This is a genomic window from Pseudomonas migulae, assembly GCF_024169315.1.
GTDB classification, from domain to species: domain Bacteria; phylum Pseudomonadota; class Gammaproteobacteria; order Pseudomonadales; family Pseudomonadaceae; genus Aquipseudomonas; species Aquipseudomonas migulae_B.
The window spans coordinates 3,133,187-3,245,553 of record NZ_JALJWR010000001.1 but is presented as its reverse complement, the minus strand read 5'-3'; the positions used below and the strand labels follow the sequence as shown (position 1 = coordinate 3,245,553).

General features: G+C 59.9%; 112 protein-coding genes (2 of these 112 running past the window's edge). 77 read left to right on the top strand and 35 right to left on the bottom strand.

Translation table 11 applies throughout. The annotated features are described in order from the left end of the window. From rpoC to bfr, 35 genes are all read left to right on the top strand, one after another. Nucleotides 1-2,741 carry the 3' portion of a DNA-directed RNA polymerase subunit beta' gene (rpoC, locus tag J2Y86_RS14895; RefSeq protein ID WP_017341073.1) on the top strand. It extends 1,459 nt beyond the left edge of the window, so 2,741 of the gene's 4,200 nt are visible here — the last part of the coding sequence; its start codon lies beyond the left edge, outside the window; it ends in the stop codon at nt 2,739-2,741. A 216-nt stretch (nt 2,742-2,957) separates the two neighbouring features. After that, nucleotides 2,958-3,329 (top strand): 30S ribosomal protein S12, encoded by a 372-nt coding sequence (gene rpsL, locus J2Y86_RS14890; protein WP_002555494.1) that lies wholly within the window; start codon nt 2,958-2,960, stop codon nt 3,327-3,329. A 119-nt stretch (nt 3,330-3,448) separates the two neighbouring features. Further along, on the top strand, nt 3,449-3,919 hold the full coding sequence (rpsG, locus tag J2Y86_RS14885; protein WP_002555493.1) for a 30S ribosomal protein S7: 471 nt from the start codon (nt 3,449-3,451) through the stop codon (nt 3,917-3,919). A gap of 30 nt (nt 3,920-3,949) precedes the next feature. Continuing rightward, nucleotides 3,950-6,055: an elongation factor G gene (gene fusA / locus J2Y86_RS14880; RefSeq protein WP_253432682.1), complete on the top strand. Its 2,106-nt coding sequence runs from the start codon at nt 3,950-3,952 to the stop codon at nt 6,053-6,055. Nucleotides 6,056-6,086: 31 nt separating this feature from the next. Beyond that, nucleotides 6,087-7,280 carry an elongation factor Tu gene (gene tuf, locus J2Y86_RS14875; protein ID WP_150582439.1) on the top strand — a complete coding sequence of 398 codons (1,194 nt, stop codon included), beginning with the start codon at nt 6,087-6,089 and terminating at the stop codon, nt 7,278-7,280. A gap of 141 nt (nt 7,281-7,421) precedes the next feature. Continuing rightward, complete coding sequence (gene rpsJ / locus J2Y86_RS14870; protein WP_003186070.1) at nt 7,422-7,733, top strand: 30S ribosomal protein S10; 312 nt, start codon at nt 7,422-7,424, stop codon at nt 7,731-7,733. Between the two features lie 80 nt (nt 7,734-7,813). Beyond that, nucleotides 7,814-8,449: a 50S ribosomal protein L3 gene (rplC, locus tag J2Y86_RS14865; RefSeq protein WP_003186059.1), complete on the top strand. Its 636-nt coding sequence runs from the start codon at nt 7,814-7,816 to the stop codon at nt 8,447-8,449. A 12-nt stretch (nt 8,450-8,461) separates the two neighbouring features. Continuing rightward, nucleotides 8,462-9,064 (top strand): 50S ribosomal protein L4, encoded by a 603-nt coding sequence (rplD, locus tag J2Y86_RS14860; protein ID WP_095630591.1) that lies wholly within the window; start codon nt 8,462-8,464, stop codon nt 9,062-9,064. Next, nucleotides 9,061-9,360, top strand: coding sequence for a 50S ribosomal protein L23 (rplW, locus tag J2Y86_RS14855; protein ID WP_002555488.1), 300 nt, complete (start codon nt 9,061-9,063; stop codon nt 9,358-9,360). Before rplD ends, rplW begins: the two co-directional genes overlap by 4 nt. 14 nt (nt 9,361-9,374) lie before the next feature. Beyond that, entirely contained in the window at nt 9,375-10,199 is an 825-nt protein-coding gene (gene rplB / locus J2Y86_RS14850) for a 50S ribosomal protein L2 (protein WP_003210080.1), read from the top strand. Nucleotides 10,200-10,215: 16 nt separating this feature from the next. Continuing rightward, complete coding sequence (gene rpsS / locus J2Y86_RS14845) at nt 10,216-10,491, top strand: 30S ribosomal protein S19 (protein WP_002555486.1); 276 nt, start codon at nt 10,216-10,218, stop codon at nt 10,489-10,491. A gap of 13 nt (nt 10,492-10,504) precedes the next feature. After that, nucleotides 10,505-10,837, top strand: coding sequence for a 50S ribosomal protein L22 (gene rplV, locus J2Y86_RS14840; protein WP_003103908.1), 333 nt, complete (start codon nt 10,505-10,507; stop codon nt 10,835-10,837). 13 nt (nt 10,838-10,850) lie between these two features. After that, complete coding sequence (gene rpsC, locus J2Y86_RS14835; RefSeq protein ID WP_003176422.1) at nt 10,851-11,537, top strand: 30S ribosomal protein S3; 687 nt, start codon at nt 10,851-10,853, stop codon at nt 11,535-11,537. Between the two features lie 12 nt (nt 11,538-11,549). Continuing rightward, complete coding sequence (rplP, locus tag J2Y86_RS14830) at nt 11,550-11,963, top strand: 50S ribosomal protein L16 (protein WP_007896757.1); 414 nt, start codon at nt 11,550-11,552, stop codon at nt 11,961-11,963. Next, nucleotides 11,963-12,154, top strand: coding sequence for a 50S ribosomal protein L29 (rpmC, locus tag J2Y86_RS14825; protein WP_008030901.1), 192 nt, complete (start codon nt 11,963-11,965; stop codon nt 12,152-12,154). Before rplP ends, rpmC begins: the two co-directional genes overlap by 1 nt. A 2-nt stretch (nt 12,155-12,156) precedes the next feature. Then, a complete protein-coding gene (gene rpsQ / locus J2Y86_RS14820; RefSeq protein WP_003176419.1) occupies nt 12,157-12,423 on the top strand; it encodes a 30S ribosomal protein S17 in 267 nt (88 codons plus the stop codon). Between the two features lie 23 nt (nt 12,424-12,446). Then, nucleotides 12,447-12,815: a 50S ribosomal protein L14 gene (gene rplN, locus J2Y86_RS14815; protein ID WP_002555479.1), complete on the top strand. Its 369-nt coding sequence runs from the start codon at nt 12,447-12,449 to the stop codon at nt 12,813-12,815. A gap of 11 nt (nt 12,816-12,826) precedes the next feature. After that, nucleotides 12,827-13,141: a 50S ribosomal protein L24 gene (gene rplX / locus J2Y86_RS14810; protein ID WP_003176416.1), complete on the top strand. Its 315-nt coding sequence runs from the start codon at nt 12,827-12,829 to the stop codon at nt 13,139-13,141. 20 nt (nt 13,142-13,161) lie between these two features. Continuing rightward, complete coding sequence (gene rplE / locus J2Y86_RS14805) at nt 13,162-13,701, top strand: 50S ribosomal protein L5 (protein WP_003176415.1); 540 nt, start codon at nt 13,162-13,164, stop codon at nt 13,699-13,701. Between the two features lie 13 nt (nt 13,702-13,714). Continuing rightward, complete coding sequence (gene rpsN, locus J2Y86_RS14800) at nt 13,715-14,020, top strand: 30S ribosomal protein S14 (protein ID WP_003176414.1); 306 nt, start codon at nt 13,715-13,717, stop codon at nt 14,018-14,020. A 210-nt stretch (nt 14,021-14,230) separates the two neighbouring features. Continuing rightward, nucleotides 14,231-14,623, top strand: coding sequence for a 30S ribosomal protein S8 (rpsH, locus tag J2Y86_RS14795; protein ID WP_003186040.1), 393 nt, complete (start codon nt 14,231-14,233; stop codon nt 14,621-14,623). 12 nt (nt 14,624-14,635) lie between these two features. Beyond that, nucleotides 14,636-15,169, top strand: a complete 534-nt coding sequence (rplF, locus tag J2Y86_RS14790; RefSeq protein WP_007896774.1) for a 50S ribosomal protein L6 — start codon at nt 14,636-14,638, stop codon at nt 15,167-15,169. A 10-nt stretch (nt 15,170-15,179) separates the two neighbouring features. Further along, complete coding sequence (rplR, locus tag J2Y86_RS14785) at nt 15,180-15,530, top strand: 50S ribosomal protein L18 (protein WP_003186037.1); 351 nt, start codon at nt 15,180-15,182, stop codon at nt 15,528-15,530. Nucleotides 15,531-15,533: 3 nt separating this feature from the next. Continuing rightward, on the top strand, nt 15,534-16,034 hold the full coding sequence (gene rpsE / locus J2Y86_RS14780; protein ID WP_007943782.1) for a 30S ribosomal protein S5: 501 nt from the start codon (nt 15,534-15,536) through the stop codon (nt 16,032-16,034). Between the two features lie 2 nt (nt 16,035-16,036). Beyond that, nucleotides 16,037-16,213 carry a 50S ribosomal protein L30 gene (rpmD, locus tag J2Y86_RS14775; protein WP_003186033.1) on the top strand — a complete coding sequence of 59 codons (177 nt, stop codon included), beginning with the start codon at nt 16,037-16,039 and terminating at the stop codon, nt 16,211-16,213. 3 nt (nt 16,214-16,216) lie between these two features. Continuing rightward, nucleotides 16,217-16,654, top strand: a complete 438-nt coding sequence (rplO, locus tag J2Y86_RS14770) for a 50S ribosomal protein L15 (protein WP_007896782.1) — start codon at nt 16,217-16,219, stop codon at nt 16,652-16,654. Then, complete coding sequence (gene secY / locus J2Y86_RS14765) at nt 16,655-17,983, top strand: preprotein translocase subunit SecY (protein WP_003228718.1); 1,329 nt, start codon at nt 16,655-16,657, stop codon at nt 17,981-17,983. A gap of 27 nt (nt 17,984-18,010) precedes the next feature. Beyond that, nucleotides 18,011-18,127: a 50S ribosomal protein L36 gene (rpmJ, locus tag J2Y86_RS14760; protein WP_002555468.1), complete on the top strand. Its 117-nt coding sequence runs from the start codon at nt 18,011-18,013 to the stop codon at nt 18,125-18,127. 130 nt (nt 18,128-18,257) lie between these two features. Then, entirely contained in the window at nt 18,258-18,614 is a 357-nt protein-coding gene (rpsM, locus tag J2Y86_RS14755) for a 30S ribosomal protein S13 (RefSeq protein WP_003186020.1), read from the top strand. 30 nt (nt 18,615-18,644) lie between these two features. Then, nucleotides 18,645-19,034 carry a 30S ribosomal protein S11 gene (gene rpsK / locus J2Y86_RS14750; protein WP_002555466.1) on the top strand — a complete coding sequence of 130 codons (390 nt, stop codon included), beginning with the start codon at nt 18,645-18,647 and terminating at the stop codon, nt 19,032-19,034. Between the two features lie 18 nt (nt 19,035-19,052). Next, complete coding sequence (gene rpsD / locus J2Y86_RS14745) at nt 19,053-19,673, top strand: 30S ribosomal protein S4 (RefSeq protein ID WP_003210056.1); 621 nt, start codon at nt 19,053-19,055, stop codon at nt 19,671-19,673. A 22-nt stretch (nt 19,674-19,695) separates the two neighbouring features. Then, on the top strand, nt 19,696-20,697 hold the full coding sequence (locus tag J2Y86_RS14740; RefSeq protein ID WP_003186012.1) for a DNA-directed RNA polymerase subunit alpha: 1,002 nt from the start codon (nt 19,696-19,698) through the stop codon (nt 20,695-20,697). A gap of 42 nt (nt 20,698-20,739) precedes the next feature. After that, nucleotides 20,740-21,126 carry a 50S ribosomal protein L17 gene (gene rplQ / locus J2Y86_RS14735; protein ID WP_007943777.1) on the top strand — a complete coding sequence of 129 codons (387 nt, stop codon included), beginning with the start codon at nt 20,740-20,742 and terminating at the stop codon, nt 21,124-21,126. Between the two features lie 201 nt (nt 21,127-21,327). After that, on the top strand, nt 21,328-22,782 hold the full coding sequence (locus tag J2Y86_RS14730) for a catalase (protein WP_253432678.1): 1,455 nt from the start codon (nt 21,328-21,330) through the stop codon (nt 22,780-22,782). A 149-nt stretch (nt 22,783-22,931) separates the two neighbouring features. Beyond that, nucleotides 22,932-23,396, top strand: coding sequence for a bacterioferritin (bfr, locus tag J2Y86_RS14725; RefSeq protein WP_007943775.1), 465 nt, complete (start codon nt 22,932-22,934; stop codon nt 23,394-23,396). Between the two features lie 65 nt (nt 23,397-23,461). Here bfr and uvrA read toward each other — a convergent pair whose 3' ends face one another. Further along, nucleotides 23,462-26,296, bottom strand: coding sequence for an excinuclease ABC subunit UvrA (uvrA, locus tag J2Y86_RS14720; protein WP_253432675.1), 2,835 nt, complete (start codon nt 26,294-26,296; stop codon nt 23,462-23,464). A gap of 191 nt (nt 26,297-26,487) precedes the next feature. Between uvrA and J2Y86_RS14715 the strand changes: the two genes are divergently transcribed. Next, a complete protein-coding gene (locus tag J2Y86_RS14715) occupies nt 26,488-27,885 on the top strand; it encodes an MFS transporter (protein ID WP_253432671.1) in 1,398 nt (465 codons plus the stop codon). A 9-nt stretch (nt 27,886-27,894) separates the two neighbouring features. Continuing rightward, nucleotides 27,895-28,422 carry a single-stranded DNA-binding protein gene (locus tag J2Y86_RS14710; protein WP_017341065.1) on the top strand — a complete coding sequence of 176 codons (528 nt, stop codon included), beginning with the start codon at nt 27,895-27,897 and terminating at the stop codon, nt 28,420-28,422. Between the two features lie 190 nt (nt 28,423-28,612). Here J2Y86_RS14710 and J2Y86_RS14705 read toward each other — a convergent pair whose 3' ends face one another. After that, nucleotides 28,613-30,817 carry an OsmC domain/YcaO domain-containing protein gene (locus J2Y86_RS14705; RefSeq protein WP_253432668.1) on the bottom strand — a complete coding sequence of 735 codons (2,205 nt, stop codon included), beginning with the start codon at nt 30,815-30,817 and terminating at the stop codon, nt 28,613-28,615. A 155-nt stretch (nt 30,818-30,972) separates the two neighbouring features. Further along, nucleotides 30,973-31,527: a cysteine hydrolase family protein gene (locus J2Y86_RS14700; protein WP_253432665.1), complete on the bottom strand. Its 555-nt coding sequence runs from the start codon at nt 31,525-31,527 to the stop codon at nt 30,973-30,975. 102 nt (nt 31,528-31,629) lie between these two features. Here J2Y86_RS14700 and J2Y86_RS14695 point away from each other — a divergent pair, with 102 nt between their 5' ends. The 3 genes from J2Y86_RS14695 (at nt 31,630) to J2Y86_RS14685 (ending at nt 34,786) form a co-directional block, all read left to right on the top strand. Continuing rightward, entirely contained in the window at nt 31,630-32,625 is a 996-nt protein-coding gene (locus tag J2Y86_RS14695; protein ID WP_253432661.1) for a GlxA family transcriptional regulator, read from the top strand. 303 nt (nt 32,626-32,928) lie between these two features. Beyond that, nucleotides 32,929-34,038, top strand: a complete 1,110-nt coding sequence (locus J2Y86_RS14690; protein ID WP_253432658.1) for a DUF3182 family protein — start codon at nt 32,929-32,931, stop codon at nt 34,036-34,038. After that, nucleotides 34,028-34,786: an alpha/beta hydrolase family protein gene (locus J2Y86_RS14685; protein WP_253432653.1), complete on the top strand. Its 759-nt coding sequence runs from the start codon at nt 34,028-34,030 to the stop codon at nt 34,784-34,786. The genes J2Y86_RS14690 and J2Y86_RS14685 overlap by 11 nt, the downstream gene beginning before the upstream one ends. A 134-nt stretch (nt 34,787-34,920) precedes the next feature. Here the strand turns inward: J2Y86_RS14685 and J2Y86_RS14680 are convergent, their stop codons facing one another. From J2Y86_RS14680 to J2Y86_RS14660, 5 genes are all read right to left on the bottom strand, one after another. Next, a complete protein-coding gene (locus tag J2Y86_RS14680) occupies nt 34,921-35,922 on the bottom strand; it encodes a lysylphosphatidylglycerol synthase domain-containing protein (protein WP_253432650.1) in 1,002 nt (333 codons plus the stop codon). After that, the gene (gene clsB, locus J2Y86_RS14675; protein WP_253432647.1) at nt 35,909-37,204 is read right to left on the bottom strand and encodes a cardiolipin synthase ClsB; all 1,296 of its coding nucleotides are present in this window, start codon (nt 37,202-37,204) and stop codon (nt 35,909-35,911) included. The genes J2Y86_RS14680 and clsB overlap by 14 nt, the downstream gene beginning before the upstream one ends. After that, the gene (locus J2Y86_RS14670) at nt 37,201-37,998 is read right to left on the bottom strand and encodes an endonuclease/exonuclease/phosphatase family protein (RefSeq protein WP_253432644.1); all 798 of its coding nucleotides are present in this window, start codon (nt 37,996-37,998) and stop codon (nt 37,201-37,203) included. Before J2Y86_RS14670 ends, clsB begins: the two co-directional genes overlap by 4 nt. Then, nucleotides 37,995-38,921, bottom strand: coding sequence for a DUF72 domain-containing protein (locus tag J2Y86_RS14665; RefSeq protein WP_253432641.1), 927 nt, complete (start codon nt 38,919-38,921; stop codon nt 37,995-37,997). The genes J2Y86_RS14670 and J2Y86_RS14665 overlap by 4 nt, the downstream gene beginning before the upstream one ends. Nucleotides 38,922-39,117: 196 nt before the next feature. Then, nucleotides 39,118-40,329, bottom strand: coding sequence for an MFS transporter (locus J2Y86_RS14660; RefSeq protein ID WP_253432638.1), 1,212 nt, complete (start codon nt 40,327-40,329; stop codon nt 39,118-39,120). 375 nt (nt 40,330-40,704) lie between these two features. On the opposite strand from J2Y86_RS14660, the gene J2Y86_RS14655 reads away from it, so the two are divergent. Continuing rightward, on the top strand, nt 40,705-42,819 hold the full coding sequence (locus tag J2Y86_RS14655) for a mechanosensitive ion channel family protein (protein ID WP_253432634.1): 2,115 nt from the start codon (nt 40,705-40,707) through the stop codon (nt 42,817-42,819). Nucleotides 42,820-42,913: 94 nt separating this feature from the next. Here J2Y86_RS14655 and J2Y86_RS14650 read toward each other — a convergent pair whose 3' ends face one another. Further along, a complete protein-coding gene (locus J2Y86_RS14650; RefSeq protein WP_253432631.1) occupies nt 42,914-47,233 on the bottom strand; it encodes a DEAD/DEAH box helicase in 4,320 nt (1,439 codons plus the stop codon). Between the two features lie 324 nt (nt 47,234-47,557). Between J2Y86_RS14650 and J2Y86_RS14645 the strand changes: the two genes are divergently transcribed. Beyond that, nucleotides 47,558-48,442 (top strand): sugar nucleotide-binding protein, encoded by an 885-nt coding sequence (locus tag J2Y86_RS14645; RefSeq protein ID WP_253432628.1) that lies wholly within the window; start codon nt 47,558-47,560, stop codon nt 48,440-48,442. After that, nucleotides 48,435-49,364, top strand: a complete 930-nt coding sequence (locus J2Y86_RS14640) for an NAD-dependent epimerase/dehydratase family protein (RefSeq protein WP_253432623.1) — start codon at nt 48,435-48,437, stop codon at nt 49,362-49,364. The genes J2Y86_RS14645 and J2Y86_RS14640 overlap by 8 nt, the downstream gene beginning before the upstream one ends. Nucleotides 49,365-49,438: 74 nt before the next feature. On the opposite strand, the gene J2Y86_RS14635 is transcribed toward J2Y86_RS14640, so the two are convergent. The 5 genes from J2Y86_RS14635 to J2Y86_RS14615 form a co-directional block, all read right to left on the bottom strand. Beyond that, a complete protein-coding gene (locus J2Y86_RS14635) occupies nt 49,439-50,137 on the bottom strand; it encodes an OmpW/AlkL family protein (protein ID WP_253432620.1) in 699 nt (232 codons plus the stop codon). 248 nt (nt 50,138-50,385) lie between these two features. Beyond that, complete coding sequence (locus J2Y86_RS14630) at nt 50,386-50,904, bottom strand: DUF3299 domain-containing protein (RefSeq protein WP_253432616.1); 519 nt, start codon at nt 50,902-50,904, stop codon at nt 50,386-50,388. 11 nt (nt 50,905-50,915) lie between these two features. Continuing rightward, nucleotides 50,916-52,181, bottom strand: coding sequence for an ABC transporter permease (locus tag J2Y86_RS14625; RefSeq protein WP_253432613.1), 1,266 nt, complete (start codon nt 52,179-52,181; stop codon nt 50,916-50,918). A gap of 1 nt (nt 52,182) precedes the next feature. Then, entirely contained in the window at nt 52,183-52,893 is a 711-nt protein-coding gene (locus J2Y86_RS14620; RefSeq protein WP_253432610.1) for an ABC transporter ATP-binding protein, read from the bottom strand. A 136-nt stretch (nt 52,894-53,029) separates the two neighbouring features. Next, nucleotides 53,030-53,611 (bottom strand): DUF2796 domain-containing protein, encoded by a 582-nt coding sequence (locus J2Y86_RS14615; protein WP_253432607.1) that lies wholly within the window; start codon nt 53,609-53,611, stop codon nt 53,030-53,032. A gap of 134 nt (nt 53,612-53,745) precedes the next feature. Between J2Y86_RS14615 and J2Y86_RS14610 the strand changes: the two genes are divergently transcribed. Next, entirely contained in the window at nt 53,746-54,096 is a 351-nt protein-coding gene (locus J2Y86_RS14610) for a hypothetical protein (RefSeq protein WP_253432604.1), read from the top strand. 72 nt (nt 54,097-54,168) lie between these two features. Here J2Y86_RS14610 and trxA read toward each other — a convergent pair whose 3' ends face one another. The 3 genes from trxA to J2Y86_RS14595 form a co-directional block, all read right to left on the bottom strand. Beyond that, nucleotides 54,169-55,041, bottom strand: a complete 873-nt coding sequence (gene trxA / locus J2Y86_RS14605) for a thioredoxin (RefSeq protein ID WP_253432600.1) — start codon at nt 55,039-55,041, stop codon at nt 54,169-54,171. A 187-nt stretch (nt 55,042-55,228) separates the two neighbouring features. Then, nucleotides 55,229-55,885, bottom strand: a complete 657-nt coding sequence (locus J2Y86_RS14600; protein ID WP_253432597.1) for a class I SAM-dependent methyltransferase — start codon at nt 55,883-55,885, stop codon at nt 55,229-55,231. After that, complete coding sequence (locus J2Y86_RS14595; RefSeq protein ID WP_253432595.1) at nt 55,882-56,346, bottom strand: YbaY family lipoprotein; 465 nt, start codon at nt 56,344-56,346, stop codon at nt 55,882-55,884. Before J2Y86_RS14595 ends, J2Y86_RS14600 begins: the two co-directional genes overlap by 4 nt. Before the next feature lie 128 nt (nt 56,347-56,474). Between J2Y86_RS14595 and nrdR the strand changes: the two genes are divergently transcribed. From nrdR to J2Y86_RS14535, 12 genes are all read left to right on the top strand, one after another. Beyond that, nucleotides 56,475-56,939, top strand: a complete 465-nt coding sequence (gene nrdR, locus J2Y86_RS14590) for a transcriptional regulator NrdR (protein ID WP_003228656.1) — start codon at nt 56,475-56,477, stop codon at nt 56,937-56,939. After that, nucleotides 56,936-58,069 (top strand): bifunctional diaminohydroxyphosphoribosylaminopyrimidine deaminase/5-amino-6-(5-phosphoribosylamino)uracil reductase RibD, encoded by a 1,134-nt coding sequence (gene ribD, locus J2Y86_RS14585; protein ID WP_253432592.1) that lies wholly within the window; start codon nt 56,936-56,938, stop codon nt 58,067-58,069. Before nrdR ends, ribD begins: the two co-directional genes overlap by 4 nt. A gap of 46 nt (nt 58,070-58,115) precedes the next feature. After that, nucleotides 58,116-58,781: a riboflavin synthase gene (locus J2Y86_RS14580; RefSeq protein WP_008000433.1), complete on the top strand. Its 666-nt coding sequence runs from the start codon at nt 58,116-58,118 to the stop codon at nt 58,779-58,781. A gap of 16 nt (nt 58,782-58,797) precedes the next feature. Further along, the gene (gene ribBA / locus J2Y86_RS14575; RefSeq protein WP_150638467.1) at nt 58,798-59,889 is read left to right on the top strand and encodes a bifunctional 3,4-dihydroxy-2-butanone-4-phosphate synthase/GTP cyclohydrolase II; all 1,092 of its coding nucleotides are present in this window, start codon (nt 58,798-58,800) and stop codon (nt 59,887-59,889) included. A gap of 234 nt (nt 59,890-60,123) precedes the next feature. Beyond that, the gene (ribH, locus tag J2Y86_RS14570; RefSeq protein WP_003228649.1) at nt 60,124-60,600 is read left to right on the top strand and encodes a 6,7-dimethyl-8-ribityllumazine synthase; all 477 of its coding nucleotides are present in this window, start codon (nt 60,124-60,126) and stop codon (nt 60,598-60,600) included. Further along, nucleotides 60,597-61,097, top strand: a complete 501-nt coding sequence (gene nusB / locus J2Y86_RS14565) for a transcription antitermination factor NusB (RefSeq protein WP_214379096.1) — start codon at nt 60,597-60,599, stop codon at nt 61,095-61,097. The genes ribH and nusB overlap by 4 nt, the downstream gene beginning before the upstream one ends. A 27-nt stretch (nt 61,098-61,124) precedes the next feature. Next, entirely contained in the window at nt 61,125-62,090 is a 966-nt protein-coding gene (gene thiL / locus J2Y86_RS14560; protein ID WP_253432589.1) for a thiamine-phosphate kinase, read from the top strand. Beyond that, the gene (locus J2Y86_RS14555; RefSeq protein WP_131062001.1) at nt 62,087-62,590 is read left to right on the top strand and encodes a phosphatidylglycerophosphatase A family protein; all 504 of its coding nucleotides are present in this window, start codon (nt 62,087-62,089) and stop codon (nt 62,588-62,590) included. The genes thiL and J2Y86_RS14555 overlap by 4 nt, the downstream gene beginning before the upstream one ends. Nucleotides 62,591-62,614: 24 nt before the next feature. Beyond that, entirely contained in the window at nt 62,615-63,352 is a 738-nt protein-coding gene (locus J2Y86_RS14550; RefSeq protein WP_253432586.1) for a substrate-binding periplasmic protein, read from the top strand. Nucleotides 63,353-63,584: 232 nt separating this feature from the next. Continuing rightward, nucleotides 63,585-64,202, top strand: a complete 618-nt coding sequence (ribA, locus tag J2Y86_RS14545) for a GTP cyclohydrolase II (RefSeq protein WP_253432583.1) — start codon at nt 63,585-63,587, stop codon at nt 64,200-64,202. Further along, a complete protein-coding gene (locus J2Y86_RS14540; RefSeq protein WP_253432580.1) occupies nt 64,199-64,618 on the top strand; it encodes an MFS transporter in 420 nt (139 codons plus the stop codon). Before ribA ends, J2Y86_RS14540 begins: the two co-directional genes overlap by 4 nt. Next, complete coding sequence (locus J2Y86_RS14535; protein ID WP_253432577.1) at nt 64,618-65,418, top strand: cobalamin-binding protein; 801 nt, start codon at nt 64,618-64,620, stop codon at nt 65,416-65,418. Before J2Y86_RS14540 ends, J2Y86_RS14535 begins: the two co-directional genes overlap by 1 nt. A 138-nt stretch (nt 65,419-65,556) precedes the next feature. On the opposite strand, the gene J2Y86_RS14530 is transcribed toward J2Y86_RS14535, so the two are convergent. The 4 genes from J2Y86_RS14530 to J2Y86_RS14515 all read right to left on the bottom strand — a co-directional run bounded on the left by J2Y86_RS14530 (nt 65,557) and on the right by J2Y86_RS14515 (nt 70,726). Continuing rightward, entirely contained in the window at nt 65,557-67,440 is a 1,884-nt protein-coding gene (locus tag J2Y86_RS14530) for a TonB-dependent receptor domain-containing protein (RefSeq protein ID WP_253432574.1), read from the bottom strand. A gap of 169 nt (nt 67,441-67,609) precedes the next feature. Further along, entirely contained in the window at nt 67,610-69,508 is a 1,899-nt protein-coding gene (dxs, locus tag J2Y86_RS14525) for a 1-deoxy-D-xylulose-5-phosphate synthase (protein ID WP_253432571.1), read from the bottom strand. 91 nt (nt 69,509-69,599) lie between these two features. Continuing rightward, nucleotides 69,600-70,487 carry a (2E,6E)-farnesyl diphosphate synthase gene (gene ispA / locus J2Y86_RS14520; protein WP_253432568.1) on the bottom strand — a complete coding sequence of 296 codons (888 nt, stop codon included), beginning with the start codon at nt 70,485-70,487 and terminating at the stop codon, nt 69,600-69,602. Further along, nucleotides 70,484-70,726 carry an exodeoxyribonuclease VII small subunit gene (locus tag J2Y86_RS14515; RefSeq protein WP_007894317.1) on the bottom strand — a complete coding sequence of 81 codons (243 nt, stop codon included), beginning with the start codon at nt 70,724-70,726 and terminating at the stop codon, nt 70,484-70,486. Before J2Y86_RS14515 ends, ispA begins: the two co-directional genes overlap by 4 nt. A 1,180-nt stretch (nt 70,727-71,906) precedes the next feature. On the opposite strand from J2Y86_RS14515, the gene J2Y86_RS14510 reads away from it, so the two are divergent. From J2Y86_RS14510 to J2Y86_RS14485, 6 genes are read left to right on the top strand one after another with little or no spacing between them, the layout of a single operon-like run. Then, the gene (locus J2Y86_RS14510) at nt 71,907-72,698 is read left to right on the top strand and encodes a YfaP family protein (RefSeq protein ID WP_253432565.1); all 792 of its coding nucleotides are present in this window, start codon (nt 71,907-71,909) and stop codon (nt 72,696-72,698) included. A 36-nt stretch (nt 72,699-72,734) separates the two neighbouring features. Beyond that, the gene (locus tag J2Y86_RS14505) at nt 72,735-74,447 is read left to right on the top strand and encodes a DUF2138 domain-containing protein (protein ID WP_253432561.1); all 1,713 of its coding nucleotides are present in this window, start codon (nt 72,735-72,737) and stop codon (nt 74,445-74,447) included. Next, the gene (locus tag J2Y86_RS14500; RefSeq protein WP_437180663.1) at nt 74,432-75,082 is read left to right on the top strand and encodes a DUF1175 domain-containing protein; all 651 of its coding nucleotides are present in this window, start codon (nt 74,432-74,434) and stop codon (nt 75,080-75,082) included. The genes J2Y86_RS14505 and J2Y86_RS14500 overlap by 16 nt, the downstream gene beginning before the upstream one ends. Further along, entirely contained in the window at nt 75,079-79,644 is a 4,566-nt protein-coding gene (locus J2Y86_RS14495) for an alpha-2-macroglobulin family protein (protein WP_253432558.1), read from the top strand. Before J2Y86_RS14500 ends, J2Y86_RS14495 begins: the two co-directional genes overlap by 4 nt. 1 nt (nt 79,645) lies before the next feature. Continuing rightward, nucleotides 79,646-81,265, top strand: coding sequence for a DUF2300 domain-containing protein (locus tag J2Y86_RS14490; RefSeq protein WP_253432555.1), 1,620 nt, complete (start codon nt 79,646-79,648; stop codon nt 81,263-81,265). 3 nt (nt 81,266-81,268) lie between these two features. Then, nucleotides 81,269-82,084 carry a YfaP family protein gene (locus J2Y86_RS14485; protein WP_253432552.1) on the top strand — a complete coding sequence of 272 codons (816 nt, stop codon included), beginning with the start codon at nt 81,269-81,271 and terminating at the stop codon, nt 82,082-82,084. 434 nt (nt 82,085-82,518) lie between these two features. Here the strand turns inward: J2Y86_RS14485 and J2Y86_RS14480 are convergent, their stop codons facing one another. From J2Y86_RS14480 to exaC, 9 genes are all read right to left on the bottom strand, one after another. Further along, nucleotides 82,519-83,271 carry a S24 family peptidase gene (locus J2Y86_RS14480; protein ID WP_253432549.1) on the bottom strand — a complete coding sequence of 251 codons (753 nt, stop codon included), beginning with the start codon at nt 83,269-83,271 and terminating at the stop codon, nt 82,519-82,521. 225 nt (nt 83,272-83,496) lie between these two features. Next, nucleotides 83,497-84,024 carry an inorganic diphosphatase gene (ppa, locus tag J2Y86_RS14475; RefSeq protein ID WP_003205933.1) on the bottom strand — a complete coding sequence of 176 codons (528 nt, stop codon included), beginning with the start codon at nt 84,022-84,024 and terminating at the stop codon, nt 83,497-83,499. Between the two features lie 272 nt (nt 84,025-84,296). After that, complete coding sequence (locus tag J2Y86_RS14470; protein WP_253432546.1) at nt 84,297-85,109, bottom strand: zinc-dependent peptidase; 813 nt, start codon at nt 85,107-85,109, stop codon at nt 84,297-84,299. 3 nt (nt 85,110-85,112) lie between these two features. Beyond that, nucleotides 85,113-85,769, bottom strand: a complete 657-nt coding sequence (locus J2Y86_RS14465) for a DedA family protein (protein ID WP_253432543.1) — start codon at nt 85,767-85,769, stop codon at nt 85,113-85,115. A 293-nt stretch (nt 85,770-86,062) separates the two neighbouring features. Further along, nucleotides 86,063-86,524 carry a GNAT family N-acetyltransferase gene (locus J2Y86_RS14460; protein ID WP_008035780.1) on the bottom strand — a complete coding sequence of 154 codons (462 nt, stop codon included), beginning with the start codon at nt 86,522-86,524 and terminating at the stop codon, nt 86,063-86,065. 120 nt (nt 86,525-86,644) lie between these two features. Then, nucleotides 86,645-87,469 carry an ethanolamine ammonia-lyase subunit EutC gene (gene eutC, locus J2Y86_RS14455; protein ID WP_253432540.1) on the bottom strand — a complete coding sequence of 275 codons (825 nt, stop codon included), beginning with the start codon at nt 87,467-87,469 and terminating at the stop codon, nt 86,645-86,647. An 8-nt stretch (nt 87,470-87,477) separates the two neighbouring features. Then, nucleotides 87,478-88,872 (bottom strand): ethanolamine ammonia-lyase subunit EutB, encoded by a 1,395-nt coding sequence (locus J2Y86_RS14450; RefSeq protein WP_253432537.1) that lies wholly within the window; start codon nt 88,870-88,872, stop codon nt 87,478-87,480. A 198-nt stretch (nt 88,873-89,070) separates the two neighbouring features. Then, on the bottom strand, nt 89,071-90,441 hold the full coding sequence (gene eat / locus J2Y86_RS14445) for an ethanolamine permease (RefSeq protein ID WP_253432533.1): 1,371 nt from the start codon (nt 90,439-90,441) through the stop codon (nt 89,071-89,073). 219 nt (nt 90,442-90,660) lie between these two features. Further along, complete coding sequence (gene exaC, locus J2Y86_RS14440; protein WP_017341015.1) at nt 90,661-92,181, bottom strand: acetaldehyde dehydrogenase ExaC; 1,521 nt, start codon at nt 92,179-92,181, stop codon at nt 90,661-90,663. A 450-nt stretch (nt 92,182-92,631) separates the two neighbouring features. Here exaC and J2Y86_RS14435 point away from each other — a divergent pair, with 450 nt between their 5' ends. From J2Y86_RS14435 to J2Y86_RS14420, 4 genes are all read left to right on the top strand, one after another. Continuing rightward, nucleotides 92,632-94,545, top strand: a complete 1,914-nt coding sequence (locus tag J2Y86_RS14435) for a sigma-54-dependent Fis family transcriptional regulator (RefSeq protein WP_253432530.1) — start codon at nt 92,632-92,634, stop codon at nt 94,543-94,545. Between the two features lie 185 nt (nt 94,546-94,730). Further along, nucleotides 94,731-96,080 carry a UDP-N-acetylmuramate:L-alanyl-gamma-D-glutamyl-meso-diaminopimelate ligase gene (mpl, locus tag J2Y86_RS14430; protein WP_253432527.1) on the top strand — a complete coding sequence of 450 codons (1,350 nt, stop codon included), beginning with the start codon at nt 94,731-94,733 and terminating at the stop codon, nt 96,078-96,080. Beyond that, on the top strand, nt 96,077-96,709 hold the full coding sequence (ubiX, locus tag J2Y86_RS14425) for a flavin prenyltransferase UbiX (RefSeq protein WP_253432522.1): 633 nt from the start codon (nt 96,077-96,079) through the stop codon (nt 96,707-96,709). Before mpl ends, ubiX begins: the two co-directional genes overlap by 4 nt. Next, nucleotides 96,702-96,986 carry a YceK/YidQ family lipoprotein gene (locus J2Y86_RS14420; protein ID WP_253432518.1) on the top strand — a complete coding sequence of 95 codons (285 nt, stop codon included), beginning with the start codon at nt 96,702-96,704 and terminating at the stop codon, nt 96,984-96,986. The genes ubiX and J2Y86_RS14420 overlap by 8 nt, the downstream gene beginning before the upstream one ends. 142 nt (nt 96,987-97,128) lie before the next feature. On the opposite strand, the gene J2Y86_RS14415 is transcribed toward J2Y86_RS14420, so the two are convergent. From J2Y86_RS14415 to J2Y86_RS14405, 3 genes are all read right to left on the bottom strand, one after another. After that, nucleotides 97,129-97,770, bottom strand: coding sequence for an oxidoreductase (locus tag J2Y86_RS14415; protein WP_253432514.1), 642 nt, complete (start codon nt 97,768-97,770; stop codon nt 97,129-97,131). Between the two features lie 27 nt (nt 97,771-97,797). Beyond that, nucleotides 97,798-99,516, bottom strand: a complete 1,719-nt coding sequence (locus J2Y86_RS14410) for a C13 family peptidase (RefSeq protein WP_253432511.1) — start codon at nt 99,514-99,516, stop codon at nt 97,798-97,800. Between the two features lie 102 nt (nt 99,517-99,618). Beyond that, a complete protein-coding gene (locus tag J2Y86_RS14405) occupies nt 99,619-100,074 on the bottom strand; it encodes a MaoC family dehydratase (protein WP_084319697.1) in 456 nt (151 codons plus the stop codon). Between the two features lie 183 nt (nt 100,075-100,257). On the opposite strand from J2Y86_RS14405, the gene J2Y86_RS14400 reads away from it, so the two are divergent. From J2Y86_RS14400 to J2Y86_RS14390, 3 genes are read left to right on the top strand one after another with little or no spacing between them, the layout of a single operon-like run. Continuing rightward, nucleotides 100,258-100,620 carry a CidA/LrgA family protein gene (locus J2Y86_RS14400; RefSeq protein WP_253432509.1) on the top strand — a complete coding sequence of 121 codons (363 nt, stop codon included), beginning with the start codon at nt 100,258-100,260 and terminating at the stop codon, nt 100,618-100,620. Next, on the top strand, nt 100,617-101,333 hold the full coding sequence (locus J2Y86_RS14395) for an LrgB family protein (protein ID WP_253432506.1): 717 nt from the start codon (nt 100,617-100,619) through the stop codon (nt 101,331-101,333). Before J2Y86_RS14400 ends, J2Y86_RS14395 begins: the two co-directional genes overlap by 4 nt. 10 nt (nt 101,334-101,343) lie before the next feature. Then, nucleotides 101,344-101,934, top strand: coding sequence for an LON peptidase substrate-binding domain-containing protein (locus J2Y86_RS14390; RefSeq protein ID WP_253432503.1), 591 nt, complete (start codon nt 101,344-101,346; stop codon nt 101,932-101,934). Here the strand turns inward: J2Y86_RS14390 and J2Y86_RS14385 are convergent, their stop codons facing one another. Both J2Y86_RS14385 and J2Y86_RS14380 read right to left on the bottom strand, forming a co-directional pair. After that, nucleotides 101,935-103,251 (bottom strand): bifunctional DedA family/phosphatase PAP2 family protein, encoded by a 1,317-nt coding sequence (locus J2Y86_RS14385; RefSeq protein WP_253432500.1) that lies wholly within the window; start codon nt 103,249-103,251, stop codon nt 101,935-101,937. It abuts the gene before it with no gap. Nucleotides 103,252-103,518: 267 nt separating this feature from the next. Beyond that, the gene (locus J2Y86_RS14380; RefSeq protein WP_253432497.1) at nt 103,519-104,217 is read right to left on the bottom strand and encodes a DNA-3-methyladenine glycosylase; all 699 of its coding nucleotides are present in this window, start codon (nt 104,215-104,217) and stop codon (nt 103,519-103,521) included. A 189-nt stretch (nt 104,218-104,406) separates the two neighbouring features. Between J2Y86_RS14380 and J2Y86_RS14375 the strand changes: the two genes are divergently transcribed. The 8 genes from J2Y86_RS14375 to J2Y86_RS14340 all read left to right on the top strand — a co-directional run. Then, nucleotides 104,407-105,678, top strand: a complete 1,272-nt coding sequence (locus J2Y86_RS14375; protein ID WP_253432494.1) for a glutamate-5-semialdehyde dehydrogenase — start codon at nt 104,407-104,409, stop codon at nt 105,676-105,678. Further along, nucleotides 105,647-106,369 (top strand): nicotinate-nucleotide adenylyltransferase, encoded by a 723-nt coding sequence (gene nadD / locus J2Y86_RS14370; protein WP_301308743.1) that lies wholly within the window; start codon nt 105,647-105,649, stop codon nt 106,367-106,369. Before J2Y86_RS14375 ends, nadD begins: the two co-directional genes overlap by 32 nt. A gap of 73 nt (nt 106,370-106,442) precedes the next feature. Next, nucleotides 106,443-106,937 (top strand): ribosome silencing factor, encoded by a 495-nt coding sequence (rsfS, locus tag J2Y86_RS14365; RefSeq protein ID WP_253432490.1) that lies wholly within the window; start codon nt 106,443-106,445, stop codon nt 106,935-106,937. Between the two features lie 9 nt (nt 106,938-106,946). Next, nucleotides 106,947-107,414 (top strand): 23S rRNA (pseudouridine(1915)-N(3))-methyltransferase RlmH, encoded by a 468-nt coding sequence (gene rlmH, locus J2Y86_RS14360; protein ID WP_007937439.1) that lies wholly within the window; start codon nt 106,947-106,949, stop codon nt 107,412-107,414. Between the two features lie 9 nt (nt 107,415-107,423). Beyond that, the gene (gene mrdA, locus J2Y86_RS14355; RefSeq protein ID WP_253432487.1) at nt 107,424-109,319 is read left to right on the top strand and encodes a penicillin-binding protein 2; all 1,896 of its coding nucleotides are present in this window, start codon (nt 107,424-107,426) and stop codon (nt 109,317-109,319) included. A gap of 31 nt (nt 109,320-109,350) precedes the next feature. Next, nucleotides 109,351-110,454, top strand: coding sequence for a rod shape-determining protein RodA (gene rodA / locus J2Y86_RS14350; protein WP_253440304.1), 1,104 nt, complete (start codon nt 109,351-109,353; stop codon nt 110,452-110,454). Between the two features lie 17 nt (nt 110,455-110,471). Next, nucleotides 110,472-111,482, top strand: coding sequence for a lytic murein transglycosylase B (gene mltB / locus J2Y86_RS14345; RefSeq protein WP_253432483.1), 1,011 nt, complete (start codon nt 110,472-110,474; stop codon nt 111,480-111,482). Beyond that, nucleotides 111,482-112,367 carry the 5' portion of a septal ring lytic transglycosylase RlpA family protein gene (locus J2Y86_RS14340; RefSeq protein WP_253432480.1) on the top strand. Its footprint extends 128 nt past the window's final position, so 886 of the gene's 1,014 nt are visible here — the first part of the coding sequence; it begins with the start codon at nt 111,482-111,484; the stop codon falls past the right edge of the window. Before mltB ends, J2Y86_RS14340 begins: the two co-directional genes overlap by 1 nt.

Sequence of the window (112,367 nt, the reverse complement as noted above, 5' to 3'; positions counted from 1 at the left end):
CCAACAACATTCTGTCGCCAGCCAACGGTGAGCCAATCATCGTTCCGTCGCAGGACGTTGTATTGGGTCTGTACTACATGACTCGTGAAGCGATCAACGCCAAGGGCGAAGGTCGTGTGTTCGCGGATCTGCAGGAAGTTGACCGTGTGTTCCGTGCTGGCGAAGCCGCACTGCACGCCAAGGTCAAAGTGCGGATCAACGAAACCGTCAACGATCGTGATGGTGGCAGCGTCAAGAACACCCGTATCGTCGACACCACTGTCGGCCGTGCGCTGTTGTTCCAGGTTGTTCCACCTGGCCTGTCGTACGATGTCGTCAACCAGCCGATGAAGAAAAAAGCGATCTCCAAGCTGATCAACCAGTGCTACCGCGTGGTTGGTTTGAAAGAGACCGTGATCTTCGCTGACCAGTTGATGTACACCGGTTTTGCCTATTCGACCATTTCCGGCGTTTCCATCGGTGTTAACGACTTCGTTATCCCGGATGAAAAAGCCCGCATCATCGGTGCTGCTACCGACGAAGTGAAAGAGATCGAAAGTCAGTACGCCTCCGGCCTGGTAACCCAGGGCGAGAAGTACAACAAAGTGATCGACCTTTGGTCCAAGGCGAACGACGAAGTTTCCAAAGCGATGATGGCCAACCTCTCGAAAGAGAAAGTCATCGACCGTCATGGCGTCGAAGTCGACCAGGAATCCTTCAACTCGATGTACATGATGGCCGACTCGGGCGCACGGGGTTCTGCTGCGCAGATCCGTCAGCTCGCCGGTATGCGTGGCCTGATGGCCAAGCCGGACGGCTCCATCATCGAAACGCCGATTACTGCGAACTTCCGTGAAGGTTTGAGCGTACTTCAGTACTTCATCTCCACTCACGGTGCTCGTAAAGGTTTGGCGGATACCGCGTTGAAAACTGCGAACTCCGGTTACCTGACTCGTCGTCTGGTAGACGTAGCGCAGGATCTGGTTGTGACCGAGATCGATTGCGGCACCGAACATGGCCTGGTAATGACTCCGCACATTGAAGGCGGTGACGTTGTTGAGCCATTGGGTGAACGCGTATTGGGTCGTGTCATTGCCCGTGACGTATTCAAGCCAGGTACCGAGGAAGTTATCGTTCCTGCCGGCACGCTGGTAGATGAGAAGTGGGTCGAGTTCATCGAGCTGAACAGCATCGACGAAGTGATCGTGCGTTCGCCGATCAGCTGCGAAACCCGCTACGGCATTTGCGCCAAGTGCTACGGCCGTGACCTGGCTCGTGGTCACCAGGTGAACATCGGTGAAGCGGTCGGCGTTATCGCTGCCCAGTCCATCGGTGAGCCGGGTACCCAGCTGACCATGCGTACGTTCCACATCGGTGGTGCGGCAAGCCGGACCTCCGCAGCCGACAGCGTTCAGGTGAAGAATGGCGGTACCGTCCGTCTGCACAACCTGAAGCACGTTGAGCGAGTGGATGGTTGCCTGGTTGCTGTGTCCCGTTCCGGTGAGCTGGCCATCGCTGATGACTTCGGTCGTGAGCGTGAGCGTTACAAGCTGCCGTACGGTGCTGTGATTTCGGTTAAAGAGGGTGACAAGGTCGACGCTGGCGCAATCGTGGCCAAGTGGGATCCGCACACTCACCCGATCGTTACCGAAATGAAAGGTACCGTGACCTACGTGGGCATGGAAGAAGGCATCACGATCAAGCGTCAGACTGACGAATTGACCGGTATGACCAACATTGAAGTACTCGACGCCAAAGACCGTCCAGCTGCCGGTAAAGATATCCGTCCTGCTGTGAAGATGGTTGATGACAACGGCAAGGATCTGTTGCTGCCAGGCACTGACGTTATCGCTCAGTACTTCCTGCCAGCCAACGCCCTGGTCGGTGTTGCGGATGGTGCGAAAATCGCGATCGGTGATGTTATCGCTCGTATTCCGCAAGAGACTTCGAAGACCCGTGACATCACCGGTGGTCTGCCGCGTGTTGCCGACTTGTTCGAAGCCCGTCGTCCGAAAGAAGCCTCGATTCTGGCTGAAGTCAGCGGCACCATCGCGTTCGGTAAAGAGACCAAAGGCAAGCGCCGTCTGGTTATCACCCCGAACGACGGTAGCGATCCGTACGAAGAGCTGATTCCGAAGTGGCGCCACCTGAACGTCTTCGAAGGCGAACAGGTAAACCGCGGCGAAGTTATCTCCGACGGCCCTAGCGATCCACACGACATCCTGCGTCTGCTGGGTGTGAGTGCGCTGGCCAAGTACATCGTGAACGAGATCCAGGACGTTTACCGTCTGCAAGGCGTGAAGATCAACGACAAGCACATCGAGACCATCCTGCGTCAGATGCTGCGTAAAGTTGAAATCGCTGAATCCGGCGATTCCAGTTTCATCAAGGGCGACCAGATGGAATTGACTCACGTTCTGGTAGAGAACGAGCGTCTGGCAGGCGACGAGAAATTCGTTTCCAAGTTCACTCGCGTGTTGCTGGGTATCACCAAGGCGTCGTTGTCCACCGAATCGTTCATCTCGGCGGCTTCCTTCCAGGAAACCACTCGAGTACTGACCGAAGCGGCGGTAACCGGCAAGCGCGATTACCTGCGCGGCCTGAAAGAGAACGTAGTCGTGGGTCGTCTGATCCCGGCGGGTACCGGTTTGGCATATCACAGCGAGCGCAAGCGTCGCCGTGATGCTGACAAGCCGTTGCGCGTAAGCGCCAGTGAAGTGGAAGCTGCACTGACCGAAGCGCTGAACTCGAGCGGTAACTGAGTTCTGCGATAAATGAGCGTAAGGCCCCGATCGTCCCGTTCATCGAATCAAGACATTTTGTCGAGGTTGGATGAGCGGGAAGGTCGGGGCCTTGCCTTGACTGGGGACAAGATCCTCTTTAGACTCTTGTACCCCTAAATTTGGCGGGAATTCGTTCCTGCCATTTTGCTTTTCTTGCAAGACAATAGCGTCGCAAGACAACAGTGGAGCTAGTAGATGGCAACTATCAACCAGCTGGTACGTCAGCCGCGTAAGCGTATCGTCGAGAAATCCGACGTGCCCGCGCTGCAGAACTGCCCGCAACGTCGTGGCGTATGCACCCGTGTGTATACCACCACGCCGAAAAAACCTAACTCGGCACTGCGTAAAGTATGCCGTGTGCGTCTGACCAACGGTTTCGAGGTTTCCTCGTACATCGGCGGTGAAGGCCACAACCTGCAAGAGCACAGCGTCGTCCTGATTCGTGGCGGCCGTGTAAAAGACTTGCCAGGTGTTCGTTACCACACCGTTCGCGGTTCTTTGGATACTTCCGGCGTTAAAGGTCGTAACCAGGGTCGTTCGAAGTACGGTACCAAGAAGCCTAAGTAGTAGCGGCTTTTTGTAAAAACTGAATCATCTATTTTTCTGAGTCGATAAGAGTAAGGTCGGAGGCGTCCCGAAAGGGCACCGATTCCGAGCGAACCTGAAGACCGTTTGAGGGCTTATCCATGCCAAGAAGACGCGTAGCAGCCAAGCGCGAAGTGCTTGACGATCCAAAATACGGCAGCCAGATCCTGGCCAAGTTCATGAACCACGTGATGGAAAGCGGCAAGAAAGCCGTTGCCGAGCGTATCGTTTATGGCGCGCTGGAAAAGGTTAAAGAACGCAAGAACAGCGACCCCCTGGAAATCTTCGAGAAAGCTCTCGACGCCATCGCTCCGCTGGTCGAAGTAAAGTCGCGCCGTGTAGGCGGTGCTACTTACCAGGTTCCGGTCGAAGTTCGTCCGTCCCGTCGTAACGCTCTGGCAATGCGCTGGTTGGTAGACTTCGCCCGTAAGCGCGGCGAGAAGTCTATGGCTCTGCGTTTGGCTGGCGAACTGTTGGACGCTGCTGAAGGTAAAGGTGCTGCAGTTAAGAAGCGTGAAGACGTGCACCGTATGGCTGAAGCCAACAAGGCTTTCTCGCACTACCGCTTCTAATTTTAGCGTCACTAATTTTGCGAGGGCTTTATGGCTCGTACAACACCGATTAATCGCTACCGTAACATTGGTATCGTAGCTCACGTGGATGCTGGTAAAACCACCACCACCGAGCGCGTCCTTTTTTACACTGGCAAAAGTCACAAAATGGGCGAGGTGCATGACGGCGCCGCGACCACCGACTGGATGGTGCAGGAGCAGGAGCGTGGTATTACCATTACTTCTGCTGCCATTACCGCCTTCTGGCAGGGTTCCGAGAAGCAGCACAAAGACCAATACCGCTTCAACGTCATCGACACCCCGGGCCACGTTGACTTCACTATTGAAGTTGAACGTTCCCTGCGTGTTCTCGACGGCGCGGTCGTTGTGTTCTGCGGTACCTCGGGTGTTGAGCCTCAGTCGGAAACCGTATGGCGTCAGGCCAACAAATACGGCGTTCCACGTCTTGTTTACGTAAACAAGATGGACCGTGCTGGTGCGAACTTCCTGCGCGTGATCGGTCAGATCAAGCAGCGTCTGGGTCACACCCCGGTGCCAATCCAGTTGGCTATCGGTTCCGAAGACAATTTCCAGGGTCAGATCGATCTGATGGCCATGGAAGCTGTTTACTGGAATGACTCCGACAAAGGCATGGTTCCTGTTCGCAAGCCTATCCCTGCTGAATTGCAGGAACTGGCTGACGAATGGCGCGGCAACATGATTGAAGCTGCAGCCGAAGCCAGCGAAGAGCTGATGAACAAGTACCTCGAAGGTGAAGAACTCACCAACGCGGAAATCAAGGCCGCTCTGCGTCAGCGTACTATCGCTGGCGAGATCGTTCTGGCTGTTTGCGGTTCTTCCTTCAAGAACAAGGGTGTTCCCCTGGTTCTCGACGCCGTTATCGACTACCTGCCTGCTCCTACCGACATTCCTGCCATCAAGGGTACTGACCCGGATGACGAGACCAAGGAAATGGAGCGTCACGCAGACGACAGCGAGCCGTTCTCGGCTCTGGCGTTCAAGATCGCTACCGACCCATTCGTGGGTACCTTGACCTTCGTTCGAGTTTACTCGGGCGTGTTGGCCTCCGGCGACGGCGTGATCAACTCGGTTAAAGGCAAGAAAGAGCGTGTGGGTCGTATGGTGCAAATGCACGCAAACGCCCGTGAAGAAATCAAGGAAGTACGCGCTGGTGACATCGCGGCCTTGATCGGCATGAAGGACGTCACCACTGGTGAAACTTTGTGCAACGCTGACAAGCCAATCATCCTGGTTCGCATGGACTTCCCGGAGCCGGTTATTTCGGTTGCCGTAGAGCCTAAGACCAAGGACGACCAGGAAAAAATGGGTATCGCTCTGGGCAAACTTGCTCAGGAAGATCCATCTTTCCGCGTCAAAACTGATGAAGAGACTGGTCAAACGATCATCTCCGGCATGGGCGAGTTGCACCTGGACATCCTGGTTGACCGGATGCGCCGTGAGTTCAACGTCGAAGCCAACATCGGTAAGCCTCAGGTTTCCTATCGTGAGCGCATCACGAAGAATTGCGAAATCGAAGGCAAGTTCGTTCGTCAGTCCGGCGGTCGTGGTCAGTTCGGCCACTGCTGGATCCGTTTTGCTCCTGCTGACGAAGGTCAGGAAGGTCTGCAATTCGTGAACGAAGTAGTGGGTGGTGTGGTTCCTAAGGAATACATCCCGGCTATCCAGAAGGGTATCGAAGAGCAGATGAAGAACGGCGTTGTTGCCGGCTATCCGCTGATCGGCCTGAAGGCTACTGTGTTTGATGGTTCCTACCACGACGTCGACTCCAACGAGATGGCGTTTAAGGTGGCTGCTTCCATGGCTACCAAGCAACTGGCCCAGAAGGGCGGTGGTGAGTTGCTTGAGCCGATCATGGCGGTAGAGGTTGTTACACCTGAAGACTATATGGGTGACGTGATGGGCGACCTTAACCGTCGTCGCGGCATGATCCTGGGTATGGAAGACACGGTCTCCGGCAAAGTAATTCGTGCTGAAGTTCCGCTGGGTGAGATGTTCGGTTATGCGACCGACGTCCGTTCCATGTCCCAAGGTCGCGCAAGCTACTCTATGGAATTCAAAAAATACAATACGGCTCCGTCGCACATCGTCGAAACCGTTACCAAAAAACAAGGCTGATTCAGCCCCTTTAGGCTAGGAGTTAATTGTCGTGGCTAAAGAAAAATTTGATCGTTCCCTACCGCACGTCAACGTTGGCACCATCGGTCACGTTGACCATGGTAAAACCACTCTGACTGCTGCTCTGACTCGCGTCTGCTCCGAAGTTTTCGGTTCGGCTGTTGTTGCTTTCGACAAAATCGATAGCGCTCCAGAAGAAAAGGCTCGTGGTATCACCATCAACACCGCGCACGTTGAATACAACTCGCTGATTCGTCACTACGCTCACGTTGACTGCCCAGGTCACGCTGACTATGTGAAGAACATGATCACCGGTGCTGCTCAGATGGACGGCGCTATCCTGGTTTGCTCGGCCGCTGATGGTCCGATGCCACAAACCCGTGAGCACATCCTGCTGTCCCGTCAGGTTGGCGTTCCGTACATCGTTGTCTTCCTGAACAAGGCTGACATGGTTGACGACGCTGAGCTGCTGGAACTGGTTGAGATGGAAGTGCGCGATCTGCTGAGCACTTACGACTTCCCAGGTGACGACACTCCGATCATCATCGGTTCGGCTCTGATGGCTCTGAACGGCCAAGACGACAACGAAATGGGCACCACTGCCGTTCGTAAACTGGTTGAGACTCTGGACAGCTACATCCCAGATCCAGTCCGTGTTATCGACAAGCCGTTCCTGATGCCAATCGAAGACGTATTCTCGATCTCCGGTCGCGGTACTGTTGTAACTGGTCGTATCGAGCGCGGTATCGTCAAGGTTCAGGATCCACTGGAAATCGTTGGTCTGCGTGACACTACCGTCACCACCTGCACCGGTGTTGAAATGTTCCGCAAACTGCTCGACGAAGGTCGTGCTGGCGAGAACTGCGGCGTGCTGCTGCGTGGCACCAAGCGTGACGACGTTGAGCGTGGCCAGGTTCTGGTCAAGCCAGGTTCGGTTAAGCCGCACACTACCTTCGAAGCTGAAGTGTACGTGTTGAGCAAAGAAGAAGGCGGTCGTCACACTCCGTTCTTCAAAGGCTACCGTCCACAGTTCTACTTCCGGACCACTGACGTGACCGGTAACTGCGAACTGCCGGAAGGCGTTGAAATGGTAATGCCAGGCGACAACATCAAAATGGTTGTCACCCTGATCAAAACCATCGCAATGGAAGATGGTCTGCGTTTCGCTATCCGTGAAGGCGGTCGTACCGTCGGCGCTGGCGTCGTAGCCAAAATCATCGCTTAATAAGTGATGACTTGAAAAAGCCCCCGCTTAGCGGGGGCTTTTTTATTGGGTTGACACCTATCTGGGGCGTCTATAGAATTGCGCCTCCTTTTAACGGGCGTATTGCGCTCGGTGGGAATAGCAGCCGGAGTCTGAAATCCAATGCAAAATCAGCAAATCCGTATCAGGTTGAAGGCTTTTGACCATCGCCTGATCGACCAATCCACCCAGGAAATCGTGGAAACCGCGAAACGTACTGGTGCTCAAGTGCGTGGTCCAATTCCACTGCCTACCCGTAAAGAGCGGTTCACCGTTCTGGTCTCCCCGCACGTCAACAAAGATGCGCGTGACCAGTACGAGATCCGTACTCATAAGCGCGTTCTGGACATCGTCCAGCCAACGGATAAAACCGTTGATGCTCTTATGAAGCTTGATCTTGCGGCCGGTGTGGAAGTGCAGATCAGCCTCGGCTAAGACTCGGTCTTAGTCGTGTAACGCTCTGAAATGGGCGGCCATAGCGGGTGAAAGCCCCGTACACTCATGAGGTTTACAACATGACTATTGGTGTAGTCGGTCGTAAATGCGGTATGACCCGTATTTTCACCGAAGAAGGTGTCTCCATTCCGGTCACGGTCATTGAGATCGAGCCGAATCGCGTCACCCAGTTCAAAACTGAAGAGACCGATGGCTATCGTGCAGTGCAAGTCACTGTAGGCGAGCGTCGTGCTTCGCGTGTTACAGCTGCTCAGGCTGGCCACTTCGCTAAAGCGAACGTTGCCGCTGGTCGTACCGTAATGGAATTCCGCCTTGAAGAAGGCGAGTACCAGGCCGGCGATCTGATCAACGCTGAAATCTTCGCCGCTGGTCAACTGGTTGATGTAACCGGTCAGTCCAAGGGTAAAGGCTTCCAGGGTACGATCAAGCGTTGGAACTTCCGCGGGCAAGATAATACCCACGGTAACTCCGTGTCCCACCGCGTTCCAGGCTCTATCGGCCAGTGCCAGACTCCTGGTCGTGTATTCAAGGGCAAAAAAATGTCCGGTCATATGGGCGCTGAGCGCGTGACCGTGCAGTCCCTCGAAGTAGTGCGCGTGGACGCTGAACGCAATCTGTTGTTGGTCAAGGGCGCTGTTCCTGGCGCTACTGGCGGCAACTTGGTTGTACGTCCAGCAGCCAAGGCTCGCGGTTAAGGGGAAGCTGACATGCAATTAAATGTAAATGACGCTCAAGCGATCGAAGTTTCCGAACTGACATTTGGCGGCGAATTCAACGAGACGCTGGTTCACCAAGCAGTCGTGGCCTACATGGCCGGCGGCCGTCAAGGTAGCAAGCAGCAAAAGACCCGTTCCGACGTTCGTGGTGGCGGTAAGCGCCCATGGCGTCAGAAAGGTACTGGCCGTGCTCGTGCCGGTACTATCCGTAGCCCAATCTGGCGTGGCGGCGGTACCACTTTCGCAGCTCGTCCTCAGGATCACACCCAGAAGCTGAACAAGAAGATGTATCGCGCAGCAATGCGTTCCATCCTTGCTGAGCTGGTGCGTACTGATCGTCTGGTTGTGGTTCAGGACTTCGCTGTTGATGCACCGAAGACCAAAGATCTGCTGAGCAAACTGACCGGCATGGGCCTGACTGACGTCTTGATCGTGTCTGAAGTGGTTGATCAGAACCTGTACCTGGCTGCTCGTAACCTGCCACACGTTGATGTACGTGACGTGCAAGGTTCCGATCCAGTTAGTCTGATCGCATACGACAAGGTGTTGATCACCGTGTCGGCCGTGAAGAAATTCGAGGAGCTGCTGGGATGAACCAGGAACGCGTATTTAAAGTTCTGCTTGGCCCGCACGTTTCCGAGAAGGCTACGGTTCTGGCTGACAAGAAAGGCCAGTTCGTTTTCAAGGTTGCAACTGACGCAACCAAGCTGGAAATCAAGAAGGCCGTCGAAAGCCTGTTCAGCGTGAAAGTAGAGCGTGTTACTACCCTGAATGTTCTGGGTAAGAGCAAGCGCACTGCTCGCGGTCTGGGCAAGCGTAATGACTGGAAGAAGGCAGTTATCTCCCTTCAGCCAGGCCAAGATCTCGATTTCAGCAGCAGTGCTGAGTAAGGAAGGGGTGCATCATGGCAATCGTTAAATGCAAACCGACTTCCCCTGGCCGCCGTTTTGTGGTCAAGGTGGTCAACCAGGAGCTGCATAAAGGCGCTCCTCACGCACCGCTGCTCGAGAAAAAATCGAAGACTGGTGGTCGTAACAACAATGGTCGTATTACCACTCGTCACATCGGTGGTGGCCATAAGCAGCATTATCGTCTGGTCGATTTCCGTCGCAATGACAAAGATGGCATCGCTGCCACTGTCGAGCGTATCGAATACGATCCAAACCGTACTGCTCACATCGCTCTGCTGCTGTACGCAGATGGCGAGCGTCGCTACATCATCGCGCCTAAAGGCGTGAGTGCTGGCGACCAGCTGATCGCAGGTGCTCTGGCACCGATCAAGCCGGGCAACGCTCTGCAACTGCGTAACATTCCAGTTGGTAGCACCGTACACGGCATCGAATTGAAGCCAGGTAAAGGCGCGCAAATCGCTCGTTCCGCTGGTGCTTCGGCTCAGCTGATCGCTCGTGAAGGTGTCTACGTGACCCTGCGTCTGCGTTCTGGTGAGATGCGTAAAGTGCTGGCTGAATGCCGCGCGACCCTGGGTGAAGTCTCGAACTCCGAGCACAGCCTGCGTTCGCTGGGTAAAGCTGGTGCCAAACGCTGGCGTGGCGTTCGCCCAACCGTTCGTGGTGTTGCCATGAACCCGGTTGACCACCCACATGGTGGTGGTGAAGGTCGTACCTCTGGTGGTCGTCATCCGGTATCGCCATGGGGCTTCCCGACTAAGGGCGCGAAGACTCGTGGTAATAAGCGTACCGACAAAATGATCGTCCGTCGTCGCAAGTAAATAGAGGGATACGACAGTGCCACGTTCTCTGAAAAAAGGTCCTTTTATTGATCTTCACCTACTGAAGAAGATCGAAGTGGCGGCGGAAAAGAACGATCGCAAACCAGTGAAAACCTGGTCGCGTCGTTCGATGATCCTGCCACAAATGGTCGGTCTGACCATTGCAGTGCATAACGGTCGTCAACATGTTCCAGTTCTCGTGAACGAAGACATGGTCGGCCACAAACTGGGCGAGTTTGCCGGTACCCGCACATATCGTGGGCACGTGGCAGACAAGAAAGCCAAGCGTTAAGGGGTAAGGAACGATGGAAGTAGCCGCTAAGTTGTCGGGCGCTCGAATCTCCGCCCAGAAAGCCCGCTTGGTCGCCGACCAGATCCGCGGGAAGAAGGTGGGCGAAGCGCTCAACCTGTTGGCTTTCAGCAGTAAGAAAGCCGCCGAGATCATGAAGAAAGTGCTGGAGTCGGCCGTAGCCAACGCCGAGCATAACGAAGGCGCAGACGTTGATGACCTTAAAGTCAGCACCGTTTTCGTCAACGAAGGGCGTTCGCTGAAGCGAATCATGCCACGTGCCAAAGGCCGTGCTGATCGCATCGTCAAGCGGTCTTGCCATATCACTGTCAAGGTTGCTGACAAGTAACGGAGTCGAAGAGATGGGTCAGAAAGTACATCCCATTGGCATTCGCCTGGGAATCGTCAAGGAGCACACCTCCGTCTGGTACGCAGACGGTCGGACTTATGCGGACTATTTGTTCGCTGATCTGAAGGTGCGTGAGTATCTCCAAGACAAACTAAAAAGCGCGTCCGTAAGCCGTATCGATATCCATCGTCCGGCTCAAACTGCACGTATCACCATCCACACCGCTCGTCCAGGTATCGTTATCGGGAAGAAAGGTGAAGATGTTGAGAAACTGCGTCAGGACCTGACCAAACAAATGGGTGTGCCTGTGCACATCAATATCGAAGAAATCCGCAAGCCGGAACTCGACGGTATGTTGGTTGCGCAGAGCGTAGCTCAGCAGCTGGAGCGTCGCGTAATGTTCCGTCGCGCTATGAAGCGCGCTGTACAGAACGCCATGCGCATTGGTGCCAAAGGCATCAAAATCCAAGTGAGCGGTCGTCTCGGCGGTGCTGAAATCGCACGTACTGAATGGTATCGCGAAGGTCGTGTGCCACTGCACACCCTGCGTGCCGACATCGACTATGCCAACTACGAAGCTCACACCACTTACGGTGTGATCGGTGTAAAGGTTTGGATCTTCAAAGGCGAAGTAATTGGTGGTCGCCAAGAAGAACTGAAACCACAAGCACCAGCGCCTCGTAAAAAAGCTGCTAAGTAAGGGGTACGCCAAATGTTGCAACCAAAGCGTACGAAGTTCCGCAAGCAGATGACAGGCCACAACCGTGGTCTGGCTCAGCGCGGTAGCAAAGTCAGCTTCGGCGAGTTCGCGCTGAAGTCTGTAGCTCGTGGTCGTCTCACCGCTCGTCAGATCGAGTCAGCGCGTCGTGCACTGACCCGTCACGTTAAACGTGGCGGCAAGATCTGGATCCGTGTATTCCCGGACAAGCCTATTTCCAAAAAGCCCCTCGAAGTTCGGATGGGTAAAGGTAAGGGTAGTGTGGAGTACTGGGTTGCCCAGATTCAGCCAGGCAAAGTCCTGTATGAAATCGAGGGCGTTTCTGAAGAGCTGGCGCGTGAGGCTTTTGCCCTGGCTGCTGCAAAGCTGCCGCTCGCCACCGCTTTTGTTAAACGGACGGTGATGTGATGAAAGCGAACGAACTTCGTGAAAAAGACGCGCCGCAGCTTAACGAGCAACTGCTCGGCCTGCTGCGCGACCAGTTCAATCTGCGCATGCAGAAAGCAACTGGCCAGTTGGGGCAGTCTCACCTGCTCCGGCAAGTTAAGCGTGACATCGCTCGCGTGAAGACTGTGCTCAAACAGCAGGCAGGTAAGTAATCATGGCTGAAGCCGAAAAAACCGTCCGTACGCTGACTGGCCGTGTTGTCAGCGACAAAATGGACAAGACCATCACCGTTCTGATCGAGCGTCGCGTAAAGCACCCGATCTACGGTAAATACGTTAAGCGTTCGACTAAGCTGCACGCGCACGACGAAACCAATCAGTGCCACATCGGCGACAAAGTCACTATTCGTGAAACTCGTCCGCTGGCCAAGACCAAGTCTTGGGCACTGGTTGATGTTCTCGAACGCGCTGTGGAAGTCTAAGGACTAGGGGTCGGAGAAATTATATGATTCAGACTCAATCCATGCTCGATGTGGCCGATAACAGCGGCGCTCGCCGCGTTATGTGCATCAAGGTGCTGGGTGGCTCCCATCGTCGTTACGCTGGTATCGGTGACATCATCAAAGTTACCGTGAAGGAAGCAATTCCTCGCGGTAAAGTGAAAAAAGGCCAAGTGATGACTGCTGTTGTAGTCCGCACTCGTCACGGCGTACGTCGTGCAGATGGCTCCATTATCCGCTTTGATGGCAACGCTGCTGTTCTTCTGAACAACAAGCAAGAGCCGATCGGCACCCGTATCTTTGGGCCAGTGACCCGTGAACTTCGTACTGAGAAGTTCATGAAAATCGTCTCGCTCGCCCCAGAAGTGCTGTAAGGAGATCCGACATGCAAAAGATTCGTCGTGACGACGAGATCATCGTGATCGCCGGCAAAGACAAAGGTAAGCGCGGTAAGGTGCTTAAGGTTCTCGCTAACAACCGTCTGGTTATTGGCGGTCTGAACCTGGTTAAGCGTCATACCAAGCCTAACCCGATGTCGGGCGTACAAGGCGGTATCGTCGAAAAAGAAGCTCCACTGGACGCTTCTAACGTCGCCATTTTCAACGGCGAAACCAACAAGGCTGACCGCGTTGGTTTCAAAGTAGAAGACGGCAAGAAAATTCGTGTCTTCAAGTCGACCCAAAAAGCGGTTGATGCTTGAACACTGCTAGGTAGAAGACCATGGCACGACTAAAAGAGATTTACTGGAAGGAAATCGCACCGAAGCTTAAGGAAGAACTTAAGCTTTCGAACGTGATGGAAGTTCCACGCGTTACCAAAATCACCCTGAACATGGGTCTGGGCGAAGCGGTCGGTGACAAAAAAGTCATCGAGCACGCTGTTGCTGACCTGGAAAAGATCACCGGCCAGAAAGTCGTTGTGACCTACGCTCGGAAATCCATCGCTGGCTTTAAAGTCCGTGAAGGTTGGCCGATCGGCGTCAAAGTGACCCTGCGCCGTGAGCGTATGTATGAATTCCTGGATCGTCTGCTGTCGATCTCCCTGCCTCGGGTTCGCGACTTCCGCGGCCTGAATGCCAAGTCCTTCGATGGTCGTGGTAACTACAGCATGGGCGTTAAAGAGCAGATCATCTTCCCGGAAATCGACTACGACAAGATCGATGCTCTCCGCGGTCTGGACATTACCCTGACCACCACTGCCAAGAACGATGATGAAGGTCGCGCCCTGTTGCGTGCTTTCAAATTCCCGTTCCGCAACTGATTGGAGTAGGAAAATGGCCAAGATGAGCATGAAAAACCGCGAGCTGAAGCGTCAGCTCACGGTTGCCAAGTACGCCAAAAAGCGTGCAGCACTGAAAGCTATCATCGTTGATCTGAACGCAAGTCCAGAAGCGCGTTGGGAAGCTACAGTAGCTCTGCAGAAGCAGCCACGTGACGCAAGCGCTTCGCGCATGCGTAACCGCTGCCGCCTGACCGGTCGTCCACACGGCGTTTACCGCAAGTTCGGCCTCGGCCGTAACAAACTGCGTGAAGCGGCAATGCGTGGTGACGTACCTGGTCTGGTTAAAGCCAGCTGGTAAGCACTATCAAAGTCTCGGTGTTCGGGATCGCAAGATCCTGACCGCCGGTGACCTTGAACTTGAATCAAGCCCCTTTTGGGGCTTGATTCATTTGTGGGGTGTGTCTAGAATACCCGGCTCGCCTGAGCCCGTGCTTTTTTCGCATGGATGTACTCGGCGACACGTAGTAGCCGCAAGGCTAATTTTTTGTGTATTAGGAGCGTCTAGCCCATGAGTATGCAGGACCCGTTAGCGGACATGCTAACTCGAATCCGTAATGCCCAGATGGCTGAAAAGTCCGTCGTAAGCATGCCATCTTCTACTTTGAAGGTAGCTGTTGCCAAAGTCCTGAAGGACGAAGGTTACATTGCGGGTTATCAGATCAGCAGCGAAATCAAGCCACTGCTGTCCATCGAGCTGAAGTACTTCGAAGGCCGTCCGGTCATCGAGGAAGTGAAGCGCGTTAGCCGTCCAGGCCTGCGTCAGTACAAGTCCGTCGATGATCTGCCAAAAGTTCGTGGCGGTCTCGGTGTGTCTATCGTCTCCACCAACAAAGGTGTGATGACGGATCGTGCTGCGCGCGCTGCCGGTGTCGGCGGCGAAGTTCTTTGCACTGTGTTCTAAGGGGGGATAAGCATGTCACGCGTCGCTAAGAACCCCGTTAAGCTGCCAGCCGGTGTCGAAGTAAAATTCGCAGGCCAACAGCTTTCGGTGAAGGGTGCCAAGGGCACTCTCGAACTGAACATCCATTCGTCCGTTGAGATCGTTGAAGAAGCTGGTGAGCTGCGTTTCGCTGCTCGCAATGGCGATCAACAAACTCGCGCAATGGCTGGTACCACTCGTGCGTTGGTAAACAACATGGTCCAAGGCGTAAGCCAAGGCTTCGAGCGTAAGCTCCAGCTGGTCGGTGTTGGTTACAAAGCGCAAGCAAAAGGCACAGTGCTGAACCTGGCTCTTGGCTTCTCGCACCCAGTGGATTATGAACTGCCGGAAGGCATCACCGCTGAGACTCCTAGCCAGACCGATATCCTGATCCGGGGTATCGATAAGCAGCTGGTAGGTCAAGTGGCCGCCGAGATCCGCGACTTCCGTCCACCAGAGCCGTACAAAGGCAAAGGTGTGCGCTACGCGGACGAAGTCGTCCGTCGTAAAGAAGCCAAGAAGAAGTAGGGCATAGCAAATGACCGACAAAAAAGTTACTCGACTGCGTCGCGCTCGCAAAGCACGCCTGAAAATGCACGAACTCGAAGTCGTGCGTCTCTGCGTGTTCCGCTCGTCGCAGCACATCTACGCCCAGGTCATTTCGGCCGACGGCAACAAAGTCCTGGCATCTGCCTCGACTTTGGATAAAGAACTGCGTGATGGCGCCACTGGCAACATCGACGCGGCCACTAAGGTTGGCCAGCTGGTCGCTACGCGTGCTAAAGCCGCTGGCGTCTCGCAGGTGGCTTTCGACCGCTCTGGCTTCAAGTACCACGGCCGCGTCAAGGCGCTGGCTGATGCTGCTCGTGAAGCTGGGCTGGAGTTCTAAGTTATGTCAAATAACGACCAAAAGCGCGACGAAGGCTACATTGAGAAGCTGGTTCAAGTTAACCGCGTAGCCAAAACCGTAAAAGGCGGCCGTATCTTCACTTTCACCGCGTTGACCGTGGTTGGTGATGGTAAAGGGCGTGTTGGCTTCGGCCGTGGCAAGTCACGTGAAGTGCCTGCTGCGATCCAGAAGGCAATGGAAGCTGCTCGTCGCAACATGATCCAAGTTGATCTGAACGGCACCACCCTGCAGTACGCAATGAAGTCCGGTCACGGCGCTTCGAAGGTGTACATGCAGCCTGCATCTGAAGGTACCGGTATCATCGCTGGCGGCGCTATGCGTGCTGTTCTCGAAGTTGCTGGCGTTCAGAACGTTCTGGCCAAGTGCTACGGCTCGACTAACCCGGTAAACGTGGTTCACGCCACTTTCAAAGGTTTGAAGGCTATGCAGTCTCCTGAATCCATTGCCGCCAAGCGTGGCAAAAGCGTCAAGGAGATCTTCTGATCATGGCTACCGTTAAAGTTACGCTGATCAAAAGCATGACCGGCCGCATCCCTAACCACAAACTGTGCGTTAAGGGTCTGGGTCTGCGTCGCATCGGTCACACTGTAGAAGTACTTGATACTCCCGAGAATCGCGGGATGATCAACAAGGCTTACTACATGCTGCGTGTCGAGGGTTAATCGATGAAACTCAATGATCTGAGTCCAGCGCCGGGTTCCCGTCGCGAAAAGCATCGTCCGGGCCGTGGTATCGGTAGTGGTTTGGGCAAGACCGGTGGCCGTGGCCACAAAGGTCAGTCCTCCCGCTCCGGTGGCACCATTGCTCCAGGCTTTGAAGGCGGTCAACAGCCGCTGCATCGTCGCCTGCCGAAGTTCGGTTTCGTTTCCCTGAAAGCCATGGATCGCGCAGAAGTGCGTTTGTCCGAGCTGGCTAAAGTGGAAGGCGACATCGTCACCGTGCAGTCCTTGAAAGATGCCAACGTGATCAACGTCAACGTACAGCGTGTGAAAATCATGCTGTCCGGCGAAGTGACTCGCGCTGTTACCATCGGAAAGGGAATCGGCGCCACCAAAGGTGCGCGTGCGGCTATCGAAGCAGCTGGCGGCAAGTTCGAGGAATAAATGGCTAAGCAAGGTGCTCTCTCTGCGCTCGGCAAAGGCGGTATGTCTGAACTCTGGGCTCGTCTGCGTTTTCTGTTCCTGGCGATTATCGTCTACCGAATAGGCGCACACATCCCGGTTCCAGGTATCAACCCGGACCGACTCGCGGACCTGTTTCGACAGAATGAGGGGACCATTCTTAGCTTGTTCAACATGTTTTCCGGCGGCGCGCTGGAGCGGATGAGCATCTTTGCACTGGGGATCATGCCGTACATTTCGGCATCGATCATCATGCAGCTGATGACCGCCGTCAGCCCGCAGCTGGAGCAGTTGAAGAAGGAAGGTGAAGCTGGCCGTCGCAAGATCAGCCAGTACACCCGCTACGGCACTGTCGTCCTCGCTCTTGTTCAGGCAATTGGCATGTCCATTGGTCTGGCGGGGCAGGGCGTTGCGTTCACTGGTGACTTTGGCTTCCATTTCGTCGCGGTATCCACTTTTGTGGCTGGTGCGATGTTCATGATGTGGCTGGGTGAGCAGATTACTGAGCGTGGTGTTGGCAACGGTATCTCGATGTTGATTTTTTCGGGTATCGTCGCCGGTCTTCCGAGAGCGATCGGGCAGTCTTTCGAGTCTGCACGTCAGGGTGATATCAACATCTTCGCCCTGGTTGCCATCGGTTTGCTGGCAGTAGCGATTATCGGTTTCGTGGTGTTCATTGAGCGTGGTCAGCGTCGTATTGCTGTTCACTACGCCAAGCGTCAGCAGGGCCGTAAGGTCTTCGCTGCGCAGACTAGCCACTTGCCGCTGAAGGTGAACATGGCCGGTGTTATTCCGGCCATTTTCGCGAGCAGCATTTTGCTGTTCCCGGCTTCGTTGGGTGCCTGGTTCGGCCAGTCTGAAGGTATGGGCTGGTTGCAGGACATCTCGCAGTCGATCGCTCCTGGTCAGCCGTTGAATATTCTGCTGTTTAGTGCAGGGATTATTTTCTTCTGCTTCTTCTATACGGCGTTGATGTTCAATCCGAAAGACGTAGCGGAAAACCTGAAGAAGTCCGGTGCCTTTATTCCGGGCATCCGTCCAGGTGAGCAGTCTGCGCGCTACATTGATGGCGTTCTGACTCGCTTGACCATGTTCGGTGCTCTTTACATGACGGCCGTGTGTCTGCTTCCCCAGTTCCTGGTGGTTGCGGCAAACGTACCGTTCTACCTTGGCGGGACCTCGTTGCTGATCGTCGTCGTGGTTGTGATGGACTTCATGTCCCAAGTACAATCGCACCTCGTTTCGCACCAGTACGAATCCCTGATGAAGAAAGCCAACCTGAAGGGTTACGGCAGCGGCATGTTGCGCTGAGTACCCATAAGGTTCGAGGAGTTGGTGATGAAAGTTCGTGCATCGGTGAAAAAGCTGTGCCGTAACTGCAAGATTATTCGCCGCGAAGGTGTTGTTCGAGTAATTTGCAGCGCGGAACCGCGTCACAAACAGCGCCAAGGCTGAGTGTGATTGTGCTTCAAGCCCGGTAGCTAGTGCGCTACCGGGTTGATTATTTGTTATTACAGCGATATTATCTCGCGCCCTATTTCTTGGCTTCCGGGGCGTAGGTAGCTGTCAATTGGAGTCCCACTGAATGGCCCGTATTGCAGGCGTTAACATTCCAGATAACAAGCATACTGTTATCTCGCTGACCTACATCTATGGTGTTGGTCGCACTACTGCGCAGAAGATCTGTGCAGTGACTGGGGTAAACCCAGCCGCAAAGATCAAGGATCTGAGCGACGAGCAGATTGAACAGCTGCGTGGCGAAGTGGCGAAGTTCACCACTGAAGGTGACCTGCGTCGCGAAATCAACATGAAAATCAAGCGTTTGATGGACCTCGGTTGCTATCGCGGTCTGCGTCATCGTCGTGGTCTTCCAGTGCGCGGTCAGCGTACCAAGACTAACGCGCGTACCCGTAAAGGTCCGCGTAAGCCGATCCGCAAGTAATCGCCCCAGCGAATCGACAGGAAATTAATCATGGCTAAACCTGCTGCTCGTCCTCGTAAAAAAGTTAAAAAGACAGTGGTTGATGGCATCGCCCACATCCATGCTTCTTTTAACAACACAATCGTGACCATCACCGACCGTCAAGGCAACGCTCTTTCCTGGGCTACCTCCGGTGGTTCGGGTTTCCGCGGTTCCCGCAAGTCCACCCCGTTTGCTGCTCAAGTAGCTGCTGAACGTGCTGGTCAAGCTGCGCTGGAATACGGTCTGAAAAACCTCGACGTTAACGTCAAAGGTCCAGGCCCAGGTCGTGAATCTGCAGTCCGCGCTTTGAACGGCTGTGGCTACAAGATCGCCAGCATCACCGACGTGACGCCAATCCCGCACAACGGGTGCCGTCCGCCGAAGAAGCGCCGCGTGTAATCCAGGAGATTGTAAAGAATGGCTCGTTACATTGGTCCAAAATGCAAACTCGCTCGTCGCGAAGGCACCGATCTCTTTCTGAAGAGCGGCGTGCGCGCGATCGAATCGAAGTGCAACATTGAAGCAGCACCTGGTATCCACGGCCAACGCCGCGGTCGCCAGTCCGATTACGGCACCCAACTGCGTGAAAAGCAGAAGGTCCGTCGTATCTACGGCGTTCTCGAGCGTCAATTCAGCGGCTACTACAAAGAAGCTGCTGGCAAGAAAGGTGCAACTGGTGAAAACCTGCTGCAACTGCTCGAATGCCGTCTGGACAACGTTGTATACCGTATGGGTTTTGGCTCTACTCGTGCCGAATCCCGTCAGCTGGTATCGCACAAATCCGTCAGCGTTAACGGTCAGACCGTAAACGTACCGTCTTACCAGGTTCGTGCTGGTGACGTGGTCGCGATTCGCGAGAAAGCAAAGAACCAACTTCGCATTGTCCAAGCTCTCGATCTGTGTGCCCAACGTGGCCGCGTAGAATGGGTAGAAGTAGACACTGAGAAGAAGTCGGGCGTTTTCAAGAACGTTCCAGCTCGCAGTGATCTGTCCGCCGACATCAACGAAAGCCTGATTGTCGAGCTCTACTCCAAGTAAGGGCTAGAAAATAGGTGCATCCATGCAGATTTCGGTAAATGAGTTCCTGACACCCCGCCATATTGATGTGCAGGTTGTCAGTCCAACCCGCGCCAAGATCACTCTCGAGCCTCTCGAGCGTGGTTTCGGCCACACCCTGGGCAACGCGCTGCGCCGCATCCTGTTGTCCTCAATGCCCGGCTGTGCAGTAGTCGAGGCCGAGATTGACGGTGTACTCCATGAGTACAGCGCCATCGAAGGCGTACAGGAAGACGTAATTGAAATCCTGTTGAACCTTAAAGGTCTGGCTATCAAGCTGCACGGTCGTGACGAAGTTACGCTGACCTTGTCGAAGAAGGGTTCGGGGGTGGTTACCGCTGCCGATATTCAGCTGGATCATGATGTCGAGATCGTTAACCCCGATCACGTAATCGCTAACCTGGCGTCTAACGGCGCCCTGAACATGAAGCTCACCGTAGCTCGTGGTCGTGGTTATGAACCGGCAGACTCGCGTCAGAGCGATGAAGACGAAAGCCGCAGCATCGGTCGCTTGCAGCTTGACTCTTCGTTCAGCCCGGTTCGCCGTATCGCATACGTGGTGGAAAACGCCCGTGTCGAGCAGCGTACTAACCTGGACAAGCTGGTTATTGATCTGGAAACCAACGGTACCCTGGATCCTGAAGAGGCTATCCGCCGCGCTGCAACCATTCTGCAACAGCAGTTGGCTGCGTTCGTCGACCTCAAAGGTGACAGTGAGCCAGTGGTTGTTGAGCAGGAAGACGAGATCGATCCGATCCTGCTTCGCCCGGTTGACGATCTGGAACTGACTGTACGTTCGGCTAACTGCCTTAAGGCGGAAAACATCTACTACATCGGTGACCTGATTCAGCGTACCGAAGTAGAGCTGTTGAAGACTCCGAACCTTGGCAAGAAATCCTTGACTGAAATCAAGGACGTTCTGGCCTCCCGCGGTCTGTCCCTCGGCATGCGCCTCGACAACTGGCCGCCTGCAAGTCTTAAGAAGGACGACAAGGCGACTGCCTGATCGTCGTAATCACCGAACGTCGTGTTTGGTAAGGAATGAACCATGCGTCATCGTAAAAGTGGTCGTCACCTGAGCCGCACTAGCTCGCACCGCAAGGCCATGTTTCAAAACATGGCAGTGTCGCTGTTCGAGCACGAGCTGATCAAAACTACACTGCCGAAAGCTAAAGAACTGCGTCGCGTTGCTGAGCCGCTGATCACTTTGGCCAAGACAGACAGCCTGGCTAACCGCCGTCTGGCTTTCGACCGTACTCGTTCGAAAGCTATCGTTGGTAAGCTCTTCAACGACCTGGGCAAGCGTTACGCTACCCGTGAGGGTGGCTACCTGCGCATCCTCAAGTGCGGCTTCCGCACTGGCGACAACGCGCCTATGGCGTACGTCGAGTTGGTTGATCGTGCTACCGGCGGTGAAGCTGTATCCGCTGAGTAAGACGTCAGTCTGAAACGAAAAACCGGGCCTTAGTGCCCGGTTTTTTGTGGGCGATTGAAAAGTTTTGCCCATGCGATCCATTTCATTAGTTATTTTCTATCGACGTCCACAGGTTAATGAATTAGTAGGTGTAACGTTCATGATCAATACTCCCTCTCAGCCGATTAGCCGGCAGTTAAAGAAGACAGAGGAAGAGATCGCATGAGCCAAAATAAAACACTTACAACCGCCAGTGGCGCTCCTGTCGCCGACAACCAGAATTCCCGCTCCGCCGGCCCTCGCGGCCCTTTGCTCCTCGACGACTTCCACCTGATCGAGAAGCTCGCCCACTTCAACCGTGAAAACATCCCGGAGCGCCGCGTACACGCCAAGGGTTCGGGTGCTTACGGAACGTTCACTGTCACGCGTGACATCACCGAGTACACCAGCGCCAAACTGTTTGAATCCGTCGGAAAGCAAACCCCAACCTTCCTGCGGTTTTCCACCGTAGGCGGTGAGCGCGGTTCGGCCGACACGGAACGCGATCCACGTGGCTTCGCCCTGAAGTTCTACACCGAGGAAGGCAACTGGGACATCGTAGGCAACAACACGCCGGTGTTCTTCATTCGTGATCCGCTCAAATTTCCGGACTTTATCCACACTCAAAAGCGCCTGCCGCAGAGCAATCTGAAAAGCGCGCAGATGATGTGGGACTTCTGGTCGCACTCGCCTGAGGCGCTGCACCAGGTCACTATCCTGTTTTCGGACCGTGGCATTCCTGACGGCTATCGTCACATGCACGGCTTCGGCAGCCATACCTACAGCCTGATCAACGCCAGCGGCGAGCGTCACTGGGTGAAGTGGCACTACAAGACCCAACAAGGGATCAAGAACCTGGCGCCGGCAGAAGCTGCACGCCTGGCGGGCACGGATCCGGATTACGCACAACGCGACCTGTTCGGTGCCATTGAGCGCGGTGATTTCCCGAAATGGCGCGTGTGCATTCAGATCATGACCGAGGCCCAGGCTGCGGCGCATTACGAGAACCCTTTCGACGTGACCAAGACCTGGTCGCAGAAAGAGTTTCCACTGATTGAAGTGGGCGCGCTGGAGCTCAACCGCAATCCGCTCAACTACTTCGCTGAAGTCGAGCAGGCGGCGTTCGGTCCGAGCAACATGGTGCCTGGTGTTGGTCTGTCGCCGGACCGCATGTTGCAAGGCCGCGTGTTCGCTTACGCAGATGCGCACCGCTACCGTATAGGTACCAACCACCAGCAGCTGCCGGTGAATGCACCTCGCAGTCCGGTCAACAGCTACCAGCGTGATGGTTCCATGGCGTTTGGCAGCAATGGCGGTGCTGCGCCGAATTACGAGCCGAACAGCTACGTTGAATCGCCGAAACAAGCACCTCGCTACGCTGAGCCTGCTCTTGCACTGAGTGGCGCAGCTGATCGTTACGATCATCGCGAAGACACCGACTACTACAGCCATGCCGGTGCGTTGTTCCGCCTCATGAGCGATGAGCAGAAAGCGCTGTTGGTCAACAACATTGCCGGGGCAATGGCTGGCGTCTCAAGCGATGTGGTTGATCGCCAATTGCAGCATTTCTTCAAGGCCGACCCGGCGTATGGAGAAGCAATCGCAAAGGCTCTCAACGTACAGATTAACGAAGTCTAAACGAGAAGCAGAACCGCCCTCATTTGGGCGGTTTTTGCGCTATTTAAACCACTTTTCTCAGAATATCTTCGCTTTTATCGCGCAAAGAAAGTGACCAAACAGTCTCCGTGGTTCAAACTACAGACTTTCAAGCAGGGAGATGTAGGGCGATGCAAGGCCACCCAGACGTAATCGATTACCTCAACACGTTGCTGACCGGCGAACTGGCGGCGCGTGATCAATATTTCGTCCATTCGCGGATGTATGAGGACTGGGGTTTCACCAAGCTCTACGAACGTATCAACCACGAAATGGAAGAGGAAGCCGGGCACGCTGATGCCCTGATGCGCCGTATCCTGATGCTCGAAGGTACGCCGCGTATGCGTCCGGACGACCTTGATGTTGGCACCACTGTGCCGGACATGCTCGCTGCTGACCTGCGCCTGGAATACAAAGTCCGCGCCGCACTCTGCAAGGGCATCAAGCTCTGCGAGCAGCATAAAGACTATGTCAGTCGCGAGATGCTGCGGGTTCAATTACATGACACCGAAGAAGACCACACCTACTGGCTTGAAAAGCAGATGGGTCTGATCAAGTTGATCGGTCTCGAGAACTACCTGCAATCCCACGCCTGATTGCACTGAAACAAAAAAAGCCCCTGTCACCGACAAAGTGACAGGGGCTTTTTCATGGGCCGGGTTCAGGCCTTGTCGCGAGCCAGCAGCGGCTTGAGGTAGAAACCGGTGTGGGACTGCTTCATCTCGGAGACTTCTTCAGGCGTACCGACCGCAATGATCTGTCCGCCTTTGGAGCCACCTTCGGGCCCAAGATCCACCAGCCAGTCAGCCGTCTTGATCACGTCAAGATTGTGCTCGATCACCACCACGGTGTTGCCGTGGTCGCGCAGGCGATGCAACACGTCGAGCAGTTGCTGGATATCCGCGAAGTGCAGACCGGTAGTCGGTTCATCGAGGATATACAGCGTCTTGCCGGTATCGCGTTTGGACAGTTCGCGGGACAGTTTCACCCGCTGCGCTTCACCACCGGACAGCGTGGTCGCGGATTGCCCCAGCTTGATGTACGACAGGCCGACATCCATCAGCGTCTGAAGCTTGCGTGCCAAGGCAGGCACCGCATCGAAGAACACCCGAGCTTCCTCGATGGTCATCTCAAGGGTTTCATGGATGCTCTTGCCCTTGTACTTGATCTCCAGCGTTTCGCGGTTGTAGCGCTTGCTCTTGCAGACATCGCACGGAACGTAGATGTCCGGCAGGAAGTGCATTTCAACCTTGATCAAGCCGTCGCCCTGGCAGGCCTCGCAGCGTCCACCCCTCACGTTGAACGAGAAGCGCCCCGGCCCGTAGCCGCGCGAGCGGGATTCCGGTACGCCAGCGAACAGTTCGCGAATCGGCGTGAACAACCCGGTGTAGGTCGCCGGGTTGGAGCGAGGCGTCCGGCCAATCGGGCTTTGGTCGATGTCGACGACCTTGTCCAGATGCTCCAGGCCCTTGATGCTGTCGTGAGCCGACGCTTCCAGCGTCGTTGCACCATTGAGTGCTGTAGCGCTCAGGGGAAACAACGTGTTGTTGATCAGTGTCGACTTGCCCGAACCCGACACGCCCGTCACGCACGTCAGCAGGCCGATCGGAATGTCCAGATCGACGTTGCGCAGGTTGTTGCCGCGAGCACCCTTGAGGGACAGCGACAACTTCTTGTTACGCGGTGTGCGTTTGGCCGGTACGGCGATCTTCACCCGGCCCGACAAGTACTTGCCGGTCAGCGAGTCAGGGTGAGCCATGACCTCGGCCGGTGTGCCTTCGGCGACGATATGGCCGCCATGCACGCCAGCACCCGGGCCGATATCCACTACATAGTCAGCCAGGCGAATCGCATCTTCATCGTGCTCGACCACGATCACCGTGTTGCCGATATCGCGCAGGTGCTTGAGCGTGCCCAGCAACCGATCGTTGTCGCGCTGATGCAGGCCAATCGACGGCTCATCGAGGATGTACAGAACGCCCACCAGGCCGGCACCGATCTGACTGGCCAGACGAATCCGCTGAGCTTCACCGCCAGACAACGTGTCGGCACTGCGATCCAGCGACAGATAGTCGAGGCCGACATTGACCAGGAACTGCAGACGCTCGCGGATTTCCTTGAGGATCTTGTCGGCAATTTCACCGCGACGCCCGGTCAACTTCAGCACACCGAAGTATTCGCACGCATCGCCAATCGGCAGATTGGTGACGGCCGGCAAAGTCTTCTCGCCCACCCAGACATGCCGCGCCTCGCGACGCAGGCGTGTGCCACGGCAATCCGGACACGGCTGGGTACTGAGAAACTTGGCCAGTTCTTCGCGCACGGAGGCCGATTCGGTTTCGCGGTAGCGACGCTCCAGGTTCGGTACGATGCCTTCGAACGGGTGCGAACGTTTCACGATGTCGCCGCGGTCGTTCAGGTACTTGAAGTCGACGTTCTGCGAGCCGCTGCCGTGCAGGATGAATTTCTGCTGATCGGCGGGCAGGTCGTTGAACGGTACTTCGAGGCTGAACTTGTAGTGCGACGCCAGCGACCCGAGCATCTGGAAGTAATAGACGTTGCGCCTGTCCCAACCGCGAATCGCGCCTTCGGCCAGGGTCAGTTCGCCATTGACCAGTCGCTTGATGTCGAAGAACTGCTTCACGCCCAGGCCGTCGCACGTCGGGCAGGCGCCGGCCGGGTTGTTGAAGGAGAACAGCTTGGGTTCCAGTTCGCTGATGGCGTGGCCGCAAATCGGGCAGGCGAAGCGAGCGGAGAAGATAATTTCTTCACCCTGCTCATCGTCCATCGGCGCGACCAGGGCAATGCCGTCGGCCAGCTTCAGCGCGGTCTCGAACGATTCGGCCAGGCGCTGTTGCAGGTCGGCGCGGACCTTGAAGCGGTCGACTATGACATCAATCGAATGCTTCTTTTGCTTGTCCAGCTTCGGCAGCTCATCCAGTTCGCAGATCCTGCCGTTGACCCGGGCCCGCACAAAGCCCTGGGCACGCAACTCTTCGAAGACCGAAAGGTGTTCGCCTTTGCGCTCGCGAATGACCGGTGCCAGCAACATCAGTTTGCTGCCTTCCGGTTGCGCGAGGACCAGGTCGACCATCTGGCTGACGGTCTGGGCTTCCAGCGGAATGTCGTGATCCGGGCAGCGCGGAATACCCACGCGAGCGTAAAGCAGGCGCAGGTAGTCGTAGATTTCGGTGATGGTGCCGACCGTCGAACGCGGGTTATGCGAGGTCGACTTCTGTTCGATGGAAATGGCTGGCGACAGGCCTTCAATGGTGTCGACGTCAGGTTTTTCCATCATCGACAAAAACTGCCGGGCATAGGCCGACAGCGATTCGACATAGCGGCGCTGGCCTTCGGCGTACAGCGTGTCAAACGCCAGGGACGATTTGCCGGATCCGGACAGGCCGGTGATGACGATCAGTTTGTCCCGTGGCAGGGTCAGGTCGATGTTCTTCAGGTTGTGGGTTCGGGCCCCACGAATCAGGATCTTGTCCAAAGTGGCCTCGCTCGGCGGGCGTCGAAAACGTAGGAGTATACGGCCAAATACTGGATGGATGCACACTATCAAACGAGTGGGTGACTGTCGTACATGAAGAGTCTGTCAGCGAAGCGCGTCAAAGCGTCGCGATATACCCTGTCAATCGATGGGACTGGTAGAATCGCCGCCGGTTCACATGAGGTTTTTCCATGCACGATCCCCACAGCGAACGCATGAGTGGCAGTGAGACCCGCGCAGCAAGCGGTCTGGCCCTTGTGTTCGCGTTCCGTATGCTTGGCATGTTCATGGTGTTGCCGGTTTTGGCGACCTATGGGATGGATCTGGCAGAAGCGACCCCGGCCCTCATCGGGCTGGCGATTGGCGCTTATGGCCTGACCCAGGCGATTTTCCAGATTCCTTTCGGTTTCATTTCCGACCGCATCGGGCGCCGCCCGGTGATTTACCTGGGGCTGATCGTCTTCGCCCTCGGCAGCGTGCTGGCGGCCAATGCCGATTCGATCTGGGGCGTTATCGCCGGACGAATCCTGCAAGGCGCCGGGGCCATTTCCGCGGCCGTGATGGCGTTGCTGTCAGACCTGACCCGCGAACAGCATCGGACGAAAGCCATGGCTATGATCGGCATGACGATCGGTCTGTCGTTCGCTGTCGCCATGGTGGTGGGACCGTTGCTGACCCGTGCTTTCGGCCTGTCCGGGCTGTTTCTCGCCACGGGTGGCATGGCGCTGCTTGGCATCGTGATTGTGATGTTCATGGTGCCGCGCTCCACCGGGCCGTTGCAGCATCGCGAGTCCGGTGTCGCGCGTCAGGCGCTGATGCCGACGCTCAAGCACCCGGACCTGCTGCGCCTGGACCTGGGCATTTTTGTGTTGCACGCGATGTTGATGTCGAGCTTCGTTGCTTTGCCGCTGGCCCTGGTCGAAAAAGCCGGGTTGCCCAAGGAGCAGCACTGGTGGGTCTATTTGACCGCGCTGCTGATTTCTTTCTTCGCCATGATCCCGTTCATTATCTACGGCGAGAAGAAACGCAAAATGAAACGAGTTTTATTGGGAGCGGTGCTGACGCTGATGCTCACTGAGCTATTCTTCTGGCAGTTCGGCGATAGCTTGCGGGCCCTGGTGATCGGGACGGTGGTGTTTTTCACCGCGTTCAATCTGCTGGAAGCTTCGTTGCCATCGCTGATCAGCAAGGTTTCACCGGCTGGCGGCAAGGGCACGGCGATGGGGGTTTATTCCACCAGCCAGTTCCTCGGTTCGGCGTTGGGCGGGATCCTCGGCGGCTGGATGTTCCAGCACGGCGGTTTGTCGGTTGTATTCCTCGGATGCGCCGGCCTGGCTGCCCTCTGGCTGGCCTTTGCTGTTACCATGCGCGAACCACCTTACGTGACGAGCCTGCGCTTGCCGTTGTCGCCCGAGGCGATCCGCGAAGCGGGTCTGGTCGAGCGCCTGAAGGCCGTCGTAGGGGTAACAGATGCAGTAATCGTCGAAGATGAAGCGGCGATTTACATAAAATTGGACACCGAACTATTGGATCGCACCACCCTCGAGCGCCTGGTGAACAACCCGCCCGAGGCAGCGTGCGTAGCCTAGGAGAACGTTATGGCCCGTGGGGTTAACAAAGTCATATTGGTCGGCACTTGCGGCCAGGATCCCGAAGTTCGCTACTTGCCTAACGGTAACGCCGTGACCAACCTGAGTCTGGCGACCAGCGAACAGTGGACCGACAAGCAAACCGGCCAGAAAGTCGAAAAGACTGAATGGCACCGTGTGTCGATGTTCGGCAAGGTAGCGGAAATCGCCGGCGAGTACCTGCGCAAAGGTTCGCAGGTCTACATCGAAGGCAAGCTGCAGACCCGCGAGTGGGAAAAAGACGGTATCAAGCGTTACACCACTGAAATCGTGGTCGACATGCAAGGCACCATGCAATTGCTGGGCGGCCGTCCACAGCAGGGCGACCAGCAAGGCGGGGGCAACAACTATCAGCAGTCCGCCCCGGCTCCACGCCAGCAGGCTCCGCGTCCGCAACAGTCGTCGGCACCACAACAGTCGCGCCCGGCTCCACAGCAGCAGGCCGCTCCTCAGCCGGCTCCGGATTTCGACAGCTTTGATGACGATATCCCGTTCTAAAAAACGAGCTCAGACTTTCTTGTAAGGTTTAGCCGCGAAACCCCCGATCAGTCTTTCGACTGGTCGGGGGTTTTCTTTTGCCCCTCATTTTGTAGGAGCCAAGCTTGCTGGCGAAGAACGATAACGCGGTGTTCCTGATTTACCGCGTCATCATTCTTCGCCAGCAAGCTTGGCTCCTACAGGATTGCGGTCAGCGGGATAAAGTCGTGACGTTGGCCCGTGCCGAGTGCAGCTTCTTGTAGCTGTCGATCAACCGCAGGTGCCGGTCGAGACCTTCGAGTTTCATGCTGGTCGGCGTCAAGCCATGGAAGCGCACGCTGCCGTTTACCGACCCGATCGCTGCATCCATGCGCTCGTTGCCAAACATCCGGCGGAAATTGGCCTCGTAGTCTTCCAGTTCCAGGTCTTCGTCCAGCTTCATCTCCAGCACAGCATTGACGGCTTGGTAGAACAAGCCGCGCTCAACCGTGTTGTCGTTGTACTGCAGGAACATTTCCACCGCCTCTTTCGCCTCTTCATATTGCTGCAAGGCGAGATAGATCAGCAGCTTCAGCTCCAGGATCGTCAGCTGACCCCAAGCGGTATTGTCGTCAAATTCGATGCCGATCAAGGAGGTGATGTCGGTGTAGTCGTCCAGCTCGCTTTCCACCAGGCGCTCCGCCAGCGCTTGCAGTTCGGCTTCGTCCAGGCGATGCAGGTTCAGGATGTCTTCGCGGAAGAACAACGCTTTGTTGGTGTTATCCCAGATCAGATCGTCTACCGGATAAATTTCCGAATAGTCCGGCACCAGAATGCGGCAGGCCGTCGCGCCGATATGCTCGTAGACCGCCATATAGACTTCCTTGCCCATGCCTTCGAGAATGCCGAACAGGGTCGCGGCTTCCTCGGCGTTCGAGTTTTCACCCTGGCCGGAGAAGTCCCACTCCACGAATTCGTAATCCGACTTCGAACTGAAGAAGCGCCACGACACCACGCCGCTGGAGTCGATAAAGTGCTCGACGAAGTTGTTCGGCTCGGTCACCGCATGGCCTTCAAACGTCGGCTGGGGCAAGTCGTTGAGGCCTTCGAAACTGCGGCCCTGGAGCAACTCGGTCAGGCTGCGCTCCAGCGCCACTTCCAGGCTCGGGTGCGCGCCGAACGAGGCGAACACACCGCCGGTACGCGGGTTCATCAACGTGACGCACATCACCGGGAATTCACCCCCCAGGGACGCATCCTTCACCAGCACCGGGAACCCCTGTTCTTCCAGCGCCTGAATACCGGCCAGTATCCCTGGGTACTTCGCCAGCACGTGGGCCGGCACATCCGGCAGTGCGAACTCACCTTCGATGATTTCGCGTTTGACCGCGCGCTCGAAGATCTCCGACAGGCACTGCACCTGGGCTTCGGCCAGCGTGTTACCGGCACTCATGCCGTTGCTCAGGTACAGGTTTTCAATCAGGTTGGACGGGAAATACACCACCTCGCCGTCCGACTGGCGCACGTAGGGCAGCGAACAGATGCCGCGCTCTTCATTGCCCGAGTTGGTATCGATCAGATGAGAACCGCGCAGCTCGCCGTCGCGGTTGTAAATCTTCAGGCAGTACTCGTCGAGAATTTCAGCCGGCAGTGCATCTTTACGGCCAGGCTGGAACCAGCGTTCATCCGGGTAGTGCACAAACGCGGCGTTGGCGATGTCTTCGCCCCAGAACTGGTCGTTGTAGAAGAAGTTGCAGTTGAGGCGCTCGATAAACTCGCCCAACGCCGACGCCAACGCGCTTTCTTTGGTTGCACCCTTGCCGTTGGTAAAGCACATCGGCGAGTGCGCATCGCGGATATGCAGCGACCACACGTTGGGCACGATATTGCGCCACGAGGCGATTTCGATCTTCATGCCCAGGTCCGCCAGAATGGCCGACATGTTGGCGATGGTTTGCTCCAGCGGAAGATCTTTGCCGGCAATGTAAGTGCTCGCCTCTGAACTGGAAGCAGGCATCAACAACGCCTGGGCGTCGGCGTCGAGGTTTTCCACCTCTTCGATCACAAACTCAGGCCCGGCTTGCACCACTTTTTTCACGGTGCAACGGTCGATGGAACGCAGGATGCCCTGGCGGTCCTTGTCGGAGATGTCCGCCGGCAATTCGACCTGAATCTTGAAAATCTGGTTGTAGCGGTTTTCCGGGTCAACAATGTTGTTCTGCGACAGGCGGATGTTATCCGTGGGGATATTGCGCGTGCTGCAGTACAACTTCACAAAGTACGCCGCGCACAACGCCGACGAAGCCAGGAAGTAGTCGAACGGACCCGGTGCCGAGCCATCGCCCTTGTAGCGGATAGGTTGATCGGCCACCACCGTGAAGTCATCGAACTTGGCTTCAAGTCGAAGGTTGTCGAGAAAGTTGACCTTGATTTCCATGGGGGATTACCAGAATAACGGCTAGACGATTTGGCCGCCATTATCCGGCTTTTCAGCGGTAAGTCTCAGAAAAAAGGCCAGTCACGTGTACGCGTGACTGGCCTTCCTTGTTTTCGGCGCGACGGGTGGCAGCACCCCCGACGCAAAAGCGTTGATTAATGATGCGCCGCCAGGAACTCGTCGGTGGAGACTACGCTGGCATAGGCAAAACCCAGGGCCGACATGAACGCGGCGTGAACGTGGGCGGCCGGAACGGTGAGGCCGTTGAACTCCAGGTCACGGGAGGCACAGGCGTCGTGGATCACGGTGACGCTGTAGCCAAAATCCGCGCCTGCACGGGTGATGCCATCGACGCACATGTGGCTCATGCTGCCGACCACCACCAGTTCCTTGATGCCTTGTTCGTCGAGGATCGACTTCAGTTCGGTTTCGCGGAACGAGTTGACGAAGTGCTTGAGCACCACCGGCTCGTCGGCGCGGTTGAGGACTTTGGGGTGCAGCTTCGCGCCTTCGGAGCCCGGGGTGAAAAATGGTGCTTCGTCGGAAGTGAATTCGTGGCGGATATGCACCACCGAATCACCGGCATCGCGGAAGGCCTTGAGCAGGCGTACGGCGTTGTCCGCAGCGGCATCCGCGCCGACCAGCGGCCACTTGCCTTGGGGGAAGTAGTCGTTTTGGATATCGACTACGATGAGTGCTTGCTTGGCCATGACTGTTTCCTCGAAGTGCGTGTTGGGTGTGGAATGAAGTATCGGGTCTGGCTGGCCGTCCGTGGATTGGCCGCACCGACAATAGAAGGGGGAAAACTGACAATGGACGCACAAAGGGCAATCGCCGAACTGGGCGTGCTGATTTATCCGGGCGCGCAGATGGCGGCGGTGCACGGGCTGACGGACTTGTTCGGCGTGGCGAACCGGATTGCCGCCGACTATCAGGCGGCGCAGTTGCCGCTGTTGCGGGTCAGCCATTGGCAGGCTGATGGAGATCTGCCGCCCCAGCGTGTCTACGACAGCCATCCCGCGCCGGACGGTGCATTGGTGGCGGTGTTGATCCCGCCGTCGATTGCCGGTTTTTCCGAAGGCCAGGCGCCGCAAGGCTTGCTGAGCTGGATTCGGCAGCAACATGCACAAGGTGCGACCCTTGGTGGCGTCTGCGTGGGCTCGATGCTATTGGCCGAAAGCGGTCTGCTCGACGGCCGCAGTGCCACCACCCACTGGACTTCGGCCAAGGCCTTTGCCGAGCGTTATCCGGCGATCAGACTCAAGGCCGACACACCGATCGTCGACGATGGCGACCTGATTACCACCGCCGGGTTGATGGCCTGGTCCGAGCTGGGTTTGCGTCTGGTCGACCGCCTGCTGGGACCGAGCATCGCCACCGGTACCGCGCGTTTTCTAGTGGTGGAGCACAGTGACAGCGCGAACGAATGCGGCAGTAATTTTTCACCGATTCTCAGCCATGGCGACGCCTCGATTCTCAAGGTTCAGCATTGGCTGCAAAGCACCGGGGCGACGGATGTGTCGCTGACGGCGATGGCCGAACGGGCAGGGCTGGAAGAGCGCACGTTCCTGCGCCGATTCCGCGCAGCGACCGGGTTGAAACCCACCGAGTACTGCCAGCACCTGCGGGTCGGCAAGGCCCGGGAAATGCTTGAGTTCACCAACGGCACCATCGATCACATTGCCTGGACCGTGGGCTATCAGGACCCGAGCGCCTTTCGCGCGACGTTCAAGAAGATAACCGGGCTGGCGCCGAGTGATTATCGGGCGCGGTTCGGCGTTTCGCCGACGGCAGCCGTGGCTCGTTAGCCCGAACGCCGCAGATCAAAATGTGGGAGCGGGCTTGCTCGCGAAGGCGGCATGTCAGTCGATATTGATGCTGACTGACACTCCGCATTCGCGAGCAAGCCCGCTCCCACATTAGAACTGCGCATGGCTTGGGTCGTGCAAAATGCCGGAACTGAAACAGGTGTCGTGCAGAATGAGACAGGCTCATTGCTATCACCGTTTTGGCAACTGATTGAATTGCAGAGCCTTTCACCTCAGCCCCGCTTGGCCTGATCTCTGCACCCCTACAACTACATTCATCGAGCGCCGATTGAAGGGGGACGCATGACCCCAACAAACCGCAAGAAACTGGTAGTCGCCCATTCGGTGCGCACCGACGCGCCACAACACGAAGTCGAAACCAATCGCGCGCTGGCCCGTTGGCTGGCGCAGATCCTCGGGCTCAAATTCGGTGGCAGTTACGACCGCGAACGGCACAACGGTCATGATCTTTATCTGTTGCCCACCCAAACCCTGGTCGGTGCCGCTGCCGCGCGGCAGTTGGGCGTCAGCGGACCGGAGGATTTGTGGGGTGGCTATGTCGAGCATGATTTCATCTGCACCAAAGCCATCAGCCACGGCCTGCGCAACAAGAACGCTCATGCTCCGCAAGGGTGGTCGCCGCTGTTTTCCGAGCGGGTGCGCAGCGTGGTGCTTGATGGCCTCAGCGTATTTTCCCTCGACGATGCACGCCCTGCGGCGGAACACCTGCTCTACAGCGGTCCCATTCGCTTGAAGCCGATTCATGCCTGCGCCGGGCGGGGTCAGGAAGTGATCAAAAGCCTTGATCAGTTCGATGAAGTCCTTGCCAGACCCGATGCCCAAGCGCTGTTCACCGAAGGCGTGGTGCTGGAGCAGGACCTGACCGACGTGGTGACCCACAGCGTCGGCCAAAGCTTCATCGGCGATAAAGTGCTGAGCTACTGTGGTGATCAGTACTTGACCAAAGACGCTCAGGGCGAGCAGGTTTATGGAGGGTCCAACCTGCTCGTGGTGCAGGGCGACTACGACGATCTGCTCGAGCTGGATCTGCCCGATGAGGTGCGATTGGCGATCCGCCAGGCGCAGGTGTTCGACAACGCCGCAGACGAGGCTTATCCCGGTTTCTACGCGTCGCGGCGCAACTACGACATCGCGCAAGGCCTGGACACTAACGGCCTGCAGCGCAGCGGCGTGCTCGAGCAGTCCTGGCGCATGGGCGGCGCCAGCAGCGCGGAAGTGGCGGCGTTGCAGAGTTTCGTCAACGATCCGGGCATGCGCGCCATCCGCGTGTCATCGGTGGAAACCTACATCGATCAGGCGCTGCCGGCGCACGCCATTGAGGTGTACCGCGGGCCGGCGCAAAACAGTGAATTTCTTCTCAAGTACGTAACGGTCCAATCCTATGACGGCTAGAAGCGAAACCATTCAGATCGACATCGACGATGAACAGATGAGCGGGACTTTCCTCAGCCCCAAATCGAAAGTCCCCGGCGTGCTCTTCGTGCACGGCTGGGGAGGCAGCCAGGAGCGCGACCTTGAGCGGGCCAAAGGCATCGCCGGTCTCGGCTGCGTATGCCTGACGTTCGACTTGCGCGGGCACACCGGCGGCACCGGCATTGCGCTGGCGCGGGTCACGCGGGAAGACAACCTGCGCGACCTGCTGGCGGCGTATGACCGATTGCTCGCGCACCCGGCACTCGATACCTCGGCGATTGCCGTGGTCGGCACAAGTTATGGCGGTTACCTGGCGTCGATCCTGACGTCATTGCGGCCGGTACGCTGGCTGGCGCTGCGGGTGCCGGCGCTGTATCGCGACGAGCAATGGCATACGCCCAAACGCGACCTGGACAAGATGGATTTGCGTGATTACCGCAGCACGCTGGTTCGCGCCGACAGCAATCGCGCGCTGCACGCCTGTTCGCAATTTACTGGGGATGTGTTGTTGGTTGAGTCTGAGACCGACGACTGGGTGCCACACGCGACGATCATGAGCTACCGCGCCGCGTGCCAGCAGACGCATTCGCTGACGCACCGGATTATCGATGGCGCCGATCACGCATTGAGCGAGCCGGTTTCACAGCAGGCGTACACCTCGATCCTGGTGGACTGGATTACCGAGATGGTGGTGGGTGAGCGGTTGAGTATTATTCAATCAAAGTAGGTGGGGATCTTACGGACGCCATCGCGGGCAAGCCCGCTCCCACAGGGTTCAGCGGTGTTACGCAAATAGCATGAACACCGCTACTCCCTGTAGGAGCGAGGCTTGCCCGCGAAGGCGTCCTCGCAAGCGACACATCACTTGGGCTTTTTCGCAATCCTCAGCGATTTAGCCTTGGTCTCGACGACCAGATACATCACCAGCGTAATCAGCAACGGCAAGATGAAATAGATCGCCCGATACGCCAGCAACCCCGCCACCAGGCTCCCCCGCGACACCTCATGTTGCAGCAGTGCCACAAACACCGCTTCCAGCACCCCGAGCCCGGCTGGAATGTGCGTGATGACCCCGGCGATGGCGCTGATCAGCAACACCCCGAGCACCAGCGGATAATCCAGTTTGCTTGGCAGCAAGGTGAAAATCACCGCCGCCATCAGCGACCAGTTCAGGGCGCCGAGGCACAGTTGCAGGATCGCCATGCGCAAGGACGGCAGGTTGATTTCCACGCCGCGAATGGCCCACTCGCGCCGCTTGGAAAACCGGCAGGCTGCCAGGTATCCGGCGCTCACCAGCAGCAACAGAATCCCCACCCCTTGCAACGCGCCAGTGCTGAGTTTCCAGCCGGGCGGCATGCGCACCAGTCCGCTGCTGAACACTGCGCCGGCAATCACCATGTAGCCGAACCAGTTCGTCGCCAGGCTCAGGCCGAGGATTTTCGCGATGTTGCTTTTACTCACGCCGAGCCGCGAATACAGGCGATAACGCATGGCGATGCCGCCGACCCAGGCACTGAGATTGAGGTTAAACGCGTAGCTGATGATGCCCACCGGCAGGATCTGCTTCCAGGTCAGGTCCTGACGGATGTAGGTGCGGCCGATCAGGTCGAAGCAGGCGTACACCAGAAAACTCACCAGGGTCAGCCCGGACGCGATGATCAGCGTGCGTACCTTGAAATCAGCGAGGTTGTCGAACACTTCGCTCCATTCGATGCGCTGGGCCAGCATTGTGAACAACACGATCAGCGCCAGGAAAAACAGCATCGTCAGCGGCTTTTTCCAGCGGCTCCAGCGTGTTGTTTTCGCCGGGGCGGGCGTCGGGCTGTCATCGTGAGGTGCCGAGTGCGTTTCAGCGCGATCCATGGTCATCACTCCCGGCAACGTGGGTGAAGGGTTTCAGGCGCGGCTTGTGTGCCGGCAGCCAGCCGGCCCACGCAGGGAAGTGCCGCAGGAAGTGAAACACCAGGAAACCGACGGTCATGTGCCAGACCCGTCCGCGCGGGGATTTGTCCGCCGACATGGCTTTGCAGTGGTGGTTGCTCAGCGTTTCGAGGCGTTCGAACAAATCGCGATTGAAGGCGCGATCGCGGATCAGCACGTTGGCTTCAAGGTTCATCGACAGGCTCAGCGGGTCGAGATTGCTCGAACCGACGGTGCTCCAGTCTTCGTCCACCAGCGCGACTTTGCCGTGCAGCGGGCGCTCGCAATATTCGTGAATCTGCACGCCGGCCTTGAGCAAGTAGTCATAGGTCATGCGCGCCGCCAGTTTGGCCACCAGCATGTCCGGCTGACCTTGCAGGATCAGCCGCACATCGACGCCACGGCGAGCGGCATTGCGTATCTCGCGCAGCAAGCGGTAGCCGGGAAAGAAGTAGGCATTGGCGATGACCACGCGACGTTGGGCACTGCGCAGGACTTGTCGATAAACCTCTTCGATATCGGTCTGGTGATCGCCATTGTCGCGGTACACCAGCCGGACCTGGCCATCGTGGTCGCTGAAGGCCAGTTCCGAACGTCGCTGCCGACGTCGCTGCCACCAGTATTTGGCTCGCGCCGGGCGGCCGCTTTGCAGCAGGGCGAAGTGATGAATGTCGGCCACTGCCGGTCCCTGCACTTCAACCGAGTAATCCTGCTTGGCCTCGGGGCCGAAGTCGGCCAGATGGTCGGCGGAAAAGTTGATCCCGCCGATGAACGCGATCGTGCCGTCGACCACCACGATCTTACGGTGCAGGCGCCGAAACCAGTTGGTGCGAAAGCCGAGACGTTTCGGCGCCGGGTCAAATATCTGAATGCGCACACCGGCCTCGCTCAATGCGGTGAGATAGCCGGTGGTCAGCTCGCCGCAGCCAAAACCGTCGAGGCTGGCGGTGACTCGCACACCGCGTTGTGCCGCCTCGATCAGCACCTGCTGCAACTCGTTGCCGACCTTGTCCTCGAACACGATGAAGGTTTCCAGGAGGATTTCGGTCTTGGCCTGGCGCATGGCCTCGAACACCCGCGGAAAATAGGCTTCGCCGTTTTCCAGCAGTTCCACCAGGTTGTTGCCCTGCCAGCCGTAATGGACGTCGACCACGCCGGGCTCATGGACCGGCGGGTCGGTGGGCAAGTGCTCCACGGTGGTTTTTTCCATCGGTGCGCTGCTCATAGCTCGATCTCCACCGATAGCGGTGCGTGGTCGGAAAGGTGTGACCAGGGCCGTGCCGCCAGGACTTGCGGACGGCTGGCCTTGAGGTTGCGCACGTAAATGCGGTCCAGGCGCAAGGCCGGCATTCGTGCCGGAAAACTGCGCGCGGGTTTGCCGTGGAGTTCGGCGAACACCTCGCGCAAACCACAGGGCTTGAGCAACGCATCGGCGCGCTGGCGCCAATCGTTGAAGTCGCCGGCGACAATCACCGGAGCATCGGTCGGCAGGTCTTCGAGGCGCTGGGTCAGCAGTTTCAGCTGTTCGTTGCGATGGGTTTCGCGCAGCCCCAGATGAACGCAGATGGCGTGCACTTCGGGGCCGTCGCCGGGCAGACGCAATACACAATGCAGAATGCCGCGGTTCTCGTGTCCGCTGATGGACACGTCGAGGTTGTCGTGGCGAATGATCTGGAATTTCGACAGCAGCGCATTGCCGTGGTCGCCCGCCGGGTACACCGCGTTGCGCCCGTAGGCGAATTGCGGCCACAGCGTATCGGCGAGAAATTCATACTGCGGCATCGTCGGCCAGTTGCTGTAGCGCCGGGGGTGATGCTCGTGGGTGCCGTGGACTTCCTGCAAAAACACCACGTCGGCGGACACGCTGCGCACCGCTTCACGCAGTTCCGGCAGGATGAAACGTCGGTTGAGCGCGGTAAAACCCTTGTGCGTGTTGACCGTCAGCACAGTGAAGCTGCGCACGGCGGCCATGGCTGGCAGCTGATCATCGGTGGTGCTGAACGGCTCGGGCCCATTCATGGCAGCACCCCTTCGGCAGCCGGCTCGCCGGGGGCAGTGGCGAGGCCCTTGTCGAGATGAAAATGTTCGAGCAAGCGGCGGGCATCGAAGGGCGCGCGGACTTTGATGTCATTGTCGAAATAGCAAAACACTTCGCGGGATTTGCGCGCCTTGGGTTTTTGCCGCGGTGCGATCAGCTGCGGGTCCGAGGGTTGTCGGCCGTGGTTCCAGGCATCGATCCGTTCGCCCCAGCGTTCCAGCGCTTGAGGGGTGTAACCGCTGGCATAGAGTTCTTCGGCGCCGTGCAGACGCAGGTAGACGAAGTCGCTCGTGATGTCTTCGCGATACGGCCATTTACCGGCGGTGTCAGCGATGACCAAGGCGACGTTGTGGCGTTTCAGGAGGCGGACAAACGCCGGGTCGACGAAGCTCTCGTGGCGGATTTCCACAGCATGGCGCAGCGGCTTTTTCTTGTGCGCCTTCATGCTGGCGTGACCGTTCACGTGCGAATCATGCTGGCGGGCGAGGGCGGCGGCTTGTTCGGTGTCGTGGGGTAATTGCTCGAAAAAGTGTTCGAACAGCTCGGCGTCGAATTTGAAACTGGGCGGGAATTGCCAGAGGACGGGACCGAGTTTTTCCTTGAGTTCCAGGACACCGGAGGCAAAGAAATTCGCCAGGGGTTTGTGGATATCCCGCAGGCGTTTGATGTGAGTGATGAAACGCGGGGCTTTGATGCTGAAGACGAAGTCCGCCGGGGTTTCGTTGTACCACTCGGCATAACGCTCAGGCCGTTGCAGGGCGTAAAACGATCCATTGATTTCGATGCTGTTGACCGCCCGCGAGGCGAATTGCAACTCGCGTTTCTGGGTCAGCCCCTTGGGGTAGAAATCGCCCCGCCAGGGAGTGTAGCGCCAGCCTGAAATACCAATGTGAATCCCCGCCATGTCGCCTCCCGTCTGATGGTCCCCGGTTGCCTCTGTCTTTTGATGACTGCGGGACAAGCGAGAAAGTTTCGACGGGACTACGGACGGTAAAAGCTCGAAAGAACTCCAGGGATCCTGTGGGAGCGGGCTTGCCCGCGATAGCGGACTATCTGTCGCACTGCCGCCATCGCGGGCAAGCCCGCTCCCACAGGTTTTATCAGTGGCCGGCGACGACGCGGGTCGAACCTTCAGCCGGTTCGGCATACACCGGGCCGAGACGATCGAGACGGCCGCTCCACGCGGTCAGCGCCAGCGCCACCAGCACCACCAGGCCGCCGATCCACGCGGTATGGATCAGACCCAGGTGCGCGACGATCAAACCACCGCCCCACGCACCACCGGCAATGCCGAGGTTGAACGCAGCGATGTTCAGCCCAGAGGCCACGTCCACCGCATGCGGCGTGTGATGTTCGGCCTGACGCACCACATACACCTGCAAACCCGGCACGTTGCCGAATGCGACCGCGCCCCAGACCAGTACGGTGGCCAGCGCCAACCACGGGTTGCCGGCGGTGAACGTCAGCACGAACAACACGGCGGCGAGCAGGGCGAAGATGATTTTCAGGGCGCTGATCGGGCCGCGTTTGTCGGCCAGTTTACCGCCCCAGATGTTGCCGACCGCCACCGAGATGCCGTAGACCAGCAGCACCAGGCTGACGGTGCTGGCGCTGAAGCCAGAGATGTCCTGGAGAATTGGCGCCAGGAACGTAAACGCGATGAACGAGCCGCCGTAACCGACCGCCGTCATGGCGTACACCAGCAACAGACGCGGTTGCTTGAGCACCTGCAATTGCTGCAACAGCGAAGCCGGTTTGCTGTGGGCAATGTTCTTCGGCACGTAGAGCAGGCTGCCGATGAAGGCGATCACACCCAGTGCAGAGACGGCGAGGAAGGTTTCACGCCAGCCGAAATGCTGACCGATGAACGTTCCCAGTGGCACGCCGGTGACCAGCGCCACGGTCAGGCCGGTGAACATGATCGCAATTGCACTGGCAGCTTTTTCCTTCGGCACCAGGCTGGTGGCGATGGTCGAACCGATCGAGAAAAACACCCCGTGGGCCAGGCCGGTGACGATTCGCGCAATGATCAGCGATTCGTAGCTCGGCGCTTTCCAGGCCAGCAGGTTGCCGAGGGTGAACAGCACCATCAGCGACAACAGCAGCAGTTTGCGCGGGACTTTGCCGGTGAGGGCGGTCAGCACCGGGGCGCCAATGGCAACACCCAATGCGTAGAGGCTGACCAACAGGCCGGCGGACGGCAGGCTGACGCCGAGGTCGGTGCCTATCGTGGGTAACAGGCCAACGATGACGAACTCGGTCGTCCCGATGGCGAAGGCGCTGAGGGTCAGCGCGAGCAAGGCAATGGGCATGGCTGCAACTCCGGTGGATTGATTGATGGAGCGCAGTGTCCGGGTTTGGGTTATGCGGAAAAATAGAGGGGTGGGCATTTGATATTTGAGCTGTGCGCAAAGATCGTCCTGCTGGTGATGAACCCTGTGGCGAGGGGCCTTGCCCCCGTTGGGCCGCGCAGCGTCCCCAAATCCTGACTCCCGGTTTCTACAGATGTACTGCGGTCACAGGTTTTGCGACCGCTTCGCAGTCGAACGGGGGCAAGCCCCCTCGCCACAGGGTTGGTGTTTTCCCTCACAGGGACCAGTGCGGGCTGTTATCTCACGGTGAAAACCGAACTTGCCGGGCATTTGCCAATCAGTTCCTTACAGACCCTTTTCAAGGAGCTCCCCGTTTTGCTCAAGTTCAAGACCGCGATGTTACTGGGGGCGTTGCTGTTTCTAGGCAGCAACGAACTGGAAGCCGCCACGCTGCCGGGGCTTCCCGCCGCCGAGGAGCCGGCGAAACCGGAACCGCTGGTCCAGGGCGGTTTGCTCGGGGCGATCAGTTCCAGCATCGACGACGTTCAGGACAAGCTCGACCTCAACGAAAACCTGGTCGACGCCTGGCGCCTGCGGGCGGATCGGGCGGCGGATGAAGTCGACAAACTGGTGAATCAGCCTTCCTCTCGATCACCGATGAGCGTGGTCGGCGATTTTCTGTTGTTGTCCGGCGTCTGGCTCGGTGTGTTCGCCTTGCTCACGGTGCTCGGCGCACTGCTGGACAAGCGCTTGAGTGACGGGCGATTTTTTCGAAAACGGCAACGCAGCCAGGACCTGCTCGGCTACCTGCTGCCGTATACGATTCCCGCGTTGATCTGCCTGCCGCTGACGTTATACGTCAGCCATTTTCTGCCGAACTCGGTGGGCCGGGCGCTGGCGCTGTGTTTTGCCTATGCCACCAGCAGCGGCATTTTCTCCACGTCGATGTTCTTGTGCGTGATCGTCATGTTCAACACCGGGCACAAGCGCCGGGCGGTGCAGATCATTCGTGATTACTGCCCCAAACCGCTGTTTCTGATCGGCTTCCTGGCGGCGCTCAGCGACGCCTTGACCAGCCCGCAGATCGCCCGGCAACTGGGCGGCAACATCACCAGCAGCATCGCCGTGTTTACCGGTCTGTTTGCTTCAATCATCTTTGGCTTGCTGGTAATCCGCCTGAGGCGTCCGGTGGCGCATTTGATTCGCAACCGGCCGCTGGCGCAGCGCTTGAAACAACCTTCGTTGCAGGAATCCCTGCGGATTTTTTCCGGGCTCTGGTACTGGCCGATTCTGCTGATGGTGATGGTCTCGGCGATCAACCTGATCGGCGTCGGCGAGGACAATCAGAAGGCCCTGCGCTGTGCGTTGTTCACCACCATTCTGCTGATCGCCACGGTGTTCCTCAGTACGATTTTCCAGCACCTGTTCAAATCCGGAAAAGCCCAGGCGATCCAGCGCAGCAGCGCCTACAAGGAACGTTTTCTCAGCTTGCTGCATGCGCTGCTGCGGATTGTCATGGCCGTGGCGTTCATCGAAATTCTCGGGCGGATCTGGGGCGTCTCGCTGTTCGAGTTCGCCGAGCGCAACTCGGTGGGCCGGGCGATCAGTGAGTCGCTGAGCAGCATGGGCCTGATCTTTCTGGTGACCTGGTTGCTGTGGGTGGTGCTCGATACAGCGATTCAGGAAGCGCTGAAACCGCCGATCAACAAACGCGCGACACAGCCCAGTACGCGGGTCAAAACCATCCTGCCGCTGCTGCGCAACGCGATCAAAATCATCCTCGTGGTGATCTGCGCAATCACCACCATGGCCAACCTCGGGATCAATGTCGCGCCGCTGTTGGCGGGTGCCGGGGTGGTTGGCCTGGCCATCGGTTTCGGCTCGCAGCAACTGGTGCAGGATGTGATCACCGGCCTGTTCATCATCATTGAAGACACGCTGTCGATCGGCGACTGGGTGGTGCTCGATTCCGGGCATGCCGGCACCGTCGAAGGCCTGACCATCCGCACCTTGCGCTTGCGCGATGGCAAAGGCTTTGTGCACTCGGTGCCGTTCGGGCAGATCAAGGCCGTGACAAACCAGTCGCGGCAATTCGCCTATGCGTTTTTCTCGGTGCAGTTCACCTACGACACCGATGTGGACAAGGCCATCGAGCTGATTCGTGAGGCGGGGGAGTCGATCCGCGAGGATGCGTTTCTCAAGTACAACCTGCAAGGGCCGCTGGACGTGTTCGGCGTCGACAAAATGGACCTCAACGGCGTGGTGCTGACGGCGCAGTTCCGCACGGTGTCGGGCGGGCAGTATGCGGTGAGCCGGGCGTTTAACCAGCGGTTGAAAAAGCTTGTGGATAACAGCCCGTGGGTGCATTTCGCGCAGACTTATCCACAGCAGGTTTTGCTGCCGAAGCGGGTGATGGGTGAGCCGGAGGATGATGGTGCGGCGCCGGAGAATTCGCCTGTGTTGCTGCCGGATCAGCCGCGTACTTTGTAATCATCATCCCGTAGGAGCGAGGCTTGCCCGCGAAGGACGCGCCGCGGTGTACCAAGATGACCGCATTATCGTTCTTCGCGGACAAGCCTCGCGCCTACAGGGGATTACGCTGGGTGAGCTTGATGCGTACATCACTCGTCGATTGCTGATCCAGCTCCAACCAGAAAACCTGCTTCCCGGCGATCTCCGCAGCCACCGGAAGACCATCGCGGTACACCAGCCGATTACTCGCCAGCGCCGGTACTTTCGCCCCGGGTAACAGCGTGCCCGCCAGGTTCAGCGGATCAACCCCGCACACCGCGATCAGACTCCCGTCATGCGCCCGCCGCCGCACTTCCCGCAGCAACGGAATCGCCTCGGGCAAGGCAAACTGCTCACCGGCCAGGCCACTGACGAACCGCCCACCGCGAATCTCGCCGCGAGCCTCCAGCCGATGGAAGGTGCGCAGCAATTCGCGCCAGCTCGGCAACCAGTCCGCTTCGCGTTCCAGCAGGCGCCAGAACACCACGCCGTAGCGGCGCAGCAAGGTCATTGCGATGTGTTCCAGCGTGTCGCTCGGCGTTGGATGTTTGTCGCCCACCGTCGGTGCTGGCGGCCCGCGTCGAAGCAAGGCCCAGCGGCCGGCATCGTCCATGCCGCCGATAAACGCCCCACGTCCGCGTCGGCTGCTGCGAGCCTGGCGTTTACTCGCCGGCGTAATCAGCGCCCGCAAGCCGGCAAAGCTGTCGGCGTTCACCAGTCCGGCACCGACCAGCTCCTGCAAGGCGATTTCCAGCTCCGAGCGCAGCAGATGAGCCTCGTGAATCAGCTCATCGAAAAACAACGCGCCGTGCTGACTGAGGGCTTGGTGAACCTTTTGCGTTTTCGGCGACAGTTCGCTGACCGGTGTCTGCTCGGTCAGGCTGCTCCACAACCCGACCTGACTGCGCGGCAGCAGGACAATGGGCGTGCTGCGCAACGCGGTGCCGGCGCTTTTGCTGCGCGCAGTCAGGCGCGTCCAGACCAGTTTGCCGCTGCGGCACAGGTCATCCAGCCAACCTGCCGAATACCCTTTGATCCGCGCCGGCAGAATGTCGCTGTCCCAGGCGGACGCGGCAGCGGGGTAGCCTTCGAATTGGCCGACGATCGCTGGCAACACGGCGCTGCCCTGGCCCTGGGTCGCCGCCGAAAGATGCTGCCAGTCGAACAAAAACCGCATGAAGTCCTGCAACGCCACGGGTTCGATTTCCCGCCGCAGGCGCTTGACCGTGTAGCGATGAATCCGCGCCAGCAGATGCCGTTCGCACCATTCCTGCTGATCGACGCCGGGGGTGAATTGCCCGCGCAGCACATACCCTTCGCGTTCCAGTTGTGCCAGCGTCTGGGTGACTTGCATCGGAGGCAATCCCAGCGGTTCGGCAATCGTGCTCAGCGGCAACGGACCAAAGGCGCTGAGCCGCGCGCGGATGACTTCCAGCACCGCCTCGTCCGGTTCCCAGAGCTCATCGAAACCGGGCAGCGCCTCCAGCGGCGGCAACAATTTTGCCTGTGGATAAATCGCCCGCAGGCACGTCAGTCGTTCGAGCGCCAGCCACAGTGATCGCTCGGTATCGATCTGCACACGACTGGCGCGACCGCCCTCGGCAAGTGCTTTCAGCCAATCGGGCCACTGCGGATTGGCCTGCGCCTCGGCATCGCTGATGCACGCCAGACTCATCAGCGCCTCATGCATTTCATCAACGCCGGTCGGCGTCGGCCAGGCCTCATCGCGTACCGCTTGAATCGCCTCCGCATCCAGCGCGCCGAGGTCGTCAGTGGACTGCGGATCGGTCCAGCGCCGGTTGAGCACGGCTTGGGTTCGGCGCTCTTCCAGCGGCGCGTCGTCAAGAAAGGTGTAAGGCCGGGCGCTGAGAATTTCTGCGGCCAGCGGCGAGGGCGCCGGCAGGTCGCGGCTGATCAGGCGAACGTCACCACTTTCCATGCGCCGCAACAAGGCCAGCCAGCCTTCGCAGTCCATGGCTTCGTGCAGGCAATCGTCGAGGGTCTGTTCCACCAGCGGATGGTCGGGAATCTCCCGCTCACCGGCGAGGTTTTCCACGCAAGCGATCTGGTCGGGGAACACGCTGGCGATCAGGTCTTCGCTTTTCAACCGCTGAATCTGCGGCGCGACTTTGCGCCCGCCGGTGTAACGCGGCAGCGCCAGCGCGACCCCGGCATTCCAGCGCCAGCGCACGCCGAATAGCGGCGCATCGAGTACCGCTTGAATCAGCAAGTGCTCGGCGCTGTTGCTGTGCAGGTAGCGCCAGACCTCATCGAGCTCAAAACTGTGGCTGGTGGACAGCGACAGGACGATCGCATCTTCGCTGGCAGCGGCCTGCAATTCGAAATTGAAGGTGCGGCAGAATCGCTTGCGCAGGGCCAGGCCCCAAGCGCGGTTGATACGGCTGCCGAACGGCGTGTGGATGATCAGTTGCGTGCCGCCGGTCTCGTCGAAAAAACGCTCCATCAGCAGCGTGTCCTGGGACGGCAGGGCGCCAAGTGTCAGGCGCGCGCGGGCCAGGTAATCCACCAGTTGTTCGGCGCTGGCGAGGTTCAGGCCAAGGGTGTCGGTCAGCCAGTCGAGGGCCGGTTGCAAGTTGCCGGGCGTAGCGCCGAGCAGCTCGTCGAGTTGCGCTTGCAGGCGTGCCACGGCGAAGGACAATTCAGCGCTGCGCCCCGGCGCTTCTCCGAGCCAGAACGGAATGGTCGGCGGCTGCCCGTGAGCATCCTCGACCCGGACTTTGCCGGTGTCGACCCGCAGGATCCGGTACGAGGTATTGCCCAACTGAAAGATGTCGCCGGCGATGCTTTCCACGGCGAAGTCTTCGTTGACGCTGCCGATGTTCAGCCCTTGGGGTTCCAGCAGCACGCTGTAGTCGGCGTTGTCCGGGATGGTGCCGCCGCTGGTCACGGCCGTCAGTTTGCTGCCCCGGCGACCTCGCAACGTGCGCGTCACGGCGTCGCGGTGCAGGAACGCGCTGCGGATGCCCTGGCGACCGTTGTAGCCTTCGGCGAGCATCTGCAGCAGCGCCTGATAATGTTTTTCGTCGAGTCCGGCGTAGGGCGAGGCGTTGCGGAACATCTCCAGCAACGCCTGCTCCTGCCATTCCTGGCAACTGACCTCGGCGATGATCTGCTGGGCGAGCACGTCCAGCGGTGCTTGAGGAATTTGCAGCGTGTCGAGTTCGCCCCGGCGCACGCAGTCGAGCAGGGCGGTGCATTCGATCAAATCATCGCGGGTGGTGGCGAACAACCGGCCCTTCGGTGTGCCACCGACCTGGTGACCGGAGCGGCCGACCCGTTGCAGAAACCCGGCAATCGAGCGCGGTGAAGAGATCTGGCAAACCAGGTCGACATCGCCGATGTCGATCCCCAATTCCAGCGACGCGGTGGCGATCAGTACTTGCAGCTCGCCGCGTTTGAGGCGTTGTTCGGCGTCGAGGCGGAATTCCTTGGCCAGGCTGCCGTGGTGGGCGGCAACCGCTTCCTTGCCGAGGCGCTCGCTCAAATGCCGGCTCAAACGTTCGGCCAGGCGTCGGGTGTTGACGAAAATCAGCGTGGTCCGGTGTTCGCGGGCGAGGACGGCGAGGCGGTCGTAGACCAATTCCCAGACATCATTGGCCATGACGGCGGACAACGGCACCGGCGGTACTTCGATGCCCAGATCACGCGGACGGGCGTGGCCGATGTCGATGATCTCGCATTCGCGATCACGGCCCACCAAAAAGCGTGAGACGGCTTCGATCGGTTTTTGCGTGGCGGACAGGCCGATGCGCATCAGCGGAGCCGCGCACAACGCCTGCAAACGCTCCAGGCTCAGGGCCAGATGACTGCCGCGCTTGCTGGCGGCGATGGCGTGGATTTCGTCGACGATGACCGTGCGTGTGGTGCCGAGCATTTTCCGGCCGGAATCGGAGCCGAGCAGCACGTAAAGGGATTCCGGGGTGGTGACCAGAATGTGCGGCGCGGTTTTGCGCATCGCCGAGCGGTCTTTTTGCGGTGTGTCGCCCGTGCGCACGGCGGTATTGATCTGCAACTCGGGCAAGCCCATCACGCGTAACTGTTCAGTGATGCCGGCCAGCGGGTTTTGCAGGTTGATCTGAATGTCGTTGGACAAGGCCTTGAGCGGCGAGACGTAGACCACCAGCGTTTCGTCAGGCAAACCGTCGGCGGTTTCCAGGCCACGGTGAACCAGATCGTCGATGACGGCGAGAAACGCGGTGAGGGTTTTGCCGGAGCCGGTGGGCGCGGCGATCAGGGTCGAACGGTGCTGGCGGATCAGCGGCCACGCCCGAGCCTGGGCGGCGGTGACCGTCGGGAAGGTGCTGCTGAACCAGGCGCTGACGGCGGGGTGGAAGCCTGCCAGTGCAGCGTCCGTGGGAATGGGCAGATTCATGGAACAATTTATGCGGGCGGGGATGGGAAGATGCAAGTACCGCTCAAGACCTTCGCGGGTCTTTAGGGCCTCTTCGCGGGCAAGCCTCGCTCCTACAGGTTTTATGCCGTGCGCGAAACTGAAGAACGACCCGGACCTGTAGGAGCGAGGCTTGCCCGCGAAGAGGCCGGCAGCATCACCACAAATCCCGGAGATCTACACTTTACGGATGACGGTTGCGCACTAAACCCGCAAAATGCAACGATTCCGACAACTATCGACGGCATCGCCCGCAAGCGGTGTCGATAAAGCCATTGTTCCAATCAGACTGGGCCTGCTGACTCTATGCGAATGCGCCTTATGTTACTGGGCGGCGGAAATGCCCTTGGGCAGGCGCTGATTCGCCTCGGTGCGGAGGAAGACATCGGTTTCCTCGCCCCCCGCCCACCGCAAGACGGCTGGGATGCCGCGAGCCTGACGCAACTGCTCGACGACACGCGCCCGGACGCGCTGATAAACCTTGCCTACTATTTCGACTGGTTTCAGGCGGAGACGGTCAGCGAGCCGCGTCTGGCCGGGCAGGAGCGTGCGGTCGAGCGTCTGGCCGAGCTGTGCCAGCATCACAACATCGTTCTGCTGCAACCCTCGAGTTATCGCGTGTTCGATGGCTCCCGGGCCACCGCCTACAGTGAAAAAGACGAGCCGGTGCCGCTGGGCCTGCGCGGTCAGGCCTTGTGGCGGATCGAGCAAAGCGTCCGCGCGACCTGCCCGCAGCACGTGCTGCTGCGGTTCGGCTGGCTGCTCGATGACAGCCCCGACGGCACCCTCGGGCGTTTCCTGTCCCGTGCCGAAAAACCTGACGAACTGCTGATGGCCGATGATCGCCGGGGCAATCCGACACCGGTGGACGACGCGGCCCGGGTGATCATTTCCGTACTCAAGCAACTCGATTGCGCGGCGCCGCTGTGGGGCACCTACCATTACGCCGGGCACGAGGCGACCACGCCGCTGGCGCTGGGGCAGGCCATTCTCACCGAAGCCCGCGCGTTGCATCCGCTGGCCATCGAAGCGCCGACTGCCCAGGCTCACGCCGCGCGCCCGGACGCTGCCGAAGAACCGCAACACGCGGTACTGGCCTGCAAGAAAATCCTCCACACCTTCGGGATCAAGCCCCGCGCCTGGCGTGCGGCACTCCCGGGCTTACTGGACAGGTTCTATCGCCATGGCTGACGGCCCCGTTTTAATCACCGGCGGCGCCGGTTTCATCGGCTCGCACCTGACCGACGCCTTGCTCGCCAAGGGCCACTCGGTACGAATTCTCGATGATCTGTCCACCGGTAAACGAAGCAACCTGCCGCTGGATAATCCTAAGGTTGAGCTGATTCTGGGCGACGTCGCCGATGCAGCTTTGGTGGCCCGTGCGATGGCCGGTTGCAGTGCGGTCGCGCATCTGGCGGCGGTGGCTTCGGTGCAGGCCTCGGTGGACGACCCGGTGAGGACGCACCGGAGCAATTTCATCGGCTCGCTGAATGTCTGCGAAGCCATGCGCCAGACCGGCGTCAAGCGAGTGCTGTTTGCCTCCAGCGCAGCGGTCTACGGCAACAATGGTGAAGGCGAGTCGATCAACGAAGACACGCCCAAGGCACCGTTGACCCCGTACGCGTCGGACAAGCTGGCCAGCGAACATTACTTCGAGTTCTACGGTCGCCAGCATGGGCTGGAGCCGGTGATTTTTCGCTTCTTCAACATCTTCGGTCCGCGCCAGGATCCGTCCTCGCCGTACTCCGGGGTGATCAGCATTTTCAGCGAGCGGGCGCAGAAGGGCCTGCCGATCACCGTGTTCGGCGACGGCGAGCAGACGCGGGATTTTGTGTACGTCGAGGACCTGGTCGAGGTGCTGGTGCAAGCCATCGAGAAACCGCAGGTTGATGTCGGCGCGGTCAATGTCGGCTGGAACCAGGCCACCACGCTCAAGCAAATGCTTGAAGCGCTGAAAGTGGTCGTCGGCGAGCTGCCGGCGGTGAACTACGGCCCGGCGCGTTCCGGTGATATCCGCCATTCGCGGGCGAACAACCAGCGGTTGCTGGAGCGATTTACTTGCCCGGAGCAGACACCGATGAGTGTTGGTCTGGCACGGTTGTTGGGGCGCTGAGTTTTTTGCAGCCATGAAAAAGGCGCCTGTGAAGGCGCCTTTTTTTTCCAGCTCGTTCCCACCACGTGAACGATTTAGAACTTGTAACCCAGACCCACCATGTAGATGAACGGATCAACATCCACATTGACCTTGGCCCGGGTGCCCGGTGCCACGGCGTTGTTTTCCACGGTCGCCTGGGTATCGATGTCGATGTAGCGCACCTGGGCGTTGAGCATGATGTTGTCGGTGATCATGTAATCAGCACCGACCTGAAACGCCATGCCCCAGGAGTTTTTTGCCTTGAAGTTGCTGAAGCCGTTGGCCTGGGCTTCGCTGCCGACGTGTTCGTCGTAGATCCAGGTGTAGTTGATACCGGCACCCACATACGGCTGGAACGCGGACTTCGCGTCCAGTGGGTAGTACACGACGCTCAGGGTCGGCGGCAGGTGTTTCAGGGTGCCGAGTTTGCCGTTGGCGGCGCCCAGGGCGGTGCCTTTGATCTTCACATCATGCTCGAACGGTGAGGCGGCGAGCAGCTCGATACCCCAGTGGCTGTCGAGCATGTACGCGAAGTTCAGACCCAGTTGCGTGTCGCTGCTCATGGTGGCCTTGCCACCCAGGTCGGCACCGGACAACGGGCCTTGATCGACCTTGACGCTGGAGCTGTCGGCTTTCGGGTTGACGGTGATTGCACCGGCACGAACGATGATGTCGCCAGCCTCGTGGGCGTAGGCGAGCGGGGCTGCGAGCGCGAGGGCAAACAGCGAAGCGCTGAGCAAGGACTTGTGCATGGGGGCTCCAAAGGACGTTAAAAATGTTCGATGTCCAATGGTACGGAGGCGTCTGGTACGGTCTTTTGATTCAGCTCAATGAAACAGTGATGACCCTGATTTTTGTGGAACCTTTGAGGGCCTCTTCGCGGGCAAGCCCGCTCCCACAGGGACCTTCTGTGAATACAATATTTGTGAAGAACAGAGAACACTGTGGGAGCGGGCTTGCCCGCGATGGCGATTGATCAGGCAACACAGAACTCCCGGATTCACTCCGGCAATTCATACGCATAAATCTTGTCCGCCTCCATCTGATACCCCGCATCCGCCAACTCGCTGGTCGACGCTTTAACCTGCAACGCCCCCTCGATCCAGTAAGGCTGATAAAGCTCATCGAGCTTCACGCCGACTTCGCTTTTCACATGCACGATCTGGTTCGACGGCGGTGGCGGCACGTGGATGCAGGCGCCGAAATATGGCACCAGCAGAAACTCCGTGGTACGGCCTTCTTCACTCACTTCCAGCGGCACGATGTAGCCCGGCAGGCGGATGTTTTGGCCGTCCAGACTTTGCACCACCGGCGCATTCGGCATGTCCTGTTTGGCGGCTGGCGCTGACTCGGCGGACAGCGCATTGCCCATCTGCGACAGGTCATGCAGGGGCGTCATGTTCGGCACTTCAGGCATGGCATCCGGCGGGATCATTTCCGACCAGGTCAGCTCTTTCGGCTCGGCCGCCCACAGCGGCAGGGCGACCAGCATCAACAGCGCAAGCACAGCGCGGGGCATCGTTAACGTCCTCATAGTCGGATCGACAGGCCATCGGCCAGGGATTGGCGATACGCGCGCCAGGCCGGCACGCTGCCCATCAGCAGCGCGGCGATCAGGATGCCACCGAGCAGCGTCCATTCATATTCGCTTGGCCACGCTAGCGGCAGATACAGGCCGTAATTGGCTTGCACGTAACCCTGAGCGGCGGCGATACCTGCATAAAGCAGAGCCACGCCGGCGATCACGCCCGACAGCGCCAGGGCGAACGCCTCCAGCACCAACAAGGTTGCGATATGCCACGGCCGAGCGCCCACCGAACGCAGGATCGCCATCTCGCGCCGACGTTCATTCAGGCTGGTGAGGATCGCCGTGAGCATGCCGATCAACCCGGTCAGCACCACGAACAGCGAGACCACAAACAGCGCTTTTTCCGCCGTACTCATCAAACTCCACAACTCTTGCAGCGCCACGCCCGGCAGGATCGCCAGCATTGGTTCGCCGCGAAACTCATTGATCTCGCGTTGCAGCGCAAAGGTCGAAATCTTGCTGTTGAGGCCGAGCATGAACGCGGTGATCGCTTGCGGCGTCAGGTCCATGTTGCGCGCCTGATCGGCACTGATCCGACCGTTGCCGCGCGCCGGCACACCGTTGTGCCAGTCGATGTGAATTGCTTCCATGCCGCCGAGGCTGATGTGCAGCGTGCGATCCACCGGGGTGCCGGTGCGTTTCAGAATGCCGACCACAGTGAACGGTTTGTCGTCGTGCTTGACCAGGCTGATCGCCGCAACGCCATGGGCCAGCACCAGTTTGTCGTCGAGTTTGTAGTGCAGCGCATCCGCTACTTCAGCACCGAGCACCACTTCGAACGGGTCGGTGGCGAAGGCTCGACCATCAGCCAGTTCCAGGTGTTGTTGATGGCCGTACTGGTAGTGCTCGAAGTACGCTTCGGTGGTGCCCATCACCCGATAACCGCGATGGGAATCGCCCAGCGACATCGGGATCGCCCACTTCACTTTCGGGTTGTTGGCGAATTGTTCGAAGCTGTCCCAACGAATATTGTTGGTGGCGTTGCCGATGCGGAACACCGAGTACAGCAACAGGTTCACCGAGCCGGAGCGGGCGCCGACGATCAGGTCGGTGCCGCTGATGGTGCTGGCAAAACTGGCCTTGGCTTCGGTGCGCACCCGTTCCACGGCCAGCAGCAGGCAGACCGACAGGGCGATGGCGAATGCAGTGAGGATCGCGGTGAAGCGGCGGTTAGCCAGACTGGCCATGGCTAGACGAAACAAATACATCTCAGACCTCGGACGGGGTGGCGGCGCGATTGAGATCGGCCAGCGACAGGTGGCGATCGAACAGCGGCGCGAGGCTTTGGTCATGGCTGACAAACAACAGGCTCGACCCGGCTTCACGGCATTCGGCGAACAGCAGGCGAATGAAGTTTTCGCGAGCGTCGTAATCCAGCGCGGACGTCGGTTCGTCGGCGATCACCAGTTCCGGCTGACCGATCAAGGCGCGGGCGGCGGCGACGCGTTGTTGCTGACCGATGGACAGCGAATCGGCGCGACGGCTGAGAGTGCTGTCATCCTTCAAACCCAAGTGAGCGAGCAGGGTGGCGGCGGCCTGATCGACGCTGCCGTGGCGCTGGATGGCCCGTTCGGCGCGCAGTTTGGAGAAGTGGCAGGGCAACTCGACGTTCTCGCGCACCGAGAGAAACGGCAGCAGGTTGAACTGCTGGAAGATATAGCCGGTGTGATCCACGCGGAAGCGATCACGCGCCCCGGCGCCAAGTTCGGTCAGTTCCTGGCCGAGCAGGCGAATGCTGCCGCGATCCGGTTTTTGCACGCCACCGAGCAAGCCGAGCAGGGTGGTCTTGCCGCTGCCGCTGGGGCCTTTGAGGAACAGGGTTTCACCGGGCTCCAGACGAAACGCCGGGATGTCCAGCAACGGCGGGTGACCGGGCCAGCTGAAGCCCAGGTCGGACAGTTCGATGAGTGCTTGGGTCATGTGAAACCGGTCAGGTTGGTGGTGAACCCTGTGGGAGCGGGCTTGCTCGCGAATGCGGTGTATCAGTCGCCATCAATGTTGCATGACACACCGCATTCGCGAGCAAGCCCGCTCCCACATTAGATCTTCAGTGAATTCAGAATTTCAGGGCAGCCGCCTTGGCCGTCACTTCAACCCCTTGCTGCCCGCTCGGGCTGATCAGTTGTACCTGAATTTTCTGGGTCGCCGGGAAGGTGTTGAAGATGTTCGCCAGGTCCAGGGTTTTCAGCGCACCCGGGGCCGCGCAGGTGAATTGATAGTGCGCGTGGATTTCGCTGTGGTCGTGGTGATGTTCGCCATCTTTTGCGTCTTCGTCGTGATCGTCATCGGCATCCGGTTTGTCACCAAACAACGGGCTTTCCAGTTCCTGGGTCGCCACCACACAACCCGCGGCTTTTGGCAGGTTGAACAGGGCCAGCGGTTTTTCCAGTTGCGCGCGGACGGCGGCGACTTTGGCCTTGTCGGCGTCAGTGGTGGCAGCGTGTTCGAAGCCCACCAGGTTCATCGCCGGGCTTTCCAGTTCCAGCTCCAGGGTCTGACCGTCCAGCGCCGCGTTCAGGCGACCGACGCCATGTTCGTGGGCGCCGAGGCTGCCGTGCTCATGGTCATGTTCATCAGCGGCGTGGGCGACAGCCAGCGGCAACAGGGCAAACGGCAAAGCGAGCAGCAGACGACGCATGGCGGGTCTCCGGAAGTAAAATGAATAAATTGTTATGTAATCTTATAACGTAAGTGCGGAGAGTTTGACCGTCTGCTTGGCGTTGCACAAGTCCCATGGGAGCATGTGGGTCAGAAATGTGCAGGAGCAGACTTATGTTGCGAATACGCGGAAGCATCGGCGACTGGCCGGTGGATTTGACCCTGGAGATGGACGACGGTGACTGGGCGCGGCTCGGCGCGCAGTTGCAGGTGGTCAAGCCTGAAGCCAGCGTGGCGCCGGCGAAACCGGTCAATCAGGACGATGCGCAGTGGCAGATCGCAAAGGATTTGCTGCGCAAGGCCGGGCAATTGAGCGGGCCGGATTTGCTGGAGCAGCTGGAAGGACTGACCGGCAGCGCTGCGTCGGGCAAGCGTCTGTTGGTGCGTTTGCGACATTGCGCTGATGTGAAGGTGTCGAGCGGCGGGGATACGCCGCTCTATAGCTGGATCGAACCAGATTTGTAGGAGCAGAGCTTGCTCGCGAAGGCGATCTCAAGGACGCCTTCGCCGGCAAGCCGTGCTCCTACAAGGTTGCGGTCAATACAGCGCAGCAAACAACTTGCGGCGATACGTGGTCACCAACGGGTGATCATTGCCCAGCAGTTCGAACACCTGCAGCAAGGTCTTGTGCGGCAAGCCTTCGCTGTAGCTGCGGTTGCGGATGAACAGCTTGAGCAACGCATCCAGCGCCGCGTCGTACTGCTGGCGGGCCAGTTGCTGGATCGCCAGTTGATACACCGCTTCATCGTCCTGCGGATTCTTCGCCAGACGCGCCTTCAAGTCCGCGGCATCCGGCAGATCCTTGGCCTGGCCGAGAAACTGGATCTGCGCTTTTGCGCCGGCCAATGCTGCCTTGTGTTCGTCGCTTTTCACCGCATCGAGCACGGTTTGCGCTTCACCCAATTCGCCCCGTTCAGTCAGGCAACGGGCATAGAGAATCAGCGCCTTGGCGTTGGTGTTGTCTTCGCCCAGCAGCACTTTGAGAACGGCCTCGGCGTCGGCGAAACGACTCTCGTCGAACAGCGCCTGAGCCTGCTCGAACGGGTCAGCTGCCGCCGGTGGCGGCATTTGTACGTGAGGCTCAAGCATCGCCCGCACGGCGGATTCCGGCTGCGCACCGGCAAAACCGTCCACCGGCTGGCCATCCTTGAACAGCACCACGGTCGGCAGGCTGCGAATGCCGAAGCGCGAGACGATGTCCTGCTCGAGGTCGCAGTTGACCTTGGCCAGCAGCAACTCGCCCTGATAGCTCTCGGCGATGGTCTGCAGCATCGGCATCAGCACTTTGCAGGGCGCACACCATTCGGCCCAGAAATCCACCAGCACCGGTTTGTGGAAAGAGTTCTCGATCACCGACTGGTCGAAATCGGCGGTCGTGGCGTCGAAGATGTACGGCGTTTCCTGACTCATGGGGGATCTCTTGGAAGCGTTAATAGGGCAACTATACGGCTTGGTGGGGTGTGGCCGGAAGCGGGGGGCATTGAGAGGTGTGTTGCTTGGTCGGACGCCTTTGCGGGCAAGCCTCGCTCCTACAGGTCCGCGCCGATTTCGAGATCGACGCAGGACCTGTAGGAGCGAGGCTTGCCCGCGAAGCTCTTCAATCACGCCGCGCGTGGTACAGGCTCACATGCCGAAATTCTTCAGGCTCGGCCAGATCCGGCAAGGTCATCGCTTCCAGCATCTCTATGCGTCGATACAACGGATGACGAAAATCCCGCACCCGCGAATCCGCCACCAGCGCTTCCCGCCCGCGACTCAGAAACTCATCGAGCAGCGGCAGGTTCGCCCGGTCATACAACACGTCGGCCACCAATATCAGATCAAACCGGTCCGCCTCGGCGAAAAAATCCGTCGAGTAGTTCAGCTCCACTTCATTGAGTTCGGCATTCGCCCGACAGGCGGCAATCGCCAGCGGATCAAGGTCACAGGCCACCACTTCCAGCGCCCCGGCCTTCACCGCGGCAATCCCCGCGACCCCGGAACCGGCGCCGAAATCCAGCACCCGTTTGCCTTTGACCCACTCGGGAAATTCGGCGAGATAACGGGCCACCGCGAGCCCGCTGGCCCAGCAGAAACTCCAGTACGGCGGCTCATGCAGAATCCGTCGGGTTTCTTCCGGGCTGAAGGCGCGATCCATGTTGTCGCCGTCGATCAGCCAGAGTTTCAGTTCGGTATCGGGCAATGCGACAGGAACAAGCTGGGCGTCACCCAGCAGTTCACTCAATGCCTGTTGCAGGTCGAGCGGTGCAATCATGGTGCTTTGACGAACTGCAGCTGACCCAGTGCCTGGGTGGTTGGCTGGGTAATGGTCTGCGACGGCAGATGCAAAATCAGCTGGCCGGACTGGCTGGCGCGACCCCGCAGTTCAACCCGGGCACCGACCGGAAAGGATTCCGGGTTGAATCGCAGGTGAAACGGCAGAACCTGATTGGTGCCGATCAGGCTGGAGCTGGCCAGCAATTGTTGCGGGCGGTCCTTTTCATCGATCACCAGCAGCGCCAGTTCGACTTCAGCGCCGGCCGGCACACCTTGCAGGGTGCCGCTCAATTCACGCTGATAGGCGGGCAGCGGGCCGAGGTTGGCGGACTCTCTGGCTTTCTTCTGCGCCGCCTGTGGGGCAGGCCCTGGAGTCGGCGGCTGGGGCTTGGGTGCATCGCTGCTGCAGGCCACCAACAGGCTGAAAAGGCTGAGCAATACGAGCGGTCTGAGGGACATTTGCGGCTCCAGCATGGTGAAATCCATGGATCGTTCTATATAGCCAGTCTGTATACCGCAAACCCTATGGCTTGTCTTGCCACGGGGATGCGCTACCATGGCCCTCCCTTTTTTTGTTGCCTGCCACCATGCACTGTCCCTTCTGCGGTGCCAACGACACCAAGGTCATCGACTCGCGTCTGGTCGCCGAGGGCGAACAGGTGCGCCGCCGGCGTGAATGCCTGGCCTGCGGCGAGCGTTTCACGACGTTCGAAACCGCTGAACTGGTGTTGCCGCGCCTGATCAAAACCGACGGCAGCCGCCAACCGTTCGACGAAGAAAAACTCCGCGCCGGCATGCAGCGTGCGCTGGAGAAACGCCCCGTGAGCGTCGAACGCCTCGAATCGTCGCTGGTGCACATCAAACACAAGCTGCGCGCCACCGGCGAACGCGAGGTCAAATCCCTCGTGGTCGGTGAACTGGTGATGGCCGAGCTGCAGAAGCTCGACGAAGTCGCCTACATTCGTTTCGCCTCCGTGTATCGGCGCTTCCAGGACCTCAACGAGTTCCGCGAAGAGATCGATCGCCTGGCTCGTGAGCCGGTGAAAGAATGACCACCTCCCCAGAACAAGCCATCCTCGACGCCCATTACATGGCCCGCGCCCTGGAACTGGCGCGCAAAGGCCATTACACGACGCACCCCAACCCGCGGGTGGGTTGCGTGATCGTGAAGGACGGGCAGATTGTCGGCGAAGGCTGGCATGAGCGCACCGGCGAACCCCACGCCGAAGTCCACGCCCTGCGCGCCGCCGGTGACAAGGCCCGTGGCGCCACCGCTTACGTGACCCTCGAACCGTGCAGCCACCACGGCCGCACGCCGCCCTGTGCCGATGCACTGGTGAACGCTGGCCTCGCTCGTGTAGTCGCGGCGATGCAGGACCCGAACCCGTCGGTCGCCGGTCGCGGCATGCAGCGTCTGGCACAGGCCGGCATCGCCATCGAAAGCGGCGTGCTGGAAGGCGAGGCACGCAAGCTCAATCAAGGCTTCCTCAAACGCATGGAACACGGCTTGCCGTTCGTGCGGGTCAAGTTGGCCATGAGCCTCGACGGTCGCACGGCGATGGAAAACGGTGAGAGCCAATGGATCACCGGCCCTGCCGCGCGCTCGGCGGTGCAACGCCTGCGCGCCCAGGCCAGCGTGGTCCTGACCGGCGCCGACACGGTGCTGGCGGACAACGCCCGTTTGACCGTGCGCGCTGACGAGTTGGGACTGGACGCCGGGCAAACCGCCTTGGCGATGAGCCGTCCGCCGCTGCGTGTGCTGATCGACGGCCGTCTGCGCGTGCCGCTGGACGCGCCGTTCTTCAAGGCCGGCCCGGCATTGGTCGCCACCTGCATGGCGATCGAAGAACAATACGCCAACGGCCCGGAATGCCTGATCGTGGCGGGCGAGGATGGTTTGGTCGACCTGCGCAAGTTGCTGGTCGAACTGGCCAATCGCGGGGTCAACGAGGTGCTGGTCGAAGCCGGTCCGCGTCTGGCGGGTGCCTTTGCCCAGCAAGGTCTGGTGGATGAGTTCCAGATCTTCATCGCCGGCAAGTTCCTCGGTTCTTCGGCCCGTCCATTGCTGGACTGGCCGCTGGCGCAGATGAAAGACGCGCCCGAGCTGAAAATCACCGAAATCCGCGCGGTTGGCGATGACTGGCGAGTCATTGCCATTCCTGCGCCGGCGGCGAGCGTATAATTTCCGGCCTGCGCTACGCGACGGCCCTGTTCTCGAGGAGGACTCCATGTTTACCGGCATCATCGAATCCATCGGCAGTATTCGTGCATTGACCCCAAAAGGCGGAGATGTGCGGGTCCACGTAGAAACCGGCAAGCTCGATCTGAGCGACGTCAAACTGGGCGACAGCATCGCGGTCAACGGCGTGTGCCTGACGGCGGTTGAATTGCCGGGCAATGGCTTTGCCGCAGACGTCAGTCGCGAAACCCTCGACTGCACTGCCATGAACGACTTGAAAAGTGGCAGCCCGGTCAACCTGGAAAAAGCCCTGACCCCGACCACTCGCCTCGGCGGGCATCTGGTCAGCGGTCACGTCGATGGCGTGGGCGAAGTGGTTGCCCGCACCGAGAACGCACGCGCCGTGGAGTTCCGCATCCGTGCGCCGAAAGAACTGGCCAAGTACATCGCCCATAAAGGCTCGATCACCGTCGACGGCACCAGCCTGACCGTGAACGCGGTCGATGGCGCCGAGTTCCTGCTGACCATCATTCCGCACACCCTGAGCGAAACCATCATGGCGTCGTACCAGCCAGGTCGCCGGGTGAATCTGGAAGTCGACTTGCTTGCCCGTTACCTGGAACGCCTGCTGTTGGGCGACAAGGCCGCAGAGCCTGCAAAGTCCGGGAACATCACCGAAAGCTTTCTGGCCGCCAACGGCTACCTCAAATCCTGACCCAAGGGGGTGCCTTGTGGCGCTCAATAGCATCGAAGAACTGGTTGAAGACATCCGCCAAGGCAAGATGGTCATCCTCATGGATGACGAAGACCGCGAGAACGAAGGCGACCTGATCATGGCTGCCGAGTGCTGCCAGCCTGAACACATCAACTTCATGGCCAAGCACGCCCGTGGCCTGATCTGCATGCCGATGAGCCGCGAGCGCTGCGAGCTGCTGAAGCTGCCGCTGATGGCACCGCGCAACGGTTCCGGTTTCGGCACCAAGTTCACCGTATCGATCGAAGCTGCCACTGGTGTGACCACCGGCATCTCTGCCGCCGACCGCGCACGCACCGTGCAGGCCGCCGCCGCGAAAGACGCCAAGGCTGAAGACATCGTCAGCCCCGGCCACATCTTCCCGCTGATGGCCCAGGCCGGTGGCACCCTGGCTCGCGCCGGCCACACGGAAGCCGCTTGCGACCTCGCGCGCATGGCCGGTTTCGAGCCGAGCGGCGTGATCTGCGAAGTGATGAACGATGACGGCACCATGTCCCGTCGCGCCGAACTGGAAACCTTTGCGGCCGAGCACAACATCAAGATCGGCACCATCGCCGACCTGATTCACTACCGGATGATCCACGAACGTACCGTTCAGCGGATTGCCGAGCAGCCACTGGACAGCGAACTGGGCCAATTCAACCTGGTGACCTATCGTGATTCCGTGGAAGGCGACGTGCACATGGCCCTGACCCTGGGCAACGTGTGCGCCGAAGAGCCGACCCTGGTTCGCGTGCACAACATGGACCCGCTGCGCGACCTGCTGATGGTCAAGCAGCCCGGCCGCTGGAGCCTGCGCGCCGCCATGGCCGCGGTTGCCGAGGCAGGCAGCGGCGTGGTGCTGTTGCTCGGTCACCCGCTCGATGGCGACGTGTTGCTGGCGCACATCCGTGAAACGGCGGAACACGCACCGGCGAAAAAACCGACCACCTACAGCATCGTCGGTGCCGGTTCGCAGATCCTCCGGGACCTGGGCGTACGCAAAATGCGCCTGATGAGTGCGCCGATGAAATTTAATGCGATATCCGGTTTCGATCTGGAAGTTGTAGAATACGTGCCCTCCGAATAATGACCGGTTGTTTCCGGCATTGTTGACTTAGATCCTTGTGGTGAGGGGATTCATCCCCGTTGGGCTGCGCAGCGGCCCCTGTTTTGAGACTGCTACGCAGTCCAACGGGGATAAATCCCCTCGTCACAGGGTGTAAGTGAACGGCAATGCGGTATATCCGGCCTTGTATTCGTGGCTAAATATCACTGAGGGATGCGTAGAAGACGCGTCCCGGCTCTTTAAGAGATCTAACGAATGACCCTGAAGACCATCGAAGGTACCTTCATCGCCCCTAAAGGCCGCTACGCTTTGGTAGTGGGCCGTTTCAACAGCTTCGTCGTTGAAAGCCTGGTCAGCGGTGCAGTTGATGCCCTGGTTCGCCATGGCGTGAGCGAAAGCGACATCACCATCATCCGTGCGCCTGGCGCCTTCGAAATCCCGCTGGTTGCGCAGAAAGTCGCTCAGAAGGGCGAGTTCGCAGCGATCATCGCTCTGGGCGCGGTCATTCGTGGCGGTACTCCGCACTTCGAATACGTGGCGGGCGAATGCACCAAGGGCCTGGCCCAGGTGTCCATGGAATTCGGCGTACCGGTCGCTTTCGGCGTGCTGACCGTTGATTCCATCGAGCAAGCCATCGAACGTTCCGGCACCAAGGCCGGCAACAAAGGTGCCGAAGCTGCCCTGTCCGCTCTGGAAATGGTCAGCCTGCTGGCGCAGTTGGAGGCCAAGTGATTAGCGACGATAGCGATCGTTTCAACCCGCGCGATCCAAAGCCTGCGGATGCCGGTAAGCCATCGAAAAGCGTCAAGCGTCGCGAAGCCCGTCAGCTCGCGACTCAGGCGCTGTACCAATGGCACATGGCCAAGCAATCGCTGAACGAGATCGAAGCGCAGTTTCGGGTCGATAACGATTTCAGTGATGTCGACGGCGCCTACTTCCGCGAAATCCTTCACGGGGTTCCCGCGCAGAAGGACAAGATCGATGCAGCGCTTAAGCCTTGCCTGGACCTGACCATCGAAGAGCTGGACCCGGTTGAACTGGCGGTATTGCGCCTGTCCACCTGGGAACTGCTCGAGCGCGTCGACGTGCCGTACCGTGTTGTGATCAACGAAGGTATCGAACTGGCGAAAGTCTTCGGTTCCACCGACGGCCACAAATTCGTCAACGGCGTACTCGACAAGCTGGCCCCGCGTCTGCGTGAAGCTGAAGTGAAGGCGTTCAAGCGCTGATCGGCGCTTGAACTCTTTGTCTCAGCCATGGGCGAGTTTGAGCTGATCCGCAATTTCTTCGCCGCCGCGCCCTGTGCGCAAGGCGGTGAAGGCGTTGCCCTCGGGATCGGCGATGATTGCGCCTTGTTGGCTGTTCCCGCAGGGGAGCAGCTGGCAGTTTCCACCGACACGCTCGTGGCCGGTGTGCATTTCGCAGACCCTTGCGACCCGTTTCTGCTCGGTCAGCGTTCGCTGGCCGTGGCCGTCAGTGACCTGGCTGCCATGGGCGCCACCCCCGTTGCCTTTACCCTTGCCCTGACCTTGCCTTCGGCGACCGTCGATTGGCTGGAAGCGTACGCCCGTGGTTTGAGCTTCATGGCCCAGAGCTGTGGTGTGGCGCTGGTGGGCGGCGATACCACCCGTGGGCCGTTGAGCCTGACCATGACGGTGTTCGGGCGTGTGCCGGCCGGTAAGGCGCTGACCCGTAGCGGCGCGCAGCCGGGTGACCTGCTGTGCGTCGGCGGTGAGCTGGGCAACGCCGCCGGTGCCTTGCCGCTGGTACTCGGTCAGCGAACCGCCGAAGCCGCCGTCGCCGATCCGCTGCTGGCGCATTACTGGTCGCCGCAACCGCAACTCGCGTTGGGTCAGGCATTGCGTGGCAAGGCGACGTCGGCGCTGGACATCTCCGACGGCCTGCTCGCCGACTGCGGGCACATTGCGCTGGCGTCGAAGGTCGGCATTCAAGTTGAACGGGACCGATTGCCGCTGTCGAAGGCTTTAGTGGCCTTCCTCGGTCAACCGGGCGCCGAACACGCGGCCCTGAGCGGCGGAGACGATTACGTGCTGGCCTTCACCTTACCGTCCGTCGAGTTGCCGCAGATGGTGGCAGATGGCTGGCCGATCCATGTGGTCGGGCGTGTGGTGACGGGGCAGGGCGTCGTGCTGCTGGATGCTGCCGGACAAGACATCACCCCGCAAACCCGGGGCTATCAACATTTTCGGGAGACACCGTGACAGATCATCCCAAACAGGTTCCGGCGGAGTTCGTACCGCCGTCGGTCTGGCGCAATCCATGGCATTTCCTGGCGTTCGGCTTCGGTTCGGGCACCTTGCCAAAGGCACCGGGGACCTGGGGTTCGTTAGTTGCGCTACCCTTTATTCCGTTGTGGCAGATGCTGCCCGACTGGGGTTACTGGCTGATGCTGGGCATCACCATGCTGTTCGGCTTCTGGCTGTGCGGCAAAGTGGCCGACGATTTGCGGGTGCACGACCACGAAGGCATCGTCTGGGACGAAATGGTCGGGATGTGGATCACCCTGTGGCTGGTGCCGGAAGGCTGGTACTGGTTGCTCGCGGGGTTTGTGGTGTTTCGCTTCTTCGACATTCTCAAGCCGTGGCCGATTCACTGGATTGACCGGCACGTGCACGGTGGCGTCGGGATCATGCTCGATGACGTATTGGCCGGGGTGTTCGCGTGGTTGGCGATGCAGGGGCTGGTATGGATTTTCGCCTGATGAGTGGCGGAACGGGAGACTAGGATGGCTCGACGCTGGTTGGCCGTGATGGCTTTTGCACTGTTGGCTTCGCTCGTCCAGGCGGAGGAGGCGGTGACAACGCCATCAGTGATTCATCTGGCCAGCGAAGACTGGGACGACTACACCGCCGCCGATGGCCATGGCCTGGGTTGGGATGTGCTGCGCGAAGTCTTCGAGCCGGCCGGGGTCAAACTGGACATCCGCACCGAACCTTACATTCGCGCCATCGGCCTGGCCCAGCGCGGCGAAGTGGACGCCTGTGTCGGCGGCTATCGCGATGAAGTCAGCGATCTGCTGTATCCGCGCTGGAATTACGACACCGATCACATCTATGCCCTGGGGCTGGCCAGTAATCCGGCGCCGACCCCGGAAACCCTGGGCAATTATCGACTGGCCTGGGTTCGCGGCTACGATTTCCAGAATTACCTGCCCAACGTAAACCGCTATAACGAAGTCGTTCGGCGCACCGGCATTCTTTCGATGCTGACCCACAACCGCGCCGACTACTACATCGACGCGCTGACCGAGGTGGATTACGTGGTCCGCCGGGCCAAGGATCCGTCCCAGTTCCGGCGCACGCACATAGCGGAATTGCCGCTGTACCTGTGCTTTGCCAATACACCCAAGGCGCGGACGTTGATGGCGTTGTTCGACCAAAGAATGGAAGTGCTGGTCAAAAACGGCCGGCTGAAACCGATCTTCGAACGCTGGAAGCAGCCTTATCCGCTGTACTCGAACTGACCACGGACCCTGTGGGAGCGGGCTTGCTCGCGAAGGCGGTGTGGCAGTCAACATCAGTGTCACTGACACGCCGCCTTCGCGAGCAAGCCCGCTCCCACAGGGTTGGAGTCTGGTCCAGCAATCAAACTTTTAGATCGTTATGCTCCATAATTCAGCCTAAGCGTCTGTAGGAACGTGCTGTTACAATGCCGCGTCTGCGAATCTCCAGTACTTATTGATCAGGAGCACACTGGTGCCTGTCGTTTTTGTCGCCGCTTCCAAGCTGCCAACGCCTTTTGCGCAATTCACCATGCACGGCTTTCTCGATGAAGAAAACGGGCGCGAGCACGTCGTGCTGAGCCTCGGTGAGTTCGACGACGGTGCCCCTGTACTCGGCCGCTTGCACTCCGAATGCCTGACTGGCGATGCCTTGTTCAGCCAGCGTTGCGACTGCGGTTCGCAACTCGAGGCCGCGTTGCAGGCCATCGCCCGTGAAGGCCGTGGCGTGTTGCTGTACTTGCGTCAGGAAGGCCGCGGCATTGGCCTGCTGAACAAGATCCGCGCATATGAATTGCAGGACGGCGGCGCCGACACCGTTGAAGCCAACGAGCGTCTGGGCTTTGCCGCCGACCAGCGCGACTACGCCATGTGCCTGCCGATGCTTGAGCATCTGGGCGTGAAAGCCCTGCGTCTGATGACCAACAACCCGCGCAAGGTCAAAGCGTTGACCGACATGGGCATCGTGGTCGCCGAACGCGTGCCGTTGCACACTGGCCACAATCCGCACAACAAACTTTACCTGGCCACCAAGGCCAGCAAGCTTGACCACATGATGGGCAACGAGCACCAGGGCGAGGTAGACCGGGCGTGACCCGCGGTCAGGTGCGGCGGCGACTGTCCGTCAACTGGTGGCAATACCTGGCGCTGGCCTTGTTGCCGCTGTTCGTGATCAACGGCGTCTTCGGCCAGGGCGAGGCGCTTTTGCCGGTGTTGGCGATGCCGTTGTTCATCGCCGGTGTGGCCTCGATGTTTGTCAGCCTGAAGTTTTTCGGTGGCTACAAACACGCGCTGATCGCCACCCAGAAATCCCTCGATACCCCTGAAGAGCCTGCCGCCTGGATCACCCTTGCCGCGAAACGCCGTGCAGCGTTTATCGCGGCCGGCCTGCCCGCCTGGATCGGCGCGCTGGCGGTGTTCGTCGGGCTCGAAGCGGTGCCGTTGGTGTTGCTGGCGCTGTCGACCACGGTGCTGTTCTACCTCTACCGTATCCCGCGTCAACTCGGCTGATGCGCCGCATCGGGCTGGCGGTTTTGCTGCTGGCCGTCAGCGGTTCGGTGGGGGCCGTCGAGCGCGTCGTCAGCCTCGCGCCATCGCTGTCTGAAATCGTTGTTGAACTGGGCTCGGCGGATCTTCTGGTCGGTGTGCTTGACGCCGGCGATCGTCCACCCGAACTCAAAGACCTTCCTTCCGTTGGCCGCTACGGCCAGTTGGACATGGAACGGCTGCTCAGCCTGAAACCCGATTTGCTACTGCTCTGGCCCGGCAGTGTCGGCCCGGCCCAGCGTGAACAACTCAAGCGCTTGAATATCCCGACTTACGTCGCTGCCCCGCACAACCTTGAACAACTGACTGAACAAATCGAGTCGATTGCCGTGCAGCTCGGCAGGCCCGAACGTGGCGTTGCACTGGCTGGGGATTTGCGTCAGCGCCTCGAATCACTGCGCCAGCGTTATCGACGGGACGAACCGTTGCGGGTGTTTTATCAGGTCTGGGATCGTCCGCTGTACACCGTTGGTGGCGGGCAGATCATCAGCGATGCGCTGGACGTGTGCGGCGCGCGCAATGTGTTTGCCGACCTGACCCTGCCGGCGCCGCAGGTCAGCGTGGAAGCGGTGTTGCAGCGTAATCCCGAGGTGATTCTGGCCGGTGATCAGGCGCAGCTGGAGGCGTGGAAGGCCTGGCCGCAAGTGGCGGCGGTGGCGCAGGGGCAGTTGAAATTGGTGACGGACAAGGGGCTGGAGCGGCCGAGTGGGCAGATGATCGAGGCGACGGCCAGGTTGTGCCAAGTCATCGCGCCCGACCGCTAAGACCGAGGTGCGGCCATCGCGAGCAAGCCCGCTCCCACATTTTATTTTCAGTGGGCACAGGATTTGTGTGCGGCCGAGATCAAATGTGGGAGCGGGCTTGCTCGCGAAGAGGCCTGCTCAGACACCCTGAATTTCAGATCAGATCTCCGGCGTCCACGTCACCCCAAACATCCACGCCTGACCTTCCTCGCGATACCCAAACTGACTGCCGTCATGACTGTACAACGCGCGGCTGTAATCCTTGTCCAGCACGTTATCAACCTTCAGCTCAAGCTTGATCTCACGATTCAATTCCCAACTGCTGCGCAATCCCAGCAGTGCATACCCGCCTAGCGGCTGCTGATTGTTCTCATCGTGATAACTACTGCTCACCGCTTGCCAACTGGCGCCGAGCCCCAGTCGATCGAACTGCCGATCCAGATCCAGGCTCAACGTTCGCCGTGAGCGACGCGCCAGGGTGTGGCCACTGTCACGATCCCGCGGGTCGATGATCGCTACGCCAAGCGCGCTCTGCCAGCCGAACAGTTCCTGCTTCAACGCCGCTTCAAACCCGTTGATCCGCGCCGAGGCCACGTTCTGCGGGCGGTCGTTGCTGCCGAAGATAATCGCGTCCTTGAGGTCGGTGCGATACAGCGAGGCTTCGAGACGGCTGATGTCGGTCAGCTGACTGCGCCATTGCAGCTCGTAGCTTTTCGAGGTTTCCGGCTTCAGGTTCGGGTTACTGAAGTCCGGGTAATACAAGTCATTGAACGTCGGTGCGCGAAAGCCTTCGCTGTAGGTCAGCAACACATCGTTGTCCGGGTTCAACGGCAAGGTGAACGTGCCGCTCCAGCTGTTCTGGCTGCCGAACTGCTGATTCTGGTCGCGGCGCAGGCCCAGTTCCGTGGAGAAGCTGTCCGCCTGATAGCGATGCTGGATAAACGCCGCGCGGTTCCAGCGGCTGTCCTCGTCGAACGCGGTGCTGCTGTTGATGCGGTCTTCGTACCAGTCGCCGCCGAGGATCAGGCTGTTGCGCGCGTCGAGCGTCAGGTCGTTCTGCCAGTTCAGCGAGTCGCGGTAAGTGTTGAACACGCCGCGTTCGTCGCTGAGCTTGTCGAAGGACTGCTCGCGGTTTTCGCTGTGGCCGAATTCGACGCGGGTTTTCCACAGGTCGTTGATGCGCGCATCGACGTAACTGCTGAGGCTGCTCACGGTGAATTCGTTGTAGGGCTGCTGCTGGACCGATTTGAACGTGGTGCTATCGAAGCGGCCGAACGGATTGTCGAATGCGCTTTTGCCACGGTTATCCAGCAGGTTGGCGCCGATTTCGATGTCATCACTGAACGCGTGACTCAGGCTCAGGCTCAACGAGTTGTTGCGATACTCATCGTGATCGCCATCGCTCGGGTACGACTCGTGGCTGCGATTGATCCCGGCGGTTTCATCGAGGCTGGCGCCCAGGTTGAAGCGGGTTTGCTCATCGCCCCCGGACAAACCGACGCTGCGCTCCCAGGTCTGGTTGCTGCCGAAACCCGCATGCAGGCGCGGTTGCAGGCCTTGTTCGGCGCCACGGCGGGTGAAAATCTGGATCACCCCGCCAATCGCATCGCTGCCGTAAATCACCGAACGGGAGCCGCGCAGCACCTCCACGCGCTCGACCTGTTCGATGTTGATGTGTTGCAGGTTGCTGTCGCCGGACGTGGAGTTGCCGATGCGTTGACCGTCCACCAGCACCAGGCTCTGCGCCGACTTCGTCCCCCGGATGTAAATCCCCGGCAGGCTGCCGCGCCCGCCGGTTTGCCCGACCTGCACGCCGGGCACCCGACGCAGCAAGTCAGTGACGCTGCCCGGTTGCAGACGGTCGATGTCTTCGCGGGTGAATACGGTGTTGGCGGCGCTGCTGTCGTTGCGGGCTTCGACCTGGCGGTTGGCGCTGATCAGCACGTCGGGCAGCTTCAGGGCCTGATCGCGTTCGAAAGTGTCGGCCAGGAGCGGGCCGGACGGCAGAAGGGTCAGCGTCAGGGCGAGGGGGGAGAGTTTCATGGCAGTCCGTTGATACTTTAAAGCGAACATATTTTTGAAGGTTGTACAAAACCAATGTGGGAGCGGGCTTGCTCGCGAATGCGGTGTGTCAGTCAACATCGATGCTGATTGAAACACCGCATTCGCGAGCAAGCCCGCTCCCACAAGGGTATTGCATTTATTCAGAGGATCAGATGTTCAGCAGTTGCAGCCGCTGACGCACCGACGCTTCAATCCCGGCTTCATCCAGCCCGCACTCCGCCAGCATCTGCGCAGGCTTGGCGTGCTCGACATAGCTGTCCGGCAAGCCCAGGTGCAGCATCGACTTGAGGATGTTTTCCCGGGCGAGGAATTCGCTGACGGCGCCACCGGCACCGCCCATGATCGCGTTCTCTTCGATGGTCACCAGCAACTCGTGGCTGCCGGCAATCTCGCGAACCAGCTCTTCGTCCAGCGGTTTGACGAAACGCATGTCGACCACGGTGGCATCCAGCGTCTCGGCGACTTTCAAGGCTTCGGCCAGTTGCACGCCAAACACCAGCAGGGCGACTTTGCTGCCCTGGCGGCGAACCACGCCTTTGCCGATTTCGATCGGTTGCAGGTCTTTCTCGATCGTCGCGTTCGGGCCATTGCCGCGCGGGTAGCGCACCGCCGCCGGGCCGTTGTACAGGTGGCCGGTGGTGAGCATTTTGCGCAGCTCGTTTTCGTCGCTCGGGGTCATCACCAGCATGCCGGGGATGCAGCGCAGGAACGACAGATCGAAACTGCCCGCATGCGTCGGGCCGTCTTCGCCGACCAGGCCGGCGCGGTCGATGGCGAACAATACGTCGAGGTTTTGCACCGCGACGTCATGAATCAGTTGATCGTAGCCACGTTGCAGGAACGTCGAGTAAATCGCCACAACCGGTTTTGCGCCTTCGCAAGCCATGCCGGCCGCGAGGGTCACGGCGTGCTGCTCGGCAATCGCTACGTCGAAATAGCGCAGCGGGAAACGCTCGCTGAACGCCACCAGATCGGAGCCTTCCTTCATGGCCGGCGTAATACCGACCAGGCGTGGATCAGAAGCGGCCATGTCGCACAGCCATTCGCCGAACACGCCGGAATACTTCGGCCCGCCGGCCTTTTTCGGTGCGGCGGCCGGTGCATCGACCGGTTCGAGTTTGGTGATCGCGTGGTAACCGATCGGGTCGACTTCCGCGGGGGCGAAGCCTTTGCCTTTCTTGGTGACGACGTGGAGGAATTGCGGGCCTTTCAGATCGCGCATGTTACGCAGGGTGGCGATCAGGGTCGGCAGGTCGTGGCCGTCGATCGGGCCGATATAGTTCCAGCCCAGCTCTTCGAACAGCGTGCCGGGAACCAGCATGCCTTTGGCGTATTCTTCGGTGCGACGGGCGATTTCCCAGGCGCCGGGCAGACGCGAAAGGACCTTTTTGCTGCCTTCACGCATGCTCGCGTAGGTGCGGCTGGAAAGGATTTTCGCCAGGTAATTCGACAAGCCGCCGACGTTGCGCGAGATCGACATGTCGTTGTCGTTGAGGATCACCAGCATGTTGGCGTTCACTTCGGGCGCGTGGTTCAGCGCCTCGAAGGCCATGCCGGCGGTCAACGCGCCGTCGCCGATCACCGCAATCGCCTTGCGATCACTGTTCTGCAGGCGGGCGGCAATGGCCATTCCCAGCGCTGCGCTGATCGAGGTGCTGGAGTGGCCGACGCCAAAGGTGTCGTACTCGCTTTCGGAACGGCGCGGGAAGGCTGCAACACCGTCCTTCTGGCGCAGGGTGCCCATGCGCTCGCGACGGCCGGTGAGGATTTTGTGCGGATAAGCCTGATGACCCACGTCCCACACCAGCCGGTCGTCCGGGGTGTCGAAGACGTAATGCAACGCGATGGTCAGCTCGATGACGCCCAGGCCAGCACCGAAATGCCCGCCGGTCTGACCGACCGTATAGAGCAATTCCAGGCGCAACTCATCGGCCAGGGTTTCCAGCTCGGCTTCGCCTAACCGGCGCAGGCCGTCCGGCGTGTTGGCACGGTCGAGCAGGGGCGTGGTCGGGCGCTTGCGGGGAATCTCATGAAACGTCGTGGGCATCAGGCGAATCGTTATAGGTATAGAAGAGGCGGCAGTTTACCTGATGCATCGGCCCCTGCCCACGCGTTGCTCTTTTTTGGCGGATACGCTGTCAGCTGCGGCGTTCGACGATATAACGGGCCAGATCACGCAATGGCTCGGCGGCCGCGTCAAACGGTCGCAGCGCGTGCAGGGCCTGGTCGCGCAGTTCCAGGGCGTAGGCCTTGGCGGCATCGAGGCCGAGCAGGGCCGGGTAGGTCGGCTTGTCGCGAGCGATGTCGGCGCCCTGGCGTTTGCCGAGGGTTTCGGTGTCACTTTCGACGTCGAGAATGTCGTCCTGCACTTGAAACGCCAGGCCGATGGCCTGTGCATACGCCTGCAGGGACTTCAGTTCGTCCTTTTCGGCACGGCCGCTGGCCAGGGCGCCGAGTTTGACGCTGACCTCGATCAGCGCGCCGGTCTTGTGCCGGTGCATGGTCTCGAGGGCTTTTTGATCGAGCTTCAAGCCAACCGAGCCGAGGTCGATGGCTTGGCCGCCGACCATACCGGCCGGGCCTGCGGCCAACGCCAGAGCGCTGACCATTTGCAGACGGATTTCTGCGTCGGTGGAGCTCAGACGCGGGTCGAGCAGGGCGCTGAACGCCAGGCTCTGCAAGCCGTCGCCGGCGAGAATCGCGCAGGCTTCATCGAATTTCTTGTGAGTGGTCGGCTGGCCGCGACGCAGATCGTCGTCGTCCATCGCCGGCAAGTCGTCGTGCACCAGGGAATAAGCGTGAATCAGTTCCACCGCGCAGGCTGCGCCGTTGGCTTGCTCGGCTTTGCCGCCCAGCGCTTCGCACGCGGCGTAGGCCAGTAATGGACGAACGCGTTTGCCGCCGTTCATCACGCTGTAGCGCATGGCTTCGTAAAGCCGCGCGAGCTCGGGGCTTGGCGCGTTGAACAGGGTTTCCAGTGCCGCATTGACGCGGGCCTGGCTGGTCGCCGAATACGCTGCGATCATTCTGGTTGATCCGCGTCGAAGGGTTCCTCGGCCAGCTCGCCATCACGCTCGAGCAGCACTTGAACCTTCTGCTCGGCCTGGGCCAGTGCTGCCTGGCAATCGCGGGTCAGACCGATGCCCTGCTCGAAAGCCGTCAGCGAGTCTTCCAGCGACAATTCGCCGTTCTCCAGTCGCTCCACCAGCGTTTGCAGGTCGGCGAGGGATTGTTCGAAATCCAGTGCAGCTTTTTTGCGGGCCATGGCGGCGATTTCCGGTTGACGTTAAACCGGCGCGACACTAGCAGACATGGGGGTTATGGGCAAATCAGCGGCCGTTGTCTGGTGGGGATTTGGTTGGGTGTAGATCCGTTTTTGCGGTAACGGCGGCTGGCGGTTTCGCCCTTACGGCGAGTCACTTGGAGAAGCGCCAAGTAACCAAGCGCTTTTGCCCCTTTCGTTCGGTGGCTCGCCTAGACTCGCCATGCCCTCCTTCCGGTCCTGCTCCGTGGGCCCGCCGCCATCGGCCATCCATGGCCGGGGGCGGCTACCGCGGCATCCTTGCCGGGTTGCCCGCTGCGCAGAACCTCCACTCGGCCTCTCGAGGGGGCGACGACCGCTACAGCACCGCGAGGCGGCCTACCGGCCGGCCTGTCATTTGAAGCGTCCGCAGTCCCTGTGGGAGCTGGCTTGCCAGCGATGGTCGTTAACGATGACGCGTGCAGTCTGAATGAACGCGGTGTCTGGGCGTTCATCGCTGGCAAGCCAGCTCCCACAGGAATTGTGGCGGGCGTGACATTGGTGTTCACCCCCGATGATCCTGACGAACTTCAGGCCGGCTCTCAGGCCGCCTCGCTTTGTTTTTGATCTTGATCTGCCCCGTCGGAAGGCCGAGCGCAGGTTCTGCGTAGTGGGCACCGCGGCAAGGATGCCGCGGTAGCCGCCCCCGGCCATGGATGGCCGATGGCGGCGGGCCCACGGAGCAGGACCGGAGCGAGGGAATGGCGAGCCCAGGCGAGCCACCGTACGTCAGGGGCGCTTGGCGCTTGGTTACTTGGCGCTCTTCCAAGTAACCCGCTGTAAAAGCGGAACCAATAGCCGCCGTTACCGCAGGAATGGATATGTACACCCTCAAAACCCCACCACCTGACACATCGCTATCGCTGGCAAGCCAGCTCCCACAGGGTTTCGGGTACATCCGCGAGAACAGAATTACTCATTTCGTGAGCCGAATAAGGCCGCTATTCGACTCACGCCCAACAATCATCGTGATATCCCCCGCAATTCAAGATGTATCCGATTGTTAAAAACCCGCCAAATCGCTAACCTTCGCGCCTTCTACGACCCAATAGTCACGGGTCTTTCTGACGAAACGCAGTTTTTGGATCTGTAACGCGCCGAGGATCAGGCGCAAGGTTTCGTTATGCATGGCAGGAGGCGTCACATGCGTTCATTTTTTCTATGCCTGATAGGCTGGGTCTGCGCGACCGCAGCCTGCGCCGAGCCGACGGCCGAGCTGTCGGAACCGGTGGGCGGCTGGCGCTACAACGGCCTGCTGGACCGCAGCGAAAATCCGCAAGTCGCCTATCCAACGCCGCCGATCGACCGGGGTGTGCAGCGCAATCGCACGATGATCCAGGGCCAGCTCAAGGCCATCGGCACGCAACGCGGGCCGCACACACTGGCGGTCAACGGCAATCCACTGAACCTCTACACCGACGACCAGGGGCGTTTCGCCCGGCCGTATGCGTTCGGCGCCGGTTCCAACAGCGTCGAAGTGCGCAGTGCCGAAGGCCAGTCGCTCAAGCGCGTCCAGTTCTATGAAGCCAATAACCTGCGCACCCCGGCGCGGATTCGCGTGGTGCTGGGTTGGGACGATCCGAAAGCCGAGCTCGACCTGCACATCGTTACCCCCGACGGCCAGCATGCCTTCTGGGCTCGCCCGGCGATGAGTAACGGCGGTGGCCTGGACCCGGATGGCGTCGACGGCCCCGGCCCGGAAATGTTCACCATGACCGCGCCGCTGCATGGCACCTATCTGGTTTACGTGAACTATTGGGGCAACTTCGGCAGCGGCGGCTATAACTTCGATGAGACCAGCAACCAGAACGAGGTGATCACCTCGCAAATCAATCTGGTGCTCAACGAAAACACCGTCGACGAAAAACGCGAGACCTTCATCGTGCCCCTGCGCGCGATCGGTGACCTGCTGCTGGTCAAGACTTTCAACTATTAAGCATCCCGCACCACGGATGAATTGGGTTTTGTGAAAATGAGCGAAAAGATTGTTTCCCCGGCCGCCGATGCACCCGCAGCCAAACCTTCCCGGCGTTGGCCAGTGCTGCTGGGCGGGCTGATCCTGGTGGCTGGCGTGGCAGCCGGACTTGGCTGGTTCATGCACAAACCCAAGGCGCCGCCCGCAGAATTGGCCAGCGACAAACTGGGCATGAGCCGGCCGGACGGTCTGCTCGAAACCCACTCCCTGAGCCAGTTGCCCAAGGACTTGCTGGCGGTGCCGTTCCTCAAGGAAACCCTCACCGAAGATTTCGTCTTCTATTACGAAGCCCATGCCGATCGCCTCGGCTTGATCGGCAGTCTGCGCCGGATCATTTACGAACATGACCTGAAATTGCAGGACAGCCTGATCGAACAGCTTTTCGATCAACCGGCGGATGTGGCGCTGTGGCGCGGGGCGGATGGTCGCCTGAAAGACTTTTTGTTGGTGATGGATCGCGGTGGTCTGGCCAAGGTGCTGGAGCCGCTGGCGAAAGTGGCGCTGGATGATTCGCAGCTGACCCAGCTCAGTGAAATCAAGGTCGCCGGCGATGTGGTGCCGCTTTACCAACTCACCTACAACCACAGCAAAGCGCTGCTGTTTGCCTCCCATGGCGACAAACTGGTGGTGCTGTCCAACCCGGCCAAGTTGTATGAGACCGGCCACGGCCCGGTCGACGAACCCGGCATGGTGTCGATTGAATCACTGGAAGCATTGCTCGGCGGGCAGAAACTGTTCCCCGAAGCCTTCGGCCTGCCACCCCGCGCGCCGGAAGTGAAACAACGCCTGTCGGTCAATGCCAGCGTTCTGGCCATGGGTTACCAGCGCTTCATCCCGAACTTCGCCGGCCTGCGCTTCGACATGGACGATAAAGGCTGGCACAGCTTCCTCGCCATGGACGAACTGGAAAACCAGCCGGACTTCGATTTCAAACCGATCTGGCAAGCCATGCCGATGGGCGCCAGCGCTTGCGTGGCGCTGCCGCTGGCCGCCGAACAACAGAAACCGCTGCTGGTGAAACTCGGCGCCGAAGAAACCGTGGCCCAGGCCCTGACTGAACACATGGCCGGTGCCGCCGGCCTCTGCTGGTACGCCGATTCGCGGCTGTACACGCCGCTGCTGGTGGCCAGTCTGAACGATGATGACAGCGCCAAACTCGATGGCGACCTCGGGAGTCTGTTCAGCTCCATGGTCGGCGCCTACGAAGGCAACGTCGAAGAGCACGCGTTCCCGGTGGTGGAAAAACAGGAAGGTGAGCACCACCAGTGGCAGCGTCAGGTCAGCTCCAACTTCGGCCCTTACAAAGCCAAGGATGCCGAGAACCCGGACGCGATCACCGGCAAGGCGTTCATGAAAGTCAGCCTGGCGCGCCACGGTTCGACGCTGCTGTTTTCCCTCGACGACAAGCTCGTGGACAAAGCCCTCGGCACCCTCGACAAACGCTTCCCGCCGATGGCCGACGTGGTACCGAAAGACCTGCTGATGCCGGTCTACTTCGGCCCGGATTCCATGGCGCAACTGATGCAACAGGAAACCCTCGACAGCCTGCCGCAGGACATGGAACCGGTGTTCTACAACGCCGCGCAAACCTACCTGATCCCGAAACTGCGCAAGCTCGGCGGCTATGGCAAATACGCGCTGACCTTGCCCGAGGGCAGCGAGCCGGACGGCCACTGGCAATGGCTGCCGCTGGAATGGAAAGCCCTGTGACCGCACTTATCCGAGGCCTCGGCCTGCTGGCGATGTTGCTGGGCAGTCGCGCATTTGCCAGTGACGCCGCGCCGCTCGACCCGCAGCAATCCCAGGTGTTTCGCGCCTGGTTCGTGCGCATCGCCCAGGAACAACTGACCCAAGGCCCGAGCCCGCGCTGGTATCAGCAGGACTGCGCCGGGCTGGTCCGTTTTGCCGCCAACGAAGCGCTGAAAGTCCACGACGACAAATGGCTGCGCAGCAATGGCCTGTCCAACCGCTACCTGCCGCCGGAGCTGCAACTGAGCGAGGCGCAACGCGGCCTCGCCCAGCAATGGCAACAGGGCGGCGGCAAGGTCGGGCCGTACGTCAACGCGATCAAACTGATTCAGTTCAACAGCCATCTGGTTGGCCGCGACGTGGCGCAAGCGCGACCCGGCGACCTGATGTTTTTCGATCAGGGCGACGATCAGCACCTGATGATCTGGATGGGCCGCTACATCGCCTATCACACCGGCACCACCACCCCCACTGACAACGGCATGCGATCCGCGAGCCTGCAGCAACTCATGACATGGAAGGACACCCGATGGATACCCGACGCAGCCAACCCCAACTTCATCGGCGTCTATCGACTGAACTTTCTCTCCCAATGACCGGTGTCCGCATGCTGCGCTTTCTGTCTCTACTGTTGGTGTTGGTACTGCCTTTTTCGGCGGTGAATGCCGAAGACACCGTCGAGCCGAGCGGCTATACGCCGGTGGCCGGTGAAAGCTTTTTCCTGCTGGCCGACAGCAGTTTCGCCAGCGACGAGCAGGCGATGGTTCGCCTCGAAGCGCCGGGCCGCGACTATCGCCGTTTCCGCATGGAGCCTTACGGCGGCGCCGACATTCGCGTGTACCGCATCGACAAACCGCTGGATTTCCTCAAGCGCCAGAAGAACCTGCACCGCGTGGTCAGCGACGGCCAGTTCAAGGGCGAAGGCCTGTCGAACACCCTCGCGTACCTGTGGGACAACTGGTACCGCAAATCCCGCCGGGTAATGCAGCGGGCGTTTTCCTACGAATCGCGCAAACAAGTCACCGAGGAAGTGCCGGAACTGAAGATGGGCACTGCGATTGCTGCGCCGACGCCTTACGACGCCCAGCCGCAATTCGCGCTGATTCCGGGCTTGCCGGTGGTCAGCCAGTTCCGTTATCCGCTGTGGCAAGCCAAACCGATCCAGCCGCCAGAAGGCGTGAATCTGGCCGGTTCTTCCAGCGAGTTCGTCACTGTCGCGCCGGGTAACGTCTACATCCCGTTGGGCAATCTGAAGCCGGGCCTGTATCTGGTGGAAGCGCTGATTGGCAAGTACCGCGCGACCACCATGGTGTTCGTCTCCAACACCGTGGCCGTGAGCAAGATTGCCGGTGATGAACTGTTGGTCTGGGCCGCACGCAAACACGAAGGCAGTTTGGTGCCGAAAGTGAACGTGCTGTGGACCGATGGCCTCGGCGTGATGAGCAGCGGCGCCACCGACGCCGATGGTTTATTGCGTCTGAAACACGTCAGCCCGGAACGTTCGTTCGTGATCGGCGAGGACGAAGAGGGCGGGGTGTTTGTCTCCGAGAACTTCTATTACGACAGCGAAATCTACGACACCAAACTCTACGCGTTCACTGATCGTCCGCTGTATCGGCCGGGGGATTGGGTGTCGCTGAAAATCGTCGGTCGCGAGTTCAAGAACGCGCGCGACTCGGTGCTGCCAACCGCTGCCGACGTCAACGTGACGGTGCTCGATGCCACGGGCACGGCGCTGCAATCACTGGCGCTGAAGCTGGATTCCAAGGCCGGCACCCAGGGCCGTTTCCAGTTGCCGGACAACGCTGTGGCCGGTGGTTATGAACTGCGTTTCAGCTACAAGGATCAGGCCTACAGCAGCGCCTTCCGCGTGGCTGAATACATCAAGCCGCACTTCGAAATCTCGTTGAATCTGGCCAAGCAGGATTACCGCACCGGCGAACCGGTCAAAGGCAGCCTGGTGCTGCTGTACCCGGACGGCAAGCCCGTTGCGAATGCCAAGTTGACCCTGAGCCTGCGCGCCCAGCAACTGTCGATGGTCGATAACGAACTGCAATACCTCGGGCAATTCCCGGTGGAGCTGACCAGTACCGAACTGACCACCGATTCCAAAGGCAACGCGACCCTTGACCTGCCAGCCGCCGAAAAACCGAGCCGTTACATGCTCACGGTTTTCGCCAGCGATGGCGCGGCGTACCGGGTCAGGACCACCAAGGAAATCCTCATCGACCGGGGTGCCGCGAGTTTCAGTCTGCGGGCGCCGCAGCGCTTCAGTGCGGTGGGCGACAAGGTTGTTTTCAGCTACACCAACGAAGGTGGCAGCGAGCAGAGCAAAGCGGTCACGCCGAGCGGCTACAGCTGGGTGCGTCTGGAAGATCAAAGCACCGGCGAAGGCAAACTCGCCGCGTCCGATAAAGGCTTCACGCTGGCGTTCGAGCGTCCCGGCACTTACAACCTGACCTTGAAGGATGAGCATGGTCGCGTGGTCGGTGCGACCGGTCATTCGGTCACCGGTGACGGCGTCAAAGCCGTGCCCGGCACCGTGGAAATCGTCCTCGATAAACCCGAGTACAAGGCCGGCGACGAAGCCCTCGCGTTGATCACTTTCCCTGAACCCGTCAGCGACGCGCTGCTGTCGCTGGAGCGCGACAAAGTCGAGGCCACGGCGCTGCTGTCCAAGGGCGGCGACTGGCTGAAGATGGAAAAACTCAGCGACACCCAATACCGCGCACGCATCCCGGTGAAGGACAATTTCGCGCCGAACCTGACGTTCTCGGTTCTGTACACCAAGGGCGGTCAATACAGCTTCCAGAATGCCGGGATCAAGGTGATTGCACCGCAGATCGACGTAGCCATCACCACCGATAAAGAGGCGTATCAACCGGGTGATACCGTGTCTGTTGACCTCACCACCCAGTTCGCCGGCAAGCCGATTCCAGCGCACCTGACGGTCAGCGTGGTCGACGAAATGGTCTACGCCCTGCAACCGGAAGTCGCGCCGACCATCGACCAGTTCTTCTACCACCCGCGCCGCAACAACGTGCGCACCAGCGCCAGTCTGTCGTTCATCAGCTACGACGTCGCGTTGCCGGGCAGCCCTGGCGCACCGGGCAAAGCCAACCGTAGCGAGCGCGGCGTGAAAGTGCTGGAGCGGCCGCGTCGCGAAGACGTCGACACCGCTGCATGGCAGCCGGAATTGATCACCGATGCCAACGGCAAAACCCGCTTCACCTTCAAGATGCCGGACTCGCTGACCCGCTGGCGCATCACCGCGCGAGCCATCGCCGATGACGGTCAAGTCGGGCAGAAGAAGCAATTCGTGCGCTCGGAAAAACCGCTGTACCTGAAGTGGAGCGGCCCGAGCAAATTCCGCACGGGGGACAAACCGGATCTCGGTGTGTTCGCCTTCAGTCAGGCGGAAAAACCGGTCAAGGCTGAGCTGGTGATTCATTTCGCCGGCGCCGAACAGCGGGTGCCGGTGACGCTGAACAACGGCATCAACTACATCGCGCTGCCGGCGTTTGCACTGGCCACCGGCGAGTGGACCGCCGAGCTGGTGCAGGACGGCAAAACCGCTGACGCGCTGGCCGTGCGCCTGACCGCGACCGGCGAAGGCTGGCAGGTTACACAGAGCCAAAGTCTGGACGTGGCCAGCGGCGATACACCGCTGACCCTGCCGGCGGACGCAACGGACATTCGCCTGCGTCTGGACGACAGTCCGCAAGCGCTGTTCCGCTCGGCGCTCGATGATTTGCTGAGCTATCCGTACGGCGGCGTCGAGCAGACGGCCAGTCGTTTGCTGCCGTTGAGCATTGCGTACCCGACCTTGTCGTCGAATCCGCAGATCCGCGATCGCTTGCGTCTGATCATGCAAAACAGCCGTCTGCGCCTGGTGCAAATGGCCGGGCCTTCGGCGAGCTTCACCTGGTGGGGCATGGACGGTGAGCCGGACGCGTTCCTCACCGCGTACGCCTACTACGCCGACTGGCACGCCAGCAAAGCGCTGGAGCTGAGCCTGCCGCCGGAGCATTGGCAGCGGGTGCTGGAGGTCTATTCGAAGCAGGCGCAAAACACGCCACTGCTGCAACGGGCGTTGATCCTGTCGTTCGCCAAACAGATGCAATTGCCGGTGAACACCTTGCTCAGCGGTTTGATGGATGACCTGGCGAAAGCGGGCGAGGGCAACGCGGCGAATCTGATGGAGGATGGCGAGGACAGCCTCGTCATGAGCGATCCGGATTCGGCGTTGGGTCTGGCAGCAGCGCGTGCGTTGACGGCATCGCTGGCTCGTCAGTCCAAGGTGACCTTGCCCGACGCTTTCAATCGTCAATTGCCCGATGCGCAACAGCGTCTGGCGGTCAGTTCCCAGCCGTTTGCCGAAGCCTTGAACCTGTCGCTGCAAGCCTTCGATCAGGCTCATGCGCAAGCCTTGTTGCAACGTCTGTTGCCACAGCAATCGACCCTGGAACGCGCGTTGGCGCTGACCTGGCTGCAACGCAGCATCGAGCAGGCTTCGCCTACCATCGCACTGGCACCGGGTGAAGGCTGGAAGAAAAACTACGGTGATACCGGTGAGATGTATTGGACGTGGCAGGGTGCTTCATCTGTGCCGGCGGTGTTGTCGCTGACCGGGACGCAAGAGCGCCCGTTGCGTGCAGCGTTAAGCTTCCAGACCCGCCAGCCGCCGGTTGATCCGATGGCTGTGACCATCACCCGTCGCCTGTCGCGTCTGGTGCCGGGTGACGAAGCCTTCACGTTCAAACTCGAAGCGGTCGGCACCAAGCCGCTGTCCAGTGACAGCCTGTATCTGGACGAAGTGATCATCACCAGCAAAGCCGCGAAACCGCTGCGTTACGGGATGATCGAAGTGCCGCTGCCGCCGGGCGCGGATGTCGAGCGCACCACGTGGGGCATCAAGTTGATGGGCAAGGCCGGCACTGAACCGACTGCGCTGGAGAAGGCACGCTTCGAACCGGGGCAGATGGCTTACGCGATTCCGGTGGATGCCTTGAGCGGTGAGTTGCGGCTGCGTCATCTGGTGCGCTTCTCGCAGAAGGGCCAGTTCAACCTGCCGCCGGTGCGTTTCACTCAGGTCTATGCACCGCAGCATCAGGCTCTGGAACAGAAACCGGCGCTGGGTCAGGTCACGGTCAACTGACATGACCCGACGTTTGGTCTGGTGGCTCCTGTGTTTGATCCCTGCGCTGGCGACAGCGCAGGACGAGCCGTTGCGACTGGGCTTCAAGGGTGAATTGCTGTCGTTGAGCCGGGCCCAGGTGATATCTCGCGAGCCGTTGCCCGACGCGTTACAGACGCCGTTGGGTAGTGTGTGGAAGTTGTTTGTCTACGGCTGGCTGGTGGATACCGGTGCTCGGGAAACGGCGTATGAATGTCGCGGGCAGTCGAAAGAAGAAGTGTATTGCTGCACTGCGGGCGGCAAGATTGAGCGTGATCAGGCGCTGGTGAAGTCCTGCGGGTTGTATTTTGAGCCGACGCGGTTGGGCATTGCTGGCGCTGATTGGCGCACGTATTGGCAGGCACGACAGGCGCCGGAGTGGTTGCTGGACTTGCCTTCATTGCAGCCATCCACGCGGGTTTCGGTGGCGGAGTTGCTTAAGGTGCTGGCCGTGATGCCGGCGCAGCATCAGGCACGACGGGTGTTGCTGGACGTGGTGCTGAATGCGGCCGACGGCAATGTCGTCGGCGAACTCGGTAGCCGGTTGCGGGTGAAAACCTGGAGCTGGTTGGGGGATCAGGATCCGTCGTCGCGGCAGGGTGGGTTTGCCGGATGGACCGTGGATGGCACGCCGATCTGGGCCGGTGGGCGGGGGACCAGTCAGATGGTGCTGCGCAATTACGGACAGGCGTTGGCGTCGGTGTTGCCGGTGGATTGGCCAGCGGAGCCGGGTCGTTGTGTCGAGGTGGGGCTGTTTTCGCGCTATCCGATCGAGCGCGTTTTAGCGGGGGATCGTGTTGTTTCTTCCGGGCCTCTGCAGGGCGACTATCGCGTTGAGTTCGCCAATGGCAATCAACTGGATATCCACAGCGACGGCGAGCTGTTTTTGGTGAAGGACAAGCTGGTCGCCCGTCTGGACCGCGAAGAGTACGTCGCCCGGGTCCTGCAGCGCGAAGCCAAACCCGAACCCGCCGAAGCCGCCAAAGCCCTGGCCGTCGCCATCCGCACCTATCTGCTGCAAAATGCCACCCGCAACGGCGATTGCCTGAACATCGAGGACAGCAGCAGCCGTCAACGCGTCGCACCGCGCCCGGCCACCTTGGAATCACGCCACATCGCCGCGTGGACCAGCGACCTCGTTCTCGCCGGCAGCGCCGTCACCTACCACTCCGACCAACCCGGCCCGGACAAACTCTCCTGGCAACAAGCCGTCGAGCAAGCCAACGGCGGCCAACGCTACGACGCCATCCTGCTGCACGCATACCCGCGCGCCAGCCTCAGCCGCTGGGACAACCCCATCGCCTCCTGCGAAGTGCTGCCCGCCGCGCAAGACTGGCTGCAAACCCAACGCCGCGGCTGGCGCCAACGGCTTGAAAGCGAAACCGGCTACAACGAAGTCAGCACGTTCGCCGTCTGCCGCCTCGCCTTCGGCCGCCCGTACGTCGACCGCGAGCGTCAGCGCATTTATGTGCGCGGCGTGCTGTCGCTGCAAGACCGCCTCGACCTGACCCACGAATACCTGCACCTGGCTTTTGAAGCTCATCCCAACGGCCAGGATGAAACCTACATCGAAGGGCTCGCCCGCCACCTCTTGCTGGAATAGGCCATGAAACTCCGTTATCCACAGGTCCTCCTGTTCCTTTGTTCTGTTTGCATGTTGCCGACGGTTTCCGCGGCTGAAAGCACCGCCAAACTCGACACCCCCGTCGGCGGCTGGCGCACTGGTGCGGTCGAGGGCGAAGGCGAAAACTTCCGCCAGACCGTCAACTACCCGGCCTCCTCGGTGAATACCCCGGCAGGACAGGCCAACACCGCACGCATCACCGGCCAGATCAAAGCCACGCCCAAGTCCACTGAACCGGGCCGACTGATCGTCAACGGCGTCAGCATGCCGCTGAAGATCGACCCCGCTGGCCGCTTCGATCGACCGTTCTCGTTCCCCAATGGCAGCAACAGCGTCGAAGTCCGCAGCCCCGATGGCCAACAGCGTCATCGCACACAGTTTCTCAACGCCAGTGGCGGCGCGACCCCGGCTAAGTTGCGGGTGTTGCTGGCCTGGGACAGCGACGGTACGGATCTGGATCTGCACCTGATCACGCCTGATGGCGCGCATATTTGGTACGGCGATCGGGTTGTGCCGAATGGTGCGGCGCTGGATGTGGACGTGACGACGGGGTATGGGCCGGAAATCTTCGCCATGCCGGCGCCGATCAAAGGGCAGTATTTGGTGTATGTGAATTACTTTGGCGGTGGGTATCGCAGTGATGAGGACGGGCAAGAGGATGCGGTTCAACCGCTGACGACGGCGCAGGTGACGGTGATTACGGAGGAGGGGACGCCGGATGAGAAGATGGAGACTTTTCTGGTGCCGATGCGGGCGGTGGGGGAGTTGACGTTGGTTAAGGGGTTTAGTTATCCGTGAGGGGGCTCGGCAGTACGAGACACTAAATTGGGCAGTAGGCTGCTGCCCGATTGCATAAAGGGCAAAAACGCAGACATTAAAAAGCCGGCTTGTGGCCGGCTTCTCGGGGACTGGCTTGGTTCATTTTTGGTAAACCGCGCCAGCCTTCAAAACGTACACCCGGATCTTGCGTCCGGCTGTGGGACTCGGCGAGAAAATCATCTGCCTTGTCGGTGCGATCAGAGCCGCGGGGCGGGGTGATGCGCAAATGTGGGGCGCAGCATACTGATTTTTTTGGGGAATTCCCAGCTTGGTGTGCGGGGTAGAGCTGTCAGTTGCCCTGGATTGGGTAGCTGATCCGTGATTTGAGGTGATTGTTCCGCCGCCTTCGCGGGCAAGCCCGCTCCCACAGGGGTTGTGGGACACCTGCAGAAATAGGCGTGTCGATAAACAAGCTACAAAAACGGTACCGGCGGTCTGCGTTTGTTCAGGGTCGACCACCAGAACACCCATCCCAGCACCCTGATGTTTTGTTCTTCGATTTGCGGAGGTCTGAAGACCTCGTCCGGGTATTCGGCGCTGTTGTGGCTGCGCATGCGAATCGCGTTGCCTGGCACTCGGCTCAGGTACTTGATGCGCAACATGCCGTCGTGTTCGATGGCGTAGATCTCTCCGTCGACAATTTGCGTGAGTCCCCGATCAATGGCGACGATGGAGCCGTCTTCGATTTTTTCGGCCATGCTGTTGCCGACCATCCGGGCGCAGATGGCGTCGGCGTGATTGATTTCCAGGGAGTCGAGATCGCTGCGAGGCAGGCGGATCGATTCGCTGGGGTCTTTGATGACGTGGGTTTTGTCAGAGCCGGGCGTGATGGCCGTTTCTTTGTAGAAGGGGAGTTCGATATCGACTGGTTCGATGACCCGGTAGGTGCCTCGGATCGACTGGGCGTCGAAGGCGTTGCCGGAGTCGTCGATCAGACGTAATTCCCTGGCGTCTTTCGGCCCTTCGCCGGTTTTCAACCATTCGCTGTTCACGGAGAGTCTTCTGGCGACATCCTCCATGCGGTAGTCGGGCACTCCTCGGGAATACCAGTTGTGGACAGTTTGAGGGTCGTTAATGCCCAGGAATTCGGCAAATCTCGTGGTCGTGATTTGGACCTCTTCCAGGAGCGCTCTGAATCGTGGGCCGCAGGTTTTGTTCTTTTTCATAAACACGAGTCTAGCCGCGCGGCATAAGGCTTTGATTCAACAAACCGTTCAAATTTGGCGTGAATTTTAAGTCTTGATGTAAGACGTCTTTGGTAAGAATTAAACAAGAAAAACCGCTGTGCCCGCCAGTTAAACGTGCTGTTTAAGCTGATTCAAGCACGCACAAAAAACCCCGGATCAACCGGGGTTTTTTCAAGTCGTCAGTGGCGCAAGGCCAGTGGCGTCTCAGCCTTTATAGGCTGCAACCGACTTGGTGATCGCTTCGCGGGCGGCGTCTGCACCGGCCCAGCCTTCGATCTTCACCCATTTGCCTTTTTCGAGATCTTTGTAGTTCGCGAAGAAGTGCTCGATCTGCTGAATCAGCAGCGGTGGCAGGTCGGTGTATTCCTTCACGTCGACGTACAGCTGGGACAGCTTGTCGTGTGGGACTGCGATGACTTTGGCATCGCCGCCGCCGTCGTCGGTCATGTTCAGGATGCCGACCGGACGGGCGCGGATGACGGAGCCTGGAGCAACCGGGTAAGGGGTCACGACCAGCACGTCGAGGGGATCACCGTCGTCAGCCAGGGTGTTCGGAATGTAACCGTAGTTGGCCGGGTAGAACATCGGGGTGGCCATGAAACGGTCAACGAACAGGCAATCGCTGTCTTTGTCGATTTCGTATTTGATCGGCGCGTGGTTGGCCGGAATCTCGATCGCGACGTAGATGTCGTTCGGCAGGTCTTTGCCAGCCGGAATCTTGCTGTAGCTCATTGGGCGGTGCCCCCGTTAGTTGACCAAAAACACTTGGCCGGATTGACCAAAAAGTGGCGGCGATTATAGGCATATTCCGCCACCGTTGCTATGGACCAGAGGTCGTGTAGACCCGAGTGTCCAACCCCACAGATACTGCTGCTTTTGACGGCGTCCGTTACGGTCATGCTGCGTTGCCGCTCCTCGCCATAGCCAGCTATGACTCGTCGCGGCACCTTGCCTGACCATAACGACCACTCGTCAAAACGCGGCGGTATCTGTGGGGCCGGACACTAGTCGCGTGCCTGATAGACCGGGTCTTCGGCCAGAAGTTGCCGCAACCGGGCGAGCGGGTCCTGGCGGTAGAACAGCTTCAGCTGTTCATACACCTGAGGATACGCCTCGTGCAGCAAATCCGGGGCGCTGAAGAAGTATTCGCTGGTGACCGCGAAGAACTCGGCGGGGTTTTCCGCCGCATACGGGTCGATGGCGGTTTCGGCGTCAGGGTTGCGCTCCAGTTGCCGATCGAGGTCGTCGTAGGCCTCTTGCATGACCCTGGCCCAGTCGCTGACGCGCATGTCGGCGTGCAGCGGCGGCAGGCCATTGGCGTCGCCATTGAGCATGTCGAGTTTGTGCGCGAGTTCGTGGATCACCAGGTTGTAGCCTTCCCAGCCGCCGCTGGCCATCACGCCTGGCCAGGCGAGGATGATCGGGCCTTGCTGCCAGGCTTCGCCGCTGTGTTCGCCGTCCCACTCGTGCTCTACGCCACTGGCATCACGATGGCGCTGGGGGCTGAGAAAGTCGTCGGGATAGAGGACGATTTCGTGGAAGCCCTGATACCAGTTCAGGTCGCCCAGGTTCAGCAAGGGCAATTGCGCTTGGGCGGCGAGTAGCAAGCGCTGCTCCTGATGGAGTTCGACGCCGGGTAGGGCGGTCAGGTGTTTGTCTTCGAGAAACAGCACGCTGGCTTCGCGCAGCCACTGGTCTTCAGCGGCGCTGATGCCATCGAGAAAACTCAGGTGATGGCGCACCCGGTGCCACATTTCGTCGGCAATCGGGTGTCTGGCCAGGATGCGCCGGCGACGCCAGGCGCTGAGCGACCACATCGCTCAGCGGGGTTCGGCTTTGGACGCGCGGCTGCCGAAGCGGCTGCGGACCACGCCAATGATCATTGGCACCAGCGACAGCAGGATGATGGCAACCACCAGCAGCGACAGGTTTTGCTTGATGAACGGAACGTTGCCGAAGAAGTAACCGAGGGTCACCAGGCCGCCGACCCAAAGGATGGTGCCGAGGACGCTGAAGGCAAAGAAGCGCGGATACGGCATTTTTGCAACGCCGGCGACGAACGGTGCAAAGGTGCGGATGATCGGCAGGAAACGCGCCAGGGTCACGGTTTTGCCACCGTGCTTGTCGTAGAAGTCGTGGGTTTGTTGCAGGTAGTCGCGACGGAAGATTTTCGAGTTCGGGTTGCTGAACAGACGTTCGCCCGCCGTTCTTCCGATGATGTAGTTGGTGCTGTCGCCGAGAATTGCCGCGAGCATCAGCAAGCCGCCCAGCAGCACCGGGTCCATGCCGCCACCCGCCGCCACGGCACCCGCGATAAACAGCAAGGAATCACCCGGCAGGAAGGGCATCACCACCAGGCCGGTTTCGCAGAAGATCACCAGAAACAGAATGGCGTAGATCCATGGCCCGTAGTTGTTCACCAGCAAGTCGAGGTAAACATCGAGATGCAGGATAAGGTCGAGCGGGTTGAAATCCATGGGGGCACCTGTGGTGACGGCCCGACTCGGCAGGCCTGTGCGGAAGACTTCGCGTAAGGCTACAGAAGGGTGTAGTTTTTCTTACAAGCCGGAAAGGTCGGCATTATACGGGCTGGAAAGTGAAAAGCGCGTCGAGTTTGTAGCGGGGGATGTCGTGCAAGACCGGCGGCGCGGTCTGCTTTTTTTTGTAGGAGCGAAGCTTGCTCGCGAAAGCGGTCGGACATTCGGCGGAGATGTTGAATGACACACCGCTTTCGCGAGCAAGCTTCGCTCCTACAAGAGTTCAGCGTTGATTACAGCTCGTCGCTGATCGGCAACACGTAGTTCTTGAACTCGGTGTCTTCCTTGAACCCGATGGATTCGTAGGTTTTCTGCGCGATTTCGTTGTCGCTGCTGGTGGAGACGCGCATGCGCACGGCATTGGTTTCCTTGGCCATTTTTTTCGCGGTGCGCATCAGGTTGTCAGCGACCAACTGGCGGCGGGCGTCTTCAGCGACATAGATGTCATTGAGGATCCACACGCGTTTGAGCGAAAGCGACGAAAAGCTCGGGTAGAGCTGACAGAAACCCATCAGCTTCTTGTCGTCGTCATCGGCCAAGGCCAGGTAGATCACCGATTCCTTGCGGCGCAGGCGTTTCTCGAGGAACGCCCGGGACGAGTCCGGATACGGCAGGGAACCATAAAACTCGCGATATTTGACGAACAACGGGGTCAGCAGGTCCAGGTGTTCGAGGGTCGCTTGAATAATCCGCATCGATAGGTCTCGTCTTCAAGTGGCTGTCTTCACGTGCTCTGACGGCGAACGGTTCTTCACTCGGGCAGCCGTGTTTCGATCCTGCCTGAAATTGAATCAGAAACGCAATGCGGAAACGGTTCAGGCCTTCGGCGAATTCAGTAGGAAATTACCTTTCATGTCCGCTCCTGCGTCCGACTCCAGCGTCTGAAGCTGCGCTTCGTCCTTCAGGTTCACCCCCGACAGCTGCCGCCGACAGGCTTCACGCATCAGGTAGAGCAAGCGATGTGCCGCCATGCCATAACTCAAGCCTTCCAGTCGCACATTGGAGATGCAGTTGCGGTAAGCATCCGTCAGGCCGACCTTTGGATTGTAGGTGAAATATAACCCCAGGCTGTCTGGCGAGCTGAGCCCAGGGCGTTCGCCGATCAGGATTACCACCATTTTTGCGCCCAGCAGCTCACCGATTTCGTCGCTCACCGCGACCCGGCCTTGCTCTACCAGAATCACCGGGGAAACCGTCCAGCCATCGATTTCGATCTGCTCTCGCATGCGCTCAAGGAAGGGCACCGTGTGACGGTGCACAGCCAGTGCCGACAAACCATCGGCCACGACAATCACCAGATCAACGCCGCCGGGATGGGCGGAAGCATGGTTGCGTAAGATTTGCGCCGACTCATCGCTCAATTTCCGCCCCAAGTCAGGACGCTGCAAATAACTGTCCCTGTTTGTGGCGGCGCTGTGCAGGAGCACACTTTCATAACCGCACTCGGCCAACTGCGCGGTGAGCCCGGCATGGTCGAATGGCAAGTGCACCGCGTCCCGGGCCTGGGCGTGGGCGTACTGGAAATCCAACTGCGCGCTGGTGGGCATGCTGGTGCCGGTGCGGCCGAGGGCAATCCGCGCCGGGGTCAGGCGGCGCAGTGCCAGCAATGGATTTTCTGCATCAACAGGCGGTTTATCCATTTCGACACTCATCCCAGTTGCCCCATCGCCTGGCGGAACGCCGGCGGCAGGCTGTCACCGAAGTGAATCTTGCCGTCGGCCTGGGTGAAGATGCCCATTCTGGCCAGCCACTGTTCGAACTCCGGTGCTGGTTTCAAGCCCAGGGTTTGCCGGGCATAGAGCGCGTCGTGGAACGAGGTGGTCTGGTAATTGAGCATGATGTCGTCGGATCCGGGAATGCCCATGATGAAGTTGATCCCGGCCACGCCCAGCAAGGTCAGCAAGGTGTCCATGTCGTCCTGATCGGCTTCGGCGTGATTGGTGTAACAGATGTCGCAGCCCATCGGTACACCGAGCAATTTGCCGCAGAAATGGTCTTCAAGGCCGGCACGGATAATCTGTTTACCGTTGTAGAGGTACTCCGGGCCGATGAATCCTACAACCGTGTTCACCAGGAACGGCTTGAAATGTCGCGCCACGGCGTAGGCACGGGTTTCGCAGGTCTGTTGATCGAGGCCATGGTGAGCGTTGGCCGACAGCGCGCTGCCCTGGCCGGTCTCGAAATACATCAGGTTTTGCCCCAGCGTGCCGCGATTCAGGCTCAAACCGGCGTCGTAACCTTCCTGCAAAACGTTCAGGTTGATGCCGAAGCTGGCGTTGGCCGCTTCGGTGCCGGCGATCGACTGGAACACCAGGTCCAGCGGAACACCGCGATTGATCGCTTCGATGGACGTGGTGACGTGGGTTAATACGCAGGCCTGTGTAGGAATTTCGTAGCGCTGGATGATCGCGTCGAGCATTTCCAGCATCGCGCAAATCGAGGCAATGCTGTCGGTAGCCGGATTGATGCCGATCATCGCGTCGCCGTTGCCGTACAGCAGCCCGTCGAGAATGCTCGCGGCGATGCCCGCCGGTTCGTCGGTGGGATGGTTGGGTTGCAAGCGTGTGGATAAGCGTCCGCGCAAGCCCATGGTGCCGCGGAATTGCGTGACCACGCGGATTTTCTGCGCGACCAGCACCAGGTCCTGCACGCGCATGATTTTCGACACGGCCGCGGCCATTTCCGGTGTCAGGCCGGGGGCGAGGGCGCGCAGGCTCTGTTCGTCGGCAGCGTCACTGAGCAGCCAGTCGCGGAATCCGCCGACCGTCAGATGGCTGACCACGGCGAAGGCTTGTTGGTCGTGGGTGTCGATGATCAGTCGGGTGACTTCATCGGCCTCATAGGGAATCAGCACTTCCTGTAGGAAATGGGTCAGCGGGATGTCAGCCAAGGCCATTTGTGCGGCCACACGCTCGCCATCGTTGAGGGCGGCGACGCCGGCCAGGAAATCCCCGGAGCGCGCCGGGCTGGCCTTGGCCATGACCTCTGCGAGGCTGGCGAAGCGGTAGGTCTGGGCGCCGACGGAATGGGCGAATGTGGCCACGGTGTCCTCCTGATTCTATAAATGTCTCCAATACACCGCCAAACCCTTGTGGGAGCGGGCTTGCTCGCGAATGCGGTTTGACATGCAGCAGATATGTTGACGGACACTCCGCTTTCTCGAGCAAGCCCGCTCCCACATTTGATCTGCGTGCACTTCAATAAAGCAGGCGCCGGGGAGTTAGCCCGGCGCCGGTGCAACTCAGACGCCTTCGAGCATCGCATCCGCCGGCGCATCGGAGCGCTGCTTGGCGGTCAGTTGGAAATACAAATAACCGGCCGCCATGAACCCGAGGAACACGCAGCCGATCAGCGGGTTGAACCACGCCATCGCCACCAGGCACACCACCGCCAGGAACAGCGCAATGCCCGGGACGATCGGATAGCCCGGCGCGCGGAAGGTGCGTTCCAGGTTCGGCTCGGTTTTACGCAGTTTGAACAGGCTCAGCATACTGATGATGTACATCACGATGGCGCCGAATACCGACATGGTGATCATTGCAGCCGTCAGGGTCATGCCCTGCAGGTTGACCAGGCCGTCGCTGTAGATCGCCGCGATGCCGATCACGCCGCCGGCCAGGATTGCCCGGTGCGGAGTCTGGAAGCGCGAGAGTTTGGCCAGGCCGCGAGGCAGGTAACCGGCACGGGCCAGGGCGAAGAACTGGCGCGAGTAGCCGAGAATGATCCCGTGGAAACTCGCCACCAGCCCGAAGAGGCCGATCCAGACCAGCATGTGCATCCAGGTCGAATTGTTGCCGACCACGGCTTTCATCGCCTGAGGCAGCGGGTCGTTGATGTTCGACAGTTGGCGCCAGTCACCCACGCCGCCCGCCATCACCATCACGCCGATCGCCAGGAACACCAAGGTCAGAATGCCGCTGACGTAAGCCCTGGGAATCGTGCGTTTCGGGTCCTTGGCTTCTTCGGCCGCCATCGCCGCGCCTTCAATCGCCAGGAAAAACCAGATCGCAAACGGGATCGCCGCAAAGATGCCAGGGATCGAGCCTATGGTGAACTCATTGGCGCCCGACCAGCCGTTAAGCGCGAAATTACTGAAACTGAAGCCCGGCGCAACGACGCCCATGAACACCAGCAATTCGGCGACCGCCAGCACGGTGACCACCAGTTCAAACGTCGCGGCGATGCTGACGCCGAGGATATTCAAACCCATGAACACGAAATAGGCGCCAACGGCGGCGATCTTGGGATCAAGTTCCGGGTATTGCACATTGAGGTAGGCGCCGATGGCCATGGCAATCGCCGGGGGCGCAAAGACGAATTCGATCAGGGTGGCAATGCCGGCGATCAATCCGCCTTTCTCGCCAAAGGCGCGGCGGCTGTAGGCAAACGGCCCGCCCGCGTGGGGAATCGCGGTAGTCAATTCGGTGAAACTGAAGATGAAACAGGTGTACATCGTCGCCACCATCAGCGCGGTGACGAGGAAACCCAGGGTGCCTGCGGTGCCCCAGCCGTAACTCCAGCCGAAGTATTCGCCGGAAATCACCAGGCCGACGGCAATGCCCCATAAATGCAGGGTGCCGAGTGTGGGTTTGAGCTGTGTGGAAGAAGTCATAAGTCCTCGCTGTCTTTTTTATTGTTTGATCTGTTGGACTTTCGGGAACTGCATTTTCCTGTAGAGCGGGCACGCAAAGCCCATGCCAGAGCGGCAGGGCGGTGATTTGATGTTTTGGTTACGGACGCCTTCGCGGGCAAGCCTCGGTCCTACAGGTTCTACACAATCCTGTAGGAGCGAAGCTTGCTCGCGATGGCCGTTACGCGGTATCGCGTTGAGTTAGAAGAACCCCAACGGATTGATGTCGTAGCTCACCAGCAGGTTTTTGGTCTGCTGATAATGATCGAGCATCATTTTGTGGGTTTCACGACCGACGCCGGACTTTTTGTAACCGCCGAACGCGGCATGCGCCGGGTACAGGTGGTAGCAGTTGGTCCACACGCGACCGGCCTTGATGGCGCGGCCCATGCGATAGGCGCGGTTGATGTCGCGGGTCCAGAGGCCGGCGCCCAGGCCGAACTCTGTGTCGTTGGCGATGGCCAGGGCTTCGGCTTCGTCCTTGAACGTAGTGATGCTCACCACCGGGCCAAAGATTTCTTCCTGGAACACGCGCATTTTGTTGGTGCCCTTGAGCAGGGTCGGCTGGATGTAATACCCGGTCGCCAGGCTGCCCTCGAGTTTTTCGATCTTGCCGCCAGTCAGCAGTTCGGCGCCTTCGCCCTTGGCGATTTCCAGGTACGAGAGGATTTTGTCGAATTGCTGCTCGGACGCCTGGGCGCCGACCATGGTGTCGGTGTCCAGCGGGTCGCCACGTTTGATTTGCAGGACCTTGTTCATGACCACTTTCATGAACTCGTCGTAGATCGACTCTTGCACCAGGGCGCGAGACGGGCAGGTGCAGACTTCGCCCTGGTTGAAGAACGCCAGCACCAGGCCTTCGGCGGCTTTTTCGATGAAGGACGGTTCGGCCTTCATGATGTCTTCGAAGAAGATGTTCGGCGACTTGCCACCCAGCTCCACGGTGGACGGAATGATGTTTTCGGCGGCGCATTTCATGATGTGCGAGCCGACCGGGGTCGAGCCGGTGAAGGCGATCTTGGCAATGCGCTTGCTAGTAGCCAGGGCTTCGCCGGCTTCTTTGCCGAAGCCTTGCACCACGTTCAGCACGCCCGGCGGCAGCAGGTCGCCGATCAGTTCCATCAGCACGGTAATGCCCAGCGGCGTTTGTTCGGCAGGCTTGAGCACCACGCAGTTACCAGCCGCCAGGGCCGGGGCGAGCTTCCACGCGGCCATCAGGATCGGGAAGTTCCACGGAATGATCTGCCCGACCACGCCCAGTGGCTCATGGATGTGATAGGCCACGGTGTTGCCGTCAATCTCGGCGGCGCTGCCTTCCTGCGCGCGGATGCAACCGGCGAAGTAGCGGAAGTGGTCGGCGGCCAGCGGGATGTCGGCGTTGAGGGTTTCACGCACGGCTTTGCCGTTGTCCCAGGATTCGGTGATTGCCAGCAATTCGAGGTTTTGCTCGATGCGGTCGGCGATTTTCAGCAACACCAGCGAACGCGCCTGGGCGGACGTAGCGCCCCAGGCATCGGCGGCGGCGTGGGCAGCGTCCAGGGCCTTGTCGATATCTTCGGCCGTGGAGCGCGGGAATTCGGCAATCGGTTGGCCATTCACTGGCGAGGTATTGGTGAAGTACTGACCTTTGACAGGCGCGACGAACTCGCCGCCGATGTAGTTACCGTATTTGCTCTTGAACGAAACGATAGCGCCTTCAGTACCGGGGTGAGCGTAACGCATGGTGATTTCTCCTTGGCTTTTTGTGCTTATAAGGGAGAGCGCATGTGCGCTTGCTATAAGCGTAGAGCAAAGGTCGGGCCACTGCCCTGCAGGTCAGGCAAATCAAGGCCTTGCGCGATTTTTGTCGGACGGGCGGGCAGCGTCTGTGACGCTTTCGGTACGGTGCCAGTGACACTTTGTACCGCTTGTGGCACAACGTGTGACCGGGCGGTCTTGCCAGCATTGCAATGGGCCGATGGCTGGAGGATGCTCGGTGCATCTGAAATGACGTCTGCAAATGTGGCGAGGGGATTTATCCCCGTTCGGCTGCGAAGCATTCGTAAAAACGGTGTATCTGCGAAACCGAGTTGATGGTGTGTGGGGCTGCTTCGCAACCCAACGGGGATAAATCCCCTCGCCACAGGGCCGTTGCTACATTAAGTGGCTAACCTTCGGGGAGAATAATAAGAAATGCACGACAACCATTTGAGTCGCCATGCCCAGCAAGTGCTGACCGTGACGCAGGGAAAATCCCACCTGCACGGTCCCGGCAGCGATCCGTCCATCGCCCGTTCCTGGCTGCGCTGTCTTGAGGACTATCACCTCGACCCGGCCCTGACCATGGCACCGACGGTGCTCGAGCATGGCCGCGTCCTTGAAAGCCGCGAACGCTTGCAGCAAGTGCTGCACATCGCCGGCAACGAAATGAGCAGCCTGCATCAGCAACTCTCCGGCGCCGGTCATGCGGTGTTGCTGACCGATGCGCGCGGGGTGATCCTCAACTGTGTCACCGCCCCCGCCGAGCGGAAGATTTTCGAACGCGCCGGCCTCTGGCTCGGTGCCGACTGGAGCGAAGCCTGTGAAGGCACCAATGGTATCGGCACCTGCCTGGTGGAGCGCCAGTCGCTGACCATTCACCAGGACGAACACTTTCGCGGCCGTCACACCGGCCTGACCTGCTCGGCGAGTCCGGTGTTCGATCCCCATGGCGAACTGCTGGCGGTGCTCGACGTGTCCTCGGCGCGTCACGAGGTCTCGCGGCAAAGCCAGTTCCACACCATGGCGCTGGTCAATCTGTCGGCGAAGATGATCGAGAGCTGCTATTTCCTGCGTTACTTCGACAATCAGTGGTTGCTGCGTTTTCACCTGCAGGCCGAATCCGTCGGGCTGTTCAGCGAAGGGTTGCTGGCGTTTGACGGGGAAGGACGGATCTGCGCGGTCAACCAGAGTGCGCTCAACCTGCTCGGGCATGTTCGCGGCGGACTGCTGGGGAAACCGGTCGAGGCGTTTTTCGACTGCTCGCTGGATGAGTTGCTGGGCCGCGCCAGTGTGAGCGCCAGCGCCAGTTGGCCGTTGCGCACCCGTGACGGGCGACGTCTGTTTGCGCTGTTGCGTGGTCAGCCGCGCAGCATTCCGGTACCCGTGACGCCAGGTCCGGCCATTGCCGAACCGTCGCGGTTGTCGGGCATTTGTCTGGGCGACGTGGGGTTGCAGGAAGATTTTCGCAAGTCTTTGCGAGTCTTCGAGCGGGACGTGCCGCTGCTGATCAACGGCGAAACCGGCTCCGGGAAGGAGGCCTTCGCCAAAGCGGTGCATCAAGCCAGTCAGCGCGCGGAAAAGGCCTTCGTCGCGCTCAATTGCGCGGCGATCCCCGAAAGCCTGATCGAGAGTGAGCTGTTCGGCTATCGCGGCGGCAGCTTCACCGGTGCGCGCAAGGAGGGCATGCGTGGCAAGTTGCAGCAGGCCGATGGCGGGACGTTGTTCCTCGATGAAATCGGCGACATGCCCCTGGCATTGCAAACCCGGCTATTAAGGGTGCTGGAGGATCGGCAAGTGGTGCCGATTGGCGGTGAACCGGAGTCGGTCAACGTACGAATCATCAGCGCCACTCACCGTAATTTGCTGGAGCGGGTGCAGGACGGCAGCTTCCGCGAGGATTTGTACTACCGGCTCAACGGGCTGGAGATCGCACTGCCGGCGTTGCGCGAGCGCAGTGACAAATCCCAGTTGCTCGATTTTCTGCTGGCGGAAGAGGCGGGCGGGGAGACGGTGCTGATTGATGAGCCGGCACGCCAGGCGTTGCTGGGTTTCGCGTGGCCCGGGAATGTGCGGCAGTTGCGCAATGTGCTGCGTACGCTGGCGGCGTTGTGTGACGGCGGGCGGATCGGGCTGGAGGATTTGCCGGCGATCATTCGTCAGACGCGACCGATGCCGGTGGTTGCCGTGGCACAGCCTTGCGAACATCCCCTCGATGATGCCGAGCGGCTGGCATTGCTGAATGCGCTGGAGCAAACCCGTTGGCATATGACCCATACCGCCGAGCAACTTGGCGTCAGTCGTAACACCCTTTATCGAAAACTGCGCAAGCACGGGATCGAACGGTAAACCGCGTCGCGACCCATCGCGGGCAAGCCCGCTCCCACAGGACTTATGTCGTTCACAACATTCAGGCATGGCGCAAGACCTGTGGGAGCGGGCTTGCCCGCGATTGGCGTCCGTGAGATCCGAAACACAAGGTGCGATTTCCGCCTCTCTAAGCTAACCTGCGGCCATGTTTTACGAGGTCGACTATGCACATTCACATTCTTGGTATCTGCGGCACTTTCATGGGTTCGATGGCGGTTCTGGCCAAAGAGCTGGGCCATCACGTGACCGGCTCCGATGCCAACGTCTATCCGCCGATGAGCACTCAGCTTGAGGCTCAGGGCATTCAGCTGACCCAGGGCTACGACCCGGCGCAACTCGATCCGGCCCCGGATCTGGTGGTTGTCGGCAATGCCATGTCCCGCGGTAACCCGGCTGTGGAATACGTGCTGAACAAAGGCTTGCCATACGTTTCCGGCCCGCAGTGGCTGGCCGATCACGTGCTGCAAGGTCGCTGGGTGCTGGCCGTCGCCGGCACGCACGGCAAAACCACCACCAGCAGCATGCTCGCCTGGGTGCTGGAGCACGCGGGCATGAGCCCCGGCTTCCTTATCGGCGGCGTGCCGCAGAATTTCTCGGTGTCGGCACGACTGGGCGGCACGCCGTTCTTCGTGATCGAAGCCGACGAATACGACAGTGCATTCTTCGACAAGCGCTCCAAGTTCGTTCACTACCGCCCGCGCACGGCGATCCTGAACAACCTGGAGTTCGATCACGCTGACATCTTCCCCGATCTGCCGGCTATCGAGCGGCAGTTCCACCACTTGGTGCGCACGATCCCGAGCGAAGGCCTGGTGATCCACCCGACCACCGAACCGGCCTTGCTGCGAGTTATCGAGATGGGCTGCTGGACCCCGGTGCAAACCACCGGCGCTGGCGGTCAGTGGCAGGTCAAGTTGCTGAGCGAAGACGGTTCGAAATTCGAAGTGATGTTCGAAGGCGTCGCTCAAGGCGTGGTCGAGTGGGACATGACCGGCCAACACAACGTTGCCAACGCCTTGGCCACCTTGGCGGCGGCGCGGCATGTCGGTGTCGTGCCGTCCATGGGCATCGCGGCGTTGAGTGCGTTCAAAAGCGTGAAGCGCCGGATGGAAAAAGTCGCGGAAGTGCGTGGCATCACCATCTACGACGACTTTGCTCACCACCCCACGGCGATTGCCACGACCCTCGACGGTCTGCGTAAACGCATCGGCGACGCGCCGTTGATCGCCATCATCGAGCCGCGCTCCAACTCCATGAAGCTCGGCGCTCACCGCGATGGTCTGCCGGAAAGCGTGGTCGATGCCGATCAGGTGATCTGGTACGCACCGGCCAACCTCGGTTGGGACCTGGGCGCTACCGCGGCGCTGTGCACGGTGCCGTCGATTGTCAGCGATTCCCTGGAAGGCATTATCGAGCGCGTGAAAAGCCAGGCTCAGCCCGGCACTCACGTGGTGATCATGAGCAACGGCGGCTTCGGCGGCCTGCACGGCAAACTCGCCGAGGCGCTTAAATGAACAACGGCCCGGAACGCATCACGCTGGCGATGACCGGCGCTTCGGGCGCCCAGTACGGTTTGCGCCTGCTGGACTGCCTGATCCGCGAAGACCGCGAGGTGCACTTCCTGATCTCCAAGGCTGCGCAGCTGGTGATGGCCACCGAGACGGACGTCACGTTGCCGCCGAAAACCCAGACGATGCAGGCTTTCCTCACCGAATACACCGGCGCTGCCGCCGGGCAGATTCGGGTGTACGGCAAGGAAGACTGGATGTCGCCGGTGGCCTCGGGCTCCGGCGCGCCGGCCGCGATGGTGGTGGTGCCATGTTCGACGGGCACGCTGTCGGCCATTGCGACGGGTGCCTGCAACAACCTGATCGAACGGGCTGCCGACGTCACGCTGAAGGAACGCCGTCAGCTGATTCTGGTGCCGCGCGAAGCGCCGTATTCGAGTATTCATCTGGAGCACATGCTCAAGTTGTCGAACATGGGCGTGACGATTTTGCCGGCGTCGCCGGGCTTCTATCATCAGCCGCAAACCATCGATGACCTGATCGACTTCGTCGTGGCGCGGATTCTCAACCTGCTGAACATTCCGCAAGACATGCTGCCGCGTTGGGGCGAACACCATCTGACCAGCGATGAATAAGCTGCTGACGATTGTGCTGGCGCTGCAACTGGCCGGCTGCGCCACGGCGCGTACGCTGGATGCTGCGAAACCGGGGGCACCGGTGGTGTATGCGGGGACGCGACTGGATTTGTATGCCATGAACGGCGGTTGCTGCGCCATGGATCGCTTTGGTGCGGAGGCGCCGAGCTATCCTGGCGTTGATCTGCCAGCCAGTGCTTTGCTCGATACGCTGTTGTTGCCGTTGTCGGTGCTGACGGTGATCGGCGTGAGTTTTCAGGCGACGGGCGGGTTGTAGCGTTTGGCGATAGATCGGCGTCGTGGCCTTCGCCGGCAAGCCACACTCCCACAGGATTGAGGTCGTTCGCCAATGTTGGGGACGACACAAAACCTGTGGGAGCGGGTTTGCCCGCGAAGGCGTCCGCTCAGACAGCGAAGAATTATTTGCCTAACTTCCTTAGCTCATCCGACTCAACAATCCGCAACCCATCCTGCTCTTCCAGCGCCAGCCGCCACATCGCCCGGGCCAGCTGACAGGCTTCGATGCCGCGGTATTTGCCAGGAATCAAGCGGGACAACGGTCCGGCGAACTGTTCGGCCAGGCGCGGTTCGAGGCGCTCACCCAGTAACACCGAAGGTCGACAAATGGTCAGTTGCGGCCAGTTCTGCGCGCGCAATGCGTATTCCATTTCGCCTTTGACCCGGTTGTAGAAAATCGGGGACCTGCGATCGGCGCCCAGGGCGCTGATCACGATCAAGTGCCGCGCGCCCATTTCCCGCGCCCGTTTGGCGAAAGCCACCACCATGTCGAGATCGACCGCGCGAAACGCCTCTTCCGAGCCAGCCTGTTTGATCGTGGTGCCGAGACAGCAGTAGGCGATGTCGACGCGACCGTTCAGTTGCGGCAGGAACACCGCCGGGTCGCCGACCGGGTTTTCCAGATGAGGGTGCTCGGCGAGCGGCCGGCGTGAGGGCGCCAAAACCCGTGTGATCGTGGGCTCGTTGAGCAGGCGATCGAGCAGATGTTCACCGGTGAGACCGGTAGCTCCGGCAAGCAATACGTGCTGAGGCGTCAAGTACATAGTGTGTCTCCCTTGATACTGTTCAGCTTAGTTGCTCTTTGCATCCTTGTTGCTGATAGAGACACTTTGTAGCGCTTTTCGTGCCTGCTGTTTTCGCAACAGCTGCCAGTGGGAGAGAACGGTTTTCGGCGCCCAGATCTGCGGTTCAGAGGCTTCGAAGCCGTCTGCCAGTTCCCGCTCGGCCACTGTAGCCTTGGCCAGCTTGAAGGCTTGTTCCAGATCGTCGGTCTGGTTCAGGGCCTGGGCGAACAGCGCGTCGCCGAAGTAGGTGAAGTTGGCTTCTTCCGAGCACCCGAAGGACACGCGGTCGGCGCGCGAGGCCGTCATGACCAGCGTGCGTTCGTCCTTGAGGGCGGGGATGAAACCACCGGAGTAACAGGACGAAATCACGACAATCTTGTCGCGGTTCTTCAGCGGCGCGAGCACGGCAGCGAGTTCGTCGGCCGGCAGGTCGGACAGTTCCATGCGCGGCTGGTCGAGCACGAATTCGTGTTCGCTGGTGCCGTGGCTGGTCAGGTAGATGAAGATCAGGTCTTCCGGGCCGCTGCGTTCGGCCAGCGTCAGCGCGGCGCGGCGCAGGTTTTCCCGGGTGGCCATCGGCCGATCGACGAGGTGGTCGCGGTGGTTCACCAGGCGGATCTGGCCAAACGCGCCGAAGCGGCTGGTGAGCATGTTGCTGACGTAATCGGATTCGCGCAGGAACACGCTCTGTTTGCCGTCACCGCCGAGGGTCAGGGTGTACAGCTCGATCGCCGGGGTCGAGGCCGGCACATTGGCCAGTGCGTCTTCGAGCAAGCGGCCCTGGGCCAGTAAACCGAGTTCAAGGCTGTCGGGCAGCAGCTTGCCATCGGCATCGCGCACGCGCTGGCCATTGACCCAAGTGCCGCTCTGCACGGTGCCGTCGGTCAGCACCAGGGTGCCACGACCTTGATAGCTGTCGCCGTCAAACTGGCCGATGTAGAAGCTGCCGTCGGGCAGGTTCAGCCGGCCCTGACCGGTGAAGCGCCAGTCGCTGAACTGGCCGATGTAGTGGCTGCCGTCAGCGCCGATCAACTCGCCCTTGCCGTTCAGCGAGCCTTCCTTGAATTGGCCCAGCCAGACATCGCCGTCGGCATTTTCGTAGCGGCCTTTGCCGTGCAGTTGGTTGTTCTTGAAGCCGCCGACGTAGATATCGCCATCAGCGCTGTTGAACGTCCCGTTGCCTTCCAGCTGACCGTCCTTGAAATGTCCGGTGAACTGATTGCCGCTGGCGTCACCGCGCTGGCCTTCGCCGTTGGGTTTGCCATGGGCGAACTGGCCTTGATACGAACTGCCGTCGTCGAGTTCCAGACGGCCGAGCCCTGAATACTGATCGGCCTTGAATTCGCCGCGGTAGGTCATGCCGGATTCTTTGAGGGTGCCTTCGCCTTCGCGCCGGCCCGCCTTGAAGCCGCCGGTGTAGCTGCTGCCGCTGGTGGTCAGCGTGCCCTGCCCATCGAACAGTCCCAGGTTGAAATTGCCGCGATACACTTCGCCGTTGCTGCCGTGCCATTCGCCCTGGCCATGCCATTGGCCCTTGTCGAAACTGCCGGCGTACCAGCTGCCGTTCGGGTAATCGACGCGGCCCTGGCCTTGCAGCAATCCGTTGACCAGGTCACCGCGATAGCGTCCGCCGTCCGGCAGGCGGGCGTCGGGAGGCAGCAGCGATTCGCCGTCACCGCACGCGGTGAGCAAGAGGGTCAGTGCGAGAAGTGCAAGTAGGCGCATAGCGGGATCCGGGCAATTAGGCGACCGAGTATGCCGCAGCTCTATGACCTTAAATAGAGAGAGGTCGCGAAACAGCGTGAGCTGCTTCGCATCCGGGAGGGTTTACACGAAGCAGAGTGACAACGGCTCGGCGATATAGGCCGGTTTGTCCGAACCTTCGATCTCGAGCGTGGCGGTGGCTTTGAGCAGCCATTGGCCGGGTTTCTTCTCGGTGACTTCGTTCATGTCGACCTTGAGGCGAACCCTGGAATTGACCTTCACCGGCTGGATGAAACGAACGCTATCCAGGCCATAGTTGACGACCATCTTTGCCCCTTCAGGCAGGATCAGGATGTCTTCCATCAGTTTGGGGATCAGCGACAGCGACAGGAAACCGTGTGCAATGGTGCTGCCAAATGGCGTTTGCGCGGCTTTGACCGGATCGACGTGGATGAACTGATAGTCCCCTGTGGCTTCGGCGAACAGGTTGATGCGCTCCTGATCGATGGTAAGCCATTCGGAACGTCCAAGTTCCTTGCCGACATAATCTTTGAGCTCTGCAACGGGAACATAGGGCATTGAGACTCTCCTTGGGTTCATCGGTTTTATAGTTTTGAGGTGGGGGGATTTGACCTCCCGGATTACCACTTTAGATCAACATGGCAAATTGCTCCGGTCAACCGACCATGCTTTTGGCGAATGCCGGTCCATAGCGTTGTCATGCTTATAATGCCGGGCGCGAATTTGCAGGGGAGAGGACGGATGTTGTTACGTGGCCTGACCTGGCTGGTGTTGTTCCAATTGCTGGGCACAGCCATCAACCATTTGTTTTTGCCGGTACTGCCGGGGCCGATTATCGGCTTGCTGCTTCTGCTGGTGTACCTGATCTGTCGTGGCCAGGTGGGCGAACCGCTGAACCTGGCCGCCAGCAGCCTGCTGCGGTACTTGCCGTTGCTGCTGGTGCCACCGGCCGTTGGCGTGATGGTTTACGCCAAGGACATTGCCGCGGACTTCTGGGCCATTGTGGGGGCGCTGGTGTTGTCGCTGCTGTTGTCCATGGCCTTCGCCGGTGTGCTGATGCAGCGCATGGTCAAGCCTCACGCGCACCGCGAGGATCAGCCATGACCTTCGATTGGCAAGGTGCCTGGACGTCGGTGATTCATCATCCGTTGTTCGGCATCGGCATCACCCTCGGCGCTTATCAGCTGGTGCTGGCGGCGTTCGAGAAGACCCGCTGGATCTTTCTGCAACCGGTGCTGGTCTCCATGTTGCTGGTGATCGGCGTTTTGGTGGGCTGCGGCCTGACGTACGCCGAGTACCGCAAAAGCACCGAGATCCTCAGTATTTTGCTCGGCCCGGCCACCGTCGCGCTGGCCGTGCCGCTTTACCTCAATCTGCGGCGGATCCGGCAGTTGTTCTGGCCGATATTTACTACGCTGGTGATAGGCGGTGTGGTTGCCACCGGCATGGGCGTGTTGCTGGGCTGGTCGTTCGGTGCCGAGCACATGATCCTGATGACCATGGCACCGAAGTCAGTGACCTCGCCGATTGCCATGCTGGTGGCCGAGCAGATTGGTGGTGTCGCGGCGCTGGCGGCGGTGTTCGTATTGATTACCGGCGTGATCGGCGCGATCTTTGGGCCGAGCCTGCTGAACCGGCTCGGCGTCCACAGCCCCGAGGCGCGCGGCATGGCGCTGGGCATGACCGCCCATGCGGTCGGCACCGCGGTGGCCATGCAGGAAAGTGAAGAGTGCGGCGCCTTCGCGGCGCTGGCAATGAGTCTGATGGGCGTGGCCACGGCGGTGTTCCTGCCGTTGGCGGTGTCGATGGTGGTGTAAGGAAATGTCTATGAGCTTGCCGCTTTTCCCGCTGAACACGGTGCTGTTTCCTGGCTGCATCCTCGACTTGCAGATCTTCGAGGCGCGCTACCTGGACATGATCAGCCGCTGCATGAAACAGGGCGGTGGCTTCGGCGTGGTGTGCATTCTCGACGGAGAAGAGGTCGGCATCGCACCGGCGGGTTATGCGCTGGTCGGGTGTGAAGCGCTGATCACCGATTTCAAGCAGCAGGACAACGGTTTGCTGGGCATTCGGGTGCAGGGCGGAAGGCGTTTTCACGTGTTGCACACCGAGGTTCAGCGCGATCAGTTGACCGTCGCCGAGGTCGAGTGGCTGGAAGACGAGCCTGAGCAACCGCTACAGGAGGAGGACGCCGACCTGGTTGCATTGCTCAAGGCCCTGGCCGAACACCCGATGGTCGAAGCCTTGAACATGGGCACCGAGGCGACCGGGCAACAATCGCTGGCCAATCAGTTGGCCTACCTGCTGCCGTTCGCCGAAGTGGACAAGATCGACCTGCTGCAACTCGATGATCCGCAGCAGCGACTGGATGCGATCCAGGCGCTGCTGGATGAATTGCAGGGTGAGTTGTTTGCCTGATCAGTAGGCGTATCTCACCATCGCATGCGGCAAATGTCGCAACGCAAAGAACCCGAACAGCGCCACCAGTGCTGGCAATATCAGCCACCAGATCCTGGGTGGCATGGCGTTGAGCGGTGTCCGGCGCTGACTCAACCCCAGGCTCGCCGCACAGACGCACGCCGCCAGCATCGCGCCGGCCAGTACATCCGTGGGCCAGTGCGCGCCCAGATAGACGCGTGACAGCGCAATCGCCAGTGCCGGCAGGCAACCCAGCAGCAACCAGGTCAGGCGCATCCGCGGCGGTTGTCCGCGACCGGCCAGAACGGCGAGCGTCAGAAACAGCGCGAAGGAACCGGACGCGTGACCGCTGGGCATGCTGTAGCTCACCAGCGGATCGCTCAAGACTTCCGGGCGAACGCGAGCAAAAAACTGTTTGGTGAAAGTGTTGCCGAGTGCGGTGACGAGCAGGGTGCTGCCCGCGAAAATCGCCTGTCGCCATTGCCTGGCCACCAGCAGCAGGCCGGTCAGCAGGGCGCTGAACAGCAGCATGTTGCGGAACTCGCCGATCAGCGTGAAGGTGACGGCGACTTCATCGAGCGTCGGGCTGCGGTGTTCCTGCACCAGGGTCATCACGCCCTGATCGAGGGCGGTCAGGTGCGGGTAGCCGATAAACAGGCCGGCCAGGATCAGAAGGCTCATGCTGGCAATCAGTATCGTCGCTTTGCGATGCCGGCGCAGACTGCTGGTGACGCTCAAGCCCACCATCAGCGCGATGCTGCCGGCGACGATCCCGGCCTCTGGCCAGAAACCTTCCGGCAATGGCAAGCGAATCGCCGCGCCCGTGGCCCAGCCGGGCAACAGATAAGCCACGCTCCAGCCGGCGGCGGCCAGCAGGCTGACGGCGGCGAAGCGCGGGAAGGGCATGTCGAACATTCCGGCAACCATCGGCAGCATGGGGCGCAGCGGACCAATGAAGCGTCCGACCAGCAGGCTGGCGATGCCATAGCGCTGGAAGTACGCCTCGGCGCCGGCGATCCATTCCGGATGATGGCGTAGCCCGGGAAGGCGCCGGATATTCTGATGGAAATGTCGTCCGACGAAGTACGAAACAATGTCGCCCAGCACGCCGGCGACGAACCCCAGCAACAGTGTTTCGCTCAATGACAGCGCACCACTGCCCGCCAGCACCGCGACAGCAAACAGCAGCACCGTGCCAGGTACGATCAATCCGGCAATCGCCAGGCATTCCACGAAGGCCACAATGAATACGGCCGCGGCCAGCCACTGCGGATTTGCCGCCAGCCATCCGGTCACGCTATCGAGCCATGGGCCCATAAAAACAACTCCATTGAATTTCTATAATCGCCTTCAGGGCGAACAAACCTTCCAAAACACCACCGAAACCTGTGGGCGAGCCTGTGTGGCGAGGGGATTTAACCCCGTTCGGCTGCGAAGCAGTCGTAAATCAGGCAAATACGGCTTTTTCTGATACACCGTGATTTCAGATTTCAGGGCCGCTTCGCGACCCAACGGGGATAAATCCCCTCACCACACAAGCCCGCTCCCACAGGGATTGTGGATGCTTCAAATTCTTTAGATTGTTCATGTCAGCAAAAAATAATCGCGACCTTCGACCTGCCCCCGTCGCAGCGGGTTCCGCGTGCAATACGGCGCGTAAGCCGCGTCGATGAAGCGGTACATCAAGTGTTCGTCACGCCCATGGGGAATGCCCAGGCGCGTGGTTTGAATGATATGGCCAGGCGCCGGGCCGACATCTTCCACCAGCAGCACTTCATGGTCGAAGCGCTTGGCGTCCCAGACCGGCACCTTCAAACCCAGCGCCTTGCACAGCAGCGTTTGCCCGGCGCACAGTTTTTGCGAAGGGCGAGGGCGGCCCTGGGCGTCAGGATTGTTCAACAGCATCTGCGCCAGGCTGGCCGGCCCGCTCAACTCATCGACCCACGGATAAGCGGATTTGATCAACACCGCATTGCCCGGGCCCTGAGCGCTGAAATTCAGGGAATCACCGCCCCGGGCGTAATACATATAGATGTGGCCGCCATCCAGAAACAAAGCCTTACGCTTTTCTGTATAGCCGAGGGAGGCGTGGCTGCCTTTTTCTGCGCAGTAGTAGGCTTCGGTTTCGATGATCCGGGCGCTGAGCCAGAGGTCGCCGACCCGATGGCGGATGACTTTGCCCAGTAGATCCCGGGCCAGAACTTGGGCGTCGCGGTCGAAAAACGCGTCCGGAAGGCCCTTGGGCAGGCTCGCGGCGGACGCTCGAACAGTCAGGTTGGACATGATGAACGGCGTTTATCAGGGCTGATTGAGTCGTGATGATAACAATTTGCAGCTTAATCACGGCTGAACGTCGGCAAATTGCCCTCCATTTCGACCATCCGCCCGTCACCGCTGTTAGTCGGTGGACGCGACAGCTATAATCTGCCGCTTTACTCTTTACCAAGACCTTAGAAAAGACCACGCCAGACCATGACTGAGTCCGTTCTCGATTACATGACCCGCCTGGGTCGCGCTGCCCGCGCAGCGTCGCGCATCATCGGCCGTGCCAGCACCGCGCAGAAAAACCGCGCCTTGCAGGCGGCCGCCAATGCGCTGGACGCCTCGCGTGCCGAGCTGACGGCAGCCAATGAGCTGGATCTGGCCGCGGGTCGCGCCAATGGTCTTGAACCGGCATTGCTGGAACGCCTGGCGCTGACCCCGGAACGCATCGACGGCATGATCGTCGGTTTGCGTCAGGTTGCCGCGTTGCCGGACCCGGTCGGCGCCATTCGCGACATGAGTTTCCGTCCGTCGGGTATTCAGGTCGGCAAGATGCGCGTGCCGCTGGGCGTGATCGGGATCATTTACGAATCCCGGCCCAACGTGACCATCGATGCCGCCAGCCTGTGCCTGAAGTCGGGCAATGCGACCATCCTGCGTGGCGGTTCCGAAGCGATCAATTCCAACCGCGCCATCGCGGCCTGCATCCAGCAAGGGCTGGCCGAGGCCGATTTGCCGGCCGCCGTGGTTCAAGTGGTCGAAACCACCGACCGTGCCGCTGTGGGCGCGCTGATCACCATGCCTGAATACGTCGACGTCATCGTGCCCCGTGGCGGCCGTGGCCTGATCGAACGTGTCAGCCGTGACGCACGCGTTCCGGTCATCAAGCATCTGGACGGCATCTGCCACGTTTACGTCAGTGCCCACGCCGATCTGCCGAAAGCCCAGCGCATCGCCTTCAACGCCAAGACTTACCGTTATGGCATCTGCGGTGCGATGGAAACGCTGCTGGTGGATCAAACCGTTGCCAAAGATTTCCTGCCGTCGATGGCTGCACAGTTCCGCGAAAAAGGCGTTGAGCTGCGTGGTTGCGAACGCACCCGGGCGATCATCGATGCCGTTGCAGCGACTGAAGAAGACTGGAATACCGAATACCTGGCGCCGATCCTCTCGATCCGTGTGGTCGACGGGCTGGACCAGGCCATCGAGCACATTAACCAGTACGGCTCCCATCACACCGATTCGATTGTCAGCGAACACCAGGGCGACACCCGGCGTTTCGTGGCTGAAGTCGATTCGTCATCCGTGATGATCAATACGCCGACCTGCTTCGCTGATGGCTTCGAATACGGATTGGGTGCCGAGATTGGCATTTCTACTGATAAGCTGCACGCCCGTGGCCCGGTGGGTCTCGAAGGCCTGACCTGCGAGAAGTACATCGTGGTCGGTGATGGCCAGTTGCGCGGCCAGGCGTCGGTCTGACTTGGGCGACCTCAAACCGTCGGCCCCGGTAACCACCAGCGAACCTGCGCCTCGACGTATCGGCATGCTGGGCGGGACGTTCGACCCGGTGCACATCGGCCATTTGCGCGGTGCGCTGGAAGTCGCCGAATCGCTGGCGCTCGATGAGTTGCGACTGACGCCCAGTGCCAGGCCGCCGCATCGTGGCACGCCGCAGGTATCGGCGAAGGACCGTCTGGCGATGGTCGAGTGCGCGGTGGCCGGTGTGGCGCCGTTGGTGGTGGACGCCCGTGAATTGCAGCGGGACAAACCGTCCTACACCATCGATACCCTGGAACTGATGCGTGCCGAACTGGCCGCTGAAGACCAGGTTTTTCTACTTTTGGGCTGGGACGCATTTTGCGGCCTGCCCACTTGGCACCGCTGGGAAGAGTTGCTCCAGCATTGCCACATCCTGGTGCTGCAACGCCCGGATGCCGACAGCGAACCGCCGGATGCCTTGCGCAACCTGCTGGCAGCGCGCTCGGTGAGCGACCCGCTGGCCCTCAAAGGGCCGAGCGGACAGATTGCATTCGTCTGGCAGACGCCGCTCGCGGTATCCGCCACCCAGATCCGTCAACTGCTGGCCAGCGGTAAGTCGGTACGTTTCCTGGTGCCCGACGCGGTCCTGGCCTACATCGATGCGCACGGACTCTACCGTGCGCCGAACTGAATGGGAGTGCTTCAAGGCACGTGATTTCAACGTGTATTGAACCACCCGAACACATGAGCAAAACGAGTTTTATATGACTGACAAAGACGTAGCTAAAGTAAAGCGCAAAGGCACATTCAAGAGCGCCCCGCTGCCAGTGGAAGCACCAACCGGCCCTGAGCTGCGCGGCGAAGAACTGGTGAAGGTTGCCGTAGCGGCCCTGGAAGACGTCAAGGCCCAGGACATCCAGGTGATCGACGTTCGTGAAAAGCAGAGCATCACTGACTTCATGATCATCGCTACCGGTACGTCCAACCGCCAGATCGGCGCGATGCTGGACAAGGTCCGTGAAGCCGTCAAAGCCCAAGGCGTCAAGCCACTGGGTGAAGAAGGCAAGGGCGACAGCGACTGGGTGTTGCTGGATATGGACGACGTCATCGTGCACATGATGACTGCCTCGGCTCGCCAGTTCTATGACCTGGAACGCCTGTGGGCCGGTGCAGAGCAGAGCCGTTCGGCCAGCGCTGCGCACCACAGTCCGGAAAACACCCATGAGCACTTCACCAAGCTCAACAAAGACCAGCAGTAAGGGACCGCTGTGCGACTGCGACTGATCGCCGTCGGTTCACGCATGCCCAAATGGGTGGAAGAAGGCTGGCATGAATATGCCAAGCGTCTTCCGTCCGAGCTGGCGCTGGAACTGGTGGAAATACCGCTCAATACCCGTGGCAAGAACGCCGACGTGGCACGCTTCATCCGTCAGGAAGGCGAAGCCATGCTGGCCAAGGTCGGGCCGAACGAGCGCGTTGTGACCCTCGAAGTCCACGGCAAGCCCTGGAGCACCGAGCAGCTGGCGGTCGAACTCGATCGCTGGCGGCTTGACTCGCGCACGGTGAATTTCATGGTCGGCGGCCCCGAAGGGCTGGCGCCGGAAGTCTGTGCGCGGGCCGATCAGCGCTGGTCGTTGTCGCCGTTGACGTTGCCGCACCCGCTGGTGCGGATTCTGATCGGCGAACAGCTGTACCGTGCCTGGACAGTTCTGTCCGGCCACCCATACCACAAGTAGTTCTGCCTCATGTCCCAGCCGATCCGCATCAAGGACCACGAAAAAGACGCCCGTCTGGTGCGTGGCCGCGTCGTGTTCGGGGCAATAGCGGTGGTGGTGCTGATCGGCGTGCTGATCGCGCGCCTGTATTTCCTCCAGGTGATCCAGTACGAGTACCACTCGACCCTGTCGGAAAACAACCGCGTCCATGTGCAGCCGATTCCGCCAACGCGCGGACTGATCTTCGACCGTAATGGCGTGGTGGTGGCCGACAACCGGCCGAGCTTCAGCCTGAGCATGACCCGCGAGCGTTCCGGCGACTGGCAGCAAGTGCTCGATGTGATCGTCGAAGTGCTGGAGCTGACGCCCGAGGATCGGGTGATCTTCGAGAAACGCATGCGCCAGGGGCGTCGGCCATTCGAGCCGGTGCCGATTCTGTTCGAGCTGACCGAAGAGCAGATCGCCCGCATCGCCGTGAATCAGTTCCGTCTGCCGGGCGTGGAAGTGGTCGCGCAACTGGTGCGGCATTACCCGCAGGGCGCGCACTTTGCGCACTCGGTGGGTTACATGGGGCGGATCAACGAGAAAGAGCTGAAGTCTCTCGATCCGGTCAATTACAGCGGCACCCACCACATCGGCAAGACCGGCATCGAGCGTTTCTACGAGCCCGAGCTGCACGGCCAAGTGGGTTACGAAGAAGTCGAGACCAACGCTCGGGGCCGCGTATTGCGTGTACTCAAGCGTACCGATCCGATTCCTGGCAAGGACATCGTCCTGAGCCTGGACATCAAATTGCAGGAAGCCGCCGAAGCAGCGCTCGGCGGACGCCGTGGCGCGGTGGTGGCGCTGGACCCGAAAACCGGCGAAGTACTGGCAATGGTCAGTCAGCCGAGTTTCGACCCCAACCTGTTCGTCACCGGCATCAGTTTCAAAGCCTATTCCGAATTGCGCGACTCCATCGACCGGCCGCTGTTCAACCGCGTGCTGCGTGGTCTGTACCCGCCGGGTTCGACCATCAAGCCGGCGGTGGCGATTGCTGGTCTGGATTCGGGCGTGGTCACTGCGTCGACCCGGGTCTTCGACCCCGGTTACTACCAGCTGCCCAACTACGATCACAAGTACCGTAACTGGAACCGTACCGGTGACGGCTACGTCGACCTGGACACGGCGATCATGCGGTCCAACGACACCTACTTCTATGACCTGGCGCACAAGCTGGGGATCGATCGCTTGTCGGCCTACATGGGCAAGTTCGGGATTGGCCAAAAGGTCTCCCTGGACATGTTCGAAGAGTCGCCGGGGCTGATGCCGTCCCGGGAGTGGAAGCGCGCGACCCGTCGTCAGGCCTGGTTCCCGGGCGAAACGCTGATTCTCGGGATCGGCCAGGGCTACATGCAATCCACGCCGCTGCAACTGGCCCAGGCCACGGCGCTGGTGGCCAACAAGGGTGTATGGAACCGTCCGCACCTGGCGAAGACCGTCGAAGGCGAGCGGCCGAAAGATGACAATCCGATGCCGGACATCATCCTGCGCGACCCGTCCGACTGGACCCGGGTCAACCACGGCATGCAGCAAGTGATGCACGGCGCTCGGGGTACGGCGCGCAAGGCTTCGATCGGCGCGCAATACCGGATCGCCGGCAAAAGTGGTACGGCCCAGGTGGTCGCGATCAAGCAGGGTGAGAAGTACGACCGCTCCAAGGTTCAGGAACGCCACCGCGACCACGCCTTGTTCGTCGGCTTCGCGCCGGCCGACAACCCGCAAATCGTGGTGTCGGTGATGGTCGAGAACGGCGAGTCCGGTTCCGGCGTCGCCGCGCCGGTGGTGCGTCAGGTCATGGACGCCTGGCTCCTGGACCAGGAAGGTCGACTGAAAGCCGAATACGCCAGCCCTATCAGTGCGGAGGCTACGGCCCGTGAAGAGTAATTTCGATCGCATCCTCTCCAGCGAAGATGTGATGCGTCGTCGTGCGACGCTGTTGCAACGCATGCACATCGACGGCCCGTTGCTGATCCTGCTGCTGACCCTCGCCGCCGGCAGTCTGTTCGTGCTGTATTCGGCCAGCGGCAAGAGCTGGGATCTGCTGGCCAAGCAAGCCACGTCGTTCGGCATCGGCCTGGTGTCGATGATCGTCATCGCCCAGTTCGAGCCGCGTTTCATGGCCCGTTGGGTGCCGGTCGGTTATGTGCTCGGCGTGCTGTTGCTGGTGGTGGTGGACGTCATGGGTCACAACGCCATGGGCGCCACGCGCTGGATCAACATTCCGGGGGTGATCCGCTTCCAGCCTTCGGAGTTCATGAAGATCCTGATGCCGGCGACCATCGCCTGGTACTTGTCCAAACGCACCTTGCCGCCGCAGCTCAAGCATGTGGGCGTCAGTCTGTTTCTGATTGGTCTGCCGTTCATTCTGATCGTGCGCCAGCCCGACCTCGGCACTTCGTTGCTGATTCTCGCGGGCGGTGCGTTTGTGCTGTTCATGGGTGGCCTGCGCTGGCGCTGGATCGTCAGCGTGCTGGCCGCGGCCGTGCCGGTGGCCGTGGCGATGTGGTTCTTCATCATGCACGACTACCAGAAACAGCGAATCCTGACGTTCCTCGATCCGGAAAGCGATCCGCTGGGCACGGGCTGGAACATCATCCAGTCGAAAGCGGCCATCGGCTCCGGCGGCGTATTCGGCAAAGGCTGGCTGCTGGGCACCCAGTCGCACCTGGACTTCCTCCCGGAAAGCCACACCGACTTCATTATTGCGGTCATGGGCGAGGAGTTCGGCCTGGTCGGCATCTGCGCGCTGCTGCTGATTTACCTGCTATTGATCGGCCGCGGGCTGGTGATCACCGCCCAGGCCCAGACATTGTTCGGCAAATTGCTCGCGGGCGCCCTGACCATGACGTTTTTTGTTTACGTTTTCGTCAACATCGGTATGGTCAGTGGCCTGTTGCCGGTTGTGGGGGTGCCGTTGCCGTTCATTAGCTACGGAGGAACTTCGCTGGTAACGCTACTGTCAGCGTTTGGGGTTTTGATGTCGATCCATACCCATCGTAAGTGGATCGCGCAAGTTTGAATAAGGTGAAGATTTCAATGCAAGTAATGCGTGGCTGGGCGACTCGACATGCACCATGGGTCGGCCTGGTAAGCATCCTTGGCATCGCGCAGGACGCGTTGGCCGGCGATTACGAAGGCACACCCCAGGTGGCCGAATTCGTCGGTGAAATGACCCGCGACTACGGCTTTGCCGGTGAACAGCTGATGGGCGTGTTCCGCGAAGCCGAGCGCAAGCAGACGATTCTGGACGCGATCTCGAAACCCGCCGAGCGGGTCAAGCAGTGGAACGAGTATCGCCCGATGTTCATCACCGACGCGCGCATCGCCCGTGGTGTGGATTTCTGGCGTCAGCACGAGGCGGTACTGGCCCGTGCCGAGCAGGAATACGGCGTGCCAGCCCAGGTGATTGTCTCGATCATCGGCGTTGAGACCTTTTTCGGCCGCAATACCGGCAATTACCGGGTAATCGACGCTTTGTCGACCCTCGGTTTCGACTATCCTCCCCGTGCCGAATTCTTCCGCAAGGAATTGCGTGAATTCCTGCTGCTGGCCCGAGAAGAGCAGGTCGATCCACTGACCCTCAAAGGCTCCTACGCCGGGGCGATGGGCTTGCCGCAGTTCATGCCGAGCAGTTTCCGCGCCTATGCGGTGGATTTCGACGGTGACGGCCACATCAATATCTGGACCAATCCGGAAGACGCCATCGGCAGTGTCGCCAGTTACTTCAAGCGTCACGGCTGGGTGGCGGGCGAACCGGTGGTCAGTCGCGCCGATGTGCGCGGCGAGCAGGTCGACGAAGGTTTGACCACCGGCATCGAGCCGACTAAAACCGTCGGGGAGTTGCGGGCGCTGGGGTGGTCAAGTCATGATGCGCTGCGCGATGATATGCCGGTCACGGCATTCCGCCTGGAAGGTGACAATGGCCCTGAATACTGGATGGGCCTGACGAATTTTTACGCAATCACGCGTTATAACCGCAGCGTGATGTACGCCATGGCCGTACATCAACTGTCTGAACAGCTGGTCCAAGCACGGGGCGTCAAGTAATGCGGGCATTGCCTATGAATAAACCCCTGAAGCTGATGGCATTCGCCGCGTTGGCGGTGCTGGTCGCCAGTTGTTCGACCAGCCGCTCGCCGGCACAGAAGTCTTCTTCCACCGCCGTGCGCTCGGCGCCGGGGCTGGACATCAACCGCGCCCACAAAGATGGCGCACCGTGGTGGGATGTCGACGTATCGCGCATCCCGGATGCCACGCCGACCTTGCACACCGGCCCTTACAAGGCCAACCCGTACACCGTGCTGGGCAAGACATACTTTCCGCTGCAGGAATCCAAGACGTACGTCGCCTCGGGCACGGCGTCCTGGTATGGCACCAAGTTCCACGGCCAGAACACCGCCAACGGCGAGGTGTATGACCTGTATGGCATGAGTGCCGCCCACAAGACCTTGCCACTGCCAAGTTACGTTCGAGTGACCAACCTGGACAATAACAAGACCGTGATCCTGCGGGTCAACGACCGTGGGCCGTTCTACTCGGACCGCATCATCGACTTGTCCTACGCCGCCGCGAAAAAACTCGGCTATGCCGAAACCGGCACTGCGCGTGTCAAGGTTGAAGGCATCGATCCTCAGCAATGGTGGGCCGCCAAAGGCCGTCCGGCGCCTTTGATGCTCAACGAGCCGCAAGTCGCGCAAAATACCGCGCCGACGATTACCGCTTCGGCCGGCACGGTCGAACAATGGACGCCACCGCCGCAGCAACACGCCGCGGCCGTCGTGCCTGTGCAGATCGATGCAAAAAAAAACGCTTCTGTACCAGCCTCTGGCCAGTATCTGCAGGTGGGCGCGTTCGCCAACCCGGACGCTGCAGAACTCCTGAGATCGAAGCTCAGCGGGATGGTGAGCGCTCCGGTGTTCATCAGCTCGATCG

Bases quoted from the DNA above. Each gene is read 5' to 3' on its own strand.
- J2Y86_RS14550 (WP_253432586.1), top strand. From the start codon at position 62,615: ATGGCTCGACGCTGGTTGGCCGTGATGGCTTTTGCACTGTTGGCTTCG.
- J2Y86_RS14710 (WP_017341065.1), top strand. From the start codon at position 27,895: ATGGCCCGTGGGGTTAACAAAGTCATATTGGTCGGCACTTGCGGCCAG.
- J2Y86_RS14505 (WP_253432561.1), top strand. From the start codon at position 72,735: ATGAGCGAAAAGATTGTTTCCCCGGCCGCCGATGCACCCGCAGCCAAA.
- eutC (WP_253432540.1), bottom strand. From the start codon at position 87,469: ATGGATAAACCGCCTGTTGATGCAGAAAATCCATTGCTGGCACTGCGC.
- J2Y86_RS14580 (WP_008000433.1), top strand. From the start codon at position 58,116: ATGTTTACCGGCATCATCGAATCCATCGGCAGTATTCGTGCATTGACC.
- ubiX (WP_253432522.1), top strand. From the start codon at position 96,077: ATGAACAACGGCCCGGAACGCATCACGCTGGCGATGACCGGCGCTTCG.
- rplQ (WP_007943777.1), top strand. From the start codon at position 20,740: ATGCGTCATCGTAAAAGTGGTCGTCACCTGAGCCGCACTAGCTCGCAC.
- J2Y86_RS14435 (WP_253432530.1), top strand. From the start codon at position 92,632: ATGCACGACAACCATTTGAGTCGCCATGCCCAGCAAGTGCTGACCGTG.
- rplX (WP_003176416.1), top strand. From the start codon at position 12,827: ATGCAAAAGATTCGTCGTGACGACGAGATCATCGTGATCGCCGGCAAA.
- J2Y86_RS14690 (WP_253432658.1), top strand. From the start codon at position 32,929: ATGACCCCAACAAACCGCAAGAAACTGGTAGTCGCCCATTCGGTGCGC.
- rodA (WP_253440304.1), top strand. From the start codon at position 109,351: ATGCGTCGTCGTGCGACGCTGTTGCAACGCATGCACATCGACGGCCCG.
- J2Y86_RS14610 (WP_253432604.1), top strand. From the start codon at position 53,746: ATGTTGCGAATACGCGGAAGCATCGGCGACTGGCCGGTGGATTTGACC.
- fusA (WP_253432682.1), top strand. From the start codon at position 3,950: ATGGCTCGTACAACACCGATTAATCGCTACCGTAACATTGGTATCGTA.
- rpsK (WP_002555466.1), top strand. From the start codon at position 18,645: ATGGCTAAACCTGCTGCTCGTCCTCGTAAAAAAGTTAAAAAGACAGTG.
- rplR (WP_003186037.1), top strand. From the start codon at position 15,180: ATGACCGACAAAAAAGTTACTCGACTGCGTCGCGCTCGCAAAGCACGC.
- rpsQ (WP_003176419.1), top strand. From the start codon at position 12,157: ATGGCTGAAGCCGAAAAAACCGTCCGTACGCTGACTGGCCGTGTTGTC.
- rplV (WP_003103908.1), top strand. From the start codon at position 10,505: ATGGAAGTAGCCGCTAAGTTGTCGGGCGCTCGAATCTCCGCCCAGAAA.
- J2Y86_RS14670 (WP_253432644.1), bottom strand. From the start codon at position 37,998: ATGAATGGGCCCGAGCCGTTCAGCACCACCGATGATCAGCTGCCAGCC.
- J2Y86_RS14630 (WP_253432616.1), bottom strand. From the start codon at position 50,904: ATGCCCCGCGCTGTGCTTGCGCTGTTGATGCTGGTCGCCCTGCCGCTG.
- J2Y86_RS14665 (WP_253432641.1), bottom strand. From the start codon at position 38,921: ATGGCGGGGATTCACATTGGTATTTCAGGCTGGCGCTACACTCCCTGG.
- J2Y86_RS14470 (WP_253432546.1), bottom strand. From the start codon at position 85,109: ATGTGGTCGCTCAGCGCCTGGCGTCGCCGGCGCATCCTGGCCAGACAC.
- rpsM (WP_003186020.1), top strand. From the start codon at position 18,258: ATGGCCCGTATTGCAGGCGTTAACATTCCAGATAACAAGCATACTGTT.
- J2Y86_RS14410 (WP_253432511.1), bottom strand. From the start codon at position 99,516: ATGCGCCTACTTGCACTTCTCGCACTGACCCTCTTGCTCACCGCGTGC.
- rplW (WP_002555488.1), top strand. From the start codon at position 9,061: ATGAACCAGGAACGCGTATTTAAAGTTCTGCTTGGCCCGCACGTTTCC.
- rplE (WP_003176415.1), top strand. From the start codon at position 13,162: ATGGCACGACTAAAAGAGATTTACTGGAAGGAAATCGCACCGAAGCTT.
- J2Y86_RS14395 (WP_253432506.1), top strand. From the start codon at position 100,617: ATGACCTTCGATTGGCAAGGTGCCTGGACGTCGGTGATTCATCATCCG.
- nadD (WP_301308743.1), top strand. From the start codon at position 105,647: ATGGCCAGTTGCGCGGCCAGGCGTCGGTCTGACTTGGGCGACCTCAAA.
- rpsN (WP_003176414.1), top strand. From the start codon at position 13,715: ATGGCCAAGATGAGCATGAAAAACCGCGAGCTGAAGCGTCAGCTCACG.
- rpsE (WP_007943782.1), top strand. From the start codon at position 15,534: ATGTCAAATAACGACCAAAAGCGCGACGAAGGCTACATTGAGAAGCTG.
- J2Y86_RS14510 (WP_253432565.1), top strand. From the start codon at position 71,907: ATGCGTTCATTTTTTCTATGCCTGATAGGCTGGGTCTGCGCGACCGCA.
- secY (WP_003228718.1), top strand. From the start codon at position 16,655: ATGGCTAAGCAAGGTGCTCTCTCTGCGCTCGGCAAAGGCGGTATGTCT.
- bfr (WP_007943775.1), top strand. From the start codon at position 22,932: ATGCAAGGCCACCCAGACGTAATCGATTACCTCAACACGTTGCTGACC.
- J2Y86_RS14620 (WP_253432610.1), bottom strand. From the start codon at position 52,893: ATGACCCAAGCACTCATCGAACTGTCCGACCTGGGCTTCAGCTGGCCC.
- mpl (WP_253432527.1), top strand. From the start codon at position 94,731: ATGCACATTCACATTCTTGGTATCTGCGGCACTTTCATGGGTTCGATG.
- J2Y86_RS14715 (WP_253432671.1), top strand. From the start codon at position 26,488: ATGCACGATCCCCACAGCGAACGCATGAGTGGCAGTGAGACCCGCGCA.
- eat (WP_253432533.1), bottom strand. From the start codon at position 90,441: ATGACTTCTTCCACACAGCTCAAACCCACACTCGGCACCCTGCATTTA.
- J2Y86_RS14420 (WP_253432518.1), top strand. From the start codon at position 96,702: ATGAATAAGCTGCTGACGATTGTGCTGGCGCTGCAACTGGCCGGCTGC.
- J2Y86_RS14625 (WP_253432613.1), bottom strand. From the start codon at position 52,181: ATGTATTTGTTTCGTCTAGCCATGGCCAGTCTGGCTAACCGCCGCTTC.
- J2Y86_RS14405 (WP_084319697.1), bottom strand. From the start codon at position 100,074: ATGCCCTATGTTCCCGTTGCAGAGCTCAAAGATTATGTCGGCAAGGAA.
- rpmC (WP_008030901.1), top strand. From the start codon at position 11,963: ATGAAAGCGAACGAACTTCGTGAAAAAGACGCGCCGCAGCTTAACGAG.
- rpsJ (WP_003186070.1), top strand. From the start codon at position 7,422: ATGCAAAATCAGCAAATCCGTATCAGGTTGAAGGCTTTTGACCATCGC.
- rplB (WP_003210080.1), top strand. From the start codon at position 9,375: ATGGCAATCGTTAAATGCAAACCGACTTCCCCTGGCCGCCGTTTTGTG.
- J2Y86_RS14645 (WP_253432628.1), top strand. From the start codon at position 47,558: ATGCGAATGCGCCTTATGTTACTGGGCGGCGGAAATGCCCTTGGGCAG.
- J2Y86_RS14600 (WP_253432597.1), bottom strand. From the start codon at position 55,885: ATGATTGCACCGCTCGACCTGCAACAGGCATTGAGTGAACTGCTGGGT.
- J2Y86_RS14740 (WP_003186012.1), top strand. From the start codon at position 19,696: ATGCAGATTTCGGTAAATGAGTTCCTGACACCCCGCCATATTGATGTG.
- rpsC (WP_003176422.1), top strand. From the start codon at position 10,851: ATGGGTCAGAAAGTACATCCCATTGGCATTCGCCTGGGAATCGTCAAG.
- ppa (WP_003205933.1), bottom strand. From the start codon at position 84,024: ATGAGCTACAGCAAGATTCCGGCTGGCAAAGACCTGCCGAACGACATC.
- J2Y86_RS14490 (WP_253432555.1), top strand. From the start codon at position 79,646: ATGACCCGACGTTTGGTCTGGTGGCTCCTGTGTTTGATCCCTGCGCTG.
- exaC (WP_017341015.1), bottom strand. From the start codon at position 92,181: ATGCGTTACGCTCACCCCGGTACTGAAGGCGCTATCGTTTCGTTCAAG.
- rplC (WP_003186059.1), top strand. From the start codon at position 7,814: ATGACTATTGGTGTAGTCGGTCGTAAATGCGGTATGACCCGTATTTTC.
- thiL (WP_253432589.1), top strand. From the start codon at position 61,125: ATGGGCGAGTTTGAGCTGATCCGCAATTTCTTCGCCGCCGCGCCCTGT.
- J2Y86_RS14705 (WP_253432668.1), bottom strand. From the start codon at position 30,817: ATGGAAATCAAGGTCAACTTTCTCGACAACCTTCGACTTGAAGCCAAG.
- J2Y86_RS14640 (WP_253432623.1), top strand. From the start codon at position 48,435: ATGGCTGACGGCCCCGTTTTAATCACCGGCGGCGCCGGTTTCATCGGC.
- J2Y86_RS14535 (WP_253432577.1), top strand. From the start codon at position 64,618: ATGCGCCGCATCGGGCTGGCGGTTTTGCTGCTGGCCGTCAGCGGTTCG.
- dxs (WP_253432571.1), bottom strand. From the start codon at position 69,508: ATGCCCACGACGTTTCATGAGATTCCCCGCAAGCGCCCGACCACGCCC.
- J2Y86_RS14375 (WP_253432494.1), top strand. From the start codon at position 104,407: ATGACTGAGTCCGTTCTCGATTACATGACCCGCCTGGGTCGCGCTGCC.
- J2Y86_RS14695 (WP_253432661.1), top strand. From the start codon at position 31,630: ATGGACGCACAAAGGGCAATCGCCGAACTGGGCGTGCTGATTTATCCG.
- J2Y86_RS14500 (WP_437180663.1), top strand. From the start codon at position 74,432: ATGGAAAGCCCTGTGACCGCACTTATCCGAGGCCTCGGCCTGCTGGCG.
- rplN (WP_002555479.1), top strand. From the start codon at position 12,447: ATGATTCAGACTCAATCCATGCTCGATGTGGCCGATAACAGCGGCGCT.
- J2Y86_RS14730 (WP_253432678.1), top strand. From the start codon at position 21,328: ATGAGCCAAAATAAAACACTTACAACCGCCAGTGGCGCTCCTGTCGCC.
- rplO (WP_007896782.1), top strand. From the start codon at position 16,217: ATGAAACTCAATGATCTGAGTCCAGCGCCGGGTTCCCGTCGCGAAAAG.
- rpsG (WP_002555493.1), top strand. From the start codon at position 3,449: ATGCCAAGAAGACGCGTAGCAGCCAAGCGCGAAGTGCTTGACGATCCA.
- J2Y86_RS14635 (WP_253432620.1), bottom strand. From the start codon at position 50,137: ATGCACAAGTCCTTGCTCAGCGCTTCGCTGTTTGCCCTCGCGCTCGCA.
- ispA (WP_253432568.1), bottom strand. From the start codon at position 70,487: ATGATCGCAGCGTATTCGGCGACCAGCCAGGCCCGCGTCAATGCGGCA.
- J2Y86_RS14680 (WP_253432650.1), bottom strand. From the start codon at position 35,922: ATGGATCGCGCTGAAACGCACTCGGCACCTCACGATGACAGCCCGACG.
- mltB (WP_253432483.1), top strand. From the start codon at position 110,472: ATGCAAGTAATGCGTGGCTGGGCGACTCGACATGCACCATGGGTCGGC.
- J2Y86_RS14595 (WP_253432595.1), bottom strand. From the start codon at position 56,346: ATGTCCCTCAGACCGCTCGTATTGCTCAGCCTTTTCAGCCTGTTGGTG.
- rplP (WP_007896757.1), top strand. From the start codon at position 11,550: ATGTTGCAACCAAAGCGTACGAAGTTCCGCAAGCAGATGACAGGCCAC.
- J2Y86_RS14485 (WP_253432552.1), top strand. From the start codon at position 81,269: ATGAAACTCCGTTATCCACAGGTCCTCCTGTTCCTTTGTTCTGTTTGC.
- J2Y86_RS14700 (WP_253432665.1), bottom strand. From the start codon at position 31,527: ATGGCCAAGCAAGCACTCATCGTAGTCGATATCCAAAACGACTACTTC.
- J2Y86_RS14660 (WP_253432638.1), bottom strand. From the start codon at position 40,329: ATGCCCATTGCCTTGCTCGCGCTGACCCTCAGCGCCTTCGCCATCGGG.
- ribD (WP_253432592.1), top strand. From the start codon at position 56,936: ATGACCACCTCCCCAGAACAAGCCATCCTCGACGCCCATTACATGGCC.
- clsB (WP_253432647.1), bottom strand. From the start codon at position 37,204: ATGAGCAGCGCACCGATGGAAAAAACCACCGTGGAGCACTTGCCCACC.
- rplF (WP_007896774.1), top strand. From the start codon at position 14,636: ATGTCACGCGTCGCTAAGAACCCCGTTAAGCTGCCAGCCGGTGTCGAA.
- J2Y86_RS14685 (WP_253432653.1), top strand. From the start codon at position 34,028: ATGACGGCTAGAAGCGAAACCATTCAGATCGACATCGACGATGAACAG.
- J2Y86_RS14385 (WP_253432500.1), bottom strand. From the start codon at position 103,251: ATGGGCCCATGGCTCGATAGCGTGACCGGATGGCTGGCGGCAAATCCG.
- mrdA (WP_253432487.1), top strand. From the start codon at position 107,424: ATGTCCCAGCCGATCCGCATCAAGGACCACGAAAAAGACGCCCGTCTG.
- J2Y86_RS14380 (WP_253432497.1), bottom strand. From the start codon at position 104,217: ATGTCCAACCTGACTGTTCGAGCGTCCGCCGCGAGCCTGCCCAAGGGC.
- ribH (WP_003228649.1), top strand. From the start codon at position 60,124: ATGACCCTGAAGACCATCGAAGGTACCTTCATCGCCCCTAAAGGCCGC.
- trxA (WP_253432600.1), bottom strand. From the start codon at position 55,041: ATGAGTCAGGAAACGCCGTACATCTTCGACGCCACGACCGCCGATTTC.
- J2Y86_RS14495 (WP_253432558.1), top strand. From the start codon at position 75,079: ATGACCGGTGTCCGCATGCTGCGCTTTCTGTCTCTACTGTTGGTGTTG.
- rpmJ (WP_002555468.1), top strand. From the start codon at position 18,011: ATGAAAGTTCGTGCATCGGTGAAAAAGCTGTGCCGTAACTGCAAGATT.
- J2Y86_RS14415 (WP_253432514.1), bottom strand. From the start codon at position 97,770: ATGTACTTGACGCCTCAGCACGTATTGCTTGCCGGAGCTACCGGTCTC.
- J2Y86_RS14650 (WP_253432631.1), bottom strand. From the start codon at position 47,233: ATGAATCTGCCCATTCCCACGGACGCTGCACTGGCAGGCTTCCACCCC.
- J2Y86_RS14530 (WP_253432574.1), bottom strand. From the start codon at position 67,440: ATGAAACTCTCCCCCCTCGCCCTGACGCTGACCCTTCTGCCGTCCGGC.
- rpsD (WP_003210056.1), top strand. From the start codon at position 19,053: ATGGCTCGTTACATTGGTCCAAAATGCAAACTCGCTCGTCGCGAAGGC.
- J2Y86_RS14390 (WP_253432503.1), top strand. From the start codon at position 101,344: ATGAGCTTGCCGCTTTTCCCGCTGAACACGGTGCTGTTTCCTGGCTGC.
- nrdR (WP_003228656.1), top strand. From the start codon at position 56,475: ATGCACTGTCCCTTCTGCGGTGCCAACGACACCAAGGTCATCGACTCG.
- J2Y86_RS14465 (WP_253432543.1), bottom strand. From the start codon at position 85,769: ATGGATTTCAACCCGCTCGACCTTATCCTGCATCTCGATGTTTACCTC.
- rplD (WP_095630591.1), top strand. From the start codon at position 8,462: ATGCAATTAAATGTAAATGACGCTCAAGCGATCGAAGTTTCCGAACTG.
- rsfS (WP_253432490.1), top strand. From the start codon at position 106,443: ATGACTGACAAAGACGTAGCTAAAGTAAAGCGCAAAGGCACATTCAAG.
- J2Y86_RS14480 (WP_253432549.1), bottom strand. From the start codon at position 83,271: ATGAAAAAGAACAAAACCTGCGGCCCACGATTCAGAGCGCTCCTGGAA.
- rpsL (WP_002555494.1), top strand. From the start codon at position 2,958: ATGGCAACTATCAACCAGCTGGTACGTCAGCCGCGTAAGCGTATCGTC.
- rpsH (WP_003186040.1), top strand. From the start codon at position 14,231: ATGAGTATGCAGGACCCGTTAGCGGACATGCTAACTCGAATCCGTAAT.
- J2Y86_RS14460 (WP_008035780.1), bottom strand. From the start codon at position 86,524: ATGCGGATTATTCAAGCGACCCTCGAACACCTGGACCTGCTGACCCCG.
- J2Y86_RS14515 (WP_007894317.1), bottom strand. From the start codon at position 70,726: ATGGCCCGCAAAAAAGCTGCACTGGATTTCGAACAATCCCTCGCCGAC.
- rpmD (WP_003186033.1), top strand. From the start codon at position 16,037: ATGGCTACCGTTAAAGTTACGCTGATCAAAAGCATGACCGGCCGCATC.
- J2Y86_RS14400 (WP_253432509.1), top strand. From the start codon at position 100,258: ATGTTGTTACGTGGCCTGACCTGGCTGGTGTTGTTCCAATTGCTGGGC.
- J2Y86_RS14615 (WP_253432607.1), bottom strand. From the start codon at position 53,611: ATGCGTCGTCTGCTGCTCGCTTTGCCGTTTGCCCTGTTGCCGCTGGCT.